Here is a 115,095-nt window from a genome sequence, read left to right as displayed (position 1 = left end):
AATACGGCTGCCTCGCCCGCCCGCTCTTGACCTACCGGTTATCACCCTCCCTTCCCCGCCCTCTCTTGACCTGCCGGTCCCTAGCTGGCGCGTCCCCTGGCCCTCTGTTGACCTGCCCGCCCCGCCTGACTGGGTGCTCTTTCTGCTTGAGCACTCCAAAGCCTGGGTGCCTCTGCTACTAGCGATAATTTTTGCGGTGCTAGCTGTGCGCAACAGCAAAAAATCCAAGCAGCGCAAGGCGGAACTGAACAAACGGCGTCACGATTCACCTGACGCTGACAAGACTTAACTTCATAGAAGCAAAAAACTTGAGTCTATTTAACTCAAGTCTGTTGACAAGGTTCCAAAAGAGGGGCAAACTGGATACCAAGACAAGCGAGTTGAGCCAGAAAGACTCAAGTTCTTCACCTCGAGTCGCTTGAAGATTTACAGATAACCCATCTCAAGGAGAAACAATGTCACGTGCAGTAGGTATTGACCTCGGTACTACCAACTCAGTTGTATCAGTCCTCGAAGGTGGCGAGCCCACCGTCATTGCCAACGCAGAAGGCGCCCGCACCACCCCCTCCGTCGTAGCTTTCTCAAAGGATGGCGAAGTTCTGGTTGGCGACGTCGCAAAGCGTCAGGCCGTTACCAACGTCGACCGCACCATCGCTTCCGTCAAGCGCCACATGGGCACCAACTGGACCACCGACATCGACGGCAAGGCATACACCGCCCAGGAAATCTCAGCCCGTACCCTCATGAAGCTCAAGGGTGACGCTGAAGCCTACCTGAACGACAAGGTCACCGACGCCGTCATCACCGTCCCCGCCTACTTCAACGACGCCGAGCGTCAGGCCACCAAGGAAGCCGGCGAAATCGCGGGCCTCAACGTCCTGCGTATCGTCAACGAACCCACCGCAGCAGCCCTGGCCTACGGCCTCGACAAGGGTAACGAAGACGAACTGATCCTGGTCTTCGACCTCGGCGGCGGCACCTTCGACGTCTCCCTGCTCGAAGTTGGCAAGGACGAAGACGGCTTCTCCACCATCCAGGTCCGCGCAACCTCAGGCGACAACCGCCTGGGTGGCGACGACTGGGACCAGCGTATCGTCGACTGGCTGCTGGAGCAGGTCAAGTCCAAGACCGGTGCCGACCTCTCCAAGGACAAGATTGCCCTGCAGCGTCTGCGTGAAGCCGCAGAACAGGCCAAGAAGGAACTGTCTTCTGCAACCTCCACCAACATCTCCCTGCAGTACCTGTCTGTCACCCCTGAGGGTCCCATCCACCTGGATGAAAAGCTGACCCGCGCCAAGTTCCAGGACATGACCGCAGACCTGATCGAGCGCACCAAGAAGCCCTTCAACGACGTAATCGCTGAAGCTGGCGTCAAGGTTTCAGACATTGCCCACATCGTGCTGGTCGGTGGCTCAACCCGTATGCCTGCCGTCACCGAGGTCGTCAAGGAACTCTCCGGTGGTCGCGAGCCCAATAAGGGTGTCAACCCCGATGAGGTCGTTGCTATGGGCGCAGCCCTGCAGGCAGGTGTGCTGAAGGGTGAGCGCAAGGACGTTCTGCTCATCGACGTCACCCCCCTCTCACTCGGCATTGAGACCAAGGGTGGTGTGATGACCAAGCTGATCGAGCGCAACACCGCGATCCCCACCAAGCGTTCCGAAACCTTCACCACCGCTGAGGACAACCAGCCCTCAGTATCGATTCAGGTCTTCCAGGGCGAGCGCGAGTTCACCCGCGACAACAAGAACCTGGGCACCTTCGAGCTGACCGGCATCGCACCCGCCCCCCGCGGCGTCCCCCAGATCGAAGTTACCTTCGACATCGACGCCAACGGCATCGTGCACGTCTCAGCTAAGGACAAGGGCACCGGTACCGAGCAGTCCATGACCATCACCGGCGGCACCTCCCTCTCCAAGGAAGACATTGACCGCATGGTCAAGGACGCCGAGGCTCACGCCGAGCAGGACAAGGCCCGCCGCGAGGCAGCCGAGACCCGCAACGCTGCTGAGAACACCGCCTACTCCATCGAGAAGCTCATCAAGGACAACGACGAGAAGCTGCCCGAGGACGTCAAGACCGAGGTTCAGGCCGACGTTGACGCCCTGAAGGCTGCCCTCGAAGGTGAAGACGATGACGCCGTCAAGGCCGCTTTCGAGAAGCTGCAGACATCTCAGACCAAGCTGGGTGAGGCTCTCTACGCCCAGGCTCAGGCAGATGCCGCAGCCGGTGAAGGCGCCAAGGCTGAAGACGACGATGTCGTTGACGCCGAAGTAATCGATGAAGAAGACGAGAAGAAGAACTAATCATGGCTGAGAACACCAACGAGCCCGTAGATAACCAGCCCGAGGGCACCGACCCTCTGGAGGACGCCTTCGCCGCCCCGGCTGCTGAAGGCCACCCCGAGCCCGAAGGTGTAGCTGCTGACGCTGCGGCAGGCGAAGAGTCTGCCGCGGCCGAGGCCGGCGATAGCGCAGAGGTAACCGATAACGCTGATGCGGCCCTTGCCGCCGAGCGTCTTGAGGATCTGCGCCGCCTTCAGGCCGAGTTCACCAACTACAAGAACCGCACCGCCAAGGAAAAGGACCAGCTACGCGATTTCGTTATCGCCGACCTGGTTGCCGCCCTGCTGCCCGTCATCGACGATATCGATGCCGCCCGCAAGCACGGCGACCTTGAAGAAGGCCCCTTCGCCGCGATTGCCAATAAGCTCGAAGAAACCCTGACCAAGCAGGGCCTTGAGCGATTCGGTGAGGTTGGCGAATCCTTCAACCCCCAGGTGCACGAGGCTGTACTGCAGCAGCCCACCAGCGAGGTTGAGCCCGACTCAGTCTCCATGGTCCTGCGCAACGGCTACAAGGTGAAGGACCGCGTGGTCCGCACCGCCCAGGTAGCCGTAGCGGTAGCAGAATAAGGACGCGGGCGGGCACCCGGCCTGATACGTCAGGCTGGGTGCCCGCCTGGTTCTACCCCCTAAAAGACACAAGATCTACCTCGGAAGGAGAGGCATATGGCGAGCGAAAACTGGCTCCATCAAGATTTTTATAAGGTACTAGGCGTAGCCGAGGATTCCTCCGAGGCAGACATCAAGAAGGCCTACCGCAAGCTGGCCCGCAAGTACCACCCCGACCAGAACCCCGGCGACGAGGCTGCTGAGAAGAAGTTCAAGGAGGTCTCAGAGGCCTACGACGTGCTCTCAGACCCCAAGCAGAAGGAAGAGTACGACCAGATCCGCAAGTACGGGGCTGCCGGCTTCGGCGGGGCTGGCGGCGGCTTCCCGGGCGGGTTCCCCGGTGGTGCTGGTGGCGGAAACTTCACCTATTCCACCAGCGGCGGCGGAGCAGGTATCAACATTGAAGACCTGCTCGGTGGCATGTTCGGTGGCGGTGGCTTTGGCGGGGCCGGACGCTCCGCCGGCGGTTTCCCTGGTGGGGCTGGTGGGTTCCCCGGCGGTGGCTTCTCAGCTCCCAAGGGTGAGGACGCCACCACCAGCGCCCGCATCACCATCCAGCAGGCCTACGACGGCGCTGAGGTCTCGGTGTTCCGCCCCGGCGGCTCCCAGACCCAGGTTCGCCTGCCGCGCGGCGTCAAGGACGGCCAGAAAATCCGTGCCCGAGGCAAGGGGCACCCCGGTGCCGGTGGGGCAGGGGACCTAATCGTCACCGTCCGCGTAGACTCCCACCCCGTCTTTGACCGCGAGGGCGATAACCTGCTCGTGCGCGTTCCCGTCACCCTGGAAGAAGCCGTTAAGGGCGGCATCATTGAAGCCCCCACCCTCGACGGCGGTAGTGTCAAACTCCGCCTGGCTGCCGGTTCACCGGCCGGGCGTAAGCTGCGTGCTAAGGGCCGCGGCTTCGTGACCAAGAAGGGCACCGGCGATATGCTGGTCATCCCTGAGGTGCAGCTGCCCATCAACCTGAGCCCCGAAGCTGAGGCAGCTCTTGACGCCTTCTTCGCGGTGGCACCCCAGGCCAACCCCCGTGAGGACCTGCTGAGGAAAGCTGGTGACTAAGAATGGCTCTCGAATCTGACCGCCCGGTCTTCGTGATTTCTGTAGCTGCCGAACTGGCCGGTATGCACCCGCAGACACTGCGCCAGTACGACCGGTTAGGGCTGGTGCAGCCCCAGCGCGCACCGGGGCGGGCCCGCCGCTACTCTGAGCGCGATGTTCAGAAACTGCAGGAGATTCAGGAACTCTCCCAGTCCGGCGTCTCCCTCGAGGGCATTAAACGCATTATGCAGCTTGAGAACCAGGTGGAGGCTCTGCGAGCCCGCATGACCGAGCTGCAAGCTGAGAATGAGGCCCTGCGCAATCGTCTGCAGGAGAACTCTCGCATCTTTGCTGCCGGAACCTCAGGTGGGGCTGTGCACCTGGCCCGGGGCAAGCGTCCGGCAGCCCGCCATACCTCCCAGGCCGTGGTGCTCTACCGGCCGCGCTAAACCCGACCCCTAGACCCTGACTGTAACGATGGTTGTCATCTGCGTGAAAGAGATTCGTGCTGATGGCAACCATCGCTACATTTAAGGCAGGGGCTAACCACAGCGCCATAAAAAACTTTTGGAATAAAGTAATGTGGGCTGGTGTTGAACCTCGTGTAAACGATCAGCACAGCACCGAAAAGTAAACGCAATGACCGACATTAATACAGCCCCGACCTAAGCCCCGGCCTGCCCAGCGTCGATGACACCGCCTTCCAGATGGGGCTAGGTCGTCACCGTCCTCTCGTCCGACGACCCCATCCGTGTCTACCAGCGCTTTGCCACTATCAGTGCCCTCAGCAACGGCCCGCCCCTGGTGAACCAGGAGGTTTACCCCAAGACCGAAGGGATCCTCAAGTGCCGGTTGGCCGTTGGCGGCAGCCCGGAATCTGTTGCCCGCGCAGCTCAGTACAAGACCCCGCTCAAGCTGGCCATCATCGGCGGGTCGACTGAGCGCTTCAAGCCCTACACCGACCTCTACTGCCGAGCCAACGAACAGCTGGGCATCAACCGCTTTAATCTTAAGTTCTCCAACGGAGCTCTGGCCCATGAGCACTCCATGAACTTGATTGACCTCTACGGCACCAAGGTGCTGCCGCGCGTTCGCGAACTGCTGGCAGAAGATTAGAGTAAGGACGCCTGTGGCAGCGCAAGCGGTCACGGCGGCTAATAAAGTGGCGATACCCTGTTTTGGGTGCCGCCACAATCTTTAAGTCTACGGTAGTCAGGGGTGGGTGTGCCAGACTTTATAGGAAATTTATCAGCCTGCTGTTCATAGGCTGTCATTCTGCTATGAATAAGGCTTAAAGCCTTGAAAATTACGGTATTGGTCAGCTAGCTTAGTTCTATCAGCGGGTAGACCCGCCCCATCGATCGACAAAGGAGCCGACCGTGACCGACACCCACCTTTCTTCCAACAAGCCCTTCGACACCCTCGACCTTAAGGCTCTGACCGAACCCGCAACTGAGGGTGCCGTTCGAGTTACCCTCACCCTTTCCACCGAACGCGCCGGTCGCGACACCACGGGAAACGCCACCCGCCTCCGTAACCTTCTCTCATCTGCCCGCGAGAAGCTCGAGGCAGCCGGTCACGACGCAGACACCATCCTCGCTCCCGCCCAAGAACTCCACGACGACCGTGACTACTGGCAACATCAGGGAGACGGTCTGCTGATTCTACTTGATGGCAACCAGCTCACCGCCCAGCGCCTGCCCTTCGAACTACCCGAGAGCGTCACCGTAGCTGACGAGTACGACCTCACCGCCCTCGTCCCCCTCCTGAGCACCGACACCAGCCTTCACCTGCTAGCACTCTCTCGTAAGGAGGTGCGCCTTTTTGAAACTGACGGGACCCGTATCGGCCGCATCAACCTCGAGAACATGATCGAGAGCGAAGACGACATCTACAACGACTACGATGTGCAGCGCACCCAGCAGCAGGCCCCCAAGGGCGGAGGGGAAGCCACCTTCCACGCCCACACCAACGATTCCGATACCGACCGTATCTACCGTGAGCGTTTCCTGCGGAAGGTAGCCCAGGGCATCGAGGCGGAGGTAGTAGAACCCAACCGTCACCCGCTCGTCCTCGCTGGAGTTGAAGAACTGGCCAACGAGTTCCGTTCCGTTACTAGCTGGGGCAATGTGCTTGAAACCGTCATTACCGGCAGGGTCGATGAGATGAGCGAAAGCCAGCTCCTAGAAAAGCTGCAGCCCGTACTCGCTGAGGTCGCCGATACTGAAGCTAAGAGTCTCGCCCAGCAGATTGACGATGCTCGATCAGGTAAGCGCTATATCGGTGCGGGCGAGATTGTAGACGCAGCGACCCAGGGGCAGATTGCCACCTTACTGGTGACCCCCGGGGTTGAAACCGCCGACAACGGCCAGCTCAGCGAAAAAGCTCAAGCTATCAACCTGGTGCTACGTTCTGGTGGTGAGGTAAAGCCCGCCCCCGAGACGCAGGAAGAGAAGCTGGCAGCAATTACCCGCTGGTAAGCAGATACACAGAATAAGACGAGATAGGTCTTCCTGTTCTTGACTCGCTATAGTTGAAGGACGCCCCACCGCAGTGCACACGCTTGCGGCGGGGCGTCCTTATTCATCACGCAGCTGCGGTGCTCCCTCGCCCGCAGGGACCTGTATCAAGGACAACACATGACCTTTCAAGACGTCTTGAGCGCTATTAGCTCCCTCATCTGGGGGCCTTTTGTGCTCATACCACTGCTTCTTGGCACCGGTATCTATCTGACGGTGCGGCTGGGGTTTATCCAGCTCACCAAACTGCTGGTTGCCAACCGGCTGGCCTTCCTCGAACGTAAGGACGAGGACGCCCCCGGCGGCGACATTTCCCAATTCCAGTCCCTGACCACCGCCCTGGCAGCCACCGTGGGTACCGGTAACATCGTGGGCGTTGCCACCGCGATTTCTATCGGCGGCCCCGGTGCCCTCTTCTGGATGTGGTTTAGCGCCCTCTTCGGTATGGCCTCCAAGTACTCCGAAGCCTTCCTGGGCGTCCGCTACCGCACCACTGACGCTAAGGGTGAAGTGTCAGGCGGCCCCCAGTACTACCTGCAGCGCGGTATTAAAGGCCTTCTGGGGAAGTTCCTGGCTCTTTTCTTTGCGGTTGCTGCTGTGCTCGCCTCCTTTGGTATCGGCAATACCGCCCAGGGTAACTCCATCGCTCATAACCTCGAAGACACCTTCCACTTGCCTACCGGCCTGACCGGCATCGTCCTGGCTGTCATTACCCTCTTTGTGCTGATGGGCGGTATTAAGTCCATCGGCAAGGTAACTGCCGGGTTCGTTCCGATTATGATTCTCTTCTATGTGGGCGGGGCCCTCTATATCCTGGGTGTACACGCCGCTGACCTGCCCGCGGCCTTCGGCCAGATTTTTTCGGACGCCTTCACCGGCTCCTCCGCTGTCGGCGGCTTTGCCGGCTCCACCCTCATGTATGCGGTTCAGTACGGGGTAGCCCGCGGTATTTTCTCCAACGAATCGGGCATGGGCTCAGCTGCTATCGCCGCTGCCGCAGCCCAAACCAGCCACCCGGTGCGTCAGGGCCTGGTGTCAATGACCCAGACCTTCATCGATACCATGATCGTGGTGAGCTGTACAGGCCTGGTGCTGGTTGTCACCGGCATATGGCAGGCAAGCGATTCCACCGGGGAGCATATCTCAGCCTCAGTGATGACCAGCCAGGCCTTCGCCTCGGTCATTGGGCCTGCTGGCAGCTGGATCGTGACCATAGGGCTGGTTCTCTTTGCTTATTCCACCATTCTAGGCTGGGCCTACTACGGGGAACGCAATATTGAGCGCCTGGTGGGCCGCCGCGGTGTTACCCCCTACCGCCTTTTCTTCGCGGTGATTGTCTACTTCGGTTGCACCATGGAACTGACCGTGGCCTGGACCTTCTCAGATATCGCCAACGGGCTCATGGCCATTCCTAACCTGATTGGCCTGCTCCTTATGTCTGGGCTGATTGTTCGAGAGACCAAGTACTACCTGGCCAACGACCCCAAACTCACCGCATCTAAGGCCGAAATCGACGCCTTTATGCAGGGGCGCCCCGGAGCGATTGACTCCTACGAGAAAACGGGGCAGTAAGAAGACCCTCTGCCCATAAAACAAGGCGGGTACCTGCAGCACCTATGTGCGCGGGTACCCGCCTGCTTTATATAGCTAACGGGTTATTATCGACGAATGTAGGTCAGGTCGTGGGCCCGGCGGCCCGCCTCACCTGCCTTGCGCTCGAAGCTGGTGACTACGCGTCCGTCCCAGCGGGGCGCCCAGCCGCCCACCGGGTCGTCCTCTGTGGTGTTCTCACCGGCGTGGGCGTTGGTGAAGTCGGGGTGGGCATCGAGGACCTCGCGCATGACCAGGGCATATTCTTCCCAGTCGGTGGCTAGACGCCAGATACCACCGGGCTTGAGAACCCGGGCTACCTTATCTGCAAAGGCAGGGGAGACCAGACGACGCTTGTGGTGTCGGGCCTTGTGCCAGGGGTCGGGGAAGAAGACCCAGAGCTCATCAACAGAAGACTCTTCGAGCAGGTTATCGAGCAGCTCGGGGGCATTGGCCTGGGCAACGCGCACGTTCTCAACGCCTGCCTGCCCCATTTTGAGCAGGAGGTCGGCAATGCCGGGGGTGTAGACCTCGACGGCGAGGAAGTTGGTATCTGGCAGTTCGGTGGCGCGGTGGACGATAGCTTCACCCAGGCCGGAGCCGATTTCAACCACGAGAGGGGCAGCGGTGCGTCCGTAGAGGGCCTGCTGGTCGAAGACCGCACCCTCAGCTACAGAGGTGTCGCCGATCTTGCGGGGTAGGTCAAGGACGTGGGTGGAGGCGTAGGTATCCCAGGCCTTTTGGCGGCGGGCGGTGAGGCGGTCCCCTCGGCGGACGAAGGAGTAGGGCTGGCGGTGGAACTGTTCAGGGACGGGGGCTGTGAGGTCTGCGCCGGCCGCAGCCCGCTCAGCCTTGGCTGCTAAATCTTGCTTTTGCTTATTGGTTTCCATAACTCTCCTTGCGGGGTTGGCAGAGGCAAACCGGCGCACACGGAAACTCTAAGTGCCGCCGGGGGAGGGGGGAAATCTGTATAAGTATATCTTGACAGATACAGGAAGGGGCAGGCTGAAAGCAGCCTGCCCCTGGGGGTCTATTCCCTCTATCTACTTAGTAGATAACAGTGCCCTGGGTAACACCCATATGCTCGTGGTTATCGTCTGAGTCGCCATCCATCTCGTCTAGAACGGTAACAGCTACGAAGAGTTCGTACTGGACATTCCAGAAGGGGAAATTCACGTAATAGCGCAGGGGAATCTCTACAGATTCACCGGGCTGCAGGGTGCCTGCATAGGACCAGGTGAAAGTGGGGACGCCCCAGCCACCTGAACCGGCATAGGTGAAGGTGACCAGCGGGTCGGTGGAGTTGACGTAGGTGCCAGCCTGGTTGGAACCGCTGGCATCGGTTCCGACGTCCTGCATGTCGGTCAGCAGGGTGCCGCTGGGGGCAACAGCAGGAACGCTACCAACGTTGGTGATGATCATGCTCTTGGGGAAGGAAGCACGGCCAGCAACGCTAGAGGTGGTGGTGGGGCCACGGTAGATGGGGGTGTCGTAGACGGGGGTGAAGGTTGACCAGTCCATGCTGGGGTCAGTAAGTTCGATAGCCAGGTCGGTGAGGTTGCTGGTTTCGAAGCTCGCTGCGTAGGCGGGAACGGCGGTGGTGGCTAGGACGGTGGGGGCCGCCCAGGCACCTGCCTTCAGGATGGTTCGACGCTTGGGATTATGCGCAGTCATTGTGTGTGTGCTTTCTGTGTTTAGGAGAAACGGCCGGCTGCAAGCAGGCGATCCATGTTACGTTCCGCAATAGCGGTAATGGTAACAAAGGGGTTAACACCAATCTTGCCAGGAATGAGGGAACCATCCATAACAAAGAGACCGGGAACACCCTTAACTTCACCGTTGAGGTCGGTGGTTTCGCCGATGACTGCACCGCCCAGGGGGTGGTAGGTGAAATAGTCGGCGAAGGTCTTGCGATCCTGGAAGAGGCCGGTGTTGTAGGAGGTGCCGGGGTTGGCAGCATTGATCTTATCCATAAAGGCCTTGGCTGCTGCAACGCCGGGGGCTGCCTTGACGGAGTCCCAGTCTAGTTCCATGGAGCCGGTGGACTGGTTCCAGGTGAACTTGCCCTTGTTGGGGTTGTTGGTGATGGCCAGGTAGAGGCCGATACGCATGTCGATACCGGCGGGGAAGGGGGCCAGCTCTGCAAAGACGGAGTTGGTTGAGTTGTCCCAGTTTGAGACGCCCATGGCGGGAATACCGGACTGGTAGCCACCGGTTGCGGCAGCAACGTTACGGGCAACCATGATGTTGCCGTTGGGGCCCCAATTGGTGCCCAGGGTAGCGGGCAGGTTCTTGATGGCGCCGGTGGCCTGGGCCTGGAGCAGGAGGCGGTTGGTGCCAACGGAGCCGGCTGCCATAATAACGCGGTCGTAGACCTTCTTGGCTACGCCTACGAGGTTGCCGCGGAAGTCGATGGTCTTGAGCTCAAGGGAGAAGGTGCCATCGGCCTGCTGGGTAATGGAGGTTACCTCGGTCATGGTGGTCAGGTTGACCTTGCCGGTAGCGAAGGCGGTAGCCAGGATGGTCTTGGGCAGGGTCTTCTTGCCGTAGTCGTTGCCGAAGATGACCTGGCCACCCAGGCCTGACCTGGTGGCGCGGCCGAAGTTCTCACGGCGCATGTAGTCCCAGTCGTAGACGTTGGGAACGAACTGGTGTTGGAAGCCAGCCTTGGCTGCCTGGGCAGCTGAGAGACGGGAGAACTGGTACCACTTGGAGGTGCCGACGATATCCATGGGGGGTGTGGCGACGCCCAGGTTGGCGTTGGCGCGGGGGAAGTAGGTGTTGTACATTTCAGCAGCATCGAGCTGGGGCAGAACCTGCTGGAAGTAGGACTGGATGGGGGTAACTGCCATACCACCGTTAGCAAGGGAGCCACCGCCGACACCCTTGCCGACGTAGACCTTCATGTTGGCAAAGCGTTCTACACCAAGGACACCGGCTGCACGGCCGATGGAGCGGTTGACGAAGTCCAGGCCGCCGATGGATGAGAGGGGCATGTCGGTGCGGTTTTCGAACCACATGGAGCGCTCGGTGGGGGAGGTCATCTGGTCGAACTTGTAGCCGTTTGACTTGGCGGCCATCTTCTCCCAGTCGGCACCCATCTCGATCATGTCAACGGTATAGCCCTTTTCGGTCAGGGCGCGGGCAGCTACAGCGCCGCCGTAGCCGGAGCCAATGATGGCGATACGCTTCTGGCCGTTAGCGTGGGCGGTGCTGGTGCTTGCGGCGGTCAGGGCGGAGGCAGCAGAAGCGGCTGCGGTTAGCTTGAGGGCGGAGCGGCGGTTTGGGGTAAATGACATGGGAGGTGTCCTTCTTCTAAAAGTGCGGTGCTGAACAGGGCGGGGGGCTTATACGTTTGGGGGTGGACATAAGCTTTGTGGGCTGTTCAGTAATATTTTTTGCGGAGGTGAAGCCGCAGTGCAATGTTTTCTGTCCCCACTTTAGCGGATTTTTTGGTGCGCTTATGTCGGAGCCCTTGGGAGAAATGTCACCTTATCTAATCTCTTGTACTGGAAAGTTTTTTTATCTCTTCTTCTAGCAGCCTACTGGTTTCTTGACCTGGAAGGGCTCAAAATGCCTCCTAGTCGTATTTTTAGACCCTGTAGACCAAATACGGTCTCAAAGGCCATGGTAAACCGAGGGGCAGCAAGTGACTGAGAAAGAGACTCGAGCTCCCTTTAAAAATCACATGTACTAGATAGCTGGGCAGCTCTGTGTGATGGATACGAAAGATTATTGTGAGGTCTTACCTGGAGCATCCATAGCCCTGGGGTCGGTGGGGGTTCCAAAGGTGGGCTTAGCCTGCTGGATGATCGGTAGGGAACCTGTCTGTAGGGGGATGCTCCCGGTATTGACGTCTTCAAGGGTGACGTCGTAAATCTTGGGCTGGGTGCTTTGGGCAGCGTCCTCGGCAATCATCTTTTCAGTGACGATCTTGAGGCTGGTTGTATCGGGGTGCTCCAGGGTTGGGTTCTTCTGGGAAAGATCAACCTGGTGGTCAATTTGGGCGTCCAGGCCACCGGGGTGGCCGTACATAAAACTGTCGATGTTATCGACAGTTGCCTCAAAATTAGGGTCGTGGGTGAGGTACTTCTTGGTTTCGCGAGCGACTAAGCCAGAGAGCATGAGCAGGCCAATGAGGTTAGGAATGGCCATAAGACCGTTCATGACATCTGAGAAGGTAAAGACCAGGGTAAGAGGGGCGATAGCACCTAGGCCACAGACCAGGGCAAAGAGCATACGGTAGCTGACGATAGCCCTTGCACCCCCGCCCAGAGATTCCAAGGCCCGTTCCCCGTAGTAGGACCAGCCCAGCACAGTAGAGTAGCCCAGCAGAACCAGGCAGAAGGTCACCACGTAGCCGCCCCAGTCGCCGGGCAGGCCGGTGGTAAAGGCGATAGAGGTTGAGGTGGCTGGATCCTCACCCTGCCAGGCTCCGGTGGTGAGTAGAATAAAGCCGGTCATAGAGATAACCACGATGGTATCAACGAAGGTCTGGGTCATAGAGGCCAGCCCCTGACGCACCGGGTGGGAGGTCGTTGCCACAGCTGCTGGGATAGCTGCTGTGCCCATACCCGACTCGTTGGAAAAGAGAGAACGCTGGGCGCCGACCTGGAGGGCAAAAATCATGCCGGCCCCTACAGCCCCGCCCAGGGCCCCCTCGCCGGTGAAGGCTCCGCGCAGAATCATGGCGAAGGCCTCTGGTAGCATGTGGGCGTTGATGGCAACGATATAGGCCCCAAAACCCAGGTAGAGCAGGATCATCAGGGGCACACAGAAGGCTGTTACCTTTGAGACTGTCTTAATTCCGCCCAGTAAGGCTGCGGCAGTACCTAGGGCCAGGACGCCTGCGGTCAGGTAGGGCGGGATATTAAAGGAGTGCTCTAGGTTAGCTGAGATAGCGTTGGCCTGGGTCATATTGCCGATGCCGAAGCAGGCAAAGACACAGCAGACGGCAAACATGGTGGCGAGGAATTTTCCGAAGCGGTTGGGGATGCCTCGTTGCAGGTAGGCCTGGGGGCCGCCGGTGAGTTCGCCCATCTTGTCTCGGTGGCGGAAGCGGACGCCGAGGAAGCATTCGGCGTATTTTGAGGCCATGCCGAAAATGGCGGTAACCCACATCCAGAAGAGAGCTCCGGGGCCGCCGATGCTGAGGGAGAGGGCTACGCCAACAATGTTGCCGGTGCCTACGGTGGCACCTAGCGCTGTGCTCATGGCCTGGAAAGAGGATATTTCGCCTCTGGCTCCTTCTTGTCGGGAGCGGCGTCCGAATTGCAGGCTCATGGCCTTGGTGAAGAGCCTGAGCTGGATGAAGCCCAGGCGGACGGTGAGGAAGATGCCGGTGCCAATCAGCAGGGGTAGGAGAAGGAAAGGGCCCCAAATGAAGCTGCTGGCTGTATCGAGTGCTTCTTGCAGGGTGCCCACGGGTCTATCCTTTTCTTTCTCTGTGGTCTAGCTCTCGTTAATTTATCACACAGCTGATGATGAGCCTGCTTCCTGTTGGTTTATTAAGGATAGAGAACCGCCCCGCTCCTGGAAGGAGTGGGGCGGCGAAGTTAAAGAGGAGCTGAAGGCTACTTCTTCTTACCGGAGAAGAGAAGGGCCAGGCCTGCGCCGAGCAGGACAACATCCTTAGCCATGGAGGTACCTTCCTGGGTGGGGCGGATGCCGTCCTTTTCAGTCATGGAATCAATGCCGAAGTACATGCTCAGCAGGCCGCCTGAGAAAGCGGTCAGGCCCAGGCCGGCCAGCTTGGGGGAAACGAAAGGGGTCAGCAGGGCTGCGCCCAGGGCGGTTTCACTGACGGCAAGGGCCTTACCGAATTGCTTGTCGGAGAGCTTGGCTACCTGGGGAACGCCGGCTGATGCCATACCCTTGAGGTGGCCGTAAGTGGCCTCGTCCATGGAGAGCTTGCCGATGCCTGAGTTGAGGATCAGAGCGCCGGTGGTCAGGCGGAGGGCTGCGTTTGAAAGCTTGGGCATGAGAAATCCTGTCGATAGGGGTCTCGGAGTCGCACGGCAACCCGAGAAAATTTTGTTTCCGTGTAAACATTCTAGCGCGGTGGTGGCGGCTTGAACAGCGGGAAAGAGCGGACGAGCGGACGCCCGGGGCAACCCTGTGCGGAAAAAACACCCCTGCTAGAAGGACTACACTTGACCTGAACTATAACAAAATACCGGTCTGGAAAGGCGCGCTATCCCTGCTCTCCCCGCAGAAGAGGGGGTGTGTTCGCTCCTGGCAGGACTGTGACTTTTCTAAGGGGGCGCTCATGGCTACAGCCGAGCACACACCTGAACCGCAGGCGGCAGAAGGCCTGCAGCGCGGTCTTTCGAACCGTCATATCCAGCTCATCGCTATCGGTGGCGCTATCGGTACCGGTCTCTTTATGGGCTCGGGCAAGACCATCTCACTCGCAGGCCCCTCCCTGCTGCTGGTCTACGCCATCATCGGTGCCGTAATCTTCCTGGTGCTCCGCGCCATGGGTGAGCTGCTACTTTCAAACCTCAACTACAAGACCTTCAACGACTTCATCACCGACCTGCTGGGCCCCAGCGCTGGCTTCTTGATGGGCTGGTCCTACTGGTTTACCTGGGTCGTTATCGGTGTGGCCGATATTATTGCTATCACCAGCTACGTCCACTTCTGGTGGCCCGACCTTCCGGCCTGGATTCCGGCTCTCTGCCTGATCGGCCTGTTGCTGGCTCTGAACTTGCCGAGCGTGAAGAACTTCGGCGAAATCGAGTTCTGGTTTGCCCTCATCAAGATTGTGGCAATCGTCCTGCTTATCATCGTGGGCCTGGTCATGGTCATCGCTGGCTTTACCTCCCCTAACGGCGATAAGGCTTCCGTTGCAAACCTCTGGAACGACGGCGGCTTCTTCCCCATGGGCGCAAGCGGATTCTTCGCAGCCTTCCAAATCGGCATCTTTGCCTTCCTGGGCGCTGAACTGATCGGTACCACCGCTGCAGAGACCAAGGACCCCACCAAGACCCTGCCCCGCGCCATCAATGCGGTGCCGGTACGTATCATCATCTTCTACGTGCTAACCCTGGCTGTGATTCTCATGGTCACCCCCTGGCGCAACATCGATCCCAACCAGAGCCCCTTCGTTGAAATGTTCACCCTGGCAGGCCTGGGCTTTGCCGCCCACCTGGTGAACTTCGTGGTGCTTACCAGTGCGACCTCGTCCGCTAACTCGGGCATCTTCTCAACCTCCCGCATGATCTACGGCCTGGCCCAAAGCGGTAGCGCCCCCGCCATCTTCGGCAAGCTCTCTAAGAACGGCGTGCCCCGCAACGGTCTCTTCCTGACCACCGTGCTGCTTTTCTCGGGTCTAATCCTGCTCTACTCGGGTGACTCCCTCATTGCGGCCTTTACCCTGGTCACCACTGTGGCTTCGGTACTGACCGTTGTTACCTGGTCGCTGATTATGATTGCCTACCTCAAGTACCGCAAGACCCGCCCGCAGCTACACGAGGCGTCCGTCTACAAGCTGCCCGGTGGCGTCTTTACCTGCTACGCCGTACTCGCCTTCTTCGCGGGCGTCATCGTGCTGCTCTTTATGTACGAAGACACCCGCCAGGCCCTGATTGCCATGCCGGTCTGGTATGCCCTGCTGGGGGCAGGCTGGTGGATGGTCTACCGCAAGAACCGCGGCCAGACCCTCACCGCCCGCGCCGAAGAAAAGGCCAAGAACAACTAGCCAGCGAAGTTAGACCTGTAAGCGGGCTGTTCAGGGCACGTCGCAAGGACGCCCTGCATAGCCCGCTTTTCAGCGCCCGTGACAGTGAGCTGGTAGGCAGCTTTCACCGATATCTGCCGCGCCACATACTCGCACCGGTAACCTGGCTGGGGGAGCCAGGCATCCGCGCTCTTATCGGACTTCTCGGTATTTGCCGCCTGCCCCGCCGCCTGCAGATTGAGTGGGTCGTTTGCGAGCAGGAGGCGCTGCTCGGCACTCCACTGCCAGGCCCCCGAAACCCAGGCATTAGAGAGGGCCACAACGTGGTCAATCGGTACGGCTTCGCTGGTCTTGGGGCCGCGCGTAAAATTAATGCTCTCAGCTGTGTAAGGGTCTACGAGATTCCCCGAGAGCACATAGCAGTTACTCGCAATATCGAGGTTGGTCAGGTCGCGGGTGAGAATATCGTTGCGCTGGTCGCAGCCGTTTTTGTCAATATCAGCCCAGGGGTTCCCGTAGGCATCCCGCTTGTAGCGGGTCTGGGCGTAAGGCTCAGCGACGGTGAGGGTAGCAAGTACCTCGCTCGCCGTGGAATAGGTCTGCACCCCCGAACCCACAAACCCGGTACTCACAGCGGTACCCGCAGGGTTGAGCAGGCTATCGAGAGCAGACCGCACACTCCACTGGTGCGACCGCAGCCAGAGCACACCGCCTACCAGCAGTACCGCAATCAGCAGAAGGGCTAGCGCCCGCCGCAGACCCCGGGGTAAATCCGCTACAAAGCGGACACCCGCACGAATCTGGCGGTCACTGGGCGAGGAAAGACGGGGCGCGGAACGGCGCTTGCGGGAGGTGCTCATAGGTCACCTATTTTAGCCCCGTAAGCTGGGCATTCTAGTCAAAGCCCTCAATCACCACATAGCCGCTGCCGGTCACCGGCACCATGGGGATAGATCCGGTGCTGGGGTGGGCGACATTGGCCGCGGGGCTACCTGTGGGGTCATCCGACTGGAAATAATCGGAGTGGTCACAGCCCATACCCTCGCGCATCGCCTCAATAATGCCGTGCGCGGCGTCCTTGACCGACAGGAAGTTGCGGGTCCAGCGTCCGCTTGCCGCGGGCGTCCTCCAGCCTGCTCCCTCCAGAAACTCCGTATCGAGTTCTACCTCAATCAGGCCAAACTCTTCAGGCGATGTCAGCTCACAGAAGTAGCCTGCGGGAGAGCGCAGAATACTGACGTAGTTGGTGTAGTCCCCGGTGGCCACCACCTCGGGGGAGATGTAGTACATGCGTAGGGAAAGGCTCCAGGGCAGCTCCTCCAGGCGCTGCTCCATCACCGAAATCAGCCCCTGCCAGGCGCGGGCCGAGCGCTCGCTGTCGCTCAGTGGTTTGGGCCGCACCACACCGATGCCCTGGGCCTGGATATCTTCGATGTTAAGAGGCTCAGTGGGGTCCACGGGGGGCTGGGCGACAGACCTGGCAGGTAGGGCTGGTGAGCCCCCCATAGCCAGGGCATCGTTAAGCATCTGGCGGCCAGCCTGCAGGGCCAGGTGCCAGGAACCGTACTTGGCCCGAACCGAGCCCAGGCGGGGCACGCGTCCGCTCCGGGCAGGGTCTTCAGCCCAGCTGCCGTAGAGCAGCACTGAGGGCTTACGGTCGTAGCGAATACAGTAGTTCAGGAACTCGCCCAGGGTATTGCGGAAGGTGCGCTCGCTCAGGCTGTGGGCCTCGAGTTTAATACCCTGATCTTCAGCGTCTGGCGGGCAGACTCCCACCTTCAGCAGGGCCTTCGACCAGGAACGGTCCCCCAGGCGGTCTTCAATCAGTGCGCGGGACGGGGGCCAGGAGAAATCTCCGCGAGAGATATGGGCAATTTCCTGCGGTAGGTTAGCGAGGAAATCATCGTAGGCTTGCTCCTCAAGCAGGGTATAGGGGAGCTCTGCCATGTATTTGAGGGCAGCACCAATGCGCCCAACGACACCGGCAATCGCATCAGAAGGCACCGCAAAGGACTCAAGCATGCGCGGAAGATCCTGGATGATGGTGGGGTCAAGACCAACCGCAGCGTACTCGTAGTCGGGCTCAAGGGCATAACTGACAGCTACCGCATACCAGATAGCTGAGGCCATGAGTACGTTTGAGTGGGTTTGCCCCTGGCCGCCGCCAAAGAGCCAGCGGCCGGAATGCACGGCCTGGTCCAGCAGGTCGCGGTCAATATCGGGGTACAGCACGGACGCGCGGTGTACAGCTTCAGAGGAGGTCCAGCCCATGCGCGCGAGCCCACCTAGCAGGGAGTCGTAGCGTTCGCAGAACTCTGTGTAGGTAAGGTTAGCTGCATCTGGCACGGTGGTTCTCCAAAGCAAAGGTCATACAAGATTGTGTTTGGGATGAAAAAGTTTGGGGTAGGCCTGCCTAGACCGGTCCCAAGAATACCCATGTAGCACCACTTTAAGGGGTGCTACCCCTCTCTGACCACTGCAAGCGTAACTATTACACGCAGATGACCGGACGCCTGGCCCCGGCTTGGGGGCCTTGGGCGGCTGGGGTGCGCCCCCTGGCCGGTCTGCCCTGCTGATCCCGGTAGTAAAACCGGTATGAGAAACTAGAAACTATGACACATGCAGGCGCGGTAGCAGACTCCCAAACCCCCCTTCCACCTATCGAGGAACGTATCGCTGTAGAACTCGGTGCCCTGGCCAACCAGGTGCGCTCAGCCGTAGCCCTACTCGATGACGGGGCTACCGTGCCCTTTATCGCCCGCTACCGCAAGGAAGCCACCGGTGGGCTGGACGATGCCCAACTGCGTACCCTGGCCGAACGTCTGCGCTACCTGCGGGAACTTGAAGAGCGCCGGGCCGCCATTATGCAGACCCTCCACGAACGCGCCCTGCTCACCGACGAGCTGGCCGCCGCGCTGGCGTCCGCCCCGACTAAAAACGAGCTCGAAGCGCTCTACGCCCCCCACAAAACCAAGCGCAAGACCCTGGCCTTTCTTGCCCGTGAGGCTGGGCTGGAGTCCCTGGTTGAAGACCTGCTTGAAGTTCCCTTTGCCCCCACCGCCGATATAGCTGACGCCTACGTCGAACCCGAACTGGCCGATGCCGAACCCGGCACCGTTGAGGCGACCGTCGCCTCGGTCGACAACGCCCTAGACGGGGCCCGTGCCATCTTGATTGAGCAGGCCATGACCGACCCCGGCCTAGCCGAAACCCTCCGCCAGCGCTTCGTCCGCCGCGGCGTCATCACCTCCCGCCTGATTCCCGGCCAGCAGGAAGCCGGGGCCAAATTCAGCGACTACTTCGAGTTCAACGAAGAAATCCGCCGCATTCCCTCCCACCGGGTGCTGGCCCTGCTCCGCGCCGAAAAAGAAGGCGCCGTTAAGGTCAGTTTTGATGTGGATGTACTACCCCCGGCCAAGTCCTCCCTCAAGGGCGCCGCCCGCGAAGCCGCTGAAATTTTGGCCGAAGAATACGACCGGGAGCGCAGCTGGTACGAACGCGCCGTAGCTGAGGCCCTGGGGATCGGGGCCCAGGTGCTCAACATGGTCTCCGACGAAACCATGGTCGTCGGCTGGCTGGCCAAGACCGCGCGCATCGCCTGGCGTCAGCGCCTACTACCCCGCCTCGCCGCAGAAGTCCGAACCTCCCTCTTCGAGCAGGCGGAAAAGGACGCCATCGCCGTCTTCGCCTCGAACCTGCGCGATGTGCTGCTGGCAGCACCCGCTGGCTCCCGCGCCACCCTCGGGCTCGACCCCGGCCTGCGCACCGGCGTTAAGATCGCTGTTATCGGGCAGACCGGCCAAGTGCTGACCACCGACGTTATCTACCCCCACGCCCCCCGAAACCAGTGGCAGGCCTCCCTCGATACCCTCACCCAGCTGGTGCAGACCCACCGGGTAGAGCTCGTAGCCATCGGTAACGGAACCGCCAGTCGCGAAACCGACAAACTTGCCAGCGACCTCATCAAACAGTGCACGGCCAACGGTTACCGCGGTCTTGAAAAAGTGGTAGTCTCCGAAGCTGGCGCCTCCGTCTACTCAGCCTCAGAACTGGCCAGTCGCGAACTACCCGACATGGACGTCTCCCTGCGCGGCGCGGTCTCTATCGCCCGCCGCCTGCAGGACCCCCTGGCCGAACTGGTCAAAATCGAACCCCAATCCATCGGCGTTGGCCAGTACCAGCACGACGTTTCCCCGGCCGCCCTTACCCGGGCTCTTGACGGCGTGGTCGAAGACTCCGTCAACGCTGTGGGCGTACTCGTCAACTCAGCCTCCCCTGCCCTGCTTTCCCGGGTAGCGGGCTTCAACAAGACCATCGCCGACAACATCGTCACCTACCGCACCGAGCACGGCCCCTTCACCCGCCGTACCGACCTGCTTAAGGTGCCCCGCCTCGGCCGCAAGGCCTTTGAACAGGCGGCCGGCTTCGTCCGCATCACCGACGGCAGCGAACCCCTGGACGCCTCGGGCGTGCACCCCGAATCCTACGACCTTGCCCGCAAGATTGTGGCCGCAGCCGGCGGCTTCACCCAGGGCAAAGTGAGGGCAGAAGCCCTCGCTGCCCTCAACCCGCGTGACTTCACCACAGCCACCGTCGGCCTGCCCACCATCACCGACATCATCACCGAACTTTCTGCCCCCGGCCGAGACCCCCGCCCCACCTTCCGCACCGCCCGCTTCGAAGAAGGCATCGAAACAATCGCGGACCTTACCCCCGGCATGATTCTTGAAGGAACCGTCTCAAACGTCGCGGCCTTCGGCGCTTTCGTCGATATCGGTGTGCACCAGGACGGCCTGGTACATGTCTCGCAGATGAGCCGCGAGTTCGTCTCCGACCCCCACACCATCGTCAAATCCGGCGACATCGTGCAGGTGCGCGTGGTTGAAGCCGACCCCGCCCGCAAGCGTATCTCCCTCTCCCTGCTTCTCGAAGAGCCAGAACCTAAGTCCCGCAAGACGAGCGGACGCCGTCGCCGCTAGCCAGAGCGGCGGGGCGGGATACGGCTGCAACCAGCACCCTGAACGCCAGCCCCGAGCCAGCTGGCTGCCACCGCACCCGGCCCCAGAATTCTCTACAGCAAAGGATTTCACCATGAACCTGTCCCTGACCATGAACGATGGCCGCAGCATTCCCCAGCTGGGTTTTGGCACCTGCCGGATTGCTCCTGAAACCACCGCCGCTGCTGTCACCACTGCCCTCGAAGCCGGCTACCGCCACATCGATACCGCCACCATCTACAAGAACGAAGCGGGAGTGGGGCAGGCTGTGGCCGAATCCGGCCTACCCCGCGCTGAGCTCTTCGTGACCACTAAGCTCTGGAACACCGACCAGGGCTACGACACAGCCATCGAAGCGGCCGAACGCTCCCTGGAACTTCTGGGCCTGGACTACCTCGATCTCTACCTTATTCACTGGGCCCAGCCTGGTCTTGGGCGCTACCGGACCTCCTGGGAAGCCCTGGTCGAGCTGCGCGAACGCGGGCTGGTGCGTTCCATCGGCGTCTCCAACTTCACCGACACTCAGCTTGATCAGATTATCAGCGATACCGGCGTCACCCCGGCGGTCAACCAGATTGAACTGCACCCCTATCTCACCCAAACCCGTATGCGGGCAGCCAACTTGGCCCGCGGCGCCCTCACCGAAGCCTGGAGCCCTCTCGGCAACGGCCTGGTGCTCAACGACCCCACTCTGAAAAAGCTGGCAGATAACCGGGGCATCGGGGTAGCCGAACTGGTGCTGGCCTGGCACCTGGCAGCCGGCAACGTCGTTATCCCCAAGACCGAAACACCCGCCCGCATGGCCTCCAACCTGGCGGTGCAGGGCACCGAACTAACCCCTGACGAGATAGCGGCTATCGAAGCCCTCGAACGCAGGCACCGCCTCGGTGGCGACCCTGCTGAAGGTGATTTGGGAGCCCCCGAATACAGCGACAGGCGTTCGTTCACCCCTACCGAACAGGCTAGGGGGTAAGAGTAGGGAGGACTAGAGTGGGGTGTGACCGTGCATATGTGAAAGGAAAAATTATGACTGAGTCACCCCGCCTCACCTTCAACGATGGCAACAGCATCCCCCAGCTGGGCTACGGCGTCTGGCAGGTAGAAAACGACACCGCCGAAAAGGTCGTCGGCCTGGCCCTTGAGGCTGGCTACCGCCACATCGACACCGCCAAAATCTACGGCAATGAAGAAGGCACCGGCAAGGCAATCGCTGACTCCGGCGTAGCCCGCGAGGACGTCTTCCTCACCACCAAGGTGTGGAACGATGAGCAGGGCTATGAGCAGGCTCTGGCCGCTGCCGAAGCCTCCCTGGAACGCCTGGGCACCGACTACGTGGACCTGCTGCTGATTCACTGGGCTAAGCCCGCCCAGGGCCTCTACGTCGATACCTGGAAGGCTCTGATTGAGCTGCAGAAGCAGGGTAAGGCCAAGTCCATTGGCGTCTCCAACTTCCCCGAAGAGCAGCTGCGTGAAATCGTCGCCGAAACCGGTGTAGTGCCCGCTATCCACCAGATTGAGCTGCACCCCTACTTCGCCCAGGAAAACCTGCGTGAGGTACACGCAGAACTGGGCATCGTCACCGAAGCGTGGAGCCCCCTGGGCAACCGCTCCGATCTTCTGGAGAACCCCGTTATCGGCGAGATCGCAGAAGCCCACGGTGCCACCCCTGCCCAGGTCATACTTGCCTGGCACCGAGCCCACGGCATCGTCGCCATCCCTAAGTCGGTAACCCCCGAGCGTATCGTTTCCAACTACGAGTCCCTCAAGGTAGCTCTGACCGGCGACGAGGTTTCAAAGATTGACGCGCTCTCATCAGCCGAAGGCCGAATCGGCCCCGACCCGGCAGATATCGACTTCTAGGAGTTAACGATAGGCTGCTGCCGTGTTTCGGGGATAGGCTCGGGCACATAGCGCCAGAGGGCAGGTGCCGCCAGCGTCGCTAGGGCGATGGTGATCATCACCAGGGTTCCGCCGACGACCGCAGCTAAGGGGGAGCCCACCAGCTCGGCGGCACCGCCCACAAAGGCCATGCCCAGGTTGGGCCCGCCCGCTACCGTGATGATGAAGAGCCCCTGTAGGCGTCCGCGCAGGGCGTCGGGGGTAGCTACCTGAATAATGGTGGAGCGGTAGACCGACCCCAGGGCGTCCGCCCAGCCCATGAAAGCCAGGGCAGCAAAAGCCAGACTGAGCGGCAGCAGGTTTTCGGTGATAGAGGCGCTGGGAACTCGCCCCTCATAAGCCCAGGCGATGAGCCCGAAGGCGATAAAGCCCAGCCCCCACCCGGTATAGCTGAGGGTGAGGAAGCGCCCTTGGCGGCGGACGTCCTTGAGGAAGCCCGAGAAAGACACCCCGATGAGGGCACCTACGGGGCCGGCAGCTAGTAGCAGGCCGGCCCCGGCTTCACCGCCGCCGAAGGTTAAGGCGGCCAGCGCCGGGATAAGCGGGCGGGCCTGGGCAAAGAACATGCCGAGAATATCCACTACGAAGGTCATGCCCACCACCGTATTGCGGCGCACAAAGCCCAGCCCCTCGCGGATCGAGGTCAGGACGGACGGACGTGCCTCCCCGCTCTGCTCGGGGAGCATAGCTGGGAGCCGGTAGAGGGCCCAGATACCAACGGTCATCGCGAAAACGTTGATGGAGTAGGTGAGCTGGTAGCCGACGGAGGCCACCAAGAGGCCGCCCAGCAGGGGGCCGGCGCTCATACCCAGGGTGCCCACCGACATCATGAGGGTGTTGGCTGCCGGGAGCAGGCGGGGCTTGATAAGGCGGGGGATGATAGCCCCGCGGGCGGACTGGTTGATGGGCTGGAGCAGGGATTCTGCAGCGATGAGGGCGTAGAGTACCGCCACGCTGTGGATGTTGAGCCAGGCGTGCAGGGCGATGAGTACGGTGACGCCCCACATACCGAGGGTGGCTAATAGGGCGACCTTGCGCCGGTCATAGCGGTCGGCGATCACGCCTCCGTAGAGCCCGCCAATGACCAGGGGCACTACCGATACTAGACCCACCAGGCCCACGGCCCCGGCAGAGCCTGTGAGCGCGTAAATTTCGAGGGCGATTGCCACGCTGGTGATGGCAAAGCCGATGGTTGAGAAGAGCCCGCCGAGCCAGATGCGTCTGAAATCGGGGGAGTAAGTGAGCGGAGTGAAGTCCATGAGAATCTTGCCCACGGTTACTCTCCTATCTTCTTTGAGACGGTGCCCTGCCCGGCGTCCGTTTCCGGGGCAGCCAGTAGGTCGCGTATCTGGGCGGCGGTGAGCTGGGCGGCAAAGAAAGCCCCCTCATCGACTACTGCGTCGAAGAGGGCTGCCTTAGATTTTTTGAGTTCCATGACCTTCTCTTCAATGGTTCCCGCTGAGACCAGGCGGTAGACCATCACGTTCTTGGTCTGCCCGATACGGTGCACACGGTCAACGGCCTGCTGTTCGGCAGCCGGGTTCCACCAGGGGTCCATGATGAAGCAGTAGTCGGCGCTGGTCAGATTCAGACCGAAGCCGCCTGCCTTGAGGGAGATCAGGAAGACGGGGGCGGTGCCCGACTCGAACTCTTCGAGCAGCTCCCCGCGGTTGCGGGTGGAGCCGTCCAGGTAGAGGTAGGGAATCCCCATGTCAGAGAGTCTGCCTGCGACCTTCTTGAGGTAGCCGGTGAACTGGCTGAAAATCAGGGCCCGGTGGCCGTCGTGGATAATTTCGGGCAGGTTCTGCTCCAGATAATCCAGCTTGGACGACTCCAATCCGGCGTAGCGTTCGGCATCAATGAGGGTGGCATCGAGCGCCAGGCGGCGCAGGGTGGTGAGGGACTGGAAGATGGTGAAGCGGTTCTTGTCGATATCCTCCAGCAGGCCTAGGATCTTCTGGCGCTCGCGCTGCAGGTGGGTGTCGTAGGCCTTGCGGTGGGCCGGGGCTAGGGGTACATCGATGCGCATATCGGTCTTCTCGGGCAGGTCGGCGGCCACCAGTTCTTTGGTGCGGCGCTTCATGAGCGGACGAATGCGGCGGCGCAGCCTGCCCAGGGCCTTGGTTTCTTCGCCGGACTCGATGGGGGTGGCGTAGACGTCCTTGAAAGCGCGAGCCGAAGGGAAGAGCCCGGGGGCGGCGATAGAGAACATGGACCACAGCTCCATGAGGTTGTTCTCCATGGGGGTACCGGTTACCGCAATCTTGACGCGGGCAGGCAGGTCGCGGGCGGCCTGGTGGGCCTTGGTCTTAGCGTTTTTGACGAACTGGGCTTCATCGAGCACCAGCCCCTCGAAGGGATGCTGGCTGCCCAGGTCAAAGTAGTGTTCTTCGTCGATGCGGAAGAGGGCGTAGCTGGTCACCACCACGTCGGCTGAGGCGACGGTATTGGCCAGGCGCTGCTTAGATTTCCGTACCGACTCTTCAACGCCGACAACCTGTAGTGAGGGAGCAAAGCGTTTGATTTCCCGCACCCAGTTGGGCACCACCGAGGTGGGGGCAACCACCAGGAAGGGGGCGGACGCGTCCGCCCCGGCTTCTGCCCCGCCTAGCTGACCGGCGGCGTCCTGCCTCTTTTCCTGGGCGTGCAGGAAGAGGGCGATAGTTTGCAGGGTCTTGCCCAGACCCATGTCATCGGCCAGTACGCCGCCTAAGCCGTGTTCCCATAGGAAGGCTAGCCACTGGTAGCCCTCCACCTGGTAGGGGCGCAGGGTGGCCTGTAAGCCGGTGGGCACCTCGGCAGGGGAGTGATCATCGAGGTTGAGCAGGGCCGAAACCTGCTCGTCCCAGGCGGCTACGGTCTGGGTTTCGGCGGCAAGCTCTTCGAGTTCTTCCCACAGGCCCACCTGGTGACGGTTGATTTCGAGCGGCCCTGTTTTATCGGTGAGCTGGGCGGCTTCGCGCAGCAGCTCTTGTAATTTCATGAATTCGGGCCGGTCAAGGGTAAAGTATTGGCCGTTGCCCAGGAGCAGGTGGGTTTGGCCCTTGGCCAGGGCGGCAACGACCTCTGAGAAGGCCACATGCCAGTCCCCGACCTTGATAGCGACGCCCAGCCCGAACCAGTCGCGGCGGCGGGTGTCGTCGACCGTGACGATAATTTCGGGGGCTGCGTCAAGCTCACGGAACTCAGGTTTTGGGCCTCTGATATTGACCCGCACGCCTTCAATCTGCTCGTAGTCGGGCACATAGGTTTCGAGCAAGGTGCGGGTGCCCCAGTTCTCGGTGTAGTGGCGGGTGAAGGGCACGCCGGGGCGAACCTTTTTAACCTCTTTAAGCACCCGGTATTCGTGGGCGGTATCGCGCACATCGGCCCGGTCTTCGCCTGGGTAACCCAGGGCATCGAGCCTAAGAAAGTCGCTGTCATCGCCGGTGGGGTTGACAGGGTACTCCCAGTGCCAGGCGGTGTGGGCGGTGAAGGGTGGGCCTGGCTCGTCAAAGGCAATGCTCAGCACCAGGGTGGGCATTCGGACGGCCGGCAGCTCTAGCTCTTCGCTACTTGTTGAGATGGGCAGCGCCCGAGTGAGGGGAGGGTAGTAGTCGGCAAAAAAGGCGGGGACGTCGGCAGCCGGCACGGTGACCGGCTCACCTGATATCAGGGATTCGGCAACCGCATCCAGCGGCTCAGCTAAGGGAATGAGCACCAGCTCGGAGTCAGCGGTGAGCCAGGAGGGGCGGTCCACGGGTGCTACGTCCTCAGCCTGGGCCAGAGCTGAGGGCAGGGTGGAGTCCCAGCGGGCGGCGGCCGCAGTCTTCGCATAGGTCTCCTGAGCCGCCCCGCCCAGGGCAATAAAGCCCTGCCGGTTATTGCCTAGCTTGTGGGTAAAACTAGCGGGTAGGGTGTATGCCCCCCAGCGGAGCAGGGGAGTCAGACGCAGGGCATCGGCGGACGACCCCCGCTCGGGTACCGGTTCAAGGGCCAGTTCAACCTGGGGGGCGCTCGCGATAGTCAGGCCTGTTTCTTTGCCGTCTAAGAGGATAGACAGACCCACCTCGCTAGCAGATTCCAGCATCTGCCAGAGCAGGGAAGAATCCACATTAGAGATAGAAGCCCAGTCGCGGTGGGAGGAATAGATGGACTGGGAGCCCCGAATCACCGCGTAAAACTCATTGAACCAGGCCGCGTGCTCGGGGAGCAGACCGGTTCCCGCCAACCCGGCGGCAGAACCCGAAAACTTCTCCCAGCTCAAACCGCCCTTAATCCACTTGCCTCGGGCCCCCATCATCAGGGGCCGGGCCTCAAGCGATACACGGGGCGCCCCGATGTTCTTGGTCCACCCGTATTTACCGGGCACCACCAGGCGCAAATCAAGGGCACCGGTCACCCGGTGGTTGCGGCTATCGTAGCTGGGGCGGGCGGCTAACGAGTGTGCCAGAGACCGCCACCAAGCCGGTAGGGACTGCCCAGCCCGAGCATCGGCGTCCGCCTGCTCCTCGGTGCCGGCGCTTACCTGCTCGCCCCGGTGCTCGCGCAGCAGATCCGCGGCCCGCTGCAGGCCCACCGTATCGGCCATCTCCAGGATTTCCTGCACCTTCTCGTCGGTGCTCGCTGTGGTCTTCCAGGTGCTTGAGGACGCCGTCATAGCCCGCTTGGCCTTGGCCGTACGGTCAATAGCGGTCAACATCAGCGCCACCGCATGCTTGCAGTTATGGGCCACTGGGCAAGAACAAGTCGCCGAAAAAGCATAGGAGCCCGCAGCGACCTCCGCGGGGAAAGCCACCCGCGCGATGTAGGGAGCAGAACCAGAGCCAGCCACCTGCCCCTCCAGTACCCGAGCTTGCTCGTCATAGGTGTAACGGATGACGTTACCCTCCCGCATATACCGCTGCCCCCGCGTGTAGGCACCAGAGCCCACCTGCCGAATAATGGCGGGGGCTGTCACCGGGATTTCAGGGAAAGAAGTAGACACAGGCGCACCTTCACAACAGAGCAAATACCTAGTCTTCTAGCGTATCGCATCGCCTTACCCGCCGTGCTCATGGGCTGGTTCGTCACAGAAAGAAAAATTTCTGAGACCGGTGTTTACAGAAGCGCTGAGAGCGGGTTATGCTTTTACCAGCTTCAAGAGATTCAACTGTCAAGCTCCGACTTTGGTTGAACGCCAACCCCATGTTCACGGGTGGCTCGGATGACGAAGCGGTCTGCATCGCGCATTTTGGCGCTGTTTGGTGCAGGCAAGAGCAAGTTTCGAAAGGAATGCGCACTTTACGCGCAACGACGGCATGTCAAACGCTCGACCTCACGCCCACCGTCCTCACATCACCGTTCAGAAGAACATCTCTGCTGCCTCTGTACCCGCCCGCGGCGGCTACACCGCAATGAGCATCCAGGACTACACCCGCATCTCCAACGAGCGCAGCGAATTCCTCAACTTCCTGCTGGCCCCCAACCCCAGTGGTATCCCTGCAACTGAATACGGTGTTCTGAAAGCTGCATGAGCCAGGTAGGTCTGCTTCTCGATTCCGATGTCCTTGCTGAGATTCGCAAGGCCACCCCGCACCCGCAGGTAGTGAACTGCCTTCGCCGCCGCTCCTACCGCACCATGTACATCTCGGTGCTTAGCCTCGGTGAACTCAAGGGGCTTTACCCTTACCCAGAAACCGAACGCTGGCTCGCTGAGCTCATGGACCGCTTCGACTCTCACGTGCTAGAAGTCGACGCGAAGGTGTCACTGGAGTGGGCCGGACGCCACGCCGAGAAGCACCTCCACCTGGTGGGTGGGCAGCGCCCCGCCCCCCTCGCCACAGCAGCCCTTGAGGGCCTGATGGCTGCCACTGCGACCGTCCACAACCTCGAAATTGTTTCCGGTAAGGCCGACACCTACCAGGGCTGGGGAGTGCCCGCCCACAATCCCTGGGAGGGCTAAGTTTCAAACTAGCCCCTATAGAGAAAGTGACTCCCCTGGCAGCCAGGGGAGTCACTTTCTCTATGGGAGCTTTATGGTTTAGCCACGCCAGGTGGGGTCGCCAACCCAGGCACGGGAGTCCTGGCCCTCAATTACTGTGCCATCGTCGAGGGTAATTTTCCAGAAACGCCAGTGAGGAAGCTGGCGGTTAAGGGGAAGATAGGTATTCTGGGCAATCCACTGGATACCGCCCAGGGAATCGATCTTAAAAATCTTGCAACCATTACTAATGGGGGTAGTGGTCGCGACACGAACATCACCAGGGGTCCAGGTGCTCTGGATACCCCAGCCGGTGCTTCGGGTGCCATCAGACCAAGTCTGAGCGGATTCGCCCAGGTATCTGAAGGGGAGGGCAGGACCAACGGGAGCACCTGAATCTACTGCGATATTATCGCGGAAGTTCCAGAAGGTGCCATCACCGGGGTTAGGGCCAATGTTGGTTAGGCTACCTCGGGCGGTCTTGGAAGCATTAGAAGCGTAGTACTTCATGTTGGGGTGGCTGGGGGACAACAGCCCAACATTGTTGCCGTCGTTGGTTCCGCTGTGCTTAGCCATCCAGAAACCAACGGTCGCGGAGACTACAGAGCGACCCTCAGGAATAGTGATATCAATAGTGCCAAAGTAGAACCAGGCCCGCAGGGTGCCGTTTGATCCCACAGGGTTTTCATAAATCTTGATGTGATGGTTAACCATATTGACCTTGGTGCAGAGATCCTGGCTGGCTGCGTAGGCGGGGATAACTGTTGTTGCAAGTACAGCAGGTGCTGCCCAAGCTGTACCCTTGGCCAGTGTGCGACGAGAAAGGCCAGTGGATGCGAGTGATTGCATAATATATTCCCTAAATTATTAAATTATTGCTGGTAGGCACAGTCTCCTGTGTTCTGCTACAGGAGGAGGCGTAAGGTGAGAAAACCCTGCCGGCGCCCGGGGGTGTAAAGGTGGACCAAAATAAAGCCTGATACTTCTTGAAGGAAAAGGCTTAGCTTTGACTCCATGACACCCCATGCTAGTTAGCTTGAGCTTGAAAGGCAAATATGAGGAATGCGGTGTCGGAGTGGGTTTAACCTCTCCTTGTATAACTTATGCGGTTACCCTTTCTGTTTGAGGCTCTCTGAGAATGTTTTGCCTTATCGGAGGTGCAATATGCCCCTGTCTTGTTGGCGGGTCTGTGAGAAAGGTAGGAGCAGGTTTTTAAAATCACTTAAATTAATGTGGTGAATACCAAAATACGCTGGGTTCGCTTTAAGCGGTCCCAGCAAAGGTTGGGCGATGCGGGCTGAAAGCGAAAGAGCAGGAAACATGACATGATGAAAGACGATGAATACCACCGCTCACCCCAAACGTTCCCTCCCTATGCCCCTGTGGCTGCAGGGGTCAGTTGAACTCGCCCTCGTGGCGCTGGCCTCTTACCTCACCGTCGTCCTGCTCCTGGCGGCGGTCTGGTACACCAACGGCTTCAACAGCAGCGGTACCCTAGCCGGCGCTGTCTCTGTGGCCGGGCACCTGTGGCTGCTGGTTCACGGCGTGCCCCTGAACATGAATATCCCCGAGCAGGGGGTCTTCTCAGCGGTAACCGGAACCATGAGCCTGGTACCCCTGGGTCTCACCCTGATCCCCCTAGCCCTCTGCTACCGCTCCGGCCGCCGCCTGGCCCGCGCCAGCTACGAGGGCCAGTTCTGGCAGCCCCTGGCCGGTGGTCTTCTCGCCTACGCCGTGGTGGGTGCCGGGGTGAGCCTGCTATCCACCAACGACTTCTTCTCCACCTCACCCGTCCTTGCCGCCCTGGTACCCCTCTGGGTAGCTGTCCTGGGCATCATCTTGGGCGGGTACGCCGAATCGCGCTCGCTAACAGCCATGATCGGTGTGAACGCGGCTGACTGGGTGAAAAAATTCAGCCAGTATTCCCGCTGGGCAGGCTCCTACGTCTGGGCCCTGCTGCGGGCAGCCCTGGTGAGCGTGCTGGCCTTTGTGGCCGGTGGTTCCCTACTTCTGGTGGTTACCCTCTTCTGGCACTGGGACGACGTCGTCTCCCTTTATCAGACCCTGCACGCTGGTGCCGTCGGCGGCCTAGCCCTAACCTTGCTGCAGCTGGGTTTGCTCTTGAACCTGGTGGTTTACTCCATGGCCTGGAGCTCCGGCGCGGGCTTTGCCTTAGGCACCGGCACCTCCGTTGATCTGACCGGTACCAACGTGGGGGTCATGCCCTCCCTTCCGGTGCTGGGGGCGCTGCCGCACGCGTCCGAGCCCTGGGGCTACCTGGCCCTTGCTGTGCCCCTGGCCGCCGGTGCCCTGGGCGGCTGGTGGTTCTTCCGCGAAGGGGAAAACCACTTTGACGAGTGGCTTTCCCTCAAGATTCGCTTCCGCTGGCTGTCTTGGCCCCTCTCTACCCTGGGGCTTGCTGCCCTGACCCTGCTGCCGACCTTCCTACTGACCACCCTGCTGGGCTGGACCGCTAACGGGTCGCTGGGGCTGGGCCGCTTCACGGCTATCGGCCCGCACCCCCTCATCTTTGGGGCCTTCTCTGCCGTACTGCTGGCAGCCGGTACCATGCTGGGGCTGGGCCTTGCCCACCTGCTGGTGCGCGACACCTCCGGTGAATTGGAACGATTTGCCCAGGCCAAGCCCACCCGCGAGCAGAAGCGTGCCGTCCGCGCCGAGGCCAAGGCCCAGAAGGCAGCGGCCCGCGCCGAGCGTAAGGCAGCAAAGGCTGGGGCTGACCAGCCGGAGGCCGCCGAGCAGCTAGACGCAGAATCGGGTGAGCTGGAGAGCCAGGACGCCGGTGGCAAGACCCCCGCCGAGGGTGGGTCGGTTGCGGCCTCCAGCGAGAAGGGCGCAGCTGCGCTGGCGCTAGCTCGTATTCTGGCCGACCGCGAGCAGACCCAGCCTGCTGAGAGCGACGAGCCCGCCGAGAGCGATGAGGCTGCTTCTGAGGCTGAGGAAGTAGCGCCTGAAAAAGAAGCTGAAGATACCGCATCTGGCGAAGCAGAAGCAGAGACTGCACCCGAGACTGAAGCTGAAGAACCCGCGGTGCCCTTCCGGCCTGTGGTGAAGCGTCCTAAGTCCCTGCGTGCTCGCCGCCAAAAACGCCTTGAAGAGCTGGCAGAAGGTACGGGTAAGGAATAGTCCCAGCTACTGCCCCATGAGCTGCTGCAGCAGGCCATCGCTCATTTGCGAGGTGCACTGCTGCTGACGGCTCAGGGTCACAGCCTGCTGCAGGCACTCCGCGTAGGCGATGGTGGCGTCCACAAAAATCAGCTGAACTAGCGCAGCGAAGCCCAAAAAGAGCGACCAGAGCATCACCATGATCATGAGTACCACCGAAAAAGCGGGGAACTTAGCCCCCACCATTTTCACCAGGGTCACGGTGGAAAGAGTGAAGGTCAGCACCGCCAGGGTCGCTGTTACCGCGGCAAACCAGCCCGGGTACGAGGTGCTAGCCACCGTAGCAACCATCGCCAAAAACGACAGGCGGGACCACACCTTGATATTCTCAAGCACACGGTCAGAGGGCAGCTGGGTGGAAGGACGCACGGTGTCAGACATACCTACCACCTTACCGCGCCCTGCCGCCCGCCTCGCACAGCGCAAACTGCTGGCGTCTCAGCATGAAAACGCGGCAGTGTGTTGGCGCTCGCATGCGATAAACTTTTCTGTATGCGCATTGTGGTGATGGTGTCCGGATCGGGCACAAATTTACAGTCCATCCTTGACTCCGTAGCAGCCGGCGACCTGAACGCCACGGTCCTGGCCGTGGGTGCCGACAAGCCCTGCCTGGGAATCGAACGAGCTGAGGCAGCCGGAATCGAGACCTTCCTCGTAGAACCTTCCAGCTACGACACCCGCGAAGCCTGGAACCGCGCCCTGGAAGAAAAAATCGCCAGCTACGGCGCCGACTACATCATCTTTGCCGGCTTCATGCGCATCGTCGACGCTCAGCTCGTCGACCGCTTCAAAAACCGCATCATCAACACCCACCCCGCCCTGCTGCCGTCCTTCCCAGGAGCCCACGGCGTGCGCGACGCCCTCGCCCACGGGGTCAAAGTCACCGGGCTCACCGTGCACCTGGTCGACTCCGGCATCGACACCGGCCCCATCCTGGCCCAAGCCGCCGTCGACGTCCTCGATGACGACACCGAAGAAACCCTGCACGAGCGCATCAAGGTCAAAGAGCGAGTGCTCCTGGTCAAAACCATCGCCCGCCTGGCCCAAGATCTCAACGGCACCCCCGCCTAACCCGCAAGTTTAGCCCCGCACCACGGGGCTGGGCCTAGGGTCGGGGCCTCACAACAAAACGACTCACACCCACGAAACCACCTGCTGACCCGGGCCAACCCCCGGTAGCACAAGAAACGGAGTTAATTTGTGAGTCTCATTGAGCTCGACCGCGTACCGCTCAAGCGTGCCCTCATCTCTGTCTACGACAAGACCGGCCTCGAAGACCTAGCAAAGGGCCTGCACGAAGCCGGCGTCGCTATCGTCTCCACCGGTTCAACCGCCTCCACCATCGCCGCAGCCGGCGTCCCCGTCACCGAAGTCTCCGACATCACCGGCTTCCCCGAATGTCTCGAAGGCCGCGTCAAGACCCTGCACCCCCGCGTCCACGCCGGCATCCTGGCAGACCGCCGCAAGCAGGAACACATCGACACCCTCAAAGATATGGAGATCGAGGCCTTCGACCTGGTCGTTGTCAACCTCTACCCCTTCGTTGAGACCGTAGCCTCCGGCGCAGATCAGGACGCCATCATCGAAAAAATCGACATCGGTGGCCCCTCCATGGTGCGCGCAGCAGCCAAGAACCACGACGCCGTAGCCATCGTCGTCGACCCCGCCAAGTATGGCCAGGTCGTAGAAGCTGCCAAGGCAGGGGGCTTCAACCTGGCAGAGCGCCGCCGCCTGGCGTCCGCCGCCTTCGCCCACACCGCCGCCTACGACACCGCCGTTGCCACCTGGACCGCAGCCCAGTTCGAGCAGGACGAAGACGCCAACTACTGGCCCCCCTTCGCCGGACTCGCCTTCGAACGCTCCGAATCCCTGCGCTACGGCGAAAACCCCCACCAGGCAGGCGCCCTCTACGTCGACCCCGCCGCAACCCCCGGCATCGCCCAGGCAGAACTGCTCGGCGGCAAGGCCATGAGCTACAACAACTACGTCGACGGCGACGCCGCCCTACGCGCTGCCTACGACTTCGACGAACCCGCCGTCGCCATCATCAAGCACAACAACCCCTGTGGCATCGCCGTCGGCGCAGCAGACGCAGCCGACCCCATCGCCGACGCCCACGCCAAGGCCCACGCCTGCGACCCCCTCTCAGCCTACGGCGGCGTCATCGCAGCCAACCGCGAAGTCACCGCAGCCATGGCAGAAACCGTCAAGAGCATCTTCACCGAAGTCATCATCGCCCCCTCCTACGCTCCCGAAGCCCTGGAAATCCTGCAGACCAAAAAGAACCTGCGCATCCTCCAGCTACCCGAAGGCTTCGCCCACGACACCATCGAATACCGCCAGGTATCCGGCGGCGCCCTCTTCCAGGATGCCGACCGCCTGCACGCCGACGGTGACAAGGTCGAAAACTGGCAGCTCGTCGCCGGTGACGCCGCAGACGAAGCCACCCTCGCCGACCTCGAATTCGCCTGGAAGGCCCTACGCGCCGCCAAGTCCAACGCCATCCTGCTCGCAAACGACGGAGCTGCCGTCGGCATCGGCATGGGCCAGGTCAACCGCGTAGACTCCTGCCGCCTCTCCGTCGAACGCGCCAACACCCTCGCAGAAGGCGCAGAACGCGCCCGCGGTTCCGTCGCAGCCTCCGACGCCTTCTTCCCCTTCGCCGACGGCCTCCAGGTGCTCCTGGACGCCGGCGTCCGCGCAGTCGTGCAGCCCGGCGGCTCCATCCGCGATGAAGAAGTCATCGCTGCCGCCAAGGAAGCAGGAGTAACTATGTACTTCACCGGAGCTCGTCACTTCTTCCACTAGGCCTTCCAAACGAATTAGGTTAGCCTATTCGTGACGAAGATAGGGCAGGCTCATACTTGCTGCCGACCCTCTTGCAGGTTCGCTGACGCTCACACGCGATTCACGCCAGCCCCGGAGCCAGCAGCTTCGCTATGAGCCTGCCCTATCTCTTCGGGAACCAAAACGCTTATAAAAAGTCCGCCCCTCCACATACGGAGGGGCGGACTTTTTACTGTGATGAGGGAAGAACCCTACTGCTGCGCCGCAGCGTCCGAGATGCCGGTGAGGGCTTCAGCGAAGATGCGCTGCACGTCGGTGGGGGAGGAAGCCATATGGGCCTCGCCGCCGACGCTCTGGGCGATGGTGGTCAGGGCGTTCATATCTGCATCCTCAGAGACGCCAATCATGATGATGAAGACCGGGTTAGCCGGGTCCTGCTCCGCCTGAATGGTAGAAATCAGTTCTTCCTGGCTAATGGAATTATCGTCGTGGTTTTCACCGTCGGTCAGCACGATCACAGCGTTCACCGAACCGTAGGCATAGTTTTCCTTGGCCGAACGGAAGGCAGCCAGGGTAGTGTCATAAAGGGCGGTGAAGCCGTTGGGGTCAATGGTCGCGGCAATACCCGAACCAGCCTCTTGTAGGAGCACCCGCTGGGTCTTCCCGTCTACAGTTTCTTCAAAGCCGCGCACGGGTACCAGCTCCTGGTAATCAGAAACAGAACCGTCAGGCAGGGTGAGGTCACGGGAGAACTTCCACAGGCCCATAGAATCGCGGGCTGGGAAAAGCTGGGAACCTGCCAGCACAGACTCAACGGTGATATCCATACGGGACTTGTCGGTACCAGCTACCGGCAGCAGCATAGAACCTGATGCGTCGAGCACCACCAGAGCGTTCAGCGGCGCAGACTGCAGGGAGTAAGAAGTCCAGACCTGGGTGAGCATATCCTGGTTGCTGGGAGTCAGAGCCGCAAAGCTACCGACGCTGTATTCGCTTTCTAGCTCCTGGCCGTCCGCCGCGCGCAAACCAGCAGCTGCCAGGGCCTGCTTGCCATCCTCGCTACCCATGAAGTCGATAATCTGCTGGGCAGCCTCATCGATAGTGGTGTTATTGCTGGAGGACGCCTGGTAGAGGGGGTAGTTGAGGGCAAAGGAGCCGTCGCCGGGCACAGTTGCGGTCAGCCCGGAATCTGTATGGGCTGAGGCATAGGCTGCGTAGTCAGCCTCGGTGACGATTGCGACGTCCTTGGTGCCGTTATCCACATCGGTCAGCAGCTCGGTGGCGCTCTGGGCAGCCTCGGTTACACCGATGCTCTGGGCACGCAGGGCGGTGCCGCCGGTAAGGTCCTCAATACTGACGGTACCGGCTGACGCCTCGGAGATACCACCGAGCAGGGCCGCAAAAGCTCCGGGGTCTTCCTTAGGGTCACCCATGCTGACGGTGTCTTCAGCCTTGAGAGCTTCGAGCCAGGTGCCGTAGCTGGTGTTATCTTCTGACACGATGACGCCGGGGGTCTGGGCAAGGGACTCCGCAAGGGGCGTCAGACCGGTGTTAGCTTCGCTCATGGCCAGCTCGGCGCGGGTGGTGGAATCGGGAATCCAGAGGTTGGTGGTTGCAGTACCGCTGGTTGACTCGGTGAGCACATCGCTGGCGGTCTTATCGGTGGTGATGTCGAGGGTGATGCAGGTGTCCTCATCCACGGGCATAGCCTTCAGCGCTGCTGCCATAGGCTCGGTGGTGGCCACGGTGACGGCCTGGGTGGTTGAGCAGGCCGCTGGAACGGTCTGGCCGCTGGTGGTGGAGGGCTGCTTATCACCGGTGATATTGGTGTAGGCAATAGCGCCGCCACAGAGCAAAATCACGGCTGCAGCGCCGGTTGCAATCCACTTGCGGCTGTTCTTCTTCTGCTTTTCAATACGCTCTTGACGGCGTGACTTGGCGTTATTCGCCATATGACGGTGCCTCTTCCCTAATGCTGTGCGGTGGTGTAGGCGAGTGGGGGACCCGTGAGCAGGTGCGGCTGCAGGGGCGCTCGCTGGGCAGCTACGGTGGGTGGGTAGTGCCGCTGGTTCGCCCTTTAGTGTAGCAAGAAAGGGCACCTGTGGCGGGGTTTGCCGGGGTAGGCAGCAGGCCGCCGTGCTTAAAATGGAAGGGTGCCGAAAGTCAGTGAAGAGTATATGCGTTCCCGTCGTGCCGAGCTTGTTGCGGCTGCCCGTACTGTATTTATGCAGAAAGGGTATCAGCAGGCGTCGATGAGTGAGGTGATTGCGGCCTCGGGCCTATCTGCCGGAGCGATTTATAACCACTTCTCGGGGAAAACCGAGATTATGGCTGCGGCTGCCCGGGTAGACCTCTCTCAATTTGAGGCGCGCAGCGATGAGCTGCCCTGGGAGTTTGTGGAGCGCTGTCTAGTGACCCTGCGGGACAACGAGCAGCTCACGCGTTTTTTGGCGATTACCTGGGGCGAGGCAGTGACGGTACCTGATGTCGCTGAAGTCGTGGACGAACAACTGGGCCTGCTGCGCTCGCGTGTGGTGGCCAGCTACCGGGCCTGGGCTGAGACTGAACTGGATTTTTCCCCCTCAGAGCTAGAAACCTGGTTGCAGATGCTGGGCTCGGCGGTCCTGTCTGTGCTGACCGGTTTTGTGGTGCAGGCCAGCACCGTGCGCGACTTTGACGCCCAAAGCTACTTCGAATTTGCCCGCACTATTTTGCGGCAGGCCTAGCCTTCCCTTTTCCTGTGCGGACGCCGGTGAACAGCTCACCGGCGTCCGCGCAGCTTAAAAGTGGGATGTGGGTAAAAACCTGAAAATTGTCTTAAATCTGCCGGGGCAGCGGGCTCTCGCTAGCTAGGTCACATACACTTAAAAGTAGAGTGCGCTCACACGCGCCGCTCGGTTAAAGCATCACGTGATCTTCTGTATCCCCTCGTACAGACAGCAGAAGAAACTGATCCACCATACTCAAGGAAGTGGCATGACCAACCTTTCATCCAACGTCACCAACCTGCCTCTGGCCGAGGTAGACCCCGAGGTCGCTGAAGCTATTCAGCACGAGCAGGAACGCCAGCAGAACACCCTCGAAATGATTGCATCCGAGAACTTTGCCCCCCGCGCAGTTCTTGAAGCTCAGGGCTCTGTTCTGACCAACAAGTACGCCGAAGGTTACCCCGGCCGCCGCTACTACGGCGGGTGCGAATTTGTTGACGTGGTGGAGCAGCTGGCTATCGACCGCGCCAAGGCCCTCTTCGGCGCCGATCACGCTAACGTACAGCCCCACTCCGGCGCCCAGGCGAACAACGCCGTCATGCACGCCCTGCTGACTCCCGGGGACAAGATTATGGGCCTGTCCCTGGCCCACGGTGGTCACCTGACCCACGGTATGAAGCTCAACGTCTCGGGCAAGCTTTACGAGGTTGTTGCTTACGGCGTGGACGAAGAAACCGGCCGCGTGAACATGGACGAGGTCCGCGAACTGGCCCTGGCCGAGAAGCCCAAGGTCATTATCGCCGGCTGGTCGGCCTACACCCGCCAGCTGGATTTCGCTGCCTTCCGCGCTATCGCCGACGAAATCGGTGCCTACCTCTGGGTCGATATGGCCCACTTCGCTGGCCTGGTAGCAGCTGGCCTGCACCCCAACCCCGTCCCTCACGCCCACGTGGTCTCCTCCACCGTCCACAAGACCCTGGCAGGCCCCCGCTCCGGCTTCATCATGTGTGTTGAAGACCTGAAGAAGAAGATCGACTCAGCTGTCTTCCCCGGCCAGCAGGGCGGCCCCCTCATGCACGCTATCGCCGGTAAGGCTACCGCCTTCAAGATTGCTGCTTCCGATATGTTCAAGGACCGCCAGGCCCGCACCCTCGAAGGCGCCAAGATTCTGGCTGACCGCCTGAACCGGGCTGACATGGCAGAGGCCGGCGTTAAGGTCATCTCCGGTGGCACCGACGTTCACCTGGTTCTGGTTGACCTGCGCGATGCCGAAATCAACGGCCGTGAGGCAGAAGACCTGCTGCACGAAGCCGGTATCACCGTCAACCGTAACGCAGTGCCCAACGACCCCCGTCCGCCCATGGTTACTTCCGGCCTGCGCATCGGCACCCCCGCCCTGGCCACCCGCGGCTTCGATGCTGAAGCCTTCACCGAGGTCGCCGACATCATCGCAGAAACCCTCAAGCCCGGCGTCGACGTTGCTGCCCAGCGCGAGCGCGTCACCGCCCTGTGTGAGAAGTTCCCCCTCTACTCAGGCATCGAGGAGTGGTAAACATGCCGCAGATTCTTGACGGCACCGCTACCGCCGCCCAGATTAAGAGCGAGCTCGCCGAGCGTGTAGCTACCCTCAAAGAGAAGGGTGTGACTCCCGGCCTGGCGACCGTGCTGGTGGGCGATGACCCCGCCTCCCGCTCCTACGTGGGCGGCAAGCACCGCGACTGCGCCGAGGTCGGCCTTGCCTCCATCAAGGTGGAGCTACCTGAGACTATCAGCCAGGAAGAACTTGAAGCTGAGCTCGAAAAGCTGAACAACGACCCGGCCTGCACCGGGTACATCGTGCAGCTGCCCCTGCCCAAGCACATCGACACCAACCGTGTTCTTGAGAAGATTGCCCCCGAGAAGGACGCCGACGGCCTGCACCCCATGAACCTGGGCCGTCTCGTCCTCAACGTGGGTGAACCCCTGAACTCGCCCCTGCCCTGCACCCCTAACGGTGTGATTGAGCTGGTAGAACGCCACGGTATCTCCTGGAAGGGCAAGAAGGTCGCTGTGCTGGGCCGCGGTATTACCGTGGGCCGCCCCCTGGGCCTGCTGCTGACCCGCAAGGACGTCAACTCCACCGCTACCCTGGTGCACACCGGCACCGAGGACGTCAGCGCAGCCCTGCGCGATGCCGATATCATCGTGGCCGCCGTGGGTGTTGCCCACGCCGTGAAGGCTGACCAGGTCAAGGACGGCGCTATCCTGCTCGATGTTGGTGTCTCCCGTATCGAGGACCCCGAGACCGGCAAGAAGAAGCTGACCGGCGACATCTCACCCGAGGCCGCTGCTAAGGCCAGCTGGTACTCACCCAACCCCGGCGGCGTCGGCCCCATGACCCGCGCTATGCTGCTGGTCAATGTGGTAGAAACCGCAGAACGCCAGGTCGCCTAAGCCTAAGTGTCCATGAGAATCGCCGAGTGCCTACCAAGAGCGTATGTACTCGGCGATTCTCGTATGCACTCACGGGCAAAGAACTATCTCTTGACCTCTATCTCAAAGTCGTAGCGGTCGCCCCGGTAGAGGGTCTGGGTGCTTTCAACGGGCAGGCCGCGCACGGTGTAGCCCACTTTTTCAACGCGCAGAGCGGCCGCCCCGAGGGGAACCCCCAACTGGGCTGCTTCTGCCTGAGTCAGGTTGGTCGCTACCACCCGCACGGTTGCGGTTTCCACCTGGAAACCGGATGCCCGCATCTGGGCATCGAGCGAGGCAGACAGTTCGGGCTCCACATGGGAAAAGGCCTCGGGTAGGAAGTGGGCGGTTTCAAGAGCGATAGGGGAGCCGTCCGCCTGCCGCAGCCGTTGAATCTGAATTACCTTGGCACCGGCGTCCAGGTTCAAATCGCGCTGAACCGCCAGCGGCGCTTCAACCAGGTGGCAGGTGAGGGTGAGGGAGTGGGGGCGGTGGCCGCGCGCTGCCATATCGTCTGTGAAAGAGCGCAAGGACGGTGCCCGCATCGGGTGCTTGCGCGGGGCAACATAGGTGCCTGACCCCTGCACATGGTAGATAAGGCCTGCGTCAGCCAGTTCCCGCAGGGCCCGGCGGACGGTGTCACGTGAGACGGAGAAGATATCCTGCAGCTGCCGTTCTGTGGGCAGGGGCATATTCTCATCGGCCGGGCAGATATAGCGCTCTTCGATGAGCTGGGCGACCTGCTGGTACTTCGTTTCACGTGATGAGGGCATCATGTACCCCACTTTACGCTTAAGTTGGGCCTGCGATTCAGCGCGGCCTGGCTTCCTTTGACATAATAGAGGTCATGCAGTCGAACGGTTCAGAAAAAACAGCACAAGAGCAGAACACTAAGGTCGTCCTGATGGGGGCGGGCATTGGCATGGCAATTCTCGTTGCCCTGCTGGCCTGGGCTATCGTCCAGTCAGCCCGCGAAGAGTCGGTGCTGGGTTGGATTCTGGCCGGTATTATCGCAGCCTGGCTGGGTATCGCAGCCTACCTCCTGGTCAATGTCAACCGTACCCTGGTTGCCCAGCGCAAGGCCTACGAGGAGCACGCTGTGAAGCGCGCCGAGTACGAGTCTGATGTGCATACCGAGAAGCTAGCCCACTCTTTCCAGATTTGCCTGGTGCAGTCAAAGGTGATTGCTGAGCAGCTTGAGGTCAACGACGAAAACTCCCGCGACATGATTGATCGCGCTATCGACACCATTAACTTCACCGCTAAGAACGGTATTGAACTGGCCCGTGAAGGGGCCTAAACAGAGCGAAGGACGCCCCGTGAGCAAGTCACAGCAGACCACCCCCGAAGAAAACATCAAGGCTAAGATTCCCAACGCTGCAACCGGTGCGCCGCGTGCTTTCTCGGGCGCCCAGCCGTCCGCAGATTCCATGCACCTGGGTAACTACATTGGTGCGGTCAATAACTGGGTTGACCTGCAGAAAGACCACGAGTGCCTCTACTTCATTCCCGATATGCACTCGATTACCGTTCCCCAGGACCCTGCGGTTCTGCTGGAGCGCACCCGCAAGACCGCGGCCCAGTACATTGCAGCCGGTATCGACCCCGAGAATACCCCGCTCTTCGTGCAGTCGCATGTGCCCGAGCATGCCCAGCTGGCCTGGGTGCTCAACTGCATTACCGGCTACGGTGAAGCTGCCCGCATGACCCAATTCAAGGACAAGGCAGCTAAGCAGGGCACCGATAACGCCTCGGTGGGGCTCTTCACCTACCCCGTTCTGATGGCAGCAGATATCCTGCTCTACCAGGCTGACGTGGTGCCGGTGGGCGAAGACCAGCGTCAGCACCTGGAACTCACCCGCAACCTGGCCCAGCGCTTCAACTCCCGCTTTGGCGACACCTTTGTGGTGCCTGAGCCGGTGATTCTCAAAGAGACTGCCAAGATTTACGACCTGCAGACTCCGGATTCCAAGATGAGCAAGTCAGCGACCACTGATAAGGGCATTATCTGGTTGCTTGATGACCCCAAGAAGACTGCCAAGAAGATTAAGGGCGCAGTCACCGACGCCGGCAGCGAGATCGCTTACGACCGCGAGAACAAGCCCGGTGTTTCTAACCTGCTGTCCATCTACTCGGCAGTGACGGGCAAGGCCATTGACGACATTGTCGCTGAATACGAGGGCAAGATGTACGGCCACCTCAAGGTTGACCTAGCTGAGATTGTGGTTGAGGAACTGTCGCCCATTCGTGAGCGTGCCCTGGAACTCATGGACGACCCCGCTGAGCTCGACCGCCTGCTGGCTATCGGTGCCGGTAAGGCCCGTGAGATTGCCTCTGTGACCGTGAAGAACGTGTATGACGCGGTAGGCTTCCTGCCCGCCCTCTAAGAGTTAGACGATCTAACCTGGTGGCTTCTTCACCTACCATAGACCCCGACCGCAGGTACCTCAGCATTGTTGCCGAGGTGCCTGCGGTGGTGTCTGCGCGCCTGGTCAGCTGGCGGGTGAGCCAGGGCCTGGTGGGCCCCGTTGCAGAAAGCTGTCACATTACGATTTTGATTAGCGAGGACGCCGGCGGCGACCCCCTGCGCTCCATTGAGCAGGTGGTGGCCGGCATCGGCCCCGTGCAGGTGGATCTGGGCCCAGCTGCTACCTTTGAGCCGGTTACCCCTGTAACCTACCTCCCCGTTGTTGCCGGGGCAGATAGGCTCACCCTGATTCATACAGCCTGCCAGAATGCGGTAGGGGAGTCCGTGTCACCTTTTCCCTACGAGCCGCACCTCACCCTAGCCAACCATGCCCCGGCCCCTGCCCTGGCGGCGTCCTTACGCGATTTTGCGACCCTACCACCCGCGCTTGCCCATTTCACCGTGAACCGGTTGACTGTCTACCGATTCAGCGCAGGCAGCTGGCAGCAGCTGGGAACAATACGCCTTTAAACAATAGAAGCTTATTCATAAAGGTCGGTGGAGCAGGCTCACAGCGAAGCTGCTGGCTCGGGGCTGGCGTGAATCGCTTGTGAGCGTTAGCGAACCAGCGAGAGGGTCGGCAGCGAGCGTGAGCCTGCGGAACCGCTTATGAATAAGCTTTATCGATAAAACGCTAGTGGTCAGAGTCCACTTCGGTGGTGGTGACCAGCTCTGCGGTGCGGGAGATACCGTTAATCTCGTTGGGTACCTCAGGCAGGTCGATGCTGGCAAATACCTCGGCGGTGCCGTCCGCAATCTTCGCGAGGGATACAACGTGTAGCTTCTTGGTGGCGGGGTCGGTGACGTAGGCGGTTTCACCGTCAACCCAGATGGCGGGTCGGGGGTCCTGCCAGATTTCTGACTCGGTCCAGGAGTCCATGATGTTGACGGAACCCAGCTCGGTGCCGTCCTCAGCCCAGAAGCGGAGCTTGCCGTCGGTTGTCAGCAGTAGGTGGGAGCCTTCGGGGCCGCGGGCCAGTGAACGGAAGGTGTAGGAGACGCCTTCGGGTAGGGCGATCTTAGTGCGTTCCTTGGTGATGGTGTTGATCAGGGCGAACTGTTCGGGGCGTTCGAGCTCGGCGTCCTGGTCGGTTTTGTAGTCGGCAAGCACGATAGCTGAATCAGCTGAACCGGCCTGGTTGCCGGAGCGGGAGTAGGGGTCTTCGGGGTTGGTTACCTTGGTGAAAGTGCCGTCTGCGTAGATGAGGGCGCCGTCCTGGCAGCCAACAGTGAAGGTGTCGTTAGCGGCAATCGCTTCGCCGTGAATGCCGGGGCAATCGAGGTTTTCGGTGACAACCGAGCCGTCTGCGTTGATGACGGCGGCGCCGGTGCGGGCGTCCTCGGTGCCTACCGAAACCAGGTACTGGTTGTTCTCGAGGGGGATAGCCAGGCCGTGGTGGGCGTCGGGCAGGGTAATGGTTTCGGTGCTGACGCTGGTAGCGGTGTACTGGTCAGCACCGGTTAGGTCAGCGGGGGAGTAGACCTCGATGGTGCCGGTGTTGTCGGCGAACATGGCTGAGCGGCCGTAGTCGGTGATGACGTGGCCGGTGCCGTCCGCTGCGAAGGACAGGGAGGTGAGGGTGGGGGTAGTGGTGTAGTAGTGGTCGTGGTCGCCGTGAGCCTGGGTCCAGGCGCCCATGTCGAGCATGGTATAGGAGGAGCCGTCGGCTACGACCAGGTGGCGGTTGTCGCCTGCGGGCTGCAGGCGTAGGAAGCCTTCTTTTTCAATGGTTTCGATGACTTCAAAGGTCTTGCCGTCCACAATCATGATTCCGCCGTCGTAGGTCAGGGCGATGCGGGCTGAGGGGGTGGAGGCTTCAGTGATGGCTGCGCGTTCTGCGGTTGCGGTGGCGCTGGCCTGGTCGCTGCTTGAGGTGGCGGAGGGGGCAGACGCTGCCCCGCAGCCTGCAAGGGCAAGGGCGAGGGTGGCGCTGATGAGGGTGAAAAGAGGACGAGAGGTGTTGTGCATGCCCACCAGTCTAAACTAAATGAGAATCATTTGCATAATGTGGGTGTCAAAAAGGCCCGCACCGAGAAAACGGTGCGGGCCTTTGTGTAACTCTGATGGGCTAGAGCAGGTTGTCCTGGCCCAGTTCTTTCAGGGTATTGACGGTGTTCTTCACGCTCTGGGCGTCGTCGCGCACGGTGACAAGCAGGGCATCTGCGGTGTCAACGATAACAACATCTTCGATACCGATGACCGAAATCTTACGGCCGGTGTTGTTGACGACGATACCGGTGGATTCTTCGCTGATGACGCTGGACTTGTCGCCCAGTACGAAGAGGTCGTCACCGCTCTTTTCGATGTTGAGGCGGGCTACGGCGTCAAAGTCACCTACGTCGTCCCAGCTGAAACGACCGGGAACCATGGCTACGTCACCGGCTGCCGCGGCAGGCTCAGCTACTGCATAGTCGATGGCGGTCTTGGGTAGGGTCTCCCAGAGACGGTTCATGCAGGCTTCACGTGCGGGGGTGTCCCAGGCGCGGGCGATTTCCATGATGCCGGCGTAGAGTTCCGGCTCGTTGGCTTCGAGGTGCTGCAGCATGAGGGCAGCAGGAGCCACGAACATGCCGGCGTTCCAGGTGTAGTCGCCGCTGGCTACGTACTCGGTTGCGGTGGCCTCATTGGGTTTTTCGACGAACTGTTCAACGGCAAGGACGCTGGGGGCGTCTTCCAGCCCCAGGTTCTGGGTAGCCTTGATGTAGCCGAAGGCGGTGGAAGGTTCGGTGGGCTCGATGCCGATGGTGACGATCTTGCCGGAGGCCGCGGCGTGTACGGCTTCGCGTACTACAGCCTGGAATTCTTCGACCGGGCTGATGATGTGGTCAGCGGCGAAGGAGCCAATGATGGCCTCGGGGTCACGCTCGTGCAGAATAGCGCAGGCAAGGCCAATGGCTGCTGCGGAGTCGCGAGGTGAGGGTTCGAGTACCAGATCGGACCCGCGCAGCTCTGAGAGCTGCTGGGTGACGGCATTGGCGTGGGCCTGGCCGGTGACGACAAGGACGCCATCAGCCGCGAGGTCAACCAAGCGATCGTAGGTAGCACGGAGGAGGGAAGAACCTGTCCCGGTCAGGTCAAGCAGAAATTTAGGTTCTACGGCGCGAGAGAGGGGCCATAGGCGGGACCCTACGCCGCCGGCCGGAATGAGGGGGTAGAACCGTTCAAGTGGTGTTCTCATTGTTTCTACAGTGTACCCAGAATTGAAGTCATAATGATGAAATCTTTTCCTTAAACTGTACGGCGCCGGTCACTTTTGACGGAAAACCTCACGGCGGCTTCCGCATAATAACGCCGATAGCTGGCTTAAGGGCATTAAAACCTTGCCTATTTCCCGGAAATACGGGGGTAAGAGATGGTGACACGGTGTAAGTAAGCGGCCCTAAAACCTGCTAATCTTGCTGTTGAGTAGAACACACAATACGTATGTTGCGTGGGCGCACAGATGGGCTCGACCTATCGGTGTGTCGTCTCGCATCACACAGGAGGTTATTCAGTGCCGAATACATCCAAGGGTACGCTGTACCGCGGCCGTGAAGGTATGTGGTCGTGGGTTGCCCACCGCATTACCGGTATCGCCATTTTCTTCTTCTTGCTGGTTCACGTGCTTGATACCGCCGTTGTCCGCGTCTCTCCTGAGGCCTACAACGCCGTCATGCACATCTACAAGAACCCCATCATGGGTCTGGGTGAAGCTGTTCTGGTAGCAGCTATTGTCTACCACGCTTTTAACGGTATCCGCATTATCCTGGTGGACTTCTGGAAGAACGGCGCCAAGAACCAGAAGGCTATGCTCTGGGGCGTCCTGGTGCTCTGGGCCGTCGTCATGGTTCCCTTCCTCGTCCGTCATCTCATGCTCGTCTTTGGGGGTCACTAAGACATGGCAACTCCTCTGAAAACCAAGATTTCGGTTCCCCGTAGCCGCGACAACACCGTATCGGGTGTCAAATACAACCGCGCCTCGTCCAAGCGCAACAACTTCGAGATGTTCGCCTGGCTTTACATGCGTGTCTCCGGTGTTCTGCTGGTCATCCTGATTTTCGGTCACCTCTTCGTCAACCTCATGATGGGCGAAGGCGTACACCGCATCGACTTCGGTTTCGTCGGCGGTAAGCTGGCTAACCCCTTCTGGCAGGTCTGGGATCTTCTGCTCCTGTGGCTGGCTATGCTGCACGGCGCTAACGGCATCCGCGTCATCATCGACGATTACGCAGAAAAGGACGGCGTGCGCTTCGCCCTGAAGGTAGCCCTCTTCCTTGCCACCGCTTTCGTGATTCTTCTGGGCACCCTGGTCATCTTCACCTTTGACCCCTGCCCCGCCGGTGCAGCCGCAGACCTTCTGCCGTCCTTCTGCACCGCTCCGTAAGCTATTGGCGCTCTAGATTTTAGAAAGAAGCATTCACACAATGCAGGTACATAAGTACGACGTCGTTATCATCGGCGCAGGCGGCGCAGGTATGCGAGCCGCTATCGAAGCTGGCCAGCGCGTCCGCACCGCTGTGCTCACCAAGCTCTACCCCACCCGCTCCCACACCGGTGCCGCCCAGGGTGGCATGTGTGCGGCTCTGGCTAACGTTGAAGAGGACAACTGGGAGTGGCATACCTTTGACACCATCAAGGGTGGCGACTACCTGGTAGACCAGGACTCAGCTGAGGTTATGGCGAAAGAAGCCATCGATGCCGTTCTTGATCTCGAGAAGATGGGTCTTCCCTTCAACCGCACCCCCGAGGGCCGTATTGACCAGCGCCGCTTCGGTGGTCACACCCGCGACCACGGTAAGGCTCCTGTGCGCCGCGCCTGCTACGCAGCAGACCGCACCGGCCACATGATTCTGCAGACCCTCTACCAGAACTGCGTCAAGCACAACGTAGAGTTCTACAACGAGTACTACGTGCTCGACCTGGTTATGGTTGAGGACGAGGACGGCGTCCGCCGCCCCGCAGGCGTTGTCTCCTACGACCTGGCTACCGGCGACGTCCACGTCTTCCAGGCCAAAAGCGTTATCTTCGCATCCGGCGGCTGTGGCAAGATCTTCAAGACCACCTCCAACGCCCACACTCTGACCGGTGACGGCATGGCAATTGCCCTGCGCAACGGTATTCCTCTGGAAGACATGGAGTTCGTGCAGTTCCACCCCACCGGCCTTGCAGGCCTGGGCATCCTGGTTTCTGAGGCTGCCCGCGGTGAAGGCGGTATTCTGCGTAACTCCGACGGTGAACGCTTCATGGAGCGATATGCTCCCACCATTAAGGACCTTGCCCCCCGCGACATCGTGGCCCGCTCCATGGCGAACGAGGTTCGTGAAGGCCGAGGCTGTGGTCCCAACAAGGACTACGTCCTTCTGGACCTCACCCACCTCGAACCCTCCCACATCGACGAGAAGCTCCCCGACATCACCGAGTTCGCTCGCACCTACCTGGGCGTTGAACCCTACACCGAGCCCGTCCCGGTTTTCCCCACCGCCCACTACGCCATGGGCGGCATCCCCACCAACATCAAGGCAGAGGTACACTCCAACTCCGAGGACATCATCCCCGGTCTCTACGCTGCCGGTGAGGTTGCCTGCGTATCGGTCCACGGCTCTAACCGTCTGGGTACCAACTCCCTGCTCGACATCAACGTCTTCGGTAAGCGCGCCGGTATCTACGCAGCAGAATACGCAGCATCAGCTGACTTCCTGCCCGTCCCCGACGACGCCGCAGATGCCACCCTGGAACTGCTCAACCAGATCCGCAACGGCGAAGGCACCGAAAAGGTAGGCCAGCTGCGCAAGGAACTGCAGGACGTCATGGACGCCGACATGCAGGTCTTCCGTACCGAGGCAACCATCCACAACGCCGTCAACAAGATTGTTGAACTCGAAGAGCGTTACAAGAACATCCAGATTCAGGACAAGGGCAAGCGCTTCAACCTCGACCTGCTTGAAGCTGTCGAGCTGGGCTTCCTGCTGGAACTGGCCAAGGTCATGTCTGTGGCTGCCCTGCACCGCAAGGAGTCCCGCGGCGGTCACTTCCGCGAAGACTACCCCGACCGCGACGACGCCAACTTTATGAAGCACTCAATGGTCTACCTCGATGAGAACGCCGAGATGGAAGGTATCAAGGGTCTGCGTTTTGACACCAAGCCCGTGACCTTCACCCGCTACGAACCGATGGAGCGTAAGTACTAAAATGGCTGATTTTGAAGCACGTGAACCCGAATCCAAGGTTGAGCTGAAGTCTGAGTCAGGCGAAGCGGGTGCTATTCCCACCTTTGACGTGACTGTGCAGGTCCGCCGCTACAACCCTGAAGAGTCAGCAGAAGCCCACTGGGACGAATTCAAGCTGACCATGTACGGCACCGACCGTGTGCTCGATGCCCTGCACAAGATCAAGTGGGAGATTGATGGATCGCTGTCCTTCCGCCGCTCCTGTGCCCACGGTATCTGTGGCTCCGACGCCATGCGTATCAACGGCCGCAACCGCCTGGCCTGCAAGACCCTGCTCAAGGACCTTGACCTGTCCAAGCCCATCACCGTTGAGCCCATCAAGGGCCTGCCCTGCGAGAAGGATCTCATCGTAGACATGGAACCCTTCTTCCAGGCCTACCGTGAGATTATGCCCTTCCTGGTCAACGACACCCACGAGCCGGAGCGTGAGCGCTACCAGTCCCAGGAGGACCGCGCCCGCTTTGACGACACCACCAAGTGCATCCTCTGCGCCGCGTGTACCTCGTCCTGCCCCGTCTTCTGGACTGACGGCCAGTACTTCGGCCCCGCAGCTATCGTCAACGCCCACCGCTTCATCTTCGACTCTCGCGATGATGCCGGTGACATGCGTCTTGAGATTCTCAACGATAAGGAAGGCGTCTGGCGCTGCCGCACCACCTTCAACTGCACCGAGGCTTGCCCCCGCGGTATTGAAATTACCAAGGCGATTGCCGAGGTCAAGCAGGCTATCCTGGCCCGCTCCCTCTAAGGCCGGTAGAAAGTCGCGCTCTACACCCCTTGTGGAGCGCGACTTTTTTGCACGAGGGGCTACTCTATATACATGTCGTCCTATTCTTTTGCTGCAAGCTCCTTGGATCTGAGCTCACCCCTGTTTGCCCAGCGTCTGCGTACCCTGGTGCCGGAACTGATTGCTTTTCGCCGCGAGGTGCATCAGAACCCTGAGCTGTCCTACCTTGAGAACAAGACGACCGAGCGTATTTTCCGTACCCTCACCGAAGCGGGGCTGGCACCCAAGCATTTGAAGGGTACCGGCTGCTATGTGGATGTGGGTTCTGGCCCGATGGCTGCTGCTCTGCGTGCCGATATCGATGCCCTGCCTATTCAGGAGGAAACCGACCTGCCCTACGCTTCGCAGGTCGATGGCGTTATGCACGCCTGTGGGCACGATATTCACCAGACCGTCATGCTGGGAGTGGCTATTGCCCTGCACCGCCTTCACCAGGATCTTCCCCTGGGCGGCACCGTGCGCATTATTTTCCAGCCGGCTGAGGAGCAGCTGCCCGGCGGGGCCGTGGACGTCATCGCCCAGGGCATCCTCGAGGGCGTACCCCGCGCCTTCGCCCTGCACTGTGAGCCCAAGGTTGACGTGGGCAAAATTGGTACCCGCATCGGTGCCATCACTAGCGCCTCCGACACCATCAAAATCACTCTCAAGGGTCGCGGCGGGCACACTTCTCGCCCACACCTGACCGAGGACGTCATTTACGCCCTCTCCCAAATCGCGATTAACGTGCCTGCTGTGCTTTCGCGCAAGACGGACGTCCGCTCCGGCGTGCTGGTTGCCTGGGGGCAGATTGAGGCTGGGGTAGCTCCCAACGCTATTCCGTCCACCGCTTTCTTGGCGGGTACCATGCGCTGTTTGGACGCGGACGTCTGGAAGCAGGCCGGTGCCATGCTCGATGAGGTGGTTGACCAGATCGCTGCCCCCTACAACGTAGAGGTTGAGCTTGAGCACTATCGGGGGGTGCCGCCGTCCGTCAATACCGAAGATGAAGTTGCCATGATTGAGGCGGCCTCCCGCGCGGAGCTGGGGGAGGACTCCGTGGTGCTGGTGGAGCAGTCCATGGGCGGGGAAGATTTCGCCTGGATGCTCCAAGAGGTTCCCGGTGCCCTGATTCGTCTGGGCACCCGCGTGCCCGGTGGGGTGACCTACGACCTGCACCGGGGCGATTACGTGCCGGACGAGCGCGCGATTGAGTACGGGGTGCAGGTCATGGCCGCGACCGCGCTGCGGGCTATCCGCTCGGAGCTGTCTCGCAGCTAACCTCCGGGAAGTTACCGGCTGGTAACTTTTTTCAGAAAATTTTTGAGAGGGCAGGACGCCCGCCCTCCACTCCCGGGACGGCCTCCTGCCCTCTGCCATTAGCTCAAATATCTATACGATGTGATTAAACAGCAACAACCTGTTATGCGGTTCACGTTCTTTAAGGTGAATCGGGGGTGAACGGGAAGCTGAATCACACTAAGATGTGTTGTGTTACGCAAAATTTTCTCTGAAAGCACCACTCACACACAGCTGGCGTAAACTACGCGCCGCCGGCTTTCAGGGCCGTACGAAAAGGACCTTCATGGCTTTCTCACGTAAGCACGTTGCATCCACCGGTTCCGTCCTGGGTATCTCAGCCCTGCTGCTGTCAGCATGTGGCGCTGCCCCCGAAGAATCATCCTCAGCTTCCGGCGAGAGCAGCGACTACCTGGGCTGCATCGTTTCTGACTTCGGTGGTTTCCAGGACAAGTCCTTCAACCAGAACTCCTACAAGGGCCTGCAGGATGCCGTATCAGAACTTGATATTAGCTATGCAGAAGCACAGTCCTCATCAGATACCGACTACGCCCCCAATGTCAACGGTATGATTCAGCAGGGTTGCAACATCACTGTGACTGTTGGCTTCGCTCTGTCTGACACTACCAAGGAAGTTGCAGAGGCTAACCCTGAGTCGCACTTTGCAATCGTTGACGATAACGCCATCGACCTGCCCAACGTCCGCCCCATCATTTTCGACACTGCTCAGGCTGCTTTCCAGGCTGGCTACCTAGCAGCTGCTCAGACCAAGACCGGTAAGGTAGCAACCTACGGTGGTGCCCAGTACCCCACCGTCACTATCTTCATGGACGGCTTTGCCCAGGGCGTTGCCTACTACAACGAGCAGAAGGGAGCTAACGTCGAGCTCCTGGGCTGGAATGTAGAGAGCCAATCAGGTACCTTCACCGGTGACTTCGAAGACGCTGCTAAGGGCAAGACCAACACCCAGACCTTCCTGGGTCAGGGCGCTGACATCATTCTGCCCGTTGCGGGCCCCGTAGGTGCAGGTACCCTCGAAGCTGTCAAGGAATACAACGCCACTAACCCTGAAAATCCCGCATCGGTTGTTTGGGTTGACTCAGACGGTGTTGAAACCAACCCCAACTTCTCTGACATCATCCTGACCTCCATCATGAAGAAGATGGACGCAGCTGTTACCGAAACCATCAAGTCTGACTTCGAGGGCAACTTCACCGCTGACCCCTACATCGGCACCCTTGAGAATGACGGCGTTGGTCTGGCGCCTTTCCACAACTTCGACTCAGCAGTCTCAGACGAGACCAAGGCTGAACTCGACAAGATCAAGGAAGACATCATCGCCGGTACCATCACCATCGAATCAGAGGCTTCACCCAAGTAGTCTCTCCCGGCGCTGAAAGCCTCCTTTCAGTCACCTAACAGCGGCTCACCCCCTTGCTCACGAGGGGAGTGAGCCGTTTGTCTGGTAAAAGCCACTGGTCCATAGCCCTGAACCGCACACAGTCTTTAGGGTAGGGGTCTTACCCGCTAAACTAGGCACAAGCACTCCTTCACTCTGCAGCCCCCGGGGCCGTAGTGTGCGTCCGGTTATTACACAGAAAGCCACCCCATGAAACTCGAACTGCGCAAGGTCACTAAACGCTTCGGTGACTTTACCGCGAACGACAGCATCGACCTTGTGGTCCGCCCCGGCACAGTACACTGCTTGCTGGGTGAAAACGGCGCGGGTAAGTCCACCCTCATGAACGTTATCTTCGGTCTCTACCAGCCCACCGAAGGCCAGCTGTTCATCGACGACCAACCAGTTGAGTTCTCAGGCCCCTCAGACGCCATGGCAGCAGGCATTGGTATGGTGCACCAGCACTTTATGCTGGTCCCCGTCTTCACCGTTGCCGAGAACGTGGCCCTGGGCTCCGAATCCCTCAAGGGTGGCACCCTCGATCTTGAGACCACGCGCCGTAAGATCCGTGAGATCTCAGACCGCTATGGCTTTGCGGTTGATCCCGACGCCATCGTTGAAGACCTGCCCGTTGGTGTGCAGCAGCGCGTTGAAATTATCAAGGCGCTGGTGCGCGACGCAGAGATTCTGATTCTTGACGAGCCCACCGCCGTGCTCACCCCGGCAGAAACCGACCAGCTGCTGGGCATCATGGACCAGCTTCGCAAGGACGGTAAGTCTTTGCTCTTCATCTCCCACAAGCTCCGCGAAGTTCGTGAAATTTCTGATGACATCACCGTCATCCGCCGCGGCAAGGTCGTAGGTCAGGCTGACCCCTCTATGTCAACCACTGAGCTGGCCTCCCTCATGGTGGGTAAGGCCGTGCAGCTGACCGTCGACAAGTCTGAGGCCCAGACCAACGACCAGACCTTCGCTGTTGAAAACCTCACCCTGGTAGCTGATAACGGCGTGCCCCTGCTCAAAGACGTCAGCTTCACCGTGCACGGCGGCGAAATTCTTGCCGTTGCCGGTGTGCAGGGCAACGGTCAGACTGAGCTGGCAGAATCCATTATCGGACTGCACCCCAAGGCCACCGGGTCAATGAAACTCAACGGAACAGAACTCCTGGGGAAAACCACCAAGCAGGTGCTACGCACCGGCGTCGGCTTCGTACCCGAAGACCGCAGCAAGGATGGTCTCGTTGGGTCCTTCTCTATCTCAGAGAACCTAATCCTCGACCTCTTTGACACCAAAGACTTCTCATCGGCAGGTACTCTCAACCGCACTAAGATCTCTGAAAATGCCGACCGGGCAGGCACCGAGTTTGACATCCGTATGGGTTCTAAAGAGCACGCAGCATCCACACTCTCTGGCGGTAACCAGCAGAAAATCGTTGTTGCCCGCGAGCTCTCTCGCCCCCTAGAACTCTTCGTCGCCTCCCAGCCCACCCGCGGCGTAGATGTTGGCTCTATCGAGTTCATCCACAAGCGCATCGTCGAAGAACGCGACAAGGGCGTGCCCGTCATCATCGTCTCTACCGAACTTGACGAAGTCTACGGACTCGCAGACCGCATCGCCGTCTTCTTCCACGGCGAGCTCATGGGCATCGTCCCGCCCAGCACTCCCCGCTCTGTGCTCGGCCAGATGATGGCAGGAGCTACCTACGAAGAAGCCCTTGTAGCCTCCGCAGAACACGCCGAAGAGGCCCCCAGCGCTTCCCATGCCAAGCACATGGCCACCACCCCCGAGACCCCCTGGGCAGAAGGAGAAGAGAATGAGCGAGCATAAGCCCGCAGCCCCGCAGGTAGACCCTGCCCTCGCTGCCGATACGGCAGTCAAAACCCCGCCCCAGGACGTCCCCTCCCAGCTGGTAGCAACCGAGAAGCCCTCGACCTTCGCCCGCATTGCAGGCGGTAACATCGGCCTCTCCATCGGCGCAGCTCTAGCCGCCTTTATCGTTGGCGGGATTCTCATAGCTTTCACCGACCCGGCCACCCAAAAAGCGGCAGGCTATTTCTTTGCCCGCCCCATGGACACTCTCAGTGCCGGTTGGTCAGCAGCCACCGATGCCTACATGGCTCTGCTCCAGGGGTCTATCTACAACCCCAACGGCAAGACCTTTGCCCAGCAGATTCGACCCATTACCGAAACTTTGACGATGGCGACCCCCCTGATTTTTGCGGGTCTGGCTATCGCTCTCTCTTTCCGAGCCGGCCTCTTCAATATCGGTGCCCAGGGTCAGATTATCCTCGGTGCTATCGTCTCAGGCTGGGTAGCCCTCAACGCCGGACTGCCCCTGCCCGTTATGATTCCTCTTGTTCTGATGGGCGGCATCATCGGCGGTGCCATCTGGGGCGGTATTATCGGTGTCCTCAAGGCCAAGACAGGCGCTCACGAAGTGATCCTGTCCATCATGATGAACTATATCGCCGCTAACCTGCTGACCTACCTGCTTAAAACTCCTGTGCTTCAGCGCGAAGGGAGTGCAAACCCCATCTCAGATCAGGTTGGCGCCAACGCGACGTTCCCGCTCATCCTTGGCCCCTCCTTCCGCTTGCACCTGGGCTTCATCGTCGCTGTTCTAGCAGTTATCTTTGTGAGCTGGCTTCTGAACCGCTCTACCATCGGCTTCCGCCTGCGCGCAGTCGGCGCTAACCCCAACGCAGCCCGCACCGCAGGTATCTCCGTCGCCTCAGGTTACATCATCGTGATGGCTCTCTCCGGTGCCCTCGCAGGTCTCGCCGGTACCGCCCAGGTTTCCGGTACTGAAAAGGTTCTCAGCACCGGTGTTGCAGGCTCACTTGGCTTTGACGCCATCACCGTAGCTCTTCTGGGACGCTCCACCCCCTGGGGTACCTTCTTCGCGGCCCTCCTCTTCGGTGCCTTCCGTGCAGGTGGTGTCTCCATGCAGATCTCAACCGGAACCGACATCGACATCGTTCTGGTTCTTCAGGCTCTGATCGTTCTCTTCATCGCGGCGCCCCCGCTGGTTCGATCCCTGTTCCGCCTGCCCGACCCCACCGGCAAGCCCAAGAAAAAGAAGTCAGCTCAGAAGAAGGCTGTGGAGGCATAACCATGAGCGTCATCGCAACTCCTGAAACCACTACCAGCACTTCAGATGAGAAGCTGGCCGTCAAAAACTGGAAGAACCCCATCATCTACGGGGTGCTGGCAGTACTCGGCACCCTGCTCATCGCCCTCAAGGCACCCCAGAAAACCATTTCACTAGGAATCTCAGACGGGGTGAGCTGGTTCTCAGCTGAACCCATCAACCTCAACCCTCTGGTGTACGGCTGGGTAGCATCTATCGTCATGCTCGCCGTTGCCGGATACGCCCTGGTGACCACCAACGCCGGCAAAACCCTGGGACGCTGGGTAGCCCCCCTCTTCTGGTTTGCCTTCGCCTCCGGCCTGGTAGTCTGGGCCATTGGATCCACCGAACGAGCCTCACTCTCCCTGGTTTCCCTGCTCACTGGCGCAGTGGCCCTTTCCATCCCCATGATTTTCGGTTCTATGGGCGGTCTGCTCTGTGAGCGTTCTGGCATCGTCAACATCGCCATCGAAGGCCAGCTCCTGCTGGGAGCCTTCTCAGCCGTCCTGGTAGGTTCCATCACGAAGAACGCCTGGGCAGGCCTCCTTGCAGCCATGATCGGCGGCATGCTCGTCTCAGCCCTATTGGCTCTCTTCTCCATCAAGTACCTGGTCGACCAGGTTATCGTCGGCGTTGTGGTCAACGTACTCGTTTCGGGTCTCACCGGCTTCCTTTTCGCCCGAGTCCTTGAACCCAATGCCTCCACCCTCAACTCCGCGCCCAAGCTGCCGACCTTCGCCATCCCCGGCCTCTCCGAGATCCCTGTCCTGGGCCCCGTCCTCTTCAACCAGAACGTACTGGTCTACCTCATGTACATCGTGGTAGCCGTCATCTGGTTCGCCCTCAACAAGACCCGCTGGGGCCTGCGCACCCGCGCCGTCGGTGAACACCCCAAGGCCGCCGACACCCTGGGCGTCAACGTCAACCGCCTCCGCGCCACCAACGTGCTGCTGGCCGGTGCCGTAGCCGGTATGGGCGGCGCCTTCTTCACCCTGGTCTCCGTATCCTCCTTCAACTCCGACATGACCGCCGGCCAGGGCTACATCGCCCTCGCCGCGCTCATCTTCGGCCGCTGGACCCCCATCGGAGCCCTCTCCGCCGCCCTCCTCTTTGGCTTCTCCCTCAACCTGCAGTTCGTCCTCTCCATCCTGGGCACCAGCGTGCCCACCGAACTGCTCGCCATGCTGCCCTACCTGGTCACCATCTTCGCGGTAGCCGGTCTGGTGGGGCGCTCCCGCGGCCCCGCCGCAGTGGGCAAGCCCTACATCAAGGAGTAGGCCCGGACGGACGCGTGGCCGCCCCACTTGCACAGCAAGGGGCGGCCACTGCCGTCTTAACATTGTTGGACCTGAGTAGGGAGGTGGAGGCGGACGCCCCTTCGCCGACTAACCTTCTCGCAGGTTCGCAGAGCTCGCTTGATTCATGTAGCCTCGCGGGCTCGGCTAATTCGCAGGGATTTCTATTTCGCTTCGCGGAAAACCCTACTCATCCCAGCCAGTCGGCTACCGGGGCGTCCGCCTCCCCGTACCTGTAGAAAAACAAAGGAAGATACCAATGACTGCACAAGACATTGACTGGAATCAGCTCACCGCTGCCGCCACCGCAGCCCTGGCGAACTCCTACTCGCCCTACTCCAACTTCGCGGTGGGAGCTGCGGCCCTAACCACCGACGGGCGCCTGATTACCGGCGCTAACATCGAAAACGCTTCCTACGGGATTACCCTCTGCGCCGAATGCTCCCTGATTTCTGAGCTCTTCCGCACCGGCGGCGGCAAGCTCGCAGCCTTTGCCTGTGTCGATAAGGACGGCAACGCCCTGATGCCCTGCGGCCGCTGCCGCCAGCTGCTCTACGAACACAGTGCCCCCGGCATGCTTTTGCGCTCCACCAGCGGAGTGCTCACCATCGAGCAGATGCTGCCCGACGCCTTCGGCCCCGATCGCTTAGCTGCCCCCTAACGTCCTTATCTTTCCCGTTCACTGACCGCTTTGCCCAGGCCAAGCCCCGGCGCAAACTGGCATACTGGAAGATAAGACCGAAGACCACAACAACACAGGGCGGGGGAGCGAAGTTGCACCCTGCCGGGAAGGTGAGCGCTTGAGCACCGAAGCTTTCGACGCCGTAGACATTATCCGCACCAAACGCGACCACGGAACCCTCACCAACGACCAGATCGACTGGGTCATCGACGCCTACACCCGCGGCGTCGTAGCCGACGAGCAGATGAGCGCCCTGGCCATGGCTATCTTCCTCAACGGCATGACCCGCGAAGAAATCGCCCGCTGGACCGACGCCATGATCCGCTCCGGCGAACGTATGGACTTCTCATCCATCATCGGCCCCGACAAAAAACTCGCCACCGCAGATAAGCACTCCACCGGCGGTGTCGGCGACAAAATCACCCTGCCCCTGGCCCCGCTGGTTGCCGTCTATAACGTGGCCGTACCCCAGCTCTCAGGCCGCGGCCTGGGCCATACCGGCGGCACCCTTGACAAGCTCGAAGCTATCCCCGGCTGGCAGGCCAACATTTCCAACGAAAAGACCCTCGACATTCTCGGTAGCGTCGGCGCTGTTATCTCAGCCGCAGGTACCGGCCTGGCCCCCGCCGACAAGAAGCTTTACGCCCTGCGCGACACCACCTCCACCGTCGAGGCAATCCCGCTCATTGCCTCCTCCATCATGAGCAAGAAAATCGCCGAAGGTACCGACTCCCTGGTACTTGACGTCAAGGTCGGCTCCGGTGCCTTTATGAAGGACGCCGCGCGCGCCCGTGAGCTGGCAGAGGTCATGGTTGAGCTTGGACAGGGTGCCGGCGTTAAGACCAGTGCTCTGCTCACCAATATGGATACCCCCCTGGGACTGGCCGTTGGCAACGCCAACGAGGTGGCAGAATCCGTTGAGGTGCTCGCCGGCGGTGGGCCTGCCGATATCGTCGAACTGACCGTTGAGCTAGCCCGCGTCATGCTGAAGAATTCCGGCATCGACGCCGACCCCGCCGAGGCTCTTGCCGACGGCCGCGCCATGGATAAGTGGCGCGAGATGATTTCTGCCCAGGGCGGCGACCCCGATGCAGCCCTGCCCCAGGCCCGCGAAACCCACACCGTCTACGCTGACGCAAGCGGCACCCTAAACCGCCTGGACGCCCTGGCCGTGGGCGTGGCGTCCTGGCGTCTGGGCGCAGGCCGAGCCCGCAAGGAAGACGCCGTGCAGCTGGCAGCGGGTATCAACCTGCACGCCAAGCCCGGCGACACCGTCACCGTAGGCCAGCCCCTGATGACCCTGATGACCGACACCCCCGAACGCTTTGAACGCGCCATGGAATCCCTCAAGGACGCCTGGACTATCGGAGGCGATTACACCCCCACCGACCTGATTCTGGATAGAATCAACGCTTAAAACCTCCCTTCGACCCTGCAAGAAAAGAGAAGAACCGTGGGCCTATTCAGCCGCAAAAAAACTCAGGCACCTGCCCCCGCACAGAACACCGCTAGCGACACCGCCCAGCGGGATGTTCTGGCAACCGGCATCGATGCCGAACAGGCGCATACCCCCAAGACCGCTGAGACTGCCCCTGCCCCCACCCGCCTGGGCGCAGGCAAGGGCCTCAAAGCCGTTGTCAAGCTCATGCGCGCCAAGGCAGAGGGCCAGGTGACCCTGAACCTGACCCAGAACGCCAACGACATGAAGTACACCCTCTACCAGCGCGGCCAGGAAGTTGAATCTGGTCTGGTCACCCCCGGTAGCGAATGGTTCCAAGCTGTGGCTGACCTCTACGTTGAGGAAGAAAAGAGCGAGCGCGGTGCCTGGAACCGAGCCCTGGTCGTGGTGAACCCCGCTATCGGCAGCGATGCGGCTGTGCACGCTTCTTTCATGAACACCGCCACCAGCAAGACCCACAACCTCAACTACGCCCTAGATATGGGCGCTGCCCAGGCTCAGCAGGCTGGCGAGGTTGAGCAGGCCGGTGAGGTTGAGCAGGCTGGCGAGGCCCAGCAGGTTGCTGAAGTTGAGAAGAGGCAGGACGCCGCCCCCGCCCCGGTTGCCGCAGGGCAGGAGGAAACCGCCGCTCAGGCTGAGGACCGCATGAGCCGTATCTCAGCCCGTCTGGCCCAGGAGAAGGCAGCGCAGGAGAAGGCTAACCAGAACGAAGCGGAGATGGCTGAAGGCCCCGCTGAGGAAGCCTCAGACATCGCTGAAGAATCGGCTGTAGAGCCTGCACAGGAAGAGGCCCCCGCGGCAGAAGCAGGTAGCGCTGAAGAAGCTGCTGCGGAAGAAGCTACCGTCGAAGAGACTCCCGAAGCAGATGCCGCTTACCAGCAGGGTGCCGTAACCGCCGCTGCCGCCGCAAACTACCCGGCGACTGCTGGCATCCGCTCGGCAGCCCCGGCAGAAGAAGCAGCACCCGCCGAAGATACCGCCCCGGCAGAAGAAGCTGCCGCAGCCAACGAGAATGAGGCCCACCAGCTGCCCACCCACCTGGACGACAGCGAATTCGAAGCCGACGACCAGCCCCAGGCGTCCGCTGCACCGGCTTCAGCCCGCAACCTGCCCGCGTCCGCCCCGGCCCTGGATGCCCCCATGACCGGCACCAGCGTCGATATCGCCCCCTCCTACGCCGAGCACAGCCAGCCCAAGCCCTCTGCCACCAAGAAGGCCAGCGGCAACCTGGTGCTCACCGAGGCCGAAGTGGTCTCCCGCTTCGCACCTGCCTACGAGGCCCTCTTCGGTGCGGACGGTACCGCCCGCGATGTCTCCACCGTGCTGATTCGTGTACGTACTCTGGGCTCCTACTACGACGCCCTGACCCACGTGCGCCGCAACGGCTTCTGGGAGCAGGTACGCACCTTCGACCTGATCCCCGAAGAGACCCTGGCGATTCTGCAGCTCAAGGCAGACTCCTACAAGGAAGGCCAGGGCTCACCCCTGGCCATCAACATCCGCTTCACCCCCGGCACCCCGGTCGAGGCGTCCTTCGACTACGCCGATGAGGAAGCCTTCGTGCGCTACCCCGAGCACCTGCCCGCCCAGCAGTACGTAGAGGAGCTGCGCATGTTCCCCCGCACAGGCGAGAACATCCCGGCCCACATGAGCGAGGCCCTAGCCGCCTGGACCTTCTAGGCCCACTTACCTCTCATCTGAAGCGCCCGCCCCGAAAGAGCCCCGGCCTTTTCGGGGCGGGCCACTACGAAAGAACCTTCCCCGCATGACCGCACCCACGCCCACCCTGACCTGGCTACAGAAACTCCCCAAAGTCTGCCTGCACGACCACCTCGATGGTGGCCTGCTGCCCGAGACCCTCATCGAGCTAGCTGACCAGGTGGGCCACACCCTGCCCGCGACCGACCCGCAGGAGCTGGGGGAGTGGTTCAAGCAGGCAGCAGACTCTCGCTCCCTGGCCTGCTACCTAGAAACCTTTGAACACACCGTAGCCGTCATGCAAACCGCAGATAACCTGCGCCGGGTCGCCCGTGAGCACGTACTGACCCTGGCCGCCGACGGCGTCATCTACGGCGAGGTGCGCTGGGCCCCTGAACTGCACCTGCGCGGCGGGCTAACCATGACCCAGGCCGTTGAAGCGGTCGCCGACGGACTCATGGACGGTATGGAGCAAGTAGGTCGGGCCGGCGGGCGCATCCTGGTCAACCAGATTCTGTGCGCCATGCGCCACCAAAATAACTCCCTGGAGGTCGTCAAAACCGCCCTGGTCTACCGGGCCCTGGGCGTGGTGGGCTTCGACCTTGCTGGGCCTGAGGACGGCCACCCTACCTCGGCCCACGCAGAAGCCCTGAACCTTGCCGCCGAGCACTTCCTGCCCGTCACCCTGCATGCCGGTGAAGCCTTTGGCCTGGCCTCTATTCGTGAAGCCCTGGTCACCGGCCGGGCCCTGCGACTGGGCCACGGCGTCCGCATCACCGAAGACATCACAGCCCGCACCCTGGCAGAGATCGACCCCGACGGCTCCCTAATGCCCGGCGCTGACCCCGGTCAGACCGTCCTGCAACTGGGCGAGGTCGCCGAAGCTATCAAAAACCGCCGTATCGTGCTGGAAACCTGCCCCTGCTCCAACCTGCAGACCGACGCCGCCGAAAAAGCCAGCAATGTGGGGCAGAAGAAGGCCTTTGAACCGGCCCTCAGCCACGAAGAGCACCCGGCGGCCCTGCTTCTGCAGGCCGGGTTCGCGGTTACCATCAACCCCGATAATCGCCTAATGAGCGCCACCAGCATGACCCGGGAATTCGCCGAACTCGCCACCCACCAGGGCTTTGGCCTACCCGAATTCTTCGAAGTCACCTACAATGCCGTCAACGGAGCCTTCTGCTCCTTCGATGAAAAACAGGCCCTGCTCACCAGCATCCAGAGCGCCTACGGGCAGCTGGCCCTCGAAGAGCAGGGTCGGGCAGACACCGACAAGGAAGAGCATCGCGGCGCATGACCCGGTCAAAACAAGAGCACCCCGCCCCCGCGCCAGAACCCGGTGACCTCGGGAGCAACTTCGAGCACCTGATGGGGCTCATGCAGACCCTCCGCAGCCCCGACGGCTGCGCCTGGACGTCCGCCCAAACCCACGCGTCCATCATGCACTACCTCATCGAAGAAACTTACGAGGTCGCCGAAGCCGTTGAAGCCCCCGGCGGAGTCAACCTGCCCCTGCTGCGCGAAGAACTGGGGGATGTGCTGCTCAACGTCATCTTCCACGCCACCATAGCCGCCGAAACCCCCACCGCGCAGGGCGGCTTCACCATGCAGGACGTCATCGACGGGCTCGCCGCCAAACTGGTGCGCCGTAACCCCCACGTCTTCGCATCCACCGACCAGGGCCGCGAAAAGCTCAACGCCGCCGATATCTACGACGCCTGGGACCGGCTCAAAAAAGCCGAAAAACCCGAACGCACCGGCCCCTTCGACGGTCTCCCGCCGGCCCTGCCCGCGCTCGCCCTCGCCGCCAAGGTCGCGGAGAGAGCCGAGACCGCGGGGGCTGACTTTACAGGCGCGGACGCCGATGGGCAGCTCCCAACCTTCGCCAACGAGCAGGAGCTGGGCGCCTACCTCTACGAGCTGGCAGCCTCTACCCGCACCGCCGGGCTCGATGCGGAGCGGGCCTTGCGGACCTATGTGCAAGGGTTGATTCGGTAAAAGTAATACGCCGCATACGGTTCGGTGACTTTATCCCATGAGGTAGTTGTGACCCGTTGGTCAGAATCCCACAAAACCTCAGAAGTGCTGAAGAAAACCGTTGGAAATGTTGAATTCCTGTGTGCTTATGTGGGTTTTTTGGTAGACTAGGGGCATAAACGCGCGCGGGCTCCACGGCCCGATCAGCAACCGGCTGTAGCGCTATATAGCCATTTTCATTTCTCATCCTTCAAGGAGCATTTTCATGGCTTTGATTACCGCAGTTCACGCTCGTCAGATTCTTGACTCACGCGGCAACCCCACCGTTGAGGTTGAGGTTCTGCTCGAAGACGGCGCTTTTGGCCGTGCAGCAGTTCCCTCAGGCGCATCCACCGGTGAGTGGGAAGCTGTAGAGCGCCGCGACGGCGACAAGGCTGTTTACCTGGGCAAGGGCGTTCTCGGCGCTGTCTCTGCAGTGATTGAAGAAATCGCTGAAGAGGTTATCGGCATCGACGCAACCGACCAGCGCGCTGTTGACGCTGCCATGATCGCCCTGGACGGCACCAACAACAAGGGCAAGCTCGGCGCAAACGCTATCCTCGGCGTTTCCATGGCCGTTGCTAAGGCAGCAGCTGAGTCCTCAGACCTGCCCCTCTACAAGTACCTGGGCGGCCCCAACGCTCACGTCCTGCCCGTTCCCATGATGAACATCCTCAACGGTGGCTCACACGCTGACTCCAACGTTGACATCCAGGAATTCATGATTGCCCCCATCGGCTTCGACACCTTCTCCGCTGCCCTGCAGGCTGGCGTTGAGGTTTATCACGCCCTTAAGAGCGTTCTGCACGACCGCGGCCTGTCCACCGGTCTGGGTGACGAGGGTGGCTTCGCTCCCAACCTCGACTCCAACGCTGCAGCTCTTGACCTGATCATCGAGGCTATCGAGAAGGCTGGCTACAAGCCCGGTGAAGAAATCGCCCTGGCTCTGGACGTCGCTTCTTCCGAGTTCTACAACGATGGTGCCTACGACTTCGAAGGCCAGAAGAAGTCCGCAGCTGAAATGTCTGCCTACTACGCTGACCTGGTTGCTAAGTACCCCCTCGTTTCCATCGAGGACCCCCTGGACGAGAACGACTGGGACGGCTACAAGACCCTCACCGCCGAAATCGGCGACAAGGTTCAGATCGTTGGCGACGACCTCTTCGTGACCAACCCCGAGCGTCTGGCTCAGGGTATTGAGGGCGGCGCTGCTAACGCTCTGCTCGTGAAGGTAAACCAGATCGGTTCACTGACCGAGACCTTCGATGCTATGAGCATGGCTCAGCGCAACGAGTATCGTTGCATGGTTTCACACCGTTCAGGTGAGACCGAGGACGTCACCATCGCTGACCTGGCTGTTGCTACCAACGCTGGCCAGATTAAGACCGGTGCTCCCGCCCGCTCCGAGCGCGTTGCTAAGTACAACCAGCTGCTGCGCATCGAGGAAGAGCTTGGCGATCAGGCTGTTTACGCAGGCAAGGGTGCTTTCCCCCGCTTCGCAAAGTAGTCTGCCCCCTCTCTAAAGTAAGAGAGTAAGGACGCCCGTGCCCCGGCCAGGTTGCCCCCTGGCCGGGGCACTGCCCTTTAAGGACAAGGGCAGGAACCGTTCAGCGGGTGCCCAGTTCAGACGGTAGAATAGGAAAATCACGGACGAGAGGGTAGGAAGAACACTTATGGCGCGCACACCGGGTAAGAAACCCAACCCCATCGCAGCCTTTTTTGGCTTCGGCCTGGGGAATCCGGCGTCCGCCCCCTCTCGGGAAAATCAGGCCAAACCCCGCCGCACCCGGGCAACTAAGCCCCTGCGCGCCGAGACCACCGCAGAAACCCCCTCGCAGGAGCTGGGCAGCCCGGTGGCCGCCCACTCCTTTAGCGGGCACTTCATTACCTTCGCTATTGTGCTGGTGATTATCGCCCTGTCGGTCTACACCCCGCTGACCTCCTTCATCCGCCAGCAAAATGAAATCAACGACGCCAAGGCCAGCATCGCCGCCCTGCAGGCAGAGCAGGATTCACTGAACGCCCAAGTCAGCTGGTGGCAGGACGACAACTACGTCAAGCAACAGGCCCGCAGCCGTCTCTTCTACGTACAACCGGGGGAGACCCCCTACCTGGTGGTAGGCGTGGACTCCACCAGCGAACTGGCGGACGACACCAGTGCGGCCGCTAAAACCGCCCCCAAAGACTCCTGGACCACTAAACTCTGGGGCTCCCTGCAGCTGGCAGCCGAAGACACCTCCGTCAGCAGCCCGGCCCCCGGCACCTCAAGCAGCCCTAGTGCCGGCCCCTCAGCTAGCTCTAGCGCTACCGCCACCAACCGCTAGCGCCGGTAGACTAGAGAAACCAGCACAATCTTCTAAGGACACCATGACCACACCCGCGAGCACCGACCACCAGCCCCACGGCTTCGGGGTCACCGCCGAAACCCTTACCCCCACCGAGCTTGACCTGAAAGTGCTCTCAGCCCAGCTGGGGCGCACTGTGCGCGATGTCGTAGAAATCCCGGCCCGCTGCGTCTGCGGCAACCCCCTGGTCGCCGCCACCGCCCCGCGCCTGGCCAACGGCTCACCCTTCCCCACCACCTTCTACCTGGCCCATCCCGTCATCACCGCCGCAGCCTCCCGCCTTGAGGCAGAAGGCGCCATGTACGAGATGACCGACGAAGTTGCCGACGACGAAAGTAAGGCAGCCGCCTACCGGGGCGCCCACGAAAACTACCTGGCAGAGCGCGAACGCATTCGCGTCAAAGCCGGTCTAGAAGAAGTACCCGAAATTGAGGGTGTTTCAGCCGGTGGCATGCCCACCCGCGTCAAGTGCCTGCACGCCGTGCTCGGCCACACCCTAGCCGTTGGCCGCGGCATCAACCCCTACGGGGATGCAACCCTCGACCTCATCGCTGAGTGGTGGACCCCCGAAACCTGCCACTGCGACCCTGCCTGGCGCGACTAGCAGCCCACCGGCGTCCGCCCAACCCTAACCTAACCTGCCCTACGAGTCACCGGGAGTAACCATGCGCGTTGGCGCTATCGACTGCGGAACCAACTCAATTCGCCTGCTCATCGCCGAGGCCGAAGCCACCGAATACGGCTTTGTGCTCACCAACCTTGAGCGTCGCATGAAAATTGTGCGCCTGGGCAAGGGCGTGGACGCCACCGGCTGGCTAGCCAAAGAATCCCTGGAACGCACTTTCGCAGCGGCCCGTGAATACGCTGAACTTCTGCGCGAGTACGGGGTAGAGCAGGTGCGTTTTGCCGCAACCAGTGCCACCCGCGACGCGGGCAACCGCCAGATTTTCATCGATGGCATCCGCGAGATTCTGGGGGTAGAACCCGAGGTCATTACCGGCCGGGAAGAGGCAGAACTGTCCTTTGCAGGTGCCGTCTCGTCGGTGGGAAACACCGACGAGATGACCCTGGTGATTGACCTGGGGGGCGGCTCCACCGAGTTTGTGCTGGGAAACAAGGACGGCCTGGCCGCAGCCCGCTCGGTTGATATCGGCTGCGTGCGTATGACCGAACGCCATATTAGCTCCGACCCGGCCAACGTCACCCAGGTATCCCGCGTCATTGCAGATACCGACCGGGCTATCGCAACCGCAAGTGCCTCCGTTGACCTATCGGCGGCCCGCCGCGTCGTGGGCGTAGCGGGAACCGTTACCACCGTGGCAGCCCACGTGATGGGCCTTGACGCCTACGACCCCGAAAAAATCGACCGCGCCGAGATTGCCATCAAGGACATCTCCCGGGCCGCTGCCGACATGGTTGCGATGACCAGCGCGGAGCGCGCCGCCCTGCCCTACATGCACGAGGGCCGGGTGGACGTCATCCCCGCAGGGTCGGTTGTCTGGGCTCGCATCGTCGAGCGCATCAACGCCCTCACCGGGGGAGCGGTTACCAGCGCTATCACCTCAGAAAAAGACATCCTCGACGGTCTGGCCCTGTCGGTTGCCGAACGCGCCAGCTGCTAGGAACCGCCCATGGCCTTTCGGCGACCCTCCACCGGCACCGCCCTGCTCGCAAGCAGCCTGGCTCTAGCTACCGCCCTGGCGTTCGGCGCTCTCCCTGCCCGAGCTACCACGGCGAGCCCCTCGGCTAGTGCCAGCGTCAGCCCCACAGCAAGTGCGTCAGCCAGTGCTACCTCAAAGGCCAGTGCCAGCCCCAGCGCCCTGGCCTCGGTACCCACCATCGCTGCCCCCAAGGGCGACTCTATTCGTGCCCGCGAGTACTGGCTCACCCAGTACGGCTTTACCGACCTGTGGAGTGAAACCACCGGCAAGGGCGTTACCGTCGCTGTCATCGACACCGGCGTGGACGGCACCCACCAAGACCTCACCGGTAACGTGGTGAGCGGCTACGACGCCTCGACCGGAACCACCAAGAACAAGGGCTGGAAGGGTCTGGGCGTTGAGCCCGAACACGGCACCCTGGTTGCCTCTGTGATCGCAGGCCACGGCCATGATGACGGTACCACCCCCGCCAATTCCGGTGAACCCGGCGAGTCCGCAGGCATGATTGGGGTAGCACCCGATGCCACCATTTTGCCTATTTCCCTAGAACTCGGTACCACCAGCGCCACCACCCGCTCGGTTGACGAGCAGATTCCGGACGCTGTGCGCTACGCCGTCGATAACGGGGCCGATATCATCAACCTGTCTGTGGGCTCCGACAAAACCAGCTGGCCCCAATCATGGGACTCAGCCTTTGCCTACGCCGAAGAAAAAGGCGTCATTATTATTGCCTCAGCAGGCAACCGCGGTGCCGGGCTCACCCAGGTCGGTGCCCCCGCCACCATGCCCGGGGTACTCACCGTCGGCGGTGTCGATAAGAACAAGCAGGACTCCTGGTCCTCATCCTCCCAGGGCATCTCTATCGCTGTCTCAGCCCCCAGCGAGTCCATGATTGGCGCTATCCCCAACAACAAGTACGCCACCTGGTCAGGCACCTCAGCCGCCGCTCCCATCGTTGCCGGCCTTGCCGCCCTCATCATGGAAAAATACCCCGACCTGACCGGTAACCAGGTGATTCAGCGCATCATTGCCTCCAGCGACGATGCGGGAGCGGACGGACGCGATGCCCTCTACGGCTACGGCATCATCAACCCCAAAGCCGCCCTCGCAGAATCAACCCCCGACGACACCGACACCAACCCGCTCGGCTCCATGAGCGACTGGATTAACGTCCACCGCAAAAACACCGCCTCAGCCACACCCAGCGCCAGCGAAACCCCTGTGCACCAAGCCGGCGAAACCATCACAGAAGCAGCCGCCCCCACGCCTGTCCGCCCCGTTGAAGACTCCGGCATCCTGCCCTTCATCGTGCTCGCCGCCTTCGCTCTGTGGGTCGGCATCATCACCTTCGGCTCCATCCACCAGCTCACTAACATCATCAAACGCAGCCGTCGCCGCTAGCCCGAGCCCACCTCATCTAGCCTTCATCAAATCTTCCCCCCGGCTTGAAAGGCTAGACACCAGCAGGACGAAAAACGCTCACAGCAAATACCCCGTCCAAAACTATGCTTAAACCCCGCAAAAGTGGCAATATAAGCATGGAGACTTTTTGCCGGAACACCGGCACTACACCAACAGGAAGTTAACTCGCATGGCATTCAACAAGATTGCACAGGACCGCCCCCGCGTCCTCATCGTCGGCGGCGGCTACGTCGGCTTCACCGTCGCAAAGAAGATCCAGAAGGTCATCAAGGAGTCTGGTGGCGTCGTCACCGTTGTCGACCCCAACCCCTACATGACCTACCAGCCCTTCCTCCCCGAAGTAGCTGCAGGCTCCATGGAAGGCCGCAACGCCACCGTACCCCTGCGCCAGCACCTGCGCGACTCAGAAATCATCGGCGGCCGTGTCGTAGCGATCAACCACGCTACCAAGACCGCAACCATCGAACCCATCAACGCCGGTGAAACCTTCGAGCTGACCTACGACGAAATCGTCCTGGGCGCAGGCGCCGTCACCCGTGCTTTCCCCATCCCCGGCCTGGCCGAGGTTGCCATCGGCATGAAGACCGTTGAAGAAGCAGTCTCCGTGCGCAACTGGGTACTCGAGCGCATCGAAATCGCCTCCCTCACCACCGACGAGGACGAGCGCCGTCGCGCCCTCACCTTCGTCATCGTTGGCGGCGGTTTCGCAGGCGTCGAAACCATCTCCGAACTTGAAGACATGGCCCGCGAAGCCGTCAACCGCAACGACCGCCTGCGCATCTCAGACCTGCGCTTCGTCATGGTCGAAGCAGCCCCCCGCATCATGCCCGAGGTCCCCGCAGACCGCGCCGAAAAGGTTGTCGCTGAACTACGCGCCCGCGGTATCGAGGTCCTGCTCAACACCTCACTCTCCGACGCCACCGACGGCCACCTGCAGCTCATCAACATGGGCGACAAGTCACCTGCCGGTGAACTTGACACCGACACCCTGATCTGGACCGCCGGCGTTGCAGCGTCCCCCATGCTCAAGGACACCGACTTCCCTATCGACGAACGCGGCCGCGTCCGCGTACAGGCCGACCTGCGCGTTGCAGGCGATGAGGGCATCATCGAGGACGCCTGGGCAGCAGGTGACAACGCAGCTGTACCCGACCTCTCCGGTGGCGGCGTCGGCGGCTTCTGCGTCCCCAACGCCCAGCACGCCTCCCGCCAGGCCCTCAAGCTGGCAGAAAACCTGCTGGCCAAGCGCCGCGGCGAAGCACTGACCGACTACTACCACGAGACCATCGGCGTCGTTGCCGGCTTGGGTCTGTGGAAGGGTGTAGCTAACTTCAAGGGCAAGACCATCGGCGGCCCCATCGCCTGGCTCATGCACCGCGGCTACCACGGCACCGCTATCCCCACCACCGAACGCACCGCACGCGTCATGGCCACCTGGGCACTCAACCAGATCTTCGGCCGCGACACCTCATCGATCCGTCACCAGCGTTCACCCCGTCGCGCCTTCCAGCAGGCCACCGGCACCGCACCCGAAAAGACCAAGGCAAAGCTCTAGGAACTTTTCTGGTATAAAGGTATAAGCGAAAGCGCTCGCCGGGTAAGGCCCGGCGGGCGCCCGCTCAAGGCCCTATAGCCCAATTGGCAGAGGCAGAAGACTTAAAATCTTTGTGTTCCGGGTTCGAGTCCCGGTGGGGCTACAAAAATGGAGAGTACGTCAAGCGCAAAGCGCAGGCGTACTCTCTCTTTTTTTGTTGCCTGGGTGAATTGGGCGCCCCTGACTAATTGTGTTTGGGCTGAAGGCTTGCGCACCATATTGATAAACGATAGTATCGATAAACAATATGTAAATGGTTGAGAGAGTTCATGTGAACAATCATCAATTAGTCAGAAAGGAAGCGACTGTGTCTACAAGTCCCCTTAGAAAGAAAAGCTTCTGGTCGTTTGACGTTACTGCATTGGCTATGCTGTGCACCCTATTTCTTGTCACTTACGTACTGAATGTATTTGTAGATCAGAAATTTCATACTTTCCTGAGCCCGGCAGTTGAAGGTGGCGTCAGCTTTGACCTTGCAGCTGGGGGTCCCTTTGCATACTTAATGACAGGTTTTGTGCTCAAATCGGCGAGCCTGCTGGTTGCTATTTGGGGGATGTGGTCCACGCTGAATCGCATTAAGAATGGTCAGCTGTACACCGAAGAGACATCAAAACGTGCGGTTGTCGTTGCCTATGCGGTACTCGGGTGGCTGGTTGGCAGTGGCATCGAAGGTATGGGTAATAATTTCCTTGCGCACCGTCTTGACCTGAACGACCAGTGGAGCGGTGGTCTACTTACCAATACTTCAGTCATGGTCCTTGTCTTCCTGCTGCTTGCGATGCTGTATGTCCTGCAGGGGTCGATTCGTCAGGCAATTGAGCTTCAGGAAGAGGTTGATGACCTTGTCTGAACCGGTTGAAAAGAGCAGCAAATACATCCACTGTAATTTGGGTGTTTTGCTTGATCAGCGTTCTATGACGTTGCTTGAGTTGTCAGACCGGGTTGGGGTGACAGTTGCTAATCTTTCTAAGCTCAAAAACAATCGTGCGAAAGCTATACGGTTTAGTACGCTCCTTGCGATTTGTGATGTTCTAGAATGCTCGCCGGGCGACCTCTTGAGTATCGGGCGGCAGTAGATGCCGCTATGTTCACCCCATTCTTTTTCTCTTGACCCCGAGATAATCTATAGGGTCAAGAGAGAATGAGTAGGGTGAACTTCTAGGCTCGGGAAAAAGACGGCACCCGAGTGGTGGATGCAGGCTCTAAGGTGTTCGATAGAGTAGAAGCTATGAAGACACCTCATCTCTACGCTGTTGACCTCGATGGAACCCTGCTCACCGACCACAAAACCTACAAGCACGAGCAGCTGGACCGCGTCCTGACCCTGCTAGCTGAACAGGGCTCCTACCTGGCGGTAGCAACGGGTAACCAAATGCCAAAAATCGAGGAATACCTGGCCGGGCATGAACACCACAAGAATCTGTACTACATCGCAGAGAACGGTGCCATTATTCATAACCAGGGCACCGATTTAGCCCTGTGGGGTTTTACCCCTGAACTGGTCCAGCAGTGCCTGACCGCCCTCGAAGGCTTCCCGGCCTTGGGACTTATTCTCTCCTCCCGACACTATTCCTACGTGCCGACCGACCGACTAGCGACCATCGCCGGACGTGTACATGAACAGGTCACCAAGGTCGGCATTGACCTGCCCGGCTGGGACCCGGAAAACCCCATCACCGCGATTCGTCCTTTCTACCCCAACGTAGAAGCCATCGACGACCCCACCACCATCACCGAAACTATCGTCAAGATTGCTCTGAACGCCGACCCCAATGAGGGAATCTACGAGACCATCGAAAAGCTACACGATGCTCTACCTGACGGAATCGCAGCGACCTCCAGCGGTTTCGGGGCTATCGACCTGATTCTGGAGGGCAACCACAAGGGTCACGGCCTAGCCTGGTTGGCGAACCACCTGGGGCTGAGTGCTGAACAGACCACGGCCTTTGGCGACTCTGGCAACGATCTTGAAATGTTCCGCTACGCGGGGCGCGCTATTGCCATGGAGCACTCCGACCCAGCCCTCGCCCCGGTCTCAGACCTAACCATTGGCTCCAACAACGACGGGGCCGTCCTCGACTTCCTCGAAGCCGAACTCACCGCCTAATCCCAGCCTCTCACGCCCTGAGAAAAACGGGAAGAAAAGCCGGCCAAGATTCGGTAGGGTAGAGTACAAAACTTTTACCACGACTACTTATTACCACTAGGAGACAACAGCCGTGGCAGGTAACCCCCTGATCAACAACATGACTAAGCCCGCTGGCGACCCCCGCTTCGGACAGTTCGGTGCTGGCGGCACTACCACCGCCAACCCCTACGGCCAGCAGCCCCAGACCCCCTACGGAACCTACCAGCAGGGTAGCTACACCCAGCAGGCCCCCTACGGGTACGAGAACCAGCAGGTATCAGCTGGCCAGCTCAACGACATGTACAACGTCGGTACCGCTGGCCCCGTCGATACCAACCGCATCACCATCAACGACATCATCATGAAGACCGGCCTGAACCTGGGTCTGGTCGTGGTGGGCGCTGTACTCGCCTGGTACATGCCCATTCTCATGTTCGTTGGTTTCATCGGCGGCCTGGTACTGGGCTTCGTCAACGCCCTGAAGAAGAAGGTCTCACCTGCCCTGGTTATGACCTACTCGGTCATGGAAGGTCTGCTGGTTGGCGGTATCTCTCGCATGTTCGAGGCCTCCTACCCCGGTATCGTGCTTCAGGCTGTGATGGCGACCGTCATTGTATTTGCAACTATCCTGGCGCTCTATAGCTCCGGTAAGGTGCGGGCAACCCCCAAGATGACCCGCTTCTTTATGATTGCGACGATTTCCTACGCTGTCTTCTGCCTCATCAACCTCGTAGCCTCACTCTTCTTCGGCTTCAACGCACGCGGCGTTGAGGTTATGGGCATCCCCCTGGGCCTGATTATCGGTCTCTTTGCCGTCCTGCTGGCCACCTACTCCCTGCTGCTCGACTTCACCCACGCCTCTGAAGCTATCAAGATGGGTGCTCCTGAGCGCGAATCATGGCGTATCGCCTTCGGCCTGATCGTATCACTGGTCTGGCTCTACATCGAGATTCTGCGTATTCTCTACTACGTTCGCGCTATGGCCGACGACTAAAACCTAGACTCTTCCTAGAGCGCTAGAGATAGAACCCTCGCCCGGGGCAGAAGCAACTGTGCTTCTGCCCCGGGCGAGTTTCATCACGCTTGTGCCCGGGATACGAGCTAGCTCGGGGCAGATAGTAAGGAAACGTGGGAAGATAGAAAGTATGAGTGTCACTATTTCTGAACCCCCTGCCCGGCCGACCGCATCTGACCGTCAGGTGCCCTTTGCCCTGCAGATTGCAGCGGCCTGGTCCTGGCGTCTAATGATTGTGGGCATCGCGGCCGCAGCCCTCTACTGGATGCTGGCTAAGATCTCCCTCATCGTCATTTCGATTATGATTGCGGCTCTGCTTGCTGGCCTGATGTCGCCGGTGGTCTACTTCCTCCGCCGTAACCGTATCCACGCCGGTATTGCCACCGCAATTACCGAAGTCGGCCTGATTGCGGCTGTCGTGGGTCTACTCGCCCTGGTTGGCCAGCAGCTCACCGCAGGCTTCTCGTCCCTCTCAGACCAGGTGGTTGAGGGCTGGAACCAGATTGTAGCCATGCTCAATAACCTGCCCATCGACCTGGGGGCAGACAAGATTGACCAGTACATCAGCCAGCTGGTCACCACCTTGCAGGACAATACGTCCAGTATTCTCAACGGCGTGGCCAGTGTAGGTTCTACTGCAGCCGATATCGGCACCGGCATGGTGATCGTGCTCTTTACCCTGATCTTCTTCCTCATGGAAGGCGAGAAGATCTGGCTCTTTATCGTCAAGCTTTTCCCCCGCAACGCCCGCCGCGCTGTAAACGGTGCTGGCCGCCGCGGCTGGAAGTCCCTGGTCTCCTACGTGCGTGTTCAGGTCTTTGTGGCAGCGGTTGATGCCGTTGGTATCGGTCTCTCCGCCTTCTTCCTGGGTGTCCCCCTGGCCCTGCCCCTGGGCGTCCTGGTCTTCCTGGGTTCCTTCATCCCCGTGGTGGGTGCACTGCTGACTGGCGTTATCGCCGTCCTGCTGGCCCTGGTCGCCAACGGCCTGGTCAACGCACTCATCATGCTGGCCATGGTGCTAATTGTGCAGCAGGTTGAATCCAACATCCTGCAACCCCTGGTCATGGGTAAGGCCGTAGCCCTGCACCCCCTGGCCGTTGTTATCGTGGTGGTTGCCGGCTCCATGCTCTACGGCATTGTCGGCGCCCTCTTCGCCGTACCCGTCCTGGCAGTGCTCAACACCGTTATCAGGTACCTAGCTGGCCGCGAGTGGGAACACGACCCCGATATCCGTGAAGAAGAGTTCCTCTACCCGCACGAACAACGCCGACGCGAGAAAAAGGCTATCGCTGAGAAGGTCAAGGAACGCCTAGAGCGCATCAAGGAAGCCGAAAAGGTCGACGAAGACGCCCTCGAAGCCATCAACAACGGTGCCCAGAAATAAGACAAGACGAGGTAACGATGCAAGCACCCGCCCCGGTAGAGCTCTCCGTGAGCCTAAGTCAGGTTGAAGACGCAGCCCGCCTGCTCGATGGCGTCATTGAGCGCACCCCCGTAGCCCACTCCCGCGCCCTGAGCGAGCAGCTTGGCTCCGAGGTCTTCCTCAAATGTGAGAACCTGCAGCGCTCTGGCTCATTCAAGGTGCGCGGTGCCTACGTACGCATGGCTAAGCTCACCGAGGCTGAAAAAGCCGTGGGTGTGGTGGCAGCATCAGCAGGCAACCACGCCCAGGGCGTGGCACTGGCAGCTTCCCGCCTGGGCATCGCGGCTCGCATCTACATGCCCCAGGGTGCGGCCCTGCCCAAGATCGCAGCGACCCGCAGCCACGGGGCCGAGGTCGTGCTACACGGTGTTAACGTGGACGAAGCCCTTGCAGAAGCCAAACGCTACGCCGAAGAAACCGGCGCTGTCTTTGTGCACCCCTTCGACAACGAAGACATCATCGCCGGCCAGGGCACCCTGGGCCTAGAAATCCTGGAACAGGTCCCGGACGTCGACACCATCTTGGTAGGCGTCGGCGGCGGCGGTCTCTTGGCCGGGCTCTCCATCGCGGTGCGCTCGCTCGAAGAAAAACTGGGCAAGAAGATCCGCATCATCGGTGTGCAGGCCGAGCACGCGGCAGCCTACCCGCCCTCCCTCGCAGCAGACGCCCTGGTGCCCCTGAAAAAGGTCTCCACCATTGCGGACGGTATCGCGGTGGGCCGCCCCGGCCAGCTCCCTTTCACCATCATCAAGAACCTGGTGGACGACGTGCACACTGTCTCTGAAGACGAAATTGCCCGTGCCCTCATCTTCCTGATGGAACGCAACAAGCTGGTCGTTGAACCGGCTGGCTCGGTCTCTGTAGCGGCGCTGATGAGCGGCTCCCTCAAAGAAAAGTACGGCGACCTGGGCACCACGGTTTGCCTACTTTCGGGCGGCAACATCGACCCCATGCTTATGCTCAAGGTGATTCAGCGAGGCCTGTCTGCTGCGGGGCGCTACATGACCATCAAGCTCATGCTCAACGACCGTCCCGGCGAGCTCACCACCATCTCCCGCATCATCTCGGAGCACGACGCCAACGTCACCGGCGTGGACCACACCCGCCTGGGCGGCGCCCTCTCCATGGGCGATGTTTCCATCACCATCGACATGGAAACCAAGGGTGTAGAGCACTGCCAGGAAGTCATCGCGGCCCTAGAAGCTGAGGGCTATAAGCCGATCGTGGTCTACTAAAGAGCAGATTGCTAAAGCGCAGGATATGTGCCTTTGCCTGCGACCTTCTCACCGGTTCGCTGCGCTCACAAGTGATTCACGCCAGCCCCGAGAGCCAGCAGGCTGCCGGCAAATATCCCTGTGCCTGAATCCTGCCGTTGAAGGTAAACCGAAGCCCGGGCGTCCGTCCCTACAGAAGGAGGAAGGACGCCCGGGCTTCGGTCTATCTGCCTGCGGGCAGGTTTAGCCCTGGAAGGGCTTAGCAGAGACGATCTTGACGGGAATCTGCTTACCGTTGGGGGCTTCGTAGGAGAGATCGTCGCCTACCTTGTGGCCGTTGATAGCGGCGCCCATGGGGGACTTCTCGGAGAAGACTTGCAGGTCGGTGCCGCCGACCAGGGTGTCGGCTACTTCGCGGGAACCGAGCAGGAAAGTCATGGTCTTGCCCGCGATGTTCGCTTCAACGACCATGCCGGGCTCAACCACGCCGTCGTCGGCTGCGGGCTTGTCTGAGACCTGGGCGGTTTCGAGCAGGTGCTGCAGCTGCTTGATACGGCCCTCGTTCTTGCCCTGCTCTTCGCGGGCTGCGTGGTAGCCGCCGTTTTCCTTCAGGTCGCCTTCGTCGCGGGCTGCTGAGATACGGTCGATGATTTCCTGGCGGTAGGGGCCTGAGAGGTGCTCAAGCTCAGCCTTGAGCTTGTCGTAGGCCTCCTGAGTGAGCCATGCGCCTTCGTTTTCTGCCATGTGTTTACTCCTTGTAAGCAAGGCCCCGCAGCCGGTGTGGCTGGGGACCGTGGGGGGCGGACGGAGCGGAATGCCCCGTGTAAAAGGTCAGTCGTGAGCCTAGTCTACCCATAGGCGGGGTAAGCTCCCTAACTTTACCCCTAGAGAGAAAGGGAATTAGTCAACTTTCCAGCAGCTATCGACGGTGGCTGTGGTTGCTTCGCCCAGTACCCTGAACTGCACGGTCTGCACCGAAATGCCGTTGCCGTTTTCATCGGCGTAGGGGCCAATGGCGACTTCCTTCCAGCCGACGGGGGCACCTGCGGTGTTGAGGGCCTTGACCGCGCAGACCGCGGTATCTTCGACCCGTTTGCTGACCTCAAAGGTTACTGAGACTTCGTCGGCACTGGTCAGGGTAAAGCCAACGTCGCGGCCGGTGGGCTCGTCGCTGGAGTCAGCCTGCACCCAGAACACAAAGGCGCCCCCCACAAGTACCGCTACCAGGGCCAGTGCATACCAGAACCACTGGGGCAGGGGCCGGCGCTGGCGGACGGTGCCGTAACGGGCAGATAGGTCAGGGGCGGTCATCAAGCCCACACCTTTCATACGGGGTAATAGAGAAAACGAGGAGCCCCACCACGCCAGGTAGAATTGACCAGTGTCTTTGAATGCGGGTTCCTCCTCATTTACGATACCCCAAACATTACTCGAGCCACCTTCGCACTAATGGAGTTTTGCATGAGCAACACTGAATCACCCGCACCCGGCTTTGACCCATCCCTGCTAGCACCGCTAAAGGACGACTACACCGGCCTGCGTATTCTGGCGGTCCACGCCCACCCCGATGATGAGTCCTCAAAGGGTGCCTCAACCATGGCAGCCTACGTGGCCCGCGGGGCCCGCGTCATGGTGGCATCAATGACCGGTGGCGAGCGCGGCGACATCCTCAACGAGGCAGTCAACAGCAACCCCGCCGCCCACCGCGACCTGGCAGGCGTCCGCCGCGCCGAAATGAAGCAGGCAGCCGAGGTTCTCGGTATCGAGCACCGCTGGATCGGTTTCGTCGATTCGGGCCTGCCAGAGGGTGACCCCCTGCCCCCGCTGCCCTACGGTTCCTTTGCTAGCCTGCCGCTTGAACAGGCGTCCGCCCCGCTCGTGCGCCTGGTGCGTGACTTCAAGCCCCACGTCATCCTCACCTACGACGAAATCGGCGGCTACCCCCACCCCGACCACATCATGACCCACCGGGTCTCCGTAGAGGCTTTTGAGAAGGCAGGGGACGCAGACACCTACCCCGGCACCGGCGAGCCCTGGCAGGTCTCAAAAATCTACTACGACCGCGCCTTCAACTTTGACCGAGTCATGGCCTTCCACAGCTACCTCGAAGGTGCCGGCCTCGAATCCCCCTTCGCCCAGTGGATTGCTATGTCGATGGAAGAAGACATTGAGGGCCACCGTCCGCCGGTTTCCCGCCACCAGACCACCACCCGCATCTCCTCAGTAGACTACTTCGAAAAGCGCGACGCGGCCTTGCTCGCCCACCGCTCCCAGGTAGCTCCCGACTCCCTCTTCTTCGCTGTTTCCCCCGAGATCCAGCGTAAAATCTGGCCCTTCGAAGACTATGTACTGGCCCAAAGCCGCGTTGAGAGTGAACTGCCCGAAACCTGCTTCTCCACCGGCATCGACTACCACTCCTAAAGACAGGAAAGGCCCAGCCCCACCGCGTACAATGGGGACTACATGCCCAGCTAGGCCAGCGCCCAGATAAAGCCCTGCACCCAAGACCAGAGGAAGCCGTGACCGTGTTAGCCCTGATCCCTCCATCACTTACGATCCTTGCAGCCGAAGCGACCCCCACCGTCATTACCACGGTCAACCCCGACGGGTCCTTCCGCGGCTCACCCGGCATCGTGGGCTTCATAGTCACCTTCTGCCTGGCCATCGCCATCGTGCTGCTGGGGCTTGATTTGACCCGTCGCGCTCGCCGTCTGCGCTACCGGAGCGAATACGCTATTGCTCGTGAGGCTGAGGAGCGGGCGGCTGCTGAGGCTGCGGCCCAGGGGAAAACCGAGGAGCCCGTGCACGCCACCGTGCGCGATGAGGCCGTGGTGGCTCAGGACCACCTGCGCCGCCCCCACTAGGTTCTTGAGGGAAGAGAAAATAAGGACGCCGCACCCGGCCGGGTGCGGCGTCCTTTAGTTTAAAGGTCACGGGTGCGCCTATACAAAGATGCAGAACATCACGGCGATGTAGTGCTGGATAAAGCCGAGCACGGTAAAGACGTGGAAGAGCTCGTGGAAGCCGAAGACCTGCGGGGCCATGGTAGGGCGTTTGGTGCCGTAGAAGACGGCGCCGATGATGTAGCTAGCTCCGCCGGTGGCGATGAGTACGGTGGCGACGGGAGAGACCTGCCAGAAGTCGCCCAGGTAGAAGACCGCCATCAGGCCCATGACAACGTAGATGGGGGTGTAGAGCCAGCGGGGGGCTCCGGTCCAGAAGACCCTAAAGAGAGTGACGGAGAGGGCACAGCCCCAGATGCTCCAGAGCAGGATGGCCTGCTGGGTGCCCTCGAGGAGGGTTAGGGCTACCGGGGTATAGGTGCCCGCAATGAGCAGGGTGATATTAGCGTGGTCGAGTCGCTTGAGGAGCATGCGAGCCCTGGCTGACCAGAAACCGCGGTGGTAGATACCGGAGATGCCAAAGAGCAGGACGCCGGTGAGAGCAAATATGGCGCACCCGATGCCCACCAGGCCCCCGCCAGAGAGGGCGATGAGCACGATGCCGGCGATAAAGGCGACGGGCGCGAAACCCGCATGAATCCAGCCGCGCAGCAGGGGCTTACCGTTCTCGCGGTAGAAATCGATGATTTCGCGTTGCACGTCGGTCAGTCGGTCAAGCACGCCCTGGTGGGGTGCGGCTGATGAACCGTAGGTCTGGGAGCGGTGAACACGTGAAGCCATATATTTAGTATGGCAGTTCAAAATAAGCGCGGTCTAGGGGGGGTAGCTAGAAGCTGAAATGACGGGCAGGGAGCCGGGGCGGACGCGTCCGCCCACCTGCGCAGAGGAGGACAGGGGCCTGCCCGAGCTCGCCTTGCAGGTAGAATGAGCAGGGTAAAGACAACCTGCGACCCTACAACTAGGAGCAGCACATGAAGCTACCGCAGCCACTGTACACGGTGTATGAGCGGTCACTGATTTCTGCGATTCCAACGGAGAAACTGCCCCAGCACATCGGTGTGCTGGTCGATGGTAACCGCCGCTGGGCTGCCCTGCTGGGGGAGAGCACCAAGCACGGCCACGAGGCCGGTGCTGCCCGCATCATTGAGTTCCTGGGCTGGTGCACGGAATTGAAGATTCCGATGGTGACTCTCTACATGCTGTCTACCGAGAACCTGAAGCGCAGTAGCGACGAGCTGAATGACCTGGTTGAGGTCATTGAGGGGTTCGTGGGGCGTCTGACCGCTAGCGGCCTGGCCCGGGTTCGCCCGGTGGGGCAGCTGGAATCCCTGCCAGCGAGTCTGCGCTCTGCTTTTGAGGTCGCTGTTGATGAAACAGCGGCGGTCAGTAGCCTGCAGGTGAACATCGCTGTTGGGTATGGCGGGCGTCAGGAGATTACGGACGCGGTGCGCGGCCTGCTGCGTGAGGCGGAAGCCTCCGGCCGGAGTCTCGAAGAAATCGCTTCGAGTCTGACCAGTGACGATATTTCCCGCCATCTTTACACCAGCGGTATGCCCGACCCGGACCTGCTGATTCGGACCTCGGGGGAGCAGCGCCTTTCGGGCTTTATGACCTGGCAGTCGGCCTACTCCGAGTTTTATTTTTGCGAGGCCCTGTGGCCTGACTTCCGCCGGGTTGATTTCTTGCGGGCCCTGCGCGATTACGCTCAGCGTCAGCGCCGGTTCGGCTCCTAAGACTAGCCGGGGCGGCTATGCTCGAACAGATATATAGCCTAGCGGAAGAAGGGCTGGGCGGACGTTGGCAGGCTGTCTTGGCTGCCCTGCTTTTGGTCTGGGTGTTGGTGTGCTACCTGGTGGCAGCGGTCCGGCTGTGGGTTATTGATGTGCGCGAGCACCGTCTGCCCGACCGTATTGTTCTACCGCTCTATGCCCTGGTGGGCCTACCTCTTTTCGGGTCCATCGTGCTGGTGGCCCCCGACCCCTTTGCTCAAGCGCGGCAGACTGCCTACGGGGCAGCGGTGATGTTTGGCTTGTATGCGCTCATGCGCCTGGCATCCCGCGGGGCACTAGGTCTGGGTGATGTAAAACTGGCAGGAGTTCTAGGTCTTTTGCTCGCCTATTTCTCACCCCTGAACCTGCTCTGGGGTAACCTGCTCATTTTTCTGACCGGCGGCCTATATTCTCTAACGCTCATACTGACTCGTCGGGCTACAGGCCGAACCCATATAGCCTTCGGCCCCTTCATGTTGCTCGGTACCACTATCGCCCTCTTCTTTCCCGCCACCTAGTTAGCCCGCGCGGCCTGCTGCTACGGGCGTCCGCACCGGCACCCGTTCGACGAAAGGACAACATGCCTACCCCACAATTTATTACCGACCTACGAGCCAAAATTGGCTCTGATATGCTCTGGCTTTCGGGCGCTACTGCCGTGATCCAGCGGGATAACGGCGATATTCTGCTGGTGCGTCGCAGCGATACCGGGGCCTGGACGCCGGTGACCGGCATCGTCGACCCCGGCGAGAACCCCGCCCTGACCTGCCTGCGTGAGGCCGAAGAAGAGGCCGGTGTGGTGATTGAGGTCGTAGGCTTTGCCCAGCTGAAAGCCGACCCGCCCATGACCTTTGATAACGGGGACCGCTGCCAGTTCCTCGATCACACCTTCTATTGCCGCTACATCTCGGGGCAGGCACGGGTGAATGATGAAGAGTCGAGCCAGGTGCAGTGGGTGCCGGTAGATCAGCTGGCTAACTATTGCAGTGAGCGCATGCTCGATAGAATCGATGCCGCCCTGAACTGGCAGAGCGGCGCCCGATTCGATCTAGAAACGCGATAGCTAGGCTTCGGCTGAGAGCTTGCGCAGAAGCTCAACCAGCATGGTGCGCTCAACGGGGGTCAGTTTCTCGGCCCAGACGGTTTCAAGCTGGTTCTGCTGGGCAAAGCTAGAGCTGACGAAGTCGGTACCGGCGGGGGTGAGCTCAACAAGGGTGCCGCGCCCGTCCTCGGGGTCCTTAGCCTTGGTAATCAAGCCCTTGGTTTCTAGGGGCTTGCTGATGTTTGAGACAGCAGCCCTGGTCATACCGGTGATATTGGCTAGGGAACTAGCCGAGGTCGCCCCGGAGTGCCAAAGGGCAAAAAGCACCCGGTAGGCCGCCCAAGAGCTGCCAGCTGGGCGGTGCACTTTCGACTCAAAATCGTGGGTAATAGCCACGGATACGCGGTTCAACGACATGGCAAGCAGGGTTGCGTCAACATTGACGGGTATATTGTTCTGGTCGGTAAGATTCTCGCCAACCCGGTCAATAAAAGACCAGTAGGTGTGGTTGCGGGGTGATGGTTCCATTCCTTAAGCCTACTCACTGGGCGGCTGTGAGGGAAAAATAAGCCACCTATTACATTCTTAAAGCGTGTGAGCAGCACCTTTCACCGGTCTAGTCTTGACCGACATGGCGCCGGGGGTTAGTCTCTAAGAAATCCATGAGATAGCCGGTGCAGCGATGAGGCTGCAGAAGGAAGAAACATGCAGACCCACAACAAGGATGTTGTCATTATCGGTGCTGCCCGCACCCCCCAGGGCAAGATTATGGGGGCCCTTTCATCGCTGAGCGCCGTTGAACTGGGCACCCGGGCCCTGGCTCAGGCGCTTAATGCCAGCACCCTAGCCCCTGAACAGGTTGAAGCTGTGATCTTTGGCCAGGTGGTGCAGGCCGGTGCAGGGCAGAACCCCGCCAAGCAGACTGCAAGCGCTGCCGGTATTCCTGTAGCTACCCCGGCGGTGACGGTCAATAGTGTTTGCCTCTCGGGTCTGCGCGCGGTGATAGATGCCGCCCGGCTCATCCGATCGGGTGAGGTTCAGGTCGCTGTGGCGGGCGGCCAGGAGTCCATGTCGCGTGCCCCTTTCTTGCTGCCGGATTTCCGCTCGGGCAGGGTTTTCGGCGCTACCGGCGTGCTCGATGCTGTGGAGCGTGATGCCCTCACCGATGCCCAGAGCGGGGAGTCGATGGGTGTGCTGACCGAGGGGTCTAACGCCCGCTTTGAGGTGACCCGCCAGGAGCAGGACGCCATCGCAGCCGCTTCCCACCGCCGGGCCCACGCCGCGGCGTCCGCCGGGCTTTTTGATGCCGAAATTGCCCCGGTACAGGTGAAAGGACGCAAGGGGCAGGTCACCGAGGTCGGCGCCGACGAGGGCGTGCGTGAGGGAACCACGGTTGAGGTTTTAGCAAAGCTGCGCCCCGCGTTTGAGCAGGGCGGTACTATTACCGCGGGGAATGCCTCCCCGCTGTCTGATGGTGCAGCTGCCTTGGTGCTCTCCACTCGGGAATTTGCCGAAGAAAACGGAATCAAGCCGCTGGCGACCGTCCTCGCATGGGCTAACACCGCTGGCCCCGAGAACGTACTGCACTACCAGCCCTCCCGCGCCATCGCCGCCGCTCTCGATAAGGCCGGGCTCACCGCGGCCGACCTAGACCATGTGGAAATCAACGAGGCCTTTGCTGCGGTCTCTGCGGTCTCTGCTCGTGAACTCGGTCTTGACCTGCAGAAGGTCAACCCCCACGGTGGTGCTATTGCCCTGGGGCACCCGGTGGGGGCATCCGGAGCCCGCCTGGTGGTTCATGCCGCCCATGCCCTCAGCCAGAGCCCCGATGCTACCTACGCAGCTGTTGCCCTATGTGGTGGCGGGGGCCAGGGCGATGCCCTGATTCTTCGCGCAGACTAAATTTCTATAATGAAACAGAATAAGGGTGGGCTCCCCTAAATGGGGAGCCCACCCTTTGTGCGTCCGATCGCCGCGTAGCGCCCGAACCTCGGTAGGTTTAGAAGTTACCCAGCATCTTAGTGACGTCTAGGGCCTCGTCGAGCTGGGCCTCGGTGACCTCGCCGCGCTCAACATAGCCCAGGGCAATGACGGCCTCGCGTACGGTGGTCTTGTTAGCCACCGAATACTTGGCAATCTTAGCCGCTGCCTCGTAGCCAATCAGCTTGTTCATAGGGGTCACGGTTGAGGGAGAGGCCTCAGCCAGGAAGCGGGCGCGCTCTACATTGGCCTCCAGGCCGTCAATCATCTTGTCGGCCATCACGCGAGAGGTGTTGGCTAGCAGGCGGATAGACTGCAGCAGGTTGGCGGCCATCACGGGGATGCCCACGTTCAGCTCGAAGGCGCCGTTGGTGGAGGACAGGGCGATGGTGGTGTCGTTGCCGATAACTTGGGCGCAGACCATAATGGCTGCTTCACAAATCACGGGGTTGACCTTACCGGGCATAATCGATGAACCGGGCTGCAGGTCGGGAATGTGCAGCTCGCCCAGACCGGTGTTGGGGCCAGAGCCCATCCAGCGAATATCGTTGTTGATCTTCATGAAGGAGTAGGCGATATTGCGCAGCTGCCCGGAGGCCTCAATCAGGCCGTCACGGTTAGCCTGGGCTTCAAAGTGGTTGCGGGCCTCGGTCAGGGGCAGGCCGGTTTCTTCAGCCAGCAGTTCAATAACGCGGGCAGAGAAGCCATCGGGGGTGTTAATGCCGGTGCCAACCGCGGTGCCGCCCAGGGGGACCTCGGCGACGCGGGGCAGGGAAGCTTGGATACGCTCAACACCGTAGCGCACCTGGGCTGCGTAGCCCGAGAACTCCTGGCCCAGGGTCACGGGGGTAGCGTCCATCAGGTGGGTGCGGCCAGACTTGACGACGTCCTTGAACTCCACAGCCTTGCGCTCCAAGGACTCAGCCAGGTATTCCAGGGCCGGGACCAGGTCTTTGAGCAGGGCCTCAGTTGCGGCCACATGCACGGAGGTGGGGAAGACGTCGTTGGAGGACTGAGAGGCGTTCACATGGTCGTTGGGGTGGACCTCAACGTCCTGCCCCTCCAGGGCCTGGTTGGCCAGGGTCGCCAGAACCTCGTTGGTGTTCATATTCGATGATGTACCCGAGCCAGTCTGGAAGACATCGATGGGGAAGTGCTCATCGTAGTCACCAGCAGCTACCTTATCTGCAGCATCGCGGATAGCGGCGGCGCGGGTGGCATCAAGAACACCCAGCTCCTCATTGGCGCTCGCTGCTGCCTTCTTGATGAGGGCCAGGGCGCGAATGTGGGCAGACTCCAGTGTCTGGCCAGAGATGGGGAAGTTTTCAACGGCACGCTGGGTCTGGGCGCGGTAGAGGGCATCTACAGGTACGCGGACCTCACCCATGGTGTCATGTTCAATGCGGTATTCAGTGTTTTCTGCCATACCAGCTAGTCTAATACGCCCCCGTGACGGCTGTCGCATTGGGCGCTAAAAATGACGCGCTAGCAGGCTGCTTGCCCGAGGAACATGCCACCGGGGCAGGTAACGGTTTTAGACGGTAATGAGCGGTGAGGAGGAGTAGACCAGGTCGGCCTTGCCATCGGCCAGGTGGTAGAAGACGCCGATCACGGCCAGGGTGCCGTCTTCGATACCTTCACGGATAATCCCGGACTGCTCAGCAATACGGGCCGCAGTCTGGCGAGTATGCTCCACCACCATATCGTTGATAGAGGCACCTTCGGGCAACTCCGGTGAAATAACTGAGGGCAAGATACCCTCCACCAGATTGCGGATAAACCCGCCGGGCATCTCACCCTCGACCAGGGCCTTGTGGGTTGCGGTAATAGCGCCACAGGAGTCGTGGCCCAGCACCATAATGAGTGGGGTCTTGAGCTCCCCGCTGGCGTATTCCAGGGAGCCGAGGACGGCGTCGTCCAGCACCTGCCCGGCGGTGCGGACCACAAAGGCGTCGCCCAGGCCGAGGTCGAAAATGATTTCTGCTGCCAGGCGGGAGTCGCCACAACCGAAGATGGCGGCAAAAGGGTGCTGGCCAGCTACGAGTTCAGCGCGGCGGGCGGCGTCCTGATGGGGGTGGGAGCGGCTGCCCTCCACAAAGCGGGCGTTGCCTTCGACAAGGCGTTCCCAGGCCTGGACGGGGGTTTCGATGGTGCTCACAGCGGGCGTCCTTTCGCAGCGGTTTAGGTTTAACCTAGCAACCTGCCCACCTAAAAACCTGCGTAAGGCAAATTACATTTTTGAAAGGATGCCGGTGGGCGGCTTACTGGATTCCGCTTGAGGGGGTGGGGGATGCGGTAGATGAGGGGGCTGCCATGTAGGCGACAGTAGCTTCAGCCAGGGCCTGGAACTCGGTGGCCTCGGCTTCACCCTTGAGGATGACGGTGGTACCGTCCACCTCGCCGATGTAGAAAGTGGTGACCTTGCTCTTGTCGTCAGCGTCCACGAGAGAGCGCACATCCCAGTCCACGCCCCCTGCCTGCACCGTAGCCTCGGGCACAGCCTGCCCTACGGTCTGGGCAACCCAGGTGGGGTTGGTGTTGGTGGCCTGAATGAGCTCGATGAAGTCGTTGGAGGGGGTCACCTGGCCGGTGGACCAGTAGTTGATACCGTCTGCCTGACCGGTGTTCCAGCGAGCGTAGTTGTAGTGCCAGCCTTCCTGCTCGGCGGCTGCAACCGGGTAGCCTGCCTGGGCGCTGGCCTCGTAGGCAATCACGGGGAGGTCAACGGTGGGCCGGTAGGGGTTTTTGTTGGGCTGCGGCATGAGCCAGATGACCGGCAGCAGCAAGAGCACCATGACAATCATCGAAATCACCATATTGCGGGCCGGTGCATTGATGCGGGCAGCCTGCTTTTCGGTAATTTGTGGGACTACCTGCTCGGTGGCCTCCGGGGCCTGGGTTTCAGGGGCGGACGCCTGGGGTAGGGGCTGGTTGCTGGGGTTAGTCGATGAAGTCACGCCTTCTATTCTGGTCTAAAGGGGGCGCCCTGTGCCACTTGCGAGCGAGAATTGCCGGCGTCATCTGTGTCAAGTAGGGGCGCCCCGGCCCGTAACAAGGCGGTGAAGCGAGTAGTCTAAAGGGTGGAGGCTGAGCGTCCCGCGCAGGGAGCCAGCTGGCACTGTTAGAAGCTACTCGAAGGTGAGTCATGTCAAACGTAAGTAACGAAGATCGTAACCTGGCGCTGGAACTGGTGCGCGCAACCGAGGCTGCTGCTATTGCCTCGGGCCCGCTGGTGGGTGCAGGCGATAAGAACATGGCCGATGGTGCTGCTGTCGATGCCATGCGCGCCCGCCTCAAGACTGTTCACTTTAACGGCACCGTGGTGATTGGTGAGGGCGAGAAGGACGAGGCTCCCATGCTTTTCAACGGGGAGCAAGTGGGTGACGGCTCAGGAGCTAAATTCGATGTTGCTGTTGACCCCATCGACGGTACCCGTCTGACCGCTCTGGGTATGGATAACGCCCTCTCCGTCATTGCGGTAGCTGAAGGCGGCACCATGTTTGACCCCTCCGCTGTCTTCTACATGGAGAAGCTGGTTACCGGCCCCGAGGCAGCTGACCTGGTCGATTTGCGCCTGCCGGTCAAGCAGAACCTGCACCTGGTCGCTAAGGCTAAGGGCACCAGCATTAACCAGCTCACCGTCTGCGTATTGGACCGCCCCCGCCACGCCAAGCTCGTTGAAGAGATTCGCGCAACGGGCGCCCGTACCCGCATGATTCTCGACGGCGATGTCGCTGGTGCTATTGCCGCCTGCCGTGAGGGCACCGGCGTAGATTTGATGATGGGCACCGGCGGCACCCCTGAGGGCATTGTGGCTGCCTGCGCTATCAAGGCCACCGGTGGCATTATCCAGGGTCGCCTGGCCCCTATCGATGACGCTGAACGCCAGAAGGCCCTGGACGCCGGCCATGACCTGGACGCCGTGCTGACCACCGACGAACTGGTCACTACCGATAACTGCTTCTTCGCCGCAACCGGCATCACCGACGGTAAGCTCCTGCGCGGTGTGCGTTATGGCCGCGACACCGTCACCACCCAGTCCCTGGTCATGCGCTCTAAGTCAGGCACCGTGCGCCTAATTGAGGCCGAGCACAAGCTCTCCCGCTACTCGGCAATGATTGCCGGAACCATGAACAAGTAGGGTCCCAGAGTAGATTTAGAGTCGAATACTAGAAGATTGAGCAGGTCTTCCCGAAAGCCGACTGGCTGGAGCTGGCATGAATTGGGCGAACGCCCAGCGTGAGCCCAAGAAGGTTAGTCGGCGCAGGGAAGACCTGCTCAATCTTTTACTGACCGATACGCGCGCGAACCTTGCCGACGGCGTCCTTGGCCTTGGGAAGCAGGGTGCCGGTGGCGAACTTCTTGCCCTGGGCTAGGGCTTCGCGGCCTGCGCGGATGCCCTGGTAGGCCTTGTAGCCAGCGGTTGAGACGGGTAGGTCCCAGGTGCCGGGGTAGGCTACTGAGGTGCCGCCAAAGGACTTCTTGAACTTGGTGAAGCCCGCCCATTCGTGGTTGGGGTCGTCGTTGGGGGCGATGCCGAAGAGGTCCATGTAGGTTAGGCCCTTTTCCTTGGCGTCCAGGATGATGGTGGAGAGCAGGGGGTTGCCGACCTTGAGTTTGCGGTGTTCAAAGGAGGTGGCGGTGTGGGCGTAGACTCGGGTGTCGTCTGAATCGTAGATGAGGGAGGCGCCGATGGGCTCGCCGTCGACCTTGGCAATGAAGAGGGTGGCGGCGTCCGCAGGCATGAGTACCTGGGCGACGCGGGTGAGGTAGTCGTCCTGCTGGCGGTTGAAGCCTGCGCGGCCGGCGGTTTCGTCGAGGTACTTGAGCAGAATCTTGATATCTGCGGGGTCCTGGGACTTCTCGAAGGTTACGCCCTTTTTGTGGATGTTGCGGTGCAGGTTGCGGTTGCTTGAGCCGATGTTTTTGAGTAGCTCTTCTTCGGTCAGCGTTAGGTCGATGATTTGGGTGTGGCCGGGCTGTACCTGGCGGGGTGAAAGGGTAAACCCGCGGGCAGCGAGAAAGGCTTCACCGCTCTGGGCGCCCCAGATTGCGTCATTGATGGGCTCAACGCGGATGAACCAGCACTTGTTCTCTGCTGCTACGCGCTTCATATCTGCGATGGCTGCGTCGAAGGCGGCGGCGTTGTCGGCCTCGGGCCCGTAGGGGGCGTAGAGGTAGCGGCCGGTGGAGCCGCCTTCGAGGGTGGCCATGTATTGCCAGCCTTCACCTTTGCCGCGGAAGACCTGGTGGCCGTTGGCTTCTTGGAGCTGGGCCCAAATATCTGACTGCAGGATTGTACTCATGGGCACCAGCTTACCGCTTTGCTGCTGGCCGTGGGGTTAGGGGACGGAGCAGGTGCCGTTCTCGCTGAGCTCTGAGGTGAGTTGTGCGCGGTAGGCGGCGGTTTCGATTACGTCGAGGCCGGAGGCGGTGGACGCGATCGAACCGGTAGCTGCGGCAGCGGCAGTGGCGGCGGTGGGCTGGATACCTGAGGCTGAGTCTGCGATGACCTGCTGGACTGCGGAGTGGAGCTGGTCGAAGTCGGGGTAGGTGGGGAAGAGGGTATCGAAGTAGGGCGGGCCGGCTGCGAACTGGATCAGGTCATAGTTCTTGGATTTGAGGGCAACATCGCCGAGGGCTGCGAGGCCGCTTTGGGGGATGTTGGTTTCGATGACTTGTTCGCCAGCGGCGGTGATGTCTGCGAATTTGGTGAGTACGTTGGCGGGGTCAAGCTGTTTGAGCATGGCTGCCTGGACGCAGCGTTGGCGGGCCTGACGGTCGTAGTCTGAGGCCCCTTCGCGGGAGCGGGCGTACCAGAGGGCGTGGAAACCGTCGAGGTGCTGTACACCGGGTTCGATGTAGCCGTCGATGGGGTTGGGGAGGCCGGTGATTTCGTTGGTGCCGCCGCCGATGGGAACGTAGCCGCCTACGTCGATGGTGATGCCACCCAGGGCGTCGATGAGCTGTTCAAAGCCCGACATGTCGATGAGGATGTAGTTCTCGACGGTGATGCCGAGGACGCCCGAGACGGCGTCCAAGGTTGCTTCTGCGCCGGGGTCGTCGGCGCCGGGGTAGAGGTCAGCGTAGTCAGCGGTGACGGTGGGGTAGAGGGCGTTGAGGATGCATTCGTCGCCACAGTTGAAGCCTTCTGGGTAGATGTCCCAGAGGGGGGAGCCGTCTTCAAAGATGGCGTTTTGTAGGTTGCGGGGTACTGAGATGGTGATGGCCTGGCCGGTGGTGGCGTCGATCGAGACCACGGTCATGGAGTCGGGGCGGCGGCCTACGCGGTCGGCGCCGGCGTCCCCGCCCATGAGCAGGATGTTGTAGCGGCCGTCCTGTTCTTTGATGGGGGTGCCGCCGGCGAAGATATTGCCGAGGGCGCCGCGCCCTACCCAAGTGATGTAGGCGGCGTAGCCTAGACCGCCGCCGGTGAGGGCAATGCAGGCGACCAGGGCCAGGGTAACCAGGGGCTTAGAGCGGCCTTCAAGCAGGCCCGGCTGAATGGCGCGCAGGGTCGCTAGGAAGAGATAAACCCAGCCAATAGCTAGGCCCACCAGAGCCGCTGCTACAAGTAGTAGTACCCAGGTATTGGTGACCAGGGAAAGTACCAGGGTGCGGCGGAGGGTCCACAGCAGCAGAAGGGTCAGAAGCAGGCCCCAGACAGTGAAGGTAACCTTCAGGGCGCGACGGCCCAGAGTTTTCTGCCCTGTGAGTAGCTGGGCAGAGCCCGGGAGGAAGAGGGTGAGCAGGAGCAGGAGCCAGGCCCGGCGGTTACGGACGGAGGCCGACGCGGCTTCGGGGTGCCGTAGCGGGTCGGTGTAGGTGGGGTCTACCAGGTGCTGGCCTCGCCCCCTGATACCCGTAATAGGGGCTGCGGAGCGTGGGCGCTTGCGCTCACCGGACATGTGTTTGCCTCCCTGGTGTGGTGGGGCCTGAAAAATAACCGAGTGTGGTTGAGTAGCTTGAAATCTACTCAACCACACTACTGAAAGAAGCTGGGTGCTCCCGGGGTGCTCTTCCTGAACTTGCCGAAGGGGCAGGCCGGAGTGCCCGGTATCGGGTTAAGGAGCGTAGGGGGTCTTCTGCTGGCCGTCTTGCTCGTCGTTGTGGGCCGGGGCTGTTGCCGCCTGGGTGGGGCGGGGGGCGGCGTCCTTATCGAGTTCTGCCTTGTGCTCTTCGACCTTGGCGCGCAGGGCTGCGCCCTTATCCATGGCGGTCTGGCGCAGGGAGGTGGCAAAGTCTACGAGGTCGGCCCGTACCTGGTGGGCAAAGCCGTCGCTGCCTGAACCGAGTATGCGCAGAGCCAGCAGGCCGGCATTGCGGGCGCCGTTGATAGAGACGGTTGCGACGGGAACACCGGCAGGCATCTGTACTATCGACAGGAGAGAATCCATACCGTCGAGGGACTTGAGCTTGACCGGAACACCAATCACGGGCAGGGGGGTAACAGAGGCCAGCATGCCGGGCAGGTGGGCTGCGCCGCCGGCACCGGCAATGATGACGCGTATGCCGCGGTCTGCTGCTTCACGCCCGTAGGCAATCATGTCTTCGGGCATGCGGTGGGCTGAGACTACGTCTGCCTCGTAGGGGATGCCGAATTCTTCGAGCACCTCAGCGGCTGCTTCCATGACCGGCCAGTCTGAGTCTGAGCCCATCACGATGCCGACAATGGGGTTATTGGAGTCGTAGGGGGAGGTCATCTTGCTCCTTGACGGTAGGGTGGTGCGGACGCCTGCCCCACCTGGGTAGGGCCGGGCTGGGCCTGCGGAGTTAGGGGGTGGAGGGGCCATCGGTGAGCAGAGAAGCTGCTGCGGTGGCCTGCTGGCGGAGAGTCGCTAGCTCATCTGCGGGGCCGGTCATATTGATGTGCCCAATCTTGCGGCCGGGCTTGACTGCCTTGCCGTAGTAGTGGACCTTGGCAGCCGGGTAGTCTTCCATGAGCTGCGGGTAGACGCCGAAGATATCGTCGTTGGTGCCGCCCAAGAAGTTCTTCATCAGGGCGACCTCGCCCTTGATGTCGGTGCTACCCAGGGGGTAGTTAGCAACGGCCCGCAGGTGCTGCTCAAACTGGCTGGTGACTGACCCGTCCTGGGTCCAGTGGCCGGAGTTGTGGGGGCGCATGGCGAATTCGTTAATGAGGAAGCCCGCCTCAGAGGTGGGAACTTCAAAGAGTTCAGCGGCCATGACGCCGGTGACGCCCAACTCGGTTGCAACCTTAAGGGCGGCTGCCTGGGCAGCTTCTGCGACCTCAGGGGAGATGCCGGGGGCAGGGGCAATGACTTCGTCGCAGACCGAGTTCACCTGAATGGACTCAGCTACCGGCCAGGCCATAACCTGCCCAGAATCACGGCGGGCTACCAGGGCAGAGAGCTCGCGGGTGAAAGGAACCTTTTCCTCCACCAGAAGCGCCGAAAAGTCGGTGCGGGCAGGCAGCTGCTCAAACCAGGGCGCTGACTTCTCGCGGGCTTCCTGCTCATCATCAAGCACCATCACGCCCTTGCCGTCATAGCCACCGCGCGGGGTTTTGAGGACGATCGGCCAGCTGCCCTCCTTGCCAAAGGCGAGGAGCTCGTCCAGGGTGCGTACTTCGGCCCAGCGGGGGTTGGGCAGGCCCAGACGGTCAACGGCCTTGCGCATCTCAATCTTGTCCTGGGCATGAACCAGGGCAGCGGGGCGGGGCTGAACATTGACGCCCTCATCCATCAGCCGCTGCAGAAAATTAGTGGGAACATGTTCATGATCGAAGGTGAGCACATCAACCTCGCGGGCAAAAGCTGCCAGCGTATCGTAGTCGTGGTAGTCACCTACCGGAGCGAAAGGTACCGCCCGGCGGGCGCAGACGTCCTCACTCTCAGCCAGAATACGAAGGTCGAAGCCAAGCTCGGTAGCGGCAGGCGCCATCATACGCGCTAGCTGACCGCCACCCACAACACCAATTTTTGGTCCAGTCATAGGGTAAGTCACAGTCACTAGGCTACCTGGGTGTAGGGTGCTTGTAAAAGTGCCCGATACATGCTGAACAGCCCCTAAAGGCTGGGCAAGCTCCCAGGTAATGCCCCGCTATCTGTGAGCAAAACACTACCCCTGGAAGGGGGTAGGTAGGGGGATGGCGCCTGTACTATGTGAACAGAATAAGACCTGCTCCCCAGTTCAGTCGGTGCGTTGAGACGTTCCCTGCCGAACTCATACCAGTTCCCGCCGGGAGGGGGCCCGCACCATACGACGAGGGAGAGAAACTATGAGCGCACTCAAACAGCGTCTAGAGACCCTGTGGCACAGTCACGGCCGGGAGATAGCCCAGTTCCTGAGCGTCGGTGGCCTGGCCTTCATTATTAACTCGACGGTGACCTGGTCGCTCATGCACTCTATCTTTTCCGACGGGCACGCCAAGGCCAAGGTTGTGGCTGGCATCGTTGCCACCATCTTCTCCTGGGTAGCAAACCGCCTGTGGACCTTCCGCGAAAAACGCACCGGCAACAAGGTGCGCGAGGCCATCGAATTCGGCATTGTCAACGCCATCGGTATCGGTGTTGAGGCCTCCTGCGTGCTCTTTAGCGTCTACGTACTGGGCCTAACCAGCCCCCGGGCGTCCTTCATCTCGGGCACCATCATCGGTACTATCTTGGGCACCATCGTGCGCTACTTCCTCTACAAGTTCTGGGTCTTCTCACAGAGCAAGAGCCACAGCTACGATAAGACCGCCGAAGAAAAGCGGGCCGAGCTGATTGAAGAGGCCACCAAGATTATGACCGGCTCCCTGCCTATCGTTGAGAATGCAGAGACCGGGCCCGTTCGTCGCCCAAAACTCGACTAAGACGGCCCTGTTCCCAAGTGACCGCCGGGTCGAGAACCAGGGCTGCCCGGCCAGAAGCCATGACCGCCAGAGCCTGCTTTAGGTAGGCGGCATCGAAGTGCTCCCCCGGAACCTGGAGGGCAGCTACCTCAGGCTCGTGTTCAGCGCCCAGGGCTCTAACCCGCTCGGTGAGCTGCTCCATCAGCTGGCCATAGCTGGTGCCAGCCCACGCCTGCCCCTCGGCAGTGGGGGCAGCCCAGCCCACGTAGACGTCGGGGTGGGGCCTTACCTCAGCGGCATAGTCAATCACCTCAGGCGGTAGCTGCCCCATAAAACGAGGTGCCAGCGGCTCAGAGGCCACAGCCAGCAGGTACTCTTCCTCAGTGTCCTCTAGCTCTGACATATCAAAGGCTGCGCGGACGTCCGCCCCCGCCTGCTGCCCCCAGGCCAGAGTTGCCCCGACCCGCAGGCCAGCTGCCGCCAAAACCAGCGACCGCCAGTGCAGGCGCTGGGGAAGCGCTAGCAGGGAGCCGGGCTCAGCCTCGCACTCGTCCACCAAAAAATTAGCGGTCTTAGCAACCCAGTTGTCAAAAACCCGGCCCGAAAGCTCAATGCGCTCACCGGGAGCCGAATACCAGAGTAGGGCAGGGGACTGGCGCTGGGCCAAGAGAGCCATGAACTGCGAAAAAGAAGAACCGACCTGGGAAAATGAAGCTGTCATGCTCCCTACTCTAAGGCACCGCCCGCCCCGCGGCCAGAGAGAGCCCGCCGCAGCAAATGCATATACCACAGAGAAACGCAAATTTTTGTGAGAGAATCTCGTGTGAAGAAGATTTTTTTAATCCCAGCTTGACGAACGGGCCGTTACACGCGTGTAATTAGGTGCAGGGAAATTTTTTATTCTGTCCTCTGTTTGGGATATGAAAGGGAAGAATATGGGCCTCCACAGCCGCCTACCTCAGGGCGCTGCAGGGCACACGCCTGATGTGGCCCAGTACCACACTATGCACTCTGCCCAGTACTTAGAAGACCAGGCTACCGCTTTGCTCAACGCCGCCGCCCCCAAAAGCCGCAGCCGCGCAAACTCACTCGCCAGCAGCTCAGCTACCGACATGTTCTCCACAGACTCCGACGCCCTCTCCCTCTGGCAGCAGGCCGCCGGCATCTACAGCACAGACGGTGACGACGGCGAACTCTCCTGGCAGGCAGATGCCCTCTGCGCCCAGACCGATCCCGAGGCCTTCTTCCCCGAAAAGGGCGGATCAACCCGCGACGCTAAGCGAGTATGTAGCGAATGCCCCGTTCGCGAAGCCTGCCTAGAATACGCCATGGAAAACGACGAGCGCTTCGGTATCTGGGGCGGCCTGTCCGAGCGTGAACGCCGCCGCCTCCGCAAGCAAGCTATCTAAGAAAGAAGGGCTTGATTCATGGCAATTACCCGCCAGTGCTCACGCCAAACCTGCCAGCGTGAGGCTATTTTCACGCTCACTTATGCTTACGCCCAGTCAACCGCTGTGATTGGTCCCCTCTCGGTACACCGGGAGCCCCACGCTTACGACCTGTGCGAATTCCACGCCGACCGGCTCACCGCCCCCCAGGGCTGGGATGTCGTGCGTCTGGACGCCCCCGCTACCAGCCCCGCGGTAGAGGAGCAGGCAGACGCGTCCTACCCGCCCCTGCGCTCAGTCTAAAACCTGAGCCCGCGCAACCCGTTGGCCTTCCGCCAACGGGTTTTCTTGTAGCCGCTATATCAAAAACAGCCCCCATCCGATAAACTTTGACGAGCACACAACACACTCGCGCCCACAGTACGTGACATAAGGAAGATAAGTTCGTGGTCAAGCCCATCAACGCAGCCAACCGAGACGCCTTTACCCGTCGGTCGTTTGTGACCGTCGGCGCCCTGGGTACCGTGACCCTGGCAGCCTGCTCTACCTCAGAGAGCACCGCCGCCAGCAGCGAGACCAGTAGCGCGAGTGCTACCCCCAGCCCTACCCCCACAGCAGAGTTCACCGGTACTGTAGAGGTCTACCCCGCTCTCGACGAGGTAGAAATCAACCCCATCGAGACCGTCACCGTCACCACCGCTGACTCGACCCTCACCAAGGTCACCGTCACCACGGCAAAGGGCGAAGAGCTCGAAGGCGAACTGGCAGCAGACGGCAAGAGCTGGGCCTCAACCGACCGCATGCTCTTCCACAGCGACTACACCGTGGAGTGGGAGGCCGAGGACGCTGCAGGCACCGCTGGAGCCGGCGAGAGCACTTTCTCTACCGTCTCTGCCGCCTATGAGGTAGATGCCCTCATGAACTTTGACGAGGGAGCCACCTACGGCATCGGCAAGATTATCCAGTTCAACTTCTCAGAGCCTGTCCTTAACAAGGCCGAGGTCGAAAAACGCATCACCGTAAAGGGTGGCGGCGATCAGGCTGGTAAGTTCCGCTGGTACAGCGACTACATGGTGCGCTACCGCCCCGAAGACAAGTGGGCTACCAACTCTACTGTTACCGTCACCATCGACCTTTTCGGCCTTGATGTGGGTAACGGCATGATTGGTAACCACACCACCACCCGCAGCTTCAAGACCTGGAACAAGCGCTACGCTTTTGCCGATAACAACACCAAGACCATCAAGATGTATGTGGACGATGTGCTGGTGCGCGAAGCCTTTATCACCCTGGGCAACACCGAATGGCCCTCAGTGGTGGGCCAGCTGGTCATCATGGAAAAGGCCGAGAGCTACTACTTCAACCCCGGCTCCCTCAACCTGGGAGAAAACGACCCCCACTACTACGAGCCTTTCTGGGCCTCCTGGACCGCTCGACTGACCTCCGGCGGCGTGTTCGTGCACCAGGCCTTGCCCTCAGCCTGGGCGTCAGTGGGCCGCGCGAACGTCTCCCACGGCTGCATCGGCATGCTGCCCGATGACGCTAAGTTCTTCTACAACACCTTTGGCGTAGGCGATGTGGTGGAGACCGTTAACACCGGTTACCCCCAGGCTGACCCCGACGACGGCTACGGCGACTGGAACATCCCCTTCGCCAACTACCACGACTCCACCTGGAAGGGTAACTGGTAAGACCAGAGCCTAACCGGCACAGACTGCAACACTCCCGCCCCTAGCATCGCCCCCCCGGTGCCCGGGCGGGAGTTTTTGGTTTCTAGCGCGTAGAATACACAGGCAGACGCACCCTAGACACCCGGGAGGAAACCCGCCGTGGCCCAGCAGCCAGACCAGAACCAGGAGTGGAAGAAACTCAGCCCCGCTGTCACTACGCCTAAGGCCGATAGCCTACTGTCAGCCCGCAGGGCTGAGCGCGGTATTCAGACTCCGGCTCCTACCGCCTACGAGGTAGACGACACCAGTCCAATGGCAGAGCAGACCGGGGCGGACGCTCCCTCCGAGGCCACCCCCTGGACCGCGCCCCAGGCTGCGGTGGCTGCCCCCGAAGTCAGCGCGTCCGCTCCCGAAGCCACCCCGGCTTCAGAACGCGCCGAAGCCCGCGACGTCGCGGTAGACGACAAGCCCCGCCTGCTGGGGCTGCGCCGGGCCCTCATCGCCCTGGCTGTTCCCGTGCTGACCATCATGCTAGCTGTGCGTGCCGTCGCCAGCCCCGCTTTCCTCTGGCTCGAATATCATCGCCCCGGTTTCCCGGTAGATAGCTACGGCTTCGATACCCAGGAAAGACTGCGCCTGGGCTCCTACGGGCTGGACTATATCTTGAACTTTGCCCCCCATACCTACCTGGCCGATATCACTACAGGCGGTAAAGCTGCCTTCCTTGCCAGCGAGGTTGAGCACATGACCGACGTCAAACGGGTCATGCTGATCAGTATGATCTTTGCCCTCATCATGCTGGTCCTTGCCCTGCTCTCAGCTAGAACCCTGCGCCTGCGGGCCCCGGGCGTCCTGCGTTCCTCCCTTTTCACCGGTGCTTGGCTCACCCTAGCCCTGCTTATCGGTCTGGGCGTTGCCGGTGCTATCGGCTGGGAAGCCTTCTTCACCACCTTCCACGAGGTCTTCTTCCCCCAGGGCAACTGGCAGTTCCGCATGAGCGACACCCTCATTCGTCTCTACCCGCCCCAGTTCTGGGTGGACGCAGCCGCCACCGCAGGTGCCCTCACCCTCTTAATAACGGCAGCCGTCCTCGCCATGACCTGGCCTACCCGCTACCGCAAGCAGCTAGCCCTCAAGCGCCGGGCAGAGCGCCAGGAGCTCAAAGAACTCCTGACCAAGTAGACCCCTAAATCCAGGCGTCAAACCACATGCGCTCGCGCCACTCGGTGTAGGGGACAGTCTGAGCCGTCCAAATCGGCCAGTAGTAGATAGAGACTAACAGCGCAAAGACCACAAAGAGCCCTACCACCAGTAGCCCGGCCCGGCGGCGGCGTACGCTGTCGCCCGGGCGTCCTAACGCCAGCCCCAAAATACCTGCCAGCATAAGAATCAGGTAGGGCTCGAAGGAGAGGGCGTAGAAGAAGAACATGGTGCGCTCGGGGTAGGCAAACCAGGGGAAGTAGCCTACCGCAAAGACCGCGAAAAGGGTTGCAAAACGCCAGTCGCGGCGCAGCAGCACAATGAGCAGGGACAGGGCCGCAACGATGATAAAGGACCACCAGATGAGCGGGTTGCCGATATTCAGCACTGCCTCAGAACAGGAGTCAACCGTACAGCCGTTAACCCCCAGGTCAGGGGACTCATAGTAGTAGCTGGTGGGGCGACCCAAAATCAGCCACTGCCAGGCCGGGGACTCGTAGGTGTGGGGGGAATCCAACCCCGAATGGAAGGCATAGGCGGAGCGGTGGTACTCCCAGAGTGAGCGCAGAGATTCTGGCAACCAGAGAACTCCTTCGCCGGGGTGCTCTGCTGCCCAGTTACGGTTGTAGGCGGAATCTGAGAGGAACCAGCCGATCCAGGTGGCCAGGTAGGTGAGCAGGCCGGTACCGATGAAGGCGAAGAAGGCGAGGACGCCGTCGCGCAGGAAGCCCGCGACATACCAGCGGCGGATACCGGCAATACGGCGGGCGTTAGCGTCCCAGAAGACCGTGAGCAGGCCGAAGATAGCGATGAAGAAGAGGGCGTTCCATTTGACGCCGACCGCCAGACCCGCGCAGATACCGGCGATAAACCGCCAGTAGCGGAAGCCCAACCAGGGGCCGTAGCGCATAAAGTCGTCGGTGGGGGCGCCCTTGTGCTCGCGGGCGTGAGCTGCGATTCGGGTAGCAAGCTGGCGCCTACCCTGGTATCGGTCAAGCAGCAGGGCTACGAAGGTGGCCAGCAGCCAGAACATGAGGAAGATATCTAGCAGGGCAAAGCGGGACTGCACAAAGTGCAGACCGTCAATAGAAATCAGCAGGCCGGCCAGGGACGCTACCGTCACTGAGCGGAAGAGCAGCCAACCAGCCAGCATGACCAGACCTACCGATAGGGTGCCGGTGAGTGCTGCGGCAAAGCGCCACCCCAAGGGGTTATCGTCCCCAAAAACTGCCATGCCGAAGGCGATCATCCACTTACCAACCGGCGGGTGGACCACATATTCGGCGGTTTCAAGGATGCCCGATGGGGCTCCGGCAACGAAAGTCTCGTTGGCTGTATCAGACCAGTTGCGCTCGTACCCAAAGTGCAACAGGGAGTAGGCGTCTTTAGCGTAGTAGGTTTCGTCAAAGACGATGGCGTTAGGGTTAGCCAGGTTCACAAAACGCATGAGCCCGGCCAGTACTAGCACAAGTAGGGGCGCCACCCAGCCGTAGCGGGGCAGCGGTACCGCTGTTACAGCTAGCCGTGCCCGGAGGGCTGACTCGGTGAAAGCGTCTTTGAGGGTCAGGACGGCAGAGGTTGGGTTAGATGTCACCCTAGCTATGCTACCTGGGGCAGGTGAATCATGCGCGCGGACGCGTGGGGACCAGCTTCCTCTGGTCCTATCTAGTTGGGACCAGATTCCTCCCACAATACTTCTTGTCATGACCTACTTTCGGCATTTTTCTGGTCCCTACGAGGGGTGGGGCTCTACCTACGGGTGGTGAAGCTACCCTGTGGATATCTGTATATGCGCTGTAATAACCTGACCGATAAAAAATCTTTTTTGGCGCAATCCGTTGAGACTGGGAGAAACTTTATCCACAGAAAACATCAGTTCTAGAAATGTAGCTCCTACACAACAGAATGCTGTCATGGATATTCTCGATAGTCTTCAAACTGTTTACACCTACAGGGAACTACAGCAACTGGGCATGAGCTCTAGTGTTATCGCTCGCCGGGTCAGGCGGCAGGAGCTGACTCGTCTCCTTCCAGGTGTTTATACTACCCGGGTAAACTTCCGTCAGCTTCCCTATTATCAGCAGTACCCTTATTTTATTTCTGCTGTTTACAAGAAGAACCCGCAAACCATCTTTACTCACCAAACCGCTGCCTGGTTGCACGGCTTTGCCGTGGTAGATCAGAAGCTAGTAGACGTGCGTTGTCACCCTAGTTCACGGGGGCGTGCTCAAGGTATAGCAAAGCACTATTCGTCTACAGCTCCCGATATAACGTCAGTGCACGGCTTCTTCCACCTCACTACCTGCTTGCGGACTTTAGCTGATTGTTGCCGCTACCTGCATCCGTCCTCAGCACTGGTTACGGTTGAGTCAGCGCTCTATCAGGGAGCATGCACCGTTGAGGAAGTCGCGGAGTACTTGGGGTGCCAGAGGGGGCGCGGAGTTCAGAAAATACGGACGGTTGCCGGCCTCATGAGCTCTTCGAGCGAGAGCGCTGGTGAAAGCAAGCTGAAATGGGTCTTACACATGAGCCCCTTACCCCTGCCAGCCCAGCAGGTTGATGTCTGGGTTGACAATGAACACTTCCGGCTCGACTTTGCTTACGAAGATGAAATGATTGCTCTCGAATTTGATGGGCGGGTGAAATACCTTGATTCCCAGAGCCGCGATGAGGTTTTCTTCAACGAGGTGCGACGCGAGAAGCTACTGAAAAATGCGGGATGGGATGTGCTGCGCTACGACTGGTCTACCGTTGTGAACCACCCGCGGAGGATCGTTCGTGAAGTTCTTGCCACCATGCAACGAAAAAACGGGAGCAGCAGAATCGCGGCGCTCAGGTAACAAGGGACCAGAAAAGTAACGATTGTATGTGTGGTGGACAAGGACGTCGGGAGGAATCTGGTCCCTACTTGTAGGGGAATAAAAGTAGTAGGGTTTAACCCTATGGAATCCTCCCCTCACACCACGCCCGCTGCGCCGGCCGAAGGCGGCGCCCTCATCCTTGGCGGAACCCCCATCGGCAATCTAGCCGATGCCTCCCCGCGCCTGCGCGAGGCGCTCGCGTCCGCTGACGTCCTCGCTGTTGAAGACAGCCGTACCCTGCGTAAACTAGCCGCAGGGCTGGGCGTCACCACCCGGGGGCAGGTGCTGGTCAACCACGACCACAACGAGGCTGACCGCGCTGGGCAGATTGTTGAGGCTGTGGCAGCCGGGCAGACCGTGCTGCTCATGTCGGACGCCGGCATGCCCGCTGTCTCCGACCCCGGCTATGTAGCAGCCGCTGCCGTGGCCAACGCCGGCCTGACCGTTACCGCCCTGCCGGGGCCCTCAGCTGTTGTGACCGCTATAGCCGTCTCCGGCCTACCCTCGGGCCGTTTCACCTTTGAGGGCTTCCTTGCGCGCAAGGGCTCAGACCGCACTCGGCGCCTGGCCGCGCTCGCTACTGAAGATCGCACCATGGTCTTCTACGAGTCCCCTCACCGGCTGGCCGCGACCCTGTACGATTTCGCCGAAGTTTTCGGGGCAGAGCGCCGCGCCGCTGTCTGCCGGGAACTGACCAAGCTGCACGAAGAGGTTGCCCGCGGTAGCCTGCAAGAACTCATTACCTGGGCCGAATCTAAGCAGATTAAGGGGGAAATCGCTATCGTGGTGGAGGGGGCCCCTGAACCCGAGGCTGAAGAGGCAGAGAATCTGACCGACCTCGTCCTGGAGCTTGTGGCCGGTGGCGTCCGCCTGAAAGCCGCCTGTGCCCAGGTGGCCGAAGCCTACGGGGTGTCTAAGCGCGACCTTTACCAGGCAACCCTGGCCGTCAAAGATTCAGAAAGCTAAACCTATGTGTACCGACCACACCTTGACCGACGTCGAACTCCGCGAGCTTGCCGAGCGCTTTGCCTCCTACCTGCCCAGTGAGGCCGAGCAGACCGCCACCATCTTTGAGACCCCCGAACCGATTCTTGAGGGCGAGGTGCCCCCGGCCTATCAGGCTGACCGCTACAACACCGCGGGGGAGCCCAGCGGGGAGGGCACCCGCCGCCGCGGTGAGAAAGGGGAGGACGGGCGCCGCCGTAACCTGGTCTTCCCGCCAGCTCCCGCGCCGCTGCCCTACGCCATTGTCGATAACCACACCCACATGGACCTGCTCGACGGAGAGGTCGCCGTCACCGCCCGCGACGCCCTCGATACCGGCGAAGCCCTGGGCATCGGTGCGATTGTGCAGGTGGGCTGTGATGTGCCCAGTTCCCTCTACGCTGTGCGAGCTGCCCAGGCCGACCCCCGCGTCCTGGCTGCTGTGGCCCTGCACCCTAACGAAGCCCCCAAGCTGGCAGAAGCTGGTCAGCTCGAAGCCGCCCTGGCAGCTATCGATGCGCTGGCAGCCGACCCGCGCGTCCGTGCCCTGGGCGAAACCGGCCTGGACTACTTCCGCACGGGTGAGGAGGGCAAGGGAGCACAGGAAGAATCTTTCCGCGCCCATATCCGTATGGCGAAGAAGCACGGTAAGGCCGTGCAGATTCACGACCGCGACGCGCACGAGGACGTCGTCCGTATCTTGCTTGATGAGGGCGCGCCCGAGACCGTGATTTTCCACTGCTACTCAGGCGGGCCCGACCTGGCTGAAATCTGTAACGAGCAGGGCTGGTACATGAGCTTTGCTGGCACCGTGACCTTCAAGAGCTCGCACGGTATTCAGGAGTCCCTGAAGTTAGCCCGCCGGGAGCTGATTCTGGCTGAGACTGACGCGCCCTTCCTGACCCCCCACCCCTTCCGGGGCCGCCCTAATGCCAGCTACATGACCAACTACACCGTGCGTTTTATGGCAGGCCACCTGGGCGCCGACCTTGAAGAGCTTTGCCGGGATATCCGCGCTAACTCCCTGGCAGCCTACGGGAGCTGGGGGTTTGAGGGCTTCTAGCCCCTAGCGCCAGGTAGGCGACCGCCCAGGCCACCGGCAGGGCATGCAATAGAGCCAGGTGTTCGGGCCACTCGTTGCCGCCCCAATCGTGTCCGCCAAACCAGACCGCAAAGGGCATGGCAAAGATGAGCACACCGGTGGCGGCTAGGTAGAGGTAGCCGGTGTGCGCGGTACGCCAGCCGTAGAGGGCAGCAAAGACGAGGAAGGTAACGAACCAGACCCAGTGGTGGGTCCAGGAGATGGGGGAGAGCAGCAGCCCCAGTGCCGCAACACAGGAGGCTGCCCCCAGGTAGGCGCCGGGGGCGTCCTGCCACGCTAACCTGCGCACGGCCAGGTAAGTCAGCACTACCGAACCCAGGGCGGTGACGGCAAAGAGGACGCCGGCGAGCCAGGAGGGGAAGAGCATAGCCCAGGTGCCGAGTAGGTTATAGTTCAGAGCCCCGGTAATTGACCCCACGCGGGAGGATTCAAAGATTTTCTCGGTGAAGTATTCGCGGGCTACCTCGAAATCGACGGCAAAGCTCAGCGCGATTGAGGCCAGACCGGTGCCCACGAAACGAGCCAGAGACTTCCAATCGCGGGTGGCGATGAAGAGCAACCCGAAGATAGCCGGGGTGAGCTTGATGCAGGCGGTAAGGGCAATCAGAACCCCGTGCCAGCGGGTGTTTTTGAGGTAGATAATGTCGGTGAGAATCAGCAGTACCAAAAAGAGGTTAATCTGCCCCAGTTCCATATTGAAGCTGATGGGGAAGAACTTGAGTAGTAGGGGAGTGAGCCAGAGCCCGGCAGCTAGGGCGGGGCGCTCGCCTACCCCCATACCCCTGCAGGAGAGGTAGACCAGGGCCACCAGCGCGGTAATGTTGAGCAACAGGAATATAGGCCCTGCGGTATCTGCACTGGTGAGTAGCACAAAGGGGGTGAAAACTAGGGCAGCAAAGGGCGGGTAGGTGAACCCGTAGATTTCTTCGGGCGGTAGGGCCCAGTTGTAGAGCTGGCCGGTTTCTAGCCAGTGGGCAACCCCACCGTAGTAGACCTGTAGGTCGAAGAATTCCCGGGCGACCATTTTCTCGTCCCAGAGGAAGGGGTAGGCACTGATGAGGGTCAGCGCTAGAGCGGTCACCAGGGCGGGTGTGCTGGTAAGCGCCCTGGTGAGGGCGGCGATGGGCGGACGCTGGTGGGCGGCAGGTGCTACAGGCATGGGGTCCCCGGGGTTGGGTGGCTTGGTACGAGCAGTAATTCTACCGGGGGCGTTCTGGGAGCGAAGAAACCTATGTGTATATACAGACCCGGTAGACTAGAGAGCGTGACTGAACAGCAATCTCCTGCGCCCGATGCTCTGCTCGGCCCCCAAGAAATTCGTGACCTGGCAGCCCAGCTCGGCATCCGCCCCACTAAGACCCTGGGGCAGAACTTCGTGATTGATCCCAATACGATTCGTCGTATCATTGCCGCTGCCGGTATCAGCCCCGATGAGACGGTGGTTGAGGTTGGCCCGGGTCTGGGGTCCCTTACCCTGGGTATCTTGGACGCTGCCCGAGATATGGTTGCTGTTGAGATCGACCCGCCTCTGGCCGAGCAGTTGCCCGCTACTATCGCCAAGTTCCGGCCCGGCTCAGAAGACCGCATCGACGTGGTGCTTTCGGACGCCATGAAGGTCACCGAGCTGCCGCGCACCCCGTCCGCCCTGGTTGCTAACCTGCCCTACAACGTGGCGGTGCCGGTGCTCCTGCACATGTTCGCTACCTTCCCCTCCATCGAGCATGCCCTGGTTATGGTGCAGGACGAGGTTGCCGACCGCCTCTCAGCCAAGCCCGGTTCAAAGATTTACGGGGTGCCCTCGGTCAAGGCCAACTGGTTTGCCGAAGTATCTAAGGCAGGGGTTATCGGCACCAACGTTTTCTGGCCTGCCCCCAAGATTAAGTCGGGCCTGGTAGCTTTTAAACGCCGCTCCGAGCTACTGTCTGACCTGCCTCGTGAAAAGGTCTTTGCCATTGTCGATGCAGCCTTTGCCCAGCGCCGTAAGACCCTGCGAGCTGCCCTCGCCGGCTGGGCTGGTTCTGCTGCCCGCGCCGGTGAGATTCTTGAGGCTGCCGGTATTGACCCGCAGCTGCGCGGGGAAAAGCTCGATATTTTTGACTTCATCAAGATTGGCGAAGCCGCCCGGCAGGTACCTGCCCCTGCCGACCAGGGCGGGGAGGGTGCGTCCGCATGACCCTCAGCGTTTCTGCTACCGCCCCCGGCAAGGTCAACCTGTATTTTGCGGTGGGGCCCCTGCGGGAGGACGGCTACCACGAGGTTGCCTCGCTTTACGCCGCTACCGATGTGCTGGAGCACGTGACGATTTCTTCGGCTCAAGAGCCGGGTATCGCCCAGTCGATGAGCGTTGCTGAGGGCTCCCCTGTGGCAGAGCAGGTTGCTGCCGGGGCTTTTGACCCGGCTGTGGTTCCGCTCGACGAAACTAACCTGGCCTATCGCGGTGCGGCGGCGGTGCTGGCGGAGCGCGGCCTGGAGCCTGCGGACGTCTCCGTTCAGCTTCATATTGATAAGGCTGTTCCGGTTGCCGGTGGTATGGGCGGTGGTTCAGCCGATGCTGCTGCTGCTATGAAGGCGATGAACGACTACCTGGTGCAGGCCGGTCTTGCTGCTGCGCCTCTTGGGCTTGAGCGCCTGTTGGAGCTGGCCGCTCCGCTGGGCGCCGATGTGCCTTTCGCCTTGCTAGGCGGCCTGGCCGTGGGTATCGGGGTGGGGGATCAGCTCACTCCAATCAAGGTGCCTGAGGGGGTGGAGCCGCTGAAGTTTGGGTTTGTGCCTTCGACGGCTGGGCTATCGACTCCCGCGGTGTTTAGGGAGCTGGATGCTGGTCGGGCTGAGGGGCGCTACCCTGCTCCGGACGCCACTCTGCAAGTTCCGCAGGAGCTGCTAGACCTGCTGACCTCGGCCGAGCCGCTGCAGAAGCGCTTGCCGGCTATCGCCGGGCTACTGCGCAATGACCTGGCTGCCCCTGCTGTTGCCTTGTTGCCGGAGCTGGCCGAAACCCTTGACGGGGCTCAAAGCCAACCCGAGGTGGAGGCAAGTTTTGTCTCGGGCTCAGGGCCTACAGTTGCCTTTATCTCCTAGTTACCTGGAGGGTCGAACTAATTCCCTCGGGGGAAGGTGGCGGTAGAATGGGGGGCGTTACTCGTTTTAATTCAGTAGTGTAGGGGCTATGATCAGCAGTATTCGCAACTTGTTTTACCTCGTTGATTTTCCAGTCAAAGCTAAAATGGTCATTGCTGTTTTAGGTTCTCTGACAGTTTCCCTGCTGGAAATCTTAGGCGTTCTGGCTACTTACCCGCTTCTGCTGGCTGCTTCTGGTCAGGCTATTGATGCTGGAATCTTGGGAAGAATTGCTGCTTTTGTCGGCATTTCTGAGCGTCAAGACCTCATCATGGTTCTGGCAGGTATCATCATCGTGGCCTTTGTAGGTAAGACAGCTTATGCAATTGGCTTCCGCTGGTGGCAGGTTGGGTTTATCCAAAGACTTGAACGAACTGCCCGGGTAAAGCTTTTGGGTCTCTACCTTGATGCACCCTACCAGGATCATAAGAAGCGAGACCTTTCTAAGCTCCATACGAATCTAGCTACTGCTGTAGCCCAGGGGTACAGTCAGAGTATTCTCAGCTTGCTGAACGTGGTAACTGGACTTGTAACAGTCCTGCTCATGCTGGGGGTACTGGTCTTTGTTTCTCCTTTGGTGGCCTTGTTTGCTATCACTATCTTTGCAGTGGTTGGCTATCTCATACCACTACTCTTAAAGAAGCGTCTTTCAAAGATTAGTCTTCAAATCACCGAAGCAGATTATGTTTCGTGGTTTTCTGCCATGCCTGCCCTATCTGCCTTCCGAGAGATGCGCCTTTTTGGTGTCGCCCAGAATTTTAAAGAGAGCTATGCAGTAGGTGCTCAGATGCGGGCTAAGGCTAATCGTGAGCAGGCCGTTATCAACGAACTCCCTAAGAACATCATAGAGATTGTTTTTATTGTGAGTATCGCCGTGTTGGCAACCTATATGTTCTCCACAAAAAATCAGGCTGAAGCTGTTGCCACCATGGGTGTATTTACAGTTGCAGCGGTTCGTATCATGCCTGCCCTGACTTCTACCATTGCATCTGTGAACGCGATGCGGGCAGGCTCAGCTGGTGTGAGGATTATCAACGAAGAGATTTCCTACTTCAGAGGGCAGGAGCTCCACTCTCAGGTTGATTCGCCGGGCCTGAGCTTCGATGGGGATATTTCTGTTGAAGATGTAGTTTTCAAATACTCGCCTGAAGAGCCTGCTGTGCTTGATAAGGTTTCGTTGACAATTCCTGCGCGTAGCACTGTTGCCTTTGTCGGCTCAAGCGGGTCAGGCAAATCGACTCTGGTAGATCTTATCTTGGGCATGTTGACCCCAGCTGAGGGCAATGTGCGGTGCGGTGAGCACAATATTAGAGAAGATATTAAATCCTGGCATCAGCAAGCTGGTGTTGTTCCTCAAAGTGTTTATATTCTGCCAGCTAGCCTCAAAGAAAATGTGGCATTCGGTCTAAAGGCAGAAGAAATTGACGATCAGCGTGTACTTGAGGCTCTTGAGCAGGCTGAGTTGGGAGAACTGGTAGCGAGTCTTCCTGCTGGAATTGAGGAAGAGCTAGGACATGAAGGAGGGCGCCTTTCTGGCGGCCAGAGACAGAGGTTGGGAATCGCTCGGGCTCTTTACCGGAACCCAAAGCTGCTGGTACTTGATGAAGCAACATCTGCTCTTGACAATAAAACTGAGCATAAGATTACTCAGACCATTGACCGCCTGTCGGGAGAGATGACAATCATCATGGTAGCTCATCGCCTGTCGACTATTAAGAAGGCAGATATCATTTTTTACATGAAAAATGGCAGGGTTATCAATCAGGGAAGTTTCGAGGAGCTTTCTGCTGTTAATCAGGACTTCCGTGAGCTTGTTGAATTGGGGAAGCTATCATGAGCCAGTATTCTGTCGTTATTCTTTCACATGAAGTACCTAAGCCTGAGCCTACAAGTGCGGGGGAACGCTTAATCCGAGAGCTTTATTTTGCGCTGAGGGAAGCCGGGCATACCCCTATTTTCCTTGCCTCCGTTCCGCGTAATGGCTATGCCCCAGCCTATGACCTTCCTCGATACTTCGTGGCTACAGGTACAAGGCCATTGGAAAGAGCGGTTGCGCGTCTTACTCGCTCCTTCACCTGGATCCCCAATATCAGTTTTTATATGGCCCTGATGCGAGATAAGCAGGCTATGAGCCTACTCCAGGAAGCAGCAGTTATTGATATGCAGTGGAGTTCTAATGTTTTACTAGCTCCCCTCATGCGGAGAATTAATCCTACTGCTCGTCTCGTAGGTACTTTCCATGATATCAATGAGCAAAGATTAAAACGCCGTTCTGCATCAGAACCTCAACCTATAAAATCTTCATTGTGGTGTGCTCAGGCGATAACATCTGGCCTATTGGAAGGGCTAACGACTCGTTTTCTTGATAGGACTGTCGTCCTATCAGATAAAGATAGGGCTCTTTTACGAGCCCCTAAGAAGGTCAAAGACAGGGTCTACACCGTTATACCGCCGGTTTATTTAGATTTTAGTCAGCCAAAACTACAGAGGAAACCTGGTCATAATGTGGTGTTTGTGGGAACCATGTATCGCTGGGAGAACCATCAGGCAGTTGAGTGGTTTATTCGTCAGGTGCTTCCCTTGATTTGGGCAAAGAGACCTGAGATAAAATTTACGGTAGTTGGAGAAAGTCCTTCTCATGATCTGATGAAGTTGGGAGAGGACGCCCGCATTGAATTTACCGGTTTCGTTGACGACCTTGAGCCTATCTATGCCCAGGCAACCCTGCTAGTTTCCCCCATTAAGCTAGGGAGCGGGGTCAAGTTTAAGACCCTAGATGCAATTCTTCGGGGTATCCCCCTGGTCTCAACAGGGGCGGGTATTGAAGGAATCGCCCAGGTTAGCTGGGCCTCGGCTCTAGCTGAAAGTCCCCAGGCTTTTGCTGAGAAGGTATTAGCTGTACTTGATGACTATGAAACTTTTGCCCAGAAAGCAGGGCAGTCAGCGGTAGAAGCTAGCCGTGTGTACTCCAAGGAAGCCTACCAAGGGAAAATCAAGGAGGTGTACCGTGGGCTCTAATGTAGGTGTTTCTGTCGTTATTCCAACCTATAACGCTGAAGATTTTATCTCTTTACAGCTTGAGGCTCTGCTGAAGAGTTCTGTATTGCCTGATGAGATTATTGTTTCTGATAACGGCTCTACGGATCGAACTCCAAGTATCGTGGCAGAATGGGAGCAGAAAAGCACCCTTATACGGAGAACTGATTCCTCATCACAGCGAGGTGTATCCTATGCCCGGAATCTTGGATGCTCCCAGGCAGGAGGTAAGCTCTTGTTGGTCTGCGATGCTGATGACATCGTCGCGCCGACCTGGGTGGAAGCAATGGTAGATGCTTTAGCTGACGCTGACCTTGTAGGTAGCGGTCATCAGCTCTTGCTCTTCGATGAACCCTCATCTTCCTACCAGCTAGGGGATATCAATATCCAGCAACCTCAAGTTTTTGAAGGCATTCCTTATGTGCTGGGAGCTAGTATGGGCTTCAAACGTGAAGTCTTTGAGGCTCTTGAAGGCTTTGACCTTTCCTATCAAGCTGGTCATGATGAAGTAGATTTCTGTCTTCGTGCGACCACACAAGGTTTCCAGTTAGGGTGGGTCGATAAACCACTTATTCACTATCGACAGCGGTCATCTCTTACAGATTTAGCAGGTCAGATGAGAAACTACGGGCGTACTTGGATTCAACTGATAATGAATTTTTCCCCTGCTTTTGACCATAAATTACCCGGTTTGAAACTCATGCTACGCAAAGTGCTTCTGGCCCTTCCCGGTTACTTAGCGAAGGGCCAGCGAACACGAGAAGAAATTAGAGGCTTCTGGTGGAACGTTGGTGTGCTTGAAGGGACTCTACGGTATCAGGTTTTGAGGACTCTTCCACAGCGGAAGCTAAAATAAAAATTGCCAGCCTTATTCTTGAGGCTGGCAATTTTCTGTTTAGGGAGTCCGATTATTGTGCTATCCACCCTCTTGCTTTGAAGGCTTTTTCGTAGAATTCCACATGTGACTATAGGTGAGGCGCTCATGCACATGCTGAGCCGCCCGTGATCCAAGAGCTCTGAGGGCTTCAATGAGGGTTTTATAGTCTCTTCCTCTGTCAAAACCCACAGCAGAAAGAGCTAGGGGGGCGTTCTGCACGGGGGTTGAATGAAAAAGTTTCTGGGGCAAAACCGAAGTTGATACTTTCGATGCGTTCTGCATCGAACCCTGAGTCCGTCAGAATATCTATTTGGTTCTCACTCAATACAAAGTTGAGATCCACGCCTGAATACTTTCTAACTATCTCCTTCCTTTCCGCAACTGGTAGATAGCGTATCTCTTCTGCCAGCCAGTATGAAATCATGGCTAGGGGAGTAGCCGAGAAGGGTGGAATTTTCTTTTGCTTTAAGAGCGAGGGGAAAATGGTATAGCTTTCAAGAAAACAGAGAAGCACATCTGCTGACGCAACATGACCCATAGAGCGGATAGCTTTATCCATTGGAAAACCGATTCGATGTTCAGCAACATCCCGGATCTTTATGTGGGCAGGATGGGAGGCTGTAGAAACTTCCACCAGAGAATGGCCGAGTTCACGGGGAGAATATCTACACCATAGGGGCGGTCGCTTGCCTGCCCCTCACAAATGACTGCAATTTTTGCCATTTCTTCTCCTTCTTTCTCTTAGCTTGCTTAGCTCAGAATCTCGCTTAGCTCCATCCAGCGCATCTCTAGCTCATCGATTTCGTCCTGGACTCCCTGCTGCTCAGCAGATAGGGCTGCCAAGCCCTCATAATCTGAATGATCGTGGCTGGCCATTTTCTCATCCAGCTTGGCTTTTTGGTCTGCCAACTTAGCCAGCTTGCGGTCAATCTGATTGATTTCCTTCTGGGCAGCCCGAACCTCAGCCCCACTAGCCTTAGCAGCAGAGCTGCTAGCGGCGTCCTGCTTACCTAGCGGTGAGGAATCAACCGCCTTGGTTGAGGGGGAAGCTGTAGCAGAAGCTGAAAGTTGCAGGTACTCATCAACCCCACCGGGCAGGTGCCTAAAGGTGCCATTGATCAGGGCGTACTGCTGGTCGGTGACGCGTTCCATCAGGTAACGGTCGTGGGAAACCACCAGCAGGGTGCCCGGCCAGGTGTCTAGAAGGTCCTCCATAGCTGCCAGCATGTCGGTATCCAGGTCGTTTGAAGGCTCGTCCAGAATGAGCACATTGGGTTCGTCCAAGAGAATCAGCAGCAACTGAAGGCGGCGCTTCTGACCGCCTGAGAGGTCTTTCACCGGGGTAGATAACTGTGCCGATGTAAAGCCCAAGCGCTCTAGTAGCTGCCCGGGAGTCATTTCCTTGCCGCCAGCTACATAGGAGGTACGCTTGCGCCCAATGACATCTGATACCCGGTCATTCTCAACTTCCCGAAGCTCATCGAGTTGCTGGGTGAGCGTAGCGACCTTCACGGTCTTGCCGTGCTTAACCCGCCCGCGTGTGGGCTGTACCGAGCCAGTAACGAGGCCTAGCAGGGTTGATTTACCGGCGCCGTTGACCCCCATGATGCCGGTGCGCTCACCCGGGGCGATACGCCAGGTAACCTTTTTGAGCACGTCCTTCGTAGCCCCGGGTGCATTGGCAAGGGGGTAGCTGACATCGACGTCCTCAATATCCACTACGTCCTTACCCAGGCGGGAGACCGCCATCTGCGACAGCTCCACCTTGTTGCGGACCGGGGGAACATCGGCAATCAGGGCATTAGCGGCATCAATACGGAACTTAGGCTTAGAGGTGCGGGCCGGGGCACCGCGGCGCAGCCAGGCTAGTTCCTTACGCATAAGATTCTGGCGTTTAGCCTCGGTTGCTGCTGCCTGGCGGTCACGCTCAACCCGTTGCAGAATATAGGCGGCATAGCCACCCTCAAAGGGCTCAACGATACCGTCGTGAACCTCCCAGGTATCGGTGCAAATTTCATCTAGGAACCAGCGGTCGTGGGTGACGGTCAGCAGGCCACCTGAATTTTTGGGCCAGCGGGTTTTGAGGTGATTAGCCAGCCAAGTAATAGCCTCAACATCGAGGTGGTTAGTGGGTTCGTCGAGCATAAGGACGTCCCAATCACCTGCCAGCAAAGCGGCAAGGGCAACACGGCGACGCTGACCACCAGAAAGAGCAGTCACAGGGGCCTGCCAGTCAAGGTCTGACACCAGACCTGAAATCACATCACGGATCTTAGGGTCAGAAGCCCACTCGTACTCGAGAGCATCGCCCACAATAGCCTGACCCACCGTCAGCGAGTCATCGAGCACATCGGCCTGGTCAAGGAAGCCAACGCGGGTGCCCGAACGTACTGTGACCTTACCCGCATCTGGGGTAAGACGCCCGCCTAGCAGGGAAAGCAGGGTGGATTTGCCGTCACCATTACGGCCCACGATGCCGATACGATCGCCCTCATTCAGGCCAACAGTGATGCCCTCAAAGATGGTGCGAGTAGGAAATTCAATATGCAGGTCTTCGCCGCCAAGTAGATGTGCCACCCTTCTAGGCTACAAGGTAGATCAGCTATCTGTCAGCAGGAGGGAAGAGGGCGGAAGATGTAGACATATGTGCTGGGGTGAAGGCAGCCGCTAAAGGGTGCAAAGCCCCTTGAAAGCATGTTATAGATTTAATGAAACTGGCTGTTCTAAATCGGTATGGAGTAGAGGTATGGCGCATTTCAATGTAGGGGCTTTGCTGAAAAAGCGTAAACCTGTTATGCCCGCAGAGCCTGATACAGGCAGCTATACCAAAAAGATTCTCTTTGTCTGTACCGGCAATATCGCCCGCAGTGCTTCTGCCCAATACATCTCAGCCCAGCTCTCTCCCCCTGAGTCTGAGTGGGTTTTTGATAGCGCAGGTACCGGGGCTGTGGTTGGTGCAGGAGTGGCCCCCCATATCGATAAGGAGCTTGAGCAGCGGGGCATCGACTTCCACCAGCACTCAGCTAAGCAGGTAACAGCTGAACTCTTGGCTGAATCTGCCCTGGTGCTTGTGATGGAGAAGGAGCACCTTAACTGGCTGGTGCGGGAATGGCCCCAGCACAGTTCAAAGATTCATCTGCTCAAGCAGATGGCTCGGGCACGGGAAACAGCAGGGCGCAGGGTGGATCCTGTGTCTTTTATGTGGGCATTTGATCAGCCCCCTAGCCCTGAAGACCGCATTGCTGACCCCTACCGGCGCGGCCCTGAGGCTGCGCAGGTAGCTGTGGAAGAGATTGAGCTGGCTCTGACGAAAATCATTCCCTGGTTGGGTCGCTAGGCCGCTCTGGGCGACATGCAGGGCTGGGGCGTTTCCTTCTGGGCCTGAGACTTGGTAATATCTAGATTCGTTCCTACTGCTTCTTTGAGGCAGGGAACAGTGATCCGCCATGGTGTAATTGGCAACACAGCGGCCTTTGGAGCCGTTATTCAAGGTTCGAGTCCTTGTGGCGGAGCTCAACACCCCATACATCTCGCAAACTACCGGGGTCTTACTCGCTCAAGGAGTACCAACTAGTGACTGCTACTGCTTCAGTTCCGTCCGCTGTTATTGTTCTAGCCGCCGGAGCTGGAACCCGTATGAAGTCCTCCACCCCTAAGGTTATGCACCCCATCGGCGGGCGTTCCATGGTGGAGCACGCGGTAGCGGTAGCCCGTGAACTTAACCCCAAGAACCTGGCCGTCGTTGTGCGCCACCAGCGCGATAAGGTTGCCGCCCACGTCACTGCTTTTGACCCCCAGGTGACGATTGTTGACCAGGACGAAGTTCCCGGTACCGGTCGCGCCGTTGAGGTTGGACTGCTGGGGCTGGATGCTGAAGCTGGGGAAGTCGAAGGTACCGTTGTGGTGACCTACGGTGACGTTCCCCTGCTCAAGACCGAGACCCTGCGCAAACTCATTGCCTTCCATGAAGAAGGCAAAAACGCTGTTACTGTCTTGACAACCCACATTGACGAGCCCGGTTCTTACGGCCGTATCGTCCGTAACGAAGCCGGCGAAGTAACTGCCATCGTCGAAGCCAAGGACGCCACCCCCGAGCAGCTCGCTATCACCGAAATCAACTCCGGTATTTATGCTTTTGACGCAAAGGTCCTGCGTGACTCGCTCACCCGCGTCACCACTGACAATGCCCAGGGCGAAAAGTACATCACCGACGTTCTCTCTATCGCCCGCGAGGACGGCTACCGTACCAGCGCACTCGATATTGAAGACCGCTGGGAAGTTGAAGGCGCAAATGATCGCGTGCAGCTGGCCCAGCTGGGGCGTAAGCTCAACGACCGTATAACCCACGCTCACATGGTTGCTGGCGTCACCATCGTTGACCCCGAATCCACCTGGATTGACGTTACTGTAACCATCGAAAACGACGTTACTATCCTGCCGGGCACCCACCTGCGTGGCACCACCCACATCGCTACCGGCTCCGTCATCGGCCCCGATACTACTCTGACCAACGTCAAGGTAGGGGAGAGCGTCACTATCTCCCGCACCGAGGGCTCCGATTCAGAAATCGCAGCCGGTGCCACCGTTGGACCTTTTGCTTACCTGCGTCCCGGCACCAAGCTTGGCACCAAGGGCAAGATTGGTACCTTTGTTGAAACCAAGAACGCTGAAATCGGTGCAGGTTCAAAGCTGCCCCACCTCTCCTATGCAGGGGATGTAACCATTGGCGAGAATTCCAATATCGGGGCAGCATCAATCTTTGTGAACTACGACGGTGTGAATAAACACCGTTCCACCGTAGGTAACAATGTCCGAATGGGGTCCGACAACATGTATGTCGCACCCGTACATATCGGAGATGGCGCGTATTCTGGAGCTGGAACCGTCATCCGCAAGGACGTCCCCGCAGGCGCCCTCGCAATTAACGAAGCCCCCCAGCGCAACATTGAACGCTGGGTCATTGAAAAGCGAGCCGGTACTGAATCCGCAGAAGCAGCCCAGGCTGCCCTCGAAGCGGAATCATCCGACTCCGTCTAAGGAAAGCGAATAGCAGTAATGACTGAGATTACGAATCCAGGTGAAAAGAAGATGGCGCTGGTCTCAGGCCGCGCCCATCCCGAACTCGCTGAACAGATTGCAGCAGAGTTGGGGAATGAAGTTCTTCCTTCATCCGCCTACACCTTCGCCAACGGTGAGACCTACGTACGTTTCAACGAATCGGTGCGAGGGAAGGACGCATTCGTTATCCAGTCACACCCGGCACCCATTAACGATGCCATCATGGAACAGCTGATTATGATTGACTCGCTCAAGCGTGCCTCAGCCCGTTCTATCACCGTGGTCTCCCCCTTCTATCCCTACGCCCGTCAGGACAAGAAGCACAAGGGCCGTGAGCCTATCTCAGCCCGTCTGATCTCAGACCTCTACAAGACCGCCGGTGCCCACCGTCTGATGAGCGTTGACCTTCACACCGCTCAGATTCAGGGTTTCTTCGACGGCCCTGTTGACCATCTGATGGCTATCCCCCTGCTCGCCGAGTACGTAGCCAGCAAGGTCGATACCGATAACGTCACCGTGGTTTCACCCGACACCGGCCGTGTACGCGTTGCTGAGCAGTGGGCTGAACTGCTGGGCGGTGCCCCCCTGGCCTTTGTTCACAAGACTCGCGACGTCAATGTGCCTAATCAGGCTGTTTCTAAGACCGTTGTGGGTGACATTGAGGGCCGCACCTGCGTGCTGATTGACGACATGATTGATACCGGTGGCACCATCGCTGGTGCTGTGCGGGTGCTCAAGGAGCACGGTGCTAAGGACGTCATCATCGCAGCTACCCACGCTGTTTTCTCAGACCCCGCTGCGGAGCGTCTAGCTAACTGCGGTGCTAGCGAAGTTGTTGTTACCAACACTCTGCCGCTCAAGCCCGAGCAGACTTTCGACAACCTGACTGTACTGTCAATTGCTCCCTTGCTAGCTCGTGCTATCAAGGAAGTCTTTGATGAGGGCTCTGTGACTAGCCTGTTTGACGGGCGAGCTAACTAAAGGCTTATTGTAATTTTTCGTGTGTGGGGCTATACATTCTGTGTAGCCTCATTCTATTTTGGGCTGATTAGATTACAGATAACCAGAAAAATAAAGCCTAGGGTCCAGAGCCTACGGTAAGGAGCACTATGAGAATCGGTCTTTTAACATCATGGGATATGACGGATCAGACTGCCTGGTCGGGAGTCGTGTTCCCGGCTGTGAGCACCTTACGTCAAAAAGCAGATGTTCTTCCCCTGCAAGTGCCGCCTGTAAAAGATGCCTTAATAGATCGCCTCCTGGCCCGCCTTTTAGGTAGTCTCGGGTATGTTTATCTGCCCGGTGATGCTTTCGCCACCGCCTATCGTCAGGCCCGTCAGGTCAGGAAGCT

The 115,095-nt window shown here is 60.1% G+C and carries 106 protein-coding genes, 2 tRNA genes and 1 riboswitch (2 of these 109 running past the window's edge); of the genes, 76 read left to right on the top strand and 32 right to left on the bottom strand.

Annotation, left to right across the window (positions count from 1 at the left end; genetic code table 11):
* The 9 genes from VSX42_RS07140 to VSX42_RS07100 form a co-directional block, all read left to right on the top strand.
* Positions 1-289, top strand: the 3' end of a protein-coding gene (locus VSX42_RS07140; protein ID WP_326503628.1) for a hypothetical protein. Its footprint begins 590 nt before the window's first position; only the last 289 of its 879 coding nucleotides appear in the window; its start codon lies off the left edge, out of view; it ends in the stop codon at positions 287-289.
* A gap of 166 nt (positions 290-455) precedes the next feature.
* Positions 456-2,303, top strand: a complete 1,848-nt coding sequence (gene dnaK, locus VSX42_RS07135; RefSeq protein ID WP_326503627.1) for a molecular chaperone DnaK — start codon at positions 456-458, stop codon at positions 2,301-2,303.
* 2 nt (positions 2,304-2,305) lie between these two features.
* Positions 2,306-2,911, top strand: coding sequence for a nucleotide exchange factor GrpE (locus VSX42_RS07130; RefSeq protein ID WP_326503626.1), 606 nt, complete (start codon positions 2,306-2,308; stop codon positions 2,909-2,911).
* A gap of 96 nt (positions 2,912-3,007) precedes the next feature.
* Positions 3,008-4,009, top strand: a complete 1,002-nt coding sequence (locus VSX42_RS07125) for a DnaJ C-terminal domain-containing protein (protein WP_326503625.1) — start codon at positions 3,008-3,010, stop codon at positions 4,007-4,009.
* Positions 4,010-4,011: 2 nt separating this feature from the next.
* A complete protein-coding gene (locus VSX42_RS07120) occupies positions 4,012-4,437 on the top strand; it encodes a heat shock protein transcriptional repressor HspR (protein WP_326503624.1) in 426 nt (141 codons plus the stop codon).
* Positions 4,438-4,499: 62 nt separating this feature from the next.
* The gene (locus tag VSX42_RS07115) at positions 4,500-4,622 is read left to right on the top strand and encodes a hypothetical protein (protein WP_326503623.1); all 123 of its coding nucleotides are present in this window, start codon (positions 4,500-4,502) and stop codon (positions 4,620-4,622) included.
* A 170-nt stretch (positions 4,623-4,792) separates the two neighbouring features.
* Positions 4,793-5,104, top strand: coding sequence for a hypothetical protein (locus tag VSX42_RS07110; protein WP_326503622.1), 312 nt, complete (start codon positions 4,793-4,795; stop codon positions 5,102-5,104).
* Positions 5,105-5,367: 263 nt separating this feature from the next.
* On the top strand, positions 5,368-6,468 hold the full coding sequence (locus VSX42_RS07105) for a hypothetical protein (protein ID WP_326503621.1): 1,101 nt from the start codon (positions 5,368-5,370) through the stop codon (positions 6,466-6,468).
* 159 nt (positions 6,469-6,627) lie between these two features.
* A complete protein-coding gene (locus VSX42_RS07100) occupies positions 6,628-8,079 on the top strand; it encodes a sodium:alanine symporter family protein (RefSeq protein WP_326503620.1) in 1,452 nt (483 codons plus the stop codon).
* 86 nt (positions 8,080-8,165) lie between these two features.
* Here VSX42_RS07100 and trmB read toward each other — a convergent pair whose 3' ends face one another.
* From trmB to VSX42_RS07075, 5 genes are all read right to left on the bottom strand, one after another.
* Positions 8,166-8,987, bottom strand: coding sequence for a tRNA (guanosine(46)-N7)-methyltransferase TrmB (trmB, locus tag VSX42_RS07095; RefSeq protein WP_326503619.1), 822 nt, complete (start codon positions 8,985-8,987; stop codon positions 8,166-8,168).
* A 157-nt stretch (positions 8,988-9,144) separates the two neighbouring features.
* Positions 9,145-9,771, bottom strand: coding sequence for a hypothetical protein (locus tag VSX42_RS07090; protein WP_326503618.1), 627 nt, complete (start codon positions 9,769-9,771; stop codon positions 9,145-9,147).
* A gap of 20 nt (positions 9,772-9,791) precedes the next feature.
* A complete protein-coding gene (locus VSX42_RS07085) occupies positions 9,792-11,396 on the bottom strand; it encodes a GMC oxidoreductase (RefSeq protein WP_326503617.1) in 1,605 nt (534 codons plus the stop codon).
* 433 nt (positions 11,397-11,829) lie between these two features.
* Positions 11,830-13,521, bottom strand: a complete 1,692-nt coding sequence (locus VSX42_RS07080) for a sodium:alanine symporter family protein (protein WP_326503616.1) — start codon at positions 13,519-13,521, stop codon at positions 11,830-11,832.
* Between the two features lie 149 nt (positions 13,522-13,670).
* Entirely contained in the window at positions 13,671-14,078 is a 408-nt protein-coding gene (locus VSX42_RS07075; RefSeq protein ID WP_326503615.1) for a hypothetical protein, read from the bottom strand.
* A gap of 287 nt (positions 14,079-14,365) precedes the next feature.
* On the opposite strand from VSX42_RS07075, the gene VSX42_RS07070 reads away from it, so the two are divergent.
* A complete protein-coding gene (locus VSX42_RS07070) occupies positions 14,366-15,799 on the top strand; it encodes an amino acid permease (protein ID WP_326503614.1) in 1,434 nt (477 codons plus the stop codon).
* Here VSX42_RS07070 and VSX42_RS07065 read toward each other — a convergent pair.
* Positions 15,796-16,638, bottom strand: coding sequence for an HNH endonuclease family protein (locus VSX42_RS07065; RefSeq protein WP_326503613.1), 843 nt, complete (start codon positions 16,636-16,638; stop codon positions 15,796-15,798). The genes VSX42_RS07070 and VSX42_RS07065 overlap by 4 nt on opposite strands.
* Before the next feature lie 34 nt (positions 16,639-16,672).
* Positions 16,673-18,124, bottom strand: coding sequence for a hypothetical protein (locus VSX42_RS07060; RefSeq protein WP_326503612.1), 1,452 nt, complete (start codon positions 18,122-18,124; stop codon positions 16,673-16,675).
* Positions 18,125-18,390: 266 nt separating this feature from the next.
* On the opposite strand from VSX42_RS07060, the gene VSX42_RS07055 reads away from it, so the two are divergent.
* From VSX42_RS07055 to VSX42_RS07045, 3 genes are all read left to right on the top strand, one after another.
* Entirely contained in the window at positions 18,391-20,757 is a 2,367-nt protein-coding gene (locus tag VSX42_RS07055) for a Tex family protein (RefSeq protein ID WP_326503611.1), read from the top strand.
* 112 nt (positions 20,758-20,869) lie between these two features.
* Complete coding sequence (locus VSX42_RS07050; RefSeq protein WP_326503610.1) at positions 20,870-21,748, top strand: aldo/keto reductase; 879 nt, start codon at positions 20,870-20,872, stop codon at positions 21,746-21,748.
* Positions 21,749-21,801: 53 nt separating this feature from the next.
* Positions 21,802-22,635 carry an aldo/keto reductase gene (locus tag VSX42_RS07045; RefSeq protein WP_326503609.1) on the top strand — a complete coding sequence of 278 codons (834 nt, stop codon included), beginning with the start codon at positions 21,802-21,804 and terminating at the stop codon, positions 22,633-22,635.
* On the opposite strand, the gene VSX42_RS07040 is transcribed toward VSX42_RS07045, so the two are convergent.
* A complete protein-coding gene (locus VSX42_RS07040) occupies positions 22,632-23,948 on the bottom strand; it encodes an MFS transporter (RefSeq protein WP_326503608.1) in 1,317 nt (438 codons plus the stop codon). The genes VSX42_RS07045 and VSX42_RS07040 overlap by 4 nt on opposite strands.
* Before the next feature lie 2 nt (positions 23,949-23,950).
* The gene (locus VSX42_RS07035) at positions 23,951-27,640 is read right to left on the bottom strand and encodes a DEAD/DEAH box helicase (RefSeq protein ID WP_326503607.1); all 3,690 of its coding nucleotides are present in this window, start codon (positions 27,638-27,640) and stop codon (positions 23,951-23,953) included.
* Positions 27,641-27,790: 150 nt separating this feature from the next.
* A riboswitch (SAM riboswitch) is annotated at positions 27,791-27,918 on the top strand.
* Positions 27,919-27,953: 35 nt separating this feature from the next.
* Here VSX42_RS07035 and VSX42_RS07030 point away from each other — a divergent pair.
* Both VSX42_RS07030 and VSX42_RS07025 read left to right on the top strand, forming a co-directional pair.
* Entirely contained in the window at positions 27,954-28,169 is a 216-nt protein-coding gene (locus VSX42_RS07030) for a nuclease PIN (protein WP_083091505.1), read from the top strand.
* On the top strand, positions 28,166-28,597 hold the full coding sequence (locus tag VSX42_RS07025; protein WP_326503606.1) for a plasmid stabilization protein: 432 nt from the start codon (positions 28,166-28,168) through the stop codon (positions 28,595-28,597). Before VSX42_RS07030 ends, VSX42_RS07025 begins: the two co-directional genes overlap by 4 nt.
* Before the next feature lie 78 nt (positions 28,598-28,675).
* On the opposite strand, the gene VSX42_RS07020 is transcribed toward VSX42_RS07025, so the two are convergent.
* A complete protein-coding gene (locus VSX42_RS07020) occupies positions 28,676-29,464 on the bottom strand; it encodes a hypothetical protein (RefSeq protein ID WP_326503605.1) in 789 nt (262 codons plus the stop codon).
* Positions 29,465-29,953: 489 nt separating this feature from the next.
* Here VSX42_RS07020 and VSX42_RS07015 point away from each other — a divergent pair, with 489 nt between their 5' ends.
* The gene (locus VSX42_RS07015) at positions 29,954-31,759 is read left to right on the top strand and encodes a DUF6350 family protein (RefSeq protein ID WP_326503604.1); all 1,806 of its coding nucleotides are present in this window, start codon (positions 29,954-29,956) and stop codon (positions 31,757-31,759) included.
* Positions 31,760-31,765: 6 nt separating this feature from the next.
* On the opposite strand, the gene VSX42_RS07010 is transcribed toward VSX42_RS07015, so the two are convergent.
* On the bottom strand, positions 31,766-32,179 hold the full coding sequence (locus tag VSX42_RS07010) for a hypothetical protein (RefSeq protein ID WP_326503603.1): 414 nt from the start codon (positions 32,177-32,179) through the stop codon (positions 31,766-31,768).
* A gap of 111 nt (positions 32,180-32,290) precedes the next feature.
* Between VSX42_RS07010 and purN the strand changes: the two genes are divergently transcribed.
* Both purN and purH read left to right on the top strand, forming a co-directional pair.
* A complete protein-coding gene (gene purN, locus VSX42_RS07005; RefSeq protein WP_326503602.1) occupies positions 32,291-32,869 on the top strand; it encodes a phosphoribosylglycinamide formyltransferase in 579 nt (192 codons plus the stop codon).
* 129 nt (positions 32,870-32,998) lie between these two features.
* The gene (gene purH, locus VSX42_RS07000) at positions 32,999-34,606 is read left to right on the top strand and encodes a bifunctional phosphoribosylaminoimidazolecarboxamide formyltransferase/IMP cyclohydrolase (RefSeq protein ID WP_326503601.1); all 1,608 of its coding nucleotides are present in this window, start codon (positions 32,999-33,001) and stop codon (positions 34,604-34,606) included.
* Between the two features lie 230 nt (positions 34,607-34,836).
* Here purH and VSX42_RS06995 read toward each other — a convergent pair whose 3' ends face one another.
* Entirely contained in the window at positions 34,837-36,537 is a 1,701-nt protein-coding gene (locus VSX42_RS06995) for a substrate-binding domain-containing protein (RefSeq protein ID WP_326503600.1), read from the bottom strand.
* 225 nt (positions 36,538-36,762) lie between these two features.
* Between VSX42_RS06995 and VSX42_RS06990 the strand changes: the two genes are divergently transcribed.
* From VSX42_RS06990 to VSX42_RS06980, 3 genes are all read left to right on the top strand, one after another.
* Positions 36,763-37,311, top strand: a complete 549-nt coding sequence (locus tag VSX42_RS06990; protein ID WP_326503599.1) for a TetR/AcrR family transcriptional regulator — start codon at positions 36,763-36,765, stop codon at positions 37,309-37,311.
* Positions 37,312-37,561: 250 nt separating this feature from the next.
* The gene (glyA, locus tag VSX42_RS06985) at positions 37,562-38,845 is read left to right on the top strand and encodes a serine hydroxymethyltransferase (protein WP_326503598.1); all 1,284 of its coding nucleotides are present in this window, start codon (positions 37,562-37,564) and stop codon (positions 38,843-38,845) included.
* Between the two features lie 2 nt (positions 38,846-38,847).
* Positions 38,848-39,726 (top strand): bifunctional methylenetetrahydrofolate dehydrogenase/methenyltetrahydrofolate cyclohydrolase, encoded by an 879-nt coding sequence (locus VSX42_RS06980; RefSeq protein ID WP_326503597.1) that lies wholly within the window; start codon positions 38,848-38,850, stop codon positions 39,724-39,726.
* A gap of 83 nt (positions 39,727-39,809) precedes the next feature.
* On the opposite strand, the gene VSX42_RS06975 is transcribed toward VSX42_RS06980, so the two are convergent.
* Complete coding sequence (locus VSX42_RS06975) at positions 39,810-40,520, bottom strand: GntR family transcriptional regulator (protein ID WP_326503596.1); 711 nt, start codon at positions 40,518-40,520, stop codon at positions 39,810-39,812.
* A gap of 71 nt (positions 40,521-40,591) precedes the next feature.
* Here VSX42_RS06975 and VSX42_RS06970 point away from each other — a divergent pair, with 71 nt between their 5' ends.
* From VSX42_RS06970 to VSX42_RS06960, 3 genes are read left to right on the top strand one after another with little or no spacing between them, the layout of a single operon-like run.
* Complete coding sequence (locus VSX42_RS06970) at positions 40,592-41,044, top strand: hypothetical protein (RefSeq protein WP_326503595.1); 453 nt, start codon at positions 40,592-40,594, stop codon at positions 41,042-41,044.
* 19 nt (positions 41,045-41,063) lie between these two features.
* The gene (trpS, locus tag VSX42_RS06965) at positions 41,064-42,131 is read left to right on the top strand and encodes a tryptophan--tRNA ligase (RefSeq protein ID WP_418950782.1); all 1,068 of its coding nucleotides are present in this window, start codon (positions 41,064-41,066) and stop codon (positions 42,129-42,131) included.
* A gap of 20 nt (positions 42,132-42,151) precedes the next feature.
* A complete protein-coding gene (locus tag VSX42_RS06960) occupies positions 42,152-42,682 on the top strand; it encodes a 2'-5' RNA ligase family protein (protein WP_326503594.1) in 531 nt (176 codons plus the stop codon).
* A gap of 163 nt (positions 42,683-42,845) precedes the next feature.
* Here VSX42_RS06960 and VSX42_RS06955 read toward each other — a convergent pair whose 3' ends face one another.
* Both VSX42_RS06955 and VSX42_RS06950 read right to left on the bottom strand, forming a co-directional pair.
* On the bottom strand, positions 42,846-44,180 hold the full coding sequence (locus tag VSX42_RS06955) for a hypothetical protein (RefSeq protein ID WP_326503593.1): 1,335 nt from the start codon (positions 44,178-44,180) through the stop codon (positions 42,846-42,848).
* A 100-nt stretch (positions 44,181-44,280) separates the two neighbouring features.
* The gene (locus VSX42_RS06950; protein WP_237187243.1) at positions 44,281-45,390 is read right to left on the bottom strand and encodes a mannose-1-phosphate guanylyltransferase; all 1,110 of its coding nucleotides are present in this window, start codon (positions 45,388-45,390) and stop codon (positions 44,281-44,283) included.
* 315 nt (positions 45,391-45,705) lie between these two features.
* Between VSX42_RS06950 and sdhC the strand changes: the two genes are divergently transcribed.
* From sdhC to ilvA, 27 genes are all read left to right on the top strand, one after another.
* On the top strand, positions 45,706-46,086 hold the full coding sequence (sdhC, locus tag VSX42_RS06945; protein ID WP_237187242.1) for a succinate dehydrogenase, cytochrome b556 subunit: 381 nt from the start codon (positions 45,706-45,708) through the stop codon (positions 46,084-46,086).
* A 3-nt stretch (positions 46,087-46,089) separates the two neighbouring features.
* Positions 46,090-46,575 carry a succinate dehydrogenase hydrophobic membrane anchor subunit gene (locus VSX42_RS06940; protein WP_237196973.1) on the top strand — a complete coding sequence of 162 codons (486 nt, stop codon included), beginning with the start codon at positions 46,090-46,092 and terminating at the stop codon, positions 46,573-46,575.
* A 40-nt stretch (positions 46,576-46,615) separates the two neighbouring features.
* Entirely contained in the window at positions 46,616-48,379 is a 1,764-nt protein-coding gene (sdhA, locus tag VSX42_RS06935; RefSeq protein ID WP_135011169.1) for a succinate dehydrogenase flavoprotein subunit, read from the top strand.
* A gap of 1 nt (position 48,380) precedes the next feature.
* The gene (locus tag VSX42_RS06930) at positions 48,381-49,166 is read left to right on the top strand and encodes a succinate dehydrogenase iron-sulfur subunit (protein WP_135011168.1); all 786 of its coding nucleotides are present in this window, start codon (positions 48,381-48,383) and stop codon (positions 49,164-49,166) included.
* Positions 49,167-49,238: 72 nt separating this feature from the next.
* Positions 49,239-50,462, top strand: coding sequence for an amidohydrolase (locus VSX42_RS06925; protein ID WP_326503592.1), 1,224 nt, complete (start codon positions 49,239-49,241; stop codon positions 50,460-50,462).
* 304 nt (positions 50,463-50,766) lie between these two features.
* Entirely contained in the window at positions 50,767-51,861 is a 1,095-nt protein-coding gene (locus VSX42_RS06920) for a BMP family ABC transporter substrate-binding protein (RefSeq protein WP_326503591.1), read from the top strand.
* Positions 51,862-52,089: 228 nt separating this feature from the next.
* The gene (locus VSX42_RS06915) at positions 52,090-53,706 is read left to right on the top strand and encodes an ABC transporter ATP-binding protein (protein WP_326503590.1); all 1,617 of its coding nucleotides are present in this window, start codon (positions 52,090-52,092) and stop codon (positions 53,704-53,706) included.
* A complete protein-coding gene (locus tag VSX42_RS06910; RefSeq protein ID WP_326503589.1) occupies positions 53,693-54,991 on the top strand; it encodes an ABC transporter permease in 1,299 nt (432 codons plus the stop codon). The genes VSX42_RS06915 and VSX42_RS06910 overlap by 14 nt, the downstream gene beginning before the upstream one ends.
* A gap of 2 nt (positions 54,992-54,993) precedes the next feature.
* On the top strand, positions 54,994-56,286 hold the full coding sequence (locus VSX42_RS06905) for an ABC transporter permease (RefSeq protein WP_326503588.1): 1,293 nt from the start codon (positions 54,994-54,996) through the stop codon (positions 56,284-56,286).
* A 277-nt stretch (positions 56,287-56,563) separates the two neighbouring features.
* Positions 56,564-56,965, top strand: a complete 402-nt coding sequence (locus VSX42_RS06900) for a cytidine deaminase (RefSeq protein ID WP_326503587.1) — start codon at positions 56,564-56,566, stop codon at positions 56,963-56,965.
* 139 nt (positions 56,966-57,104) lie between these two features.
* Positions 57,105-58,403: a thymidine phosphorylase gene (locus VSX42_RS06895; RefSeq protein WP_326503586.1), complete on the top strand. Its 1,299-nt coding sequence runs from the start codon at positions 57,105-57,107 to the stop codon at positions 58,401-58,403.
* A 36-nt stretch (positions 58,404-58,439) separates the two neighbouring features.
* Positions 58,440-60,125 (top strand): hypothetical protein, encoded by a 1,686-nt coding sequence (locus VSX42_RS06890; RefSeq protein ID WP_326503585.1) that lies wholly within the window; start codon positions 58,440-58,442, stop codon positions 60,123-60,125.
* 85 nt (positions 60,126-60,210) lie between these two features.
* A complete protein-coding gene (locus tag VSX42_RS06885; RefSeq protein WP_326503584.1) occupies positions 60,211-61,440 on the top strand; it encodes an adenosine deaminase in 1,230 nt (409 codons plus the stop codon).
* On the top strand, positions 61,437-62,141 hold the full coding sequence (locus tag VSX42_RS06880; RefSeq protein ID WP_326503583.1) for a MazG nucleotide pyrophosphohydrolase domain-containing protein: 705 nt from the start codon (positions 61,437-61,439) through the stop codon (positions 62,139-62,141). Before VSX42_RS06885 ends, VSX42_RS06880 begins: the two co-directional genes overlap by 4 nt.
* Before the next feature lie 244 nt (positions 62,142-62,385).
* The gene (gene eno, locus VSX42_RS06875) at positions 62,386-63,666 is read left to right on the top strand and encodes a phosphopyruvate hydratase (RefSeq protein WP_135013140.1); all 1,281 of its coding nucleotides are present in this window, start codon (positions 62,386-62,388) and stop codon (positions 63,664-63,666) included.
* Between the two features lie 166 nt (positions 63,667-63,832).
* Positions 63,833-64,483 carry a septum formation initiator family protein gene (locus tag VSX42_RS06870; RefSeq protein ID WP_326503582.1) on the top strand — a complete coding sequence of 217 codons (651 nt, stop codon included), beginning with the start codon at positions 63,833-63,835 and terminating at the stop codon, positions 64,481-64,483.
* Between the two features lie 43 nt (positions 64,484-64,526).
* Positions 64,527-65,108 (top strand): DUF501 domain-containing protein, encoded by a 582-nt coding sequence (locus tag VSX42_RS06865; RefSeq protein WP_326503581.1) that lies wholly within the window; start codon positions 64,527-64,529, stop codon positions 65,106-65,108.
* Between the two features lie 61 nt (positions 65,109-65,169).
* Entirely contained in the window at positions 65,170-66,126 is a 957-nt protein-coding gene (locus VSX42_RS06860; RefSeq protein WP_326503580.1) for a Ppx/GppA phosphatase family protein, read from the top strand.
* 9 nt (positions 66,127-66,135) lie between these two features.
* Entirely contained in the window at positions 66,136-67,566 is a 1,431-nt protein-coding gene (locus VSX42_RS06855; protein WP_326503579.1) for a S8 family peptidase, read from the top strand.
* 190 nt (positions 67,567-67,756) lie between these two features.
* A complete protein-coding gene (locus VSX42_RS06850; RefSeq protein ID WP_237199316.1) occupies positions 67,757-69,142 on the top strand; it encodes an NAD(P)/FAD-dependent oxidoreductase in 1,386 nt (461 codons plus the stop codon).
* A gap of 68 nt (positions 69,143-69,210) precedes the next feature.
* Positions 69,211-69,284: transfer RNA gene (locus VSX42_RS06845), tRNA-Leu, on the top strand.
* A gap of 168 nt (positions 69,285-69,452) precedes the next feature.
* Positions 69,453-70,031 (top strand): DUF2975 domain-containing protein, encoded by a 579-nt coding sequence (locus VSX42_RS06840; protein WP_326503578.1) that lies wholly within the window; start codon positions 69,453-69,455, stop codon positions 70,029-70,031.
* Positions 70,018-70,257: a helix-turn-helix transcriptional regulator gene (locus VSX42_RS06835; RefSeq protein WP_326503577.1), complete on the top strand. Its 240-nt coding sequence runs from the start codon at positions 70,018-70,020 to the stop codon at positions 70,255-70,257. The genes VSX42_RS06840 and VSX42_RS06835 overlap by 14 nt, the downstream gene beginning before the upstream one ends.
* Positions 70,258-70,409: 152 nt before the next feature.
* Positions 70,410-71,288 carry an HAD family hydrolase gene (locus tag VSX42_RS06830; protein WP_326503576.1) on the top strand — a complete coding sequence of 293 codons (879 nt, stop codon included), beginning with the start codon at positions 70,410-70,412 and terminating at the stop codon, positions 71,286-71,288.
* Positions 71,289-71,400: 112 nt separating this feature from the next.
* The gene (locus tag VSX42_RS06825; protein WP_326503575.1) at positions 71,401-72,303 is read left to right on the top strand and encodes a Bax inhibitor-1/YccA family protein; all 903 of its coding nucleotides are present in this window, start codon (positions 71,401-71,403) and stop codon (positions 72,301-72,303) included.
* 151 nt (positions 72,304-72,454) lie between these two features.
* Entirely contained in the window at positions 72,455-73,708 is a 1,254-nt protein-coding gene (locus tag VSX42_RS06820) for an AI-2E family transporter (RefSeq protein WP_326503574.1), read from the top strand.
* Positions 73,709-73,725: 17 nt separating this feature from the next.
* Positions 73,726-74,982, top strand: coding sequence for a threonine ammonia-lyase (ilvA, locus tag VSX42_RS06815; protein WP_326503573.1), 1,257 nt, complete (start codon positions 73,726-73,728; stop codon positions 74,980-74,982).
* 222 nt (positions 74,983-75,204) lie between these two features.
* Here the strand turns inward: ilvA and greA are convergent, their stop codons facing one another.
* The gene (gene greA, locus VSX42_RS06810) at positions 75,205-75,705 is read right to left on the bottom strand and encodes a transcription elongation factor GreA (protein WP_326503572.1); all 501 of its coding nucleotides are present in this window, start codon (positions 75,703-75,705) and stop codon (positions 75,205-75,207) included.
* A 156-nt stretch (positions 75,706-75,861) separates the two neighbouring features.
* Complete coding sequence (locus VSX42_RS06805; RefSeq protein ID WP_326503571.1) at positions 75,862-76,272, bottom strand: DUF4307 domain-containing protein; 411 nt, start codon at positions 76,270-76,272, stop codon at positions 75,862-75,864.
* Between the two features lie 150 nt (positions 76,273-76,422).
* Between VSX42_RS06805 and mca the strand changes: the two genes are divergently transcribed.
* A complete protein-coding gene (mca, locus tag VSX42_RS06800) occupies positions 76,423-77,382 on the top strand; it encodes a mycothiol conjugate amidase Mca (RefSeq protein WP_326503570.1) in 960 nt (319 codons plus the stop codon).
* Between the two features lie 98 nt (positions 77,383-77,480).
* Positions 77,481-77,825 (top strand): hypothetical protein, encoded by a 345-nt coding sequence (locus tag VSX42_RS06795; protein ID WP_326503569.1) that lies wholly within the window; start codon positions 77,481-77,483, stop codon positions 77,823-77,825.
* 78 nt (positions 77,826-77,903) lie between these two features.
* Here the strand turns inward: VSX42_RS06795 and trhA are convergent, their stop codons facing one another.
* Positions 77,904-78,644: a PAQR family membrane homeostasis protein TrhA gene (trhA, locus tag VSX42_RS06790; protein ID WP_326503568.1), complete on the bottom strand. Its 741-nt coding sequence runs from the start codon at positions 78,642-78,644 to the stop codon at positions 77,904-77,906.
* Positions 78,645-78,835: 191 nt separating this feature from the next.
* On the opposite strand from trhA, the gene VSX42_RS06785 reads away from it, so the two are divergent.
* The 3 genes from VSX42_RS06785 to VSX42_RS06775 all read left to right on the top strand — a co-directional run bounded on the left by VSX42_RS06785 (position 78,836) and on the right by VSX42_RS06775 (position 80,696).
* Positions 78,836-79,597 (top strand): isoprenyl transferase, encoded by a 762-nt coding sequence (locus VSX42_RS06785; RefSeq protein WP_326503567.1) that lies wholly within the window; start codon positions 78,836-78,838, stop codon positions 79,595-79,597.
* Between the two features lie 17 nt (positions 79,598-79,614).
* Positions 79,615-80,151, top strand: coding sequence for an A24 family peptidase (locus tag VSX42_RS06780; protein WP_326503566.1), 537 nt, complete (start codon positions 79,615-79,617; stop codon positions 80,149-80,151).
* Between the two features lie 62 nt (positions 80,152-80,213).
* Complete coding sequence (locus VSX42_RS06775) at positions 80,214-80,696, top strand: NUDIX domain-containing protein (protein WP_326503565.1); 483 nt, start codon at positions 80,214-80,216, stop codon at positions 80,694-80,696.
* Here VSX42_RS06775 and VSX42_RS06770 read toward each other — a convergent pair whose 3' ends face one another.
* Entirely contained in the window at positions 80,697-81,203 is a 507-nt protein-coding gene (locus VSX42_RS06770) for a MarR family winged helix-turn-helix transcriptional regulator (protein ID WP_326503564.1), read from the bottom strand. It abuts the gene before it with no gap.
* 177 nt (positions 81,204-81,380) lie between these two features.
* Between VSX42_RS06770 and VSX42_RS06765 the strand changes: the two genes are divergently transcribed.
* Positions 81,381-82,577, top strand: coding sequence for an acetyl-CoA C-acyltransferase (locus VSX42_RS06765; RefSeq protein WP_326503563.1), 1,197 nt, complete (start codon positions 81,381-81,383; stop codon positions 82,575-82,577).
* A gap of 97 nt (positions 82,578-82,674) precedes the next feature.
* Here the strand turns inward: VSX42_RS06765 and VSX42_RS06760 are convergent, their stop codons facing one another.
* The 3 genes from VSX42_RS06760 to VSX42_RS06750 form a co-directional block, all read right to left on the bottom strand.
* Positions 82,675-84,081 (bottom strand): class II fumarate hydratase, encoded by a 1,407-nt coding sequence (locus VSX42_RS06760; protein WP_326503562.1) that lies wholly within the window; start codon positions 84,079-84,081, stop codon positions 82,675-82,677.
* A 108-nt stretch (positions 84,082-84,189) separates the two neighbouring features.
* Complete coding sequence (locus tag VSX42_RS06755; RefSeq protein WP_326503561.1) at positions 84,190-84,813, bottom strand: carbonic anhydrase; 624 nt, start codon at positions 84,811-84,813, stop codon at positions 84,190-84,192.
* Between the two features lie 103 nt (positions 84,814-84,916).
* Positions 84,917-85,612, bottom strand: a complete 696-nt coding sequence (locus tag VSX42_RS06750; protein WP_326503560.1) for a DUF4245 domain-containing protein — start codon at positions 85,610-85,612, stop codon at positions 84,917-84,919.
* A gap of 188 nt (positions 85,613-85,800) precedes the next feature.
* Here VSX42_RS06750 and glpX point away from each other — a divergent pair, with 188 nt between their 5' ends.
* A complete protein-coding gene (gene glpX / locus VSX42_RS06745; protein WP_326503559.1) occupies positions 85,801-86,796 on the top strand; it encodes a class II fructose-bisphosphatase in 996 nt (331 codons plus the stop codon).
* 145 nt (positions 86,797-86,941) lie between these two features.
* Here glpX and VSX42_RS06740 read toward each other — a convergent pair whose 3' ends face one another.
* From VSX42_RS06740 to VSX42_RS06725, 4 genes are all read right to left on the bottom strand, one after another.
* Positions 86,942-87,961, bottom strand: a complete 1,020-nt coding sequence (locus tag VSX42_RS06740; RefSeq protein WP_326503558.1) for a lipid II:glycine glycyltransferase FemX — start codon at positions 87,959-87,961, stop codon at positions 86,942-86,944.
* A 36-nt stretch (positions 87,962-87,997) separates the two neighbouring features.
* On the bottom strand, positions 87,998-89,563 hold the full coding sequence (locus VSX42_RS06735; protein WP_326503557.1) for an LCP family protein: 1,566 nt from the start codon (positions 89,561-89,563) through the stop codon (positions 87,998-88,000).
* A 156-nt stretch (positions 89,564-89,719) separates the two neighbouring features.
* Positions 89,720-90,358, bottom strand: a complete 639-nt coding sequence (gene purE, locus VSX42_RS06730; RefSeq protein WP_326503556.1) for a 5-(carboxyamino)imidazole ribonucleotide mutase — start codon at positions 90,356-90,358, stop codon at positions 89,720-89,722.
* 70 nt (positions 90,359-90,428) lie between these two features.
* Complete coding sequence (locus VSX42_RS06725) at positions 90,429-91,610, bottom strand: 5-(carboxyamino)imidazole ribonucleotide synthase (protein WP_326503555.1); 1,182 nt, start codon at positions 91,608-91,610, stop codon at positions 90,429-90,431.
* A 286-nt stretch (positions 91,611-91,896) separates the two neighbouring features.
* Between VSX42_RS06725 and VSX42_RS06720 the strand changes: the two genes are divergently transcribed.
* Complete coding sequence (locus VSX42_RS06720; protein WP_326503554.1) at positions 91,897-92,472, top strand: GtrA family protein; 576 nt, start codon at positions 91,897-91,899, stop codon at positions 92,470-92,472.
* Here VSX42_RS06720 and VSX42_RS06715 read toward each other — a convergent pair.
* Positions 92,420-93,172, bottom strand: a complete 753-nt coding sequence (locus VSX42_RS06715; RefSeq protein WP_326503553.1) for a TIGR03089 family protein — start codon at positions 93,170-93,172, stop codon at positions 92,420-92,422. The two genes, VSX42_RS06720 and VSX42_RS06715, sit on opposite strands and share 53 nt — an antisense overlap.
* Positions 93,173-93,386: 214 nt before the next feature.
* On the opposite strand from VSX42_RS06715, the gene VSX42_RS06710 reads away from it, so the two are divergent.
* The 4 genes from VSX42_RS06710 to VSX42_RS06695 all read left to right on the top strand — a co-directional run bounded on the left by VSX42_RS06710 (position 93,387) and on the right by VSX42_RS06695 (position 96,691).
* On the top strand, positions 93,387-93,860 hold the full coding sequence (locus VSX42_RS06710) for a WhiB family transcriptional regulator (RefSeq protein ID WP_326503552.1): 474 nt from the start codon (positions 93,387-93,389) through the stop codon (positions 93,858-93,860).
* An 18-nt stretch (positions 93,861-93,878) separates the two neighbouring features.
* Positions 93,879-94,142, top strand: a complete 264-nt coding sequence (locus tag VSX42_RS06705) for a DUF3499 domain-containing protein (protein WP_326503551.1) — start codon at positions 93,879-93,881, stop codon at positions 94,140-94,142.
* 143 nt (positions 94,143-94,285) lie between these two features.
* Complete coding sequence (locus tag VSX42_RS06700; RefSeq protein ID WP_326503550.1) at positions 94,286-95,530, top strand: L,D-transpeptidase; 1,245 nt, start codon at positions 94,286-94,288, stop codon at positions 95,528-95,530.
* A 138-nt stretch (positions 95,531-95,668) separates the two neighbouring features.
* Positions 95,669-96,691 (top strand): TIGR01906 family membrane protein, encoded by a 1,023-nt coding sequence (locus VSX42_RS06695; protein WP_326503549.1) that lies wholly within the window; start codon positions 95,669-95,671, stop codon positions 96,689-96,691.
* Between the two features lie 4 nt (positions 96,692-96,695).
* Here VSX42_RS06695 and VSX42_RS06690 read toward each other — a convergent pair whose 3' ends face one another.
* The gene (locus VSX42_RS06690; RefSeq protein ID WP_326503548.1) at positions 96,696-98,303 is read right to left on the bottom strand and encodes a dolichyl-phosphate-mannose--protein mannosyltransferase; all 1,608 of its coding nucleotides are present in this window, start codon (positions 98,301-98,303) and stop codon (positions 96,696-96,698) included.
* 319 nt (positions 98,304-98,622) lie between these two features.
* On the opposite strand from VSX42_RS06690, the gene VSX42_RS06685 reads away from it, so the two are divergent.
* The 3 genes from VSX42_RS06685 (at position 98,623) to VSX42_RS06675 (ending at position 101,617) form a co-directional block, all read left to right on the top strand.
* Entirely contained in the window at positions 98,623-99,549 is a 927-nt protein-coding gene (locus tag VSX42_RS06685; RefSeq protein WP_326503547.1) for a hypothetical protein, read from the top strand.
* Positions 99,550-99,651: 102 nt separating this feature from the next.
* Entirely contained in the window at positions 99,652-100,536 is an 885-nt protein-coding gene (gene rsmI, locus VSX42_RS06680) for a 16S rRNA (cytidine(1402)-2'-O)-methyltransferase (RefSeq protein WP_326503546.1), read from the top strand.
* Between the two features lie 4 nt (positions 100,537-100,540).
* Positions 100,541-101,617, top strand: coding sequence for a TatD family hydrolase (locus tag VSX42_RS06675; protein WP_326503545.1), 1,077 nt, complete (start codon positions 100,541-100,543; stop codon positions 101,615-101,617).
* Here the strand turns inward: VSX42_RS06675 and VSX42_RS06670 are convergent.
* Positions 101,571-102,815 carry a glycosyltransferase 87 family protein gene (locus VSX42_RS06670; protein ID WP_326503544.1) on the bottom strand — a complete coding sequence of 415 codons (1,245 nt, stop codon included), beginning with the start codon at positions 102,813-102,815 and terminating at the stop codon, positions 101,571-101,573. The genes VSX42_RS06675 and VSX42_RS06670 overlap by 47 nt on opposite strands.
* Positions 102,816-102,920: 105 nt before the next feature.
* Between VSX42_RS06670 and rsmA the strand changes: the two genes are divergently transcribed.
* From rsmA to VSX42_RS06645, 5 genes are all read left to right on the top strand, one after another.
* Positions 102,921-103,829: a 16S rRNA (adenine(1518)-N(6)/adenine(1519)-N(6))-dimethyltransferase RsmA gene (rsmA, locus tag VSX42_RS06665; protein WP_326503543.1), complete on the top strand. Its 909-nt coding sequence runs from the start codon at positions 102,921-102,923 to the stop codon at positions 103,827-103,829.
* Positions 103,826-104,734, top strand: a complete 909-nt coding sequence (locus tag VSX42_RS06660; protein ID WP_326503542.1) for a 4-diphosphocytidyl-2C-methyl-D-erythritol kinase — start codon at positions 103,826-103,828, stop codon at positions 104,732-104,734. The genes rsmA and VSX42_RS06660 overlap by 4 nt, the downstream gene beginning before the upstream one ends.
* Before the next feature lie 88 nt (positions 104,735-104,822).
* The gene (locus tag VSX42_RS06655; RefSeq protein WP_326503541.1) at positions 104,823-106,610 is read left to right on the top strand and encodes an ABC transporter ATP-binding protein; all 1,788 of its coding nucleotides are present in this window, start codon (positions 104,823-104,825) and stop codon (positions 106,608-106,610) included.
* Entirely contained in the window at positions 106,607-107,791 is a 1,185-nt protein-coding gene (locus VSX42_RS06650) for a glycosyltransferase (protein WP_326503540.1), read from the top strand. The genes VSX42_RS06655 and VSX42_RS06650 overlap by 4 nt, the downstream gene beginning before the upstream one ends.
* Complete coding sequence (locus VSX42_RS06645) at positions 107,781-108,665, top strand: glycosyltransferase family A protein (protein WP_326503539.1); 885 nt, start codon at positions 107,781-107,783, stop codon at positions 108,663-108,665. Before VSX42_RS06650 ends, VSX42_RS06645 begins: the two co-directional genes overlap by 11 nt.
* 199 nt (positions 108,666-108,864) lie before the next feature.
* Here VSX42_RS06645 and VSX42_RS06640 read toward each other — a convergent pair whose 3' ends face one another.
* From VSX42_RS06640 to VSX42_RS06630, 3 genes are read right to left on the bottom strand one after another with little or no spacing between them, the layout of a single operon-like run.
* Positions 108,865-109,245, bottom strand: coding sequence for a hypothetical protein (locus tag VSX42_RS06640; protein WP_326503538.1), 381 nt, complete (start codon positions 109,243-109,245; stop codon positions 108,865-108,867).
* Between the two features lie 38 nt (positions 109,246-109,283).
* Positions 109,284-109,409: a hypothetical protein gene (locus tag VSX42_RS06635; RefSeq protein ID WP_326503537.1), complete on the bottom strand. Its 126-nt coding sequence runs from the start codon at positions 109,407-109,409 to the stop codon at positions 109,284-109,286.
* Between the two features lie 27 nt (positions 109,410-109,436).
* Positions 109,437-111,263, bottom strand: coding sequence for an ABC-F family ATP-binding cassette domain-containing protein (locus tag VSX42_RS06630; RefSeq protein ID WP_326503536.1), 1,827 nt, complete (start codon positions 111,261-111,263; stop codon positions 109,437-109,439).
* Between the two features lie 217 nt (positions 111,264-111,480).
* Between VSX42_RS06630 and VSX42_RS06625 the strand changes: the two genes are divergently transcribed.
* The 5 genes from VSX42_RS06625 to VSX42_RS06605 form a co-directional block, all read left to right on the top strand.
* Complete coding sequence (locus tag VSX42_RS06625; protein ID WP_326503535.1) at positions 111,481-112,023, top strand: hypothetical protein; 543 nt, start codon at positions 111,481-111,483, stop codon at positions 112,021-112,023.
* Between the two features lie 103 nt (positions 112,024-112,126).
* A tRNA-Gln gene (locus VSX42_RS06620) sits at positions 112,127-112,198 on the top strand.
* Between the two features lie 61 nt (positions 112,199-112,259).
* The gene (gene glmU, locus VSX42_RS06615) at positions 112,260-113,723 is read left to right on the top strand and encodes a bifunctional UDP-N-acetylglucosamine diphosphorylase/glucosamine-1-phosphate N-acetyltransferase GlmU (RefSeq protein WP_326503534.1); all 1,464 of its coding nucleotides are present in this window, start codon (positions 112,260-112,262) and stop codon (positions 113,721-113,723) included.
* 18 nt (positions 113,724-113,741) lie between these two features.
* On the top strand, positions 113,742-114,725 hold the full coding sequence (locus VSX42_RS06610; protein ID WP_326503533.1) for a ribose-phosphate diphosphokinase: 984 nt from the start codon (positions 113,742-113,744) through the stop codon (positions 114,723-114,725).
* Positions 114,726-114,925: 200 nt separating this feature from the next.
* Positions 114,926-115,095 carry the beginning of a glycosyltransferase family 4 protein gene (locus VSX42_RS06605; RefSeq protein WP_326503532.1) on the top strand. The gene runs 868 nt beyond the window's last position, so the window shows 170 of its 1,038 coding nt (coding positions 1-170); its start codon is at positions 114,926-114,928; the stop codon falls past the right edge of the window.

This window comes from Rothia nasimurium, from assembly GCF_035916755.1.
In the GTDB taxonomy this organism is placed as follows: domain Bacteria; phylum Actinomycetota; class Actinomycetes; order Actinomycetales; family Micrococcaceae; genus Rothia.
This window is presented reverse-complemented; position numbering and strand designations above follow the sequence as displayed.

Excerpts from the sequence above, each read along its gene's own strand:
- dnaK (WP_326503627.1), top strand. The coding sequence starts at position 456 with ATGTCACGTGCAGTAGGTATTGACCTCGGTACTACCAACTCAGTTGTA.
- VSX42_RS07130 (WP_326503626.1), top strand. The coding sequence starts at position 2,306 with ATGGCTGAGAACACCAACGAGCCCGTAGATAACCAGCCCGAGGGCACC.
- VSX42_RS07125 (WP_326503625.1), top strand. The coding sequence starts at position 3,008 with ATGGCGAGCGAAAACTGGCTCCATCAAGATTTTTATAAGGTACTAGGC.
- VSX42_RS07120 (WP_326503624.1), top strand. The coding sequence starts at position 4,012 with ATGGCTCTCGAATCTGACCGCCCGGTCTTCGTGATTTCTGTAGCTGCC.
- VSX42_RS07115 (WP_326503623.1), top strand. The coding sequence starts at position 4,500 with ATGGCAACCATCGCTACATTTAAGGCAGGGGCTAACCACAGCGCCATA.
- VSX42_RS07100 (WP_326503620.1), top strand. The coding sequence starts at position 6,628 with ATGACCTTTCAAGACGTCTTGAGCGCTATTAGCTCCCTCATCTGGGGG.
- trmB (WP_326503619.1), bottom strand. The coding sequence starts at position 8,987 with ATGGAAACCAATAAGCAAAAGCAAGATTTAGCAGCCAAGGCTGAGCGG.
- VSX42_RS07090 (WP_326503618.1), bottom strand. The coding sequence starts at position 9,771 with ATGACTGCGCATAATCCCAAGCGTCGAACCATCCTGAAGGCAGGTGCC.
- VSX42_RS07085 (WP_326503617.1), bottom strand. The coding sequence starts at position 11,396 with ATGTCATTTACCCCAAACCGCCGCTCCGCCCTCAAGCTAACCGCAGCC.
- VSX42_RS07075 (WP_326503615.1), bottom strand. The coding sequence starts at position 14,078 with ATGCCCAAGCTTTCAAACGCAGCCCTCCGCCTGACCACCGGCGCTCTG.
- VSX42_RS07070 (WP_326503614.1), top strand. The coding sequence starts at position 14,366 with ATGGCTACAGCCGAGCACACACCTGAACCGCAGGCGGCAGAAGGCCTG.
- VSX42_RS07065 (WP_326503613.1), bottom strand. The coding sequence starts at position 16,638 with ATGAGCACCTCCCGCAAGCGCCGTTCCGCGCCCCGTCTTTCCTCGCCC.
- VSX42_RS07055 (WP_326503611.1), top strand. The coding sequence starts at position 18,391 with ATGACACATGCAGGCGCGGTAGCAGACTCCCAAACCCCCCTTCCACCT.
- VSX42_RS07050 (WP_326503610.1), top strand. The coding sequence starts at position 20,870 with ATGAACCTGTCCCTGACCATGAACGATGGCCGCAGCATTCCCCAGCTG.
- VSX42_RS07045 (WP_326503609.1), top strand. The coding sequence starts at position 21,802 with ATGACTGAGTCACCCCGCCTCACCTTCAACGATGGCAACAGCATCCCC.
- VSX42_RS07030 (WP_083091505.1), top strand. The coding sequence starts at position 27,954 with ATGTCAAACGCTCGACCTCACGCCCACCGTCCTCACATCACCGTTCAG.
- VSX42_RS07025 (WP_326503606.1), top strand. The coding sequence starts at position 28,166 with ATGAGCCAGGTAGGTCTGCTTCTCGATTCCGATGTCCTTGCTGAGATT.
- VSX42_RS07020 (WP_326503605.1), bottom strand. The coding sequence starts at position 29,464 with ATGCAATCACTCGCATCCACTGGCCTTTCTCGTCGCACACTGGCCAAG.
- VSX42_RS07015 (WP_326503604.1), top strand. The coding sequence starts at position 29,954 with ATGAATACCACCGCTCACCCCAAACGTTCCCTCCCTATGCCCCTGTGG.
- VSX42_RS07010 (WP_326503603.1), bottom strand. The coding sequence starts at position 32,179 with ATGTCTGACACCGTGCGTCCTTCCACCCAGCTGCCCTCTGACCGTGTG.
- purN (WP_326503602.1), top strand. The coding sequence starts at position 32,291 with ATGCGCATTGTGGTGATGGTGTCCGGATCGGGCACAAATTTACAGTCC.
- VSX42_RS06995 (WP_326503600.1), bottom strand. The coding sequence starts at position 36,537 with ATGGCGAATAACGCCAAGTCACGCCGTCAAGAGCGTATTGAAAAGCAG.
- VSX42_RS06990 (WP_326503599.1), top strand. The coding sequence starts at position 36,763 with ATGCGTTCCCGTCGTGCCGAGCTTGTTGCGGCTGCCCGTACTGTATTT.
- glyA (WP_326503598.1), top strand. The coding sequence starts at position 37,562 with ATGACCAACCTTTCATCCAACGTCACCAACCTGCCTCTGGCCGAGGTA.
- VSX42_RS06980 (WP_326503597.1), top strand. The coding sequence starts at position 38,848 with ATGCCGCAGATTCTTGACGGCACCGCTACCGCCGCCCAGATTAAGAGC.
- VSX42_RS06975 (WP_326503596.1), bottom strand. The coding sequence starts at position 40,520 with ATGATGCCCTCATCACGTGAAACGAAGTACCAGCAGGTCGCCCAGCTC.
- VSX42_RS06970 (WP_326503595.1), top strand. The coding sequence starts at position 40,592 with ATGCAGTCGAACGGTTCAGAAAAAACAGCACAAGAGCAGAACACTAAG.
- VSX42_RS06955 (WP_326503593.1), bottom strand. The coding sequence starts at position 44,180 with ATGCACAACACCTCTCGTCCTCTTTTCACCCTCATCAGCGCCACCCTC.
- VSX42_RS06950 (WP_237187243.1), bottom strand. The coding sequence starts at position 45,390 with ATGAGAACACCACTTGAACGGTTCTACCCCCTCATTCCGGCCGGCGGC.
- VSX42_RS06940 (WP_237196973.1), top strand. The coding sequence starts at position 46,090 with ATGGCAACTCCTCTGAAAACCAAGATTTCGGTTCCCCGTAGCCGCGAC.
- sdhA (WP_135011169.1), top strand. The coding sequence starts at position 46,616 with ATGCAGGTACATAAGTACGACGTCGTTATCATCGGCGCAGGCGGCGCA.
- VSX42_RS06930 (WP_135011168.1), top strand. The coding sequence starts at position 48,381 with ATGGCTGATTTTGAAGCACGTGAACCCGAATCCAAGGTTGAGCTGAAG.
- VSX42_RS06925 (WP_326503592.1), top strand. The coding sequence starts at position 49,239 with ATGTCGTCCTATTCTTTTGCTGCAAGCTCCTTGGATCTGAGCTCACCC.
- VSX42_RS06920 (WP_326503591.1), top strand. The coding sequence starts at position 50,767 with ATGGCTTTCTCACGTAAGCACGTTGCATCCACCGGTTCCGTCCTGGGT.
- VSX42_RS06915 (WP_326503590.1), top strand. The coding sequence starts at position 52,090 with ATGAAACTCGAACTGCGCAAGGTCACTAAACGCTTCGGTGACTTTACC.
- VSX42_RS06910 (WP_326503589.1), top strand. The coding sequence starts at position 53,693 with ATGAGCGAGCATAAGCCCGCAGCCCCGCAGGTAGACCCTGCCCTCGCT.
- VSX42_RS06905 (WP_326503588.1), top strand. The coding sequence starts at position 54,994 with ATGAGCGTCATCGCAACTCCTGAAACCACTACCAGCACTTCAGATGAG.
- VSX42_RS06900 (WP_326503587.1), top strand. The coding sequence starts at position 56,564 with ATGACTGCACAAGACATTGACTGGAATCAGCTCACCGCTGCCGCCACC.
- VSX42_RS06885 (WP_326503584.1), top strand. The coding sequence starts at position 60,211 with ATGACCGCACCCACGCCCACCCTGACCTGGCTACAGAAACTCCCCAAA.
- VSX42_RS06880 (WP_326503583.1), top strand. The coding sequence starts at position 61,437 with ATGACCCGGTCAAAACAAGAGCACCCCGCCCCCGCGCCAGAACCCGGT.
- eno (WP_135013140.1), top strand. The coding sequence starts at position 62,386 with ATGGCTTTGATTACCGCAGTTCACGCTCGTCAGATTCTTGACTCACGC.
- VSX42_RS06870 (WP_326503582.1), top strand. The coding sequence starts at position 63,833 with ATGGCGCGCACACCGGGTAAGAAACCCAACCCCATCGCAGCCTTTTTT.
- VSX42_RS06865 (WP_326503581.1), top strand. The coding sequence starts at position 64,527 with ATGACCACACCCGCGAGCACCGACCACCAGCCCCACGGCTTCGGGGTC.
- VSX42_RS06860 (WP_326503580.1), top strand. The coding sequence starts at position 65,170 with ATGCGCGTTGGCGCTATCGACTGCGGAACCAACTCAATTCGCCTGCTC.
- VSX42_RS06855 (WP_326503579.1), top strand. The coding sequence starts at position 66,136 with ATGGCCTTTCGGCGACCCTCCACCGGCACCGCCCTGCTCGCAAGCAGC.
- VSX42_RS06850 (WP_237199316.1), top strand. The coding sequence starts at position 67,757 with ATGGCATTCAACAAGATTGCACAGGACCGCCCCCGCGTCCTCATCGTC.
- VSX42_RS06835 (WP_326503577.1), top strand. The coding sequence starts at position 70,018 with ATGACCTTGTCTGAACCGGTTGAAAAGAGCAGCAAATACATCCACTGT.
- VSX42_RS06830 (WP_326503576.1), top strand. The coding sequence starts at position 70,410 with ATGAAGACACCTCATCTCTACGCTGTTGACCTCGATGGAACCCTGCTC.
- VSX42_RS06820 (WP_326503574.1), top strand. The coding sequence starts at position 72,455 with ATGAGTGTCACTATTTCTGAACCCCCTGCCCGGCCGACCGCATCTGAC.
- ilvA (WP_326503573.1), top strand. The coding sequence starts at position 73,726 with ATGCAAGCACCCGCCCCGGTAGAGCTCTCCGTGAGCCTAAGTCAGGTT.
- greA (WP_326503572.1), bottom strand. The coding sequence starts at position 75,705 with ATGGCAGAAAACGAAGGCGCATGGCTCACTCAGGAGGCCTACGACAAG.
- VSX42_RS06805 (WP_326503571.1), bottom strand. The coding sequence starts at position 76,272 with ATGACCGCCCCTGACCTATCTGCCCGTTACGGCACCGTCCGCCAGCGC.
- mca (WP_326503570.1), top strand. The coding sequence starts at position 76,423 with ATGAGCAACACTGAATCACCCGCACCCGGCTTTGACCCATCCCTGCTA.
- trhA (WP_326503568.1), bottom strand. The coding sequence starts at position 78,644 with ATGGCTTCACGTGTTCACCGCTCCCAGACCTACGGTTCATCAGCCGCA.
- VSX42_RS06785 (WP_326503567.1), top strand. The coding sequence starts at position 78,836 with ATGAAGCTACCGCAGCCACTGTACACGGTGTATGAGCGGTCACTGATT.
- VSX42_RS06780 (WP_326503566.1), top strand. The coding sequence starts at position 79,615 with ATGCTCGAACAGATATATAGCCTAGCGGAAGAAGGGCTGGGCGGACGT.
- VSX42_RS06775 (WP_326503565.1), top strand. The coding sequence starts at position 80,214 with ATGCCTACCCCACAATTTATTACCGACCTACGAGCCAAAATTGGCTCT.
- VSX42_RS06770 (WP_326503564.1), bottom strand. The coding sequence starts at position 81,203 with ATGGAACCATCACCCCGCAACCACACCTACTGGTCTTTTATTGACCGG.
- VSX42_RS06765 (WP_326503563.1), top strand. The coding sequence starts at position 81,381 with ATGCAGACCCACAACAAGGATGTTGTCATTATCGGTGCTGCCCGCACC.
- VSX42_RS06760 (WP_326503562.1), bottom strand. The coding sequence starts at position 84,081 with ATGGCAGAAAACACTGAATACCGCATTGAACATGACACCATGGGTGAG.
- glpX (WP_326503559.1), top strand. The coding sequence starts at position 85,801 with ATGTCAAACGTAAGTAACGAAGATCGTAACCTGGCGCTGGAACTGGTG.
- VSX42_RS06740 (WP_326503558.1), bottom strand. The coding sequence starts at position 87,961 with ATGAGTACAATCCTGCAGTCAGATATTTGGGCCCAGCTCCAAGAAGCC.
- VSX42_RS06735 (WP_326503557.1), bottom strand. The coding sequence starts at position 89,563 with ATGTCCGGTGAGCGCAAGCGCCCACGCTCCGCAGCCCCTATTACGGGT.
- purE (WP_326503556.1), bottom strand. The coding sequence starts at position 90,358 with ATGACCTCCCCCTACGACTCCAATAACCCCATTGTCGGCATCGTGATG.
- VSX42_RS06725 (WP_326503555.1), bottom strand. The coding sequence starts at position 91,610 with ATGACTGGACCAAAAATTGGTGTTGTGGGTGGCGGTCAGCTAGCGCGT.
- VSX42_RS06720 (WP_326503554.1), top strand. The coding sequence starts at position 91,897 with ATGAGCGCACTCAAACAGCGTCTAGAGACCCTGTGGCACAGTCACGGC.
- VSX42_RS06715 (WP_326503553.1), bottom strand. The coding sequence starts at position 93,172 with ATGACAGCTTCATTTTCCCAGGTCGGTTCTTCTTTTTCGCAGTTCATG.
- VSX42_RS06710 (WP_326503552.1), top strand. The coding sequence starts at position 93,387 with ATGGGCCTCCACAGCCGCCTACCTCAGGGCGCTGCAGGGCACACGCCT.
- VSX42_RS06705 (WP_326503551.1), top strand. The coding sequence starts at position 93,879 with ATGGCAATTACCCGCCAGTGCTCACGCCAAACCTGCCAGCGTGAGGCT.
- VSX42_RS06685 (WP_326503547.1), top strand. The coding sequence starts at position 98,623 with ATGGATATTCTCGATAGTCTTCAAACTGTTTACACCTACAGGGAACTA.
- rsmI (WP_326503546.1), top strand. The coding sequence starts at position 99,652 with ATGGAATCCTCCCCTCACACCACGCCCGCTGCGCCGGCCGAAGGCGGC.
- VSX42_RS06675 (WP_326503545.1), top strand. The coding sequence starts at position 100,541 with ATGTGTACCGACCACACCTTGACCGACGTCGAACTCCGCGAGCTTGCC.
- VSX42_RS06670 (WP_326503544.1), bottom strand. The coding sequence starts at position 102,815 with ATGCCTGTAGCACCTGCCGCCCACCAGCGTCCGCCCATCGCCGCCCTC.
- VSX42_RS06660 (WP_326503542.1), top strand. The coding sequence starts at position 103,826 with ATGACCCTCAGCGTTTCTGCTACCGCCCCCGGCAAGGTCAACCTGTAT.
- VSX42_RS06655 (WP_326503541.1), top strand. The coding sequence starts at position 104,823 with ATGATCAGCAGTATTCGCAACTTGTTTTACCTCGTTGATTTTCCAGTC.
- VSX42_RS06650 (WP_326503540.1), top strand. The coding sequence starts at position 106,607 with ATGAGCCAGTATTCTGTCGTTATTCTTTCACATGAAGTACCTAAGCCT.
- VSX42_RS06640 (WP_326503538.1), bottom strand. The coding sequence starts at position 109,245 with ATGGATAAAGCTATCCGCTCTATGGGTCATGTTGCGTCAGCAGATGTG.
- VSX42_RS06635 (WP_326503537.1), bottom strand. The coding sequence starts at position 109,409 with ATGGCAAAAATTGCAGTCATTTGTGAGGGGCAGGCAAGCGACCGCCCC.
- VSX42_RS06625 (WP_326503535.1), top strand. The coding sequence starts at position 111,481 with ATGCCCGCAGAGCCTGATACAGGCAGCTATACCAAAAAGATTCTCTTT.
- VSX42_RS06610 (WP_326503533.1), top strand. The coding sequence starts at position 113,742 with ATGACTGAGATTACGAATCCAGGTGAAAAGAAGATGGCGCTGGTCTCA.